Source organism: Sporosarcina sp. FSL K6-3508 (assembly GCF_038615825.1).
GTDB classification, from domain to species: Bacteria; Bacillota; Bacilli; order Bacillales_A; family Planococcaceae; genus Sporosarcina; species Sporosarcina newyorkensis.
Genome location: NZ_CP152016.1, coordinates 1,153,431 through 1,268,773, shown reverse-complemented (window position 1 = coordinate 1,268,773; position 115,343 = coordinate 1,153,431). Strand labels below are relative to the sequence as shown.

Annotated in this window: 115 protein-coding genes, 1 pseudogene and 1 other annotated feature (1 of these 117 only partly in view); of the genes and pseudogenes, 3 read left to right on the top strand and 113 right to left on the bottom strand. The window is 43.1% G+C overall.

Annotated elements, in window-relative coordinates; genetic code table 11:
- Positions 1-213 precede the first annotated feature (213 nt).
- From MKX97_RS05890 to MKX97_RS05515, 76 genes are all read right to left on the bottom strand, one after another.
- On the bottom strand, positions 214-4,536 hold the full coding sequence (locus tag MKX97_RS05890; RefSeq protein WP_342537170.1) for a PolC-type DNA polymerase III: 4,323 nt from the start codon (positions 4,534-4,536) through the stop codon (positions 214-216).
- 48 nt (positions 4,537-4,584) lie between these two features.
- A complete protein-coding gene (locus MKX97_RS05885) occupies positions 4,585-6,279 on the bottom strand; it encodes a proline--tRNA ligase (RefSeq protein WP_342537169.1) in 1,695 nt (564 codons plus the stop codon).
- A gap of 18 nt (positions 6,280-6,297) precedes the next feature.
- Positions 6,298-7,557 (bottom strand): RIP metalloprotease RseP, encoded by a 1,260-nt coding sequence (rseP, locus tag MKX97_RS05880; RefSeq protein WP_009497363.1) that lies wholly within the window; start codon positions 7,555-7,557, stop codon positions 6,298-6,300.
- A 45-nt stretch (positions 7,558-7,602) separates the two neighbouring features.
- Positions 7,603-8,748 (bottom strand): 1-deoxy-D-xylulose-5-phosphate reductoisomerase, encoded by a 1,146-nt coding sequence (dxr, locus tag MKX97_RS05875; RefSeq protein ID WP_342537168.1) that lies wholly within the window; start codon positions 8,746-8,748, stop codon positions 7,603-7,605.
- A 21-nt stretch (positions 8,749-8,769) separates the two neighbouring features.
- Positions 8,770-9,564 (bottom strand): phosphatidate cytidylyltransferase, encoded by a 795-nt coding sequence (locus tag MKX97_RS05870; protein WP_221836047.1) that lies wholly within the window; start codon positions 9,562-9,564, stop codon positions 8,770-8,772.
- Positions 9,561-10,352, bottom strand: coding sequence for an isoprenyl transferase (locus tag MKX97_RS05865; RefSeq protein ID WP_009497366.1), 792 nt, complete (start codon positions 10,350-10,352; stop codon positions 9,561-9,563). Before MKX97_RS05865 ends, MKX97_RS05870 begins: the two co-directional genes overlap by 4 nt.
- A 132-nt stretch (positions 10,353-10,484) precedes the next feature.
- Positions 10,485-11,042 (bottom strand): ribosome recycling factor, encoded by a 558-nt coding sequence (gene frr / locus MKX97_RS05860; RefSeq protein WP_009497367.1) that lies wholly within the window; start codon positions 11,040-11,042, stop codon positions 10,485-10,487.
- A complete protein-coding gene (gene pyrH / locus MKX97_RS05855) occupies positions 11,042-11,767 on the bottom strand; it encodes a UMP kinase (protein ID WP_221836048.1) in 726 nt (241 codons plus the stop codon). The genes frr and pyrH overlap by 1 nt, the downstream gene beginning before the upstream one ends.
- Before the next feature lie 80 nt (positions 11,768-11,847).
- A complete protein-coding gene (gene tsf, locus MKX97_RS05850) occupies positions 11,848-12,735 on the bottom strand; it encodes a translation elongation factor Ts (RefSeq protein WP_342537167.1) in 888 nt (295 codons plus the stop codon).
- 90 nt (positions 12,736-12,825) lie between these two features.
- Positions 12,826-13,566: a 30S ribosomal protein S2 gene (gene rpsB / locus MKX97_RS05845; RefSeq protein ID WP_040758243.1), complete on the bottom strand. Its 741-nt coding sequence runs from the start codon at positions 13,564-13,566 to the stop codon at positions 12,826-12,828.
- 151 nt (positions 13,567-13,717) lie between these two features.
- Complete coding sequence (locus MKX97_RS05840; protein WP_009497371.1) at positions 13,718-14,212, bottom strand: YlxL like protein; 495 nt, start codon at positions 14,210-14,212, stop codon at positions 13,718-13,720.
- A gap of 6 nt (positions 14,213-14,218) precedes the next feature.
- Entirely contained in the window at positions 14,219-14,518 is a 300-nt protein-coding gene (locus MKX97_RS05835; protein WP_009497372.1) for a hypothetical protein, read from the bottom strand.
- Entirely contained in the window at positions 14,515-15,294 is a 780-nt protein-coding gene (locus MKX97_RS05830) for a FliA/WhiG family RNA polymerase sigma factor (RefSeq protein WP_340758557.1), read from the bottom strand. Before MKX97_RS05830 ends, MKX97_RS05835 begins: the two co-directional genes overlap by 4 nt.
- Positions 15,295-15,416: 122 nt before the next feature.
- A complete protein-coding gene (locus MKX97_RS05825) occupies positions 15,417-15,911 on the bottom strand; it encodes a chemotaxis protein CheD (protein ID WP_340758556.1) in 495 nt (164 codons plus the stop codon).
- A complete protein-coding gene (locus MKX97_RS05820; protein ID WP_340758555.1) occupies positions 15,912-16,544 on the bottom strand; it encodes a chemotaxis protein CheC in 633 nt (210 codons plus the stop codon).
- Complete coding sequence (locus tag MKX97_RS05815; protein ID WP_009497376.1) at positions 16,534-17,001, bottom strand: chemotaxis protein CheW; 468 nt, start codon at positions 16,999-17,001, stop codon at positions 16,534-16,536. Before MKX97_RS05815 ends, MKX97_RS05820 begins: the two co-directional genes overlap by 11 nt.
- 18 nt (positions 17,002-17,019) lie before the next feature.
- A complete protein-coding gene (locus MKX97_RS05810; protein WP_342537165.1) occupies positions 17,020-19,095 on the bottom strand; it encodes a chemotaxis protein CheA in 2,076 nt (691 codons plus the stop codon).
- A gap of 15 nt (positions 19,096-19,110) precedes the next feature.
- Entirely contained in the window at positions 19,111-20,250 is a 1,140-nt protein-coding gene (locus tag MKX97_RS05805) for a chemotaxis response regulator protein-glutamate methylesterase (protein WP_342537164.1), read from the bottom strand.
- Positions 20,243-21,109, bottom strand: a complete 867-nt coding sequence (locus tag MKX97_RS05800; RefSeq protein ID WP_078817740.1) for a MinD/ParA family protein — start codon at positions 21,107-21,109, stop codon at positions 20,243-20,245. The genes MKX97_RS05805 and MKX97_RS05800 overlap by 8 nt, the downstream gene beginning before the upstream one ends.
- Positions 21,102-22,217 carry a flagellar biosynthesis protein FlhF gene (gene flhF, locus MKX97_RS05795; protein WP_342537163.1) on the bottom strand — a complete coding sequence of 372 codons (1,116 nt, stop codon included), beginning with the start codon at positions 22,215-22,217 and terminating at the stop codon, positions 21,102-21,104. Before flhF ends, MKX97_RS05800 begins: the two co-directional genes overlap by 8 nt.
- Positions 22,217-24,247 (bottom strand): flagellar biosynthesis protein FlhA, encoded by a 2,031-nt coding sequence (gene flhA, locus MKX97_RS05790; RefSeq protein ID WP_342537162.1) that lies wholly within the window; start codon positions 24,245-24,247, stop codon positions 22,217-22,219. Before flhA ends, flhF begins: the two co-directional genes overlap by 1 nt.
- Before the next feature lie 24 nt (positions 24,248-24,271).
- Positions 24,272-25,363 (bottom strand): flagellar biosynthesis protein FlhB, encoded by a 1,092-nt coding sequence (gene flhB / locus MKX97_RS05785; RefSeq protein ID WP_009497382.1) that lies wholly within the window; start codon positions 25,361-25,363, stop codon positions 24,272-24,274.
- Entirely contained in the window at positions 25,356-26,132 is a 777-nt protein-coding gene (fliR, locus tag MKX97_RS05780) for a flagellar biosynthetic protein FliR (protein ID WP_342537161.1), read from the bottom strand. Before fliR ends, flhB begins: the two co-directional genes overlap by 8 nt.
- A gap of 4 nt (positions 26,133-26,136) precedes the next feature.
- The gene (gene fliQ, locus MKX97_RS05775; RefSeq protein ID WP_009497384.1) at positions 26,137-26,406 is read right to left on the bottom strand and encodes a flagellar biosynthesis protein FliQ; all 270 of its coding nucleotides are present in this window, start codon (positions 26,404-26,406) and stop codon (positions 26,137-26,139) included.
- Between the two features lie 12 nt (positions 26,407-26,418).
- The gene (gene fliP / locus MKX97_RS05770) at positions 26,419-27,084 is read right to left on the bottom strand and encodes a flagellar type III secretion system pore protein FliP (protein ID WP_221836078.1); all 666 of its coding nucleotides are present in this window, start codon (positions 27,082-27,084) and stop codon (positions 26,419-26,421) included.
- On the bottom strand, positions 27,077-27,760 hold the full coding sequence (locus MKX97_RS05765; protein WP_342537160.1) for a flagellar biosynthetic protein FliO: 684 nt from the start codon (positions 27,758-27,760) through the stop codon (positions 27,077-27,079). Before MKX97_RS05765 ends, fliP begins: the two co-directional genes overlap by 8 nt.
- Positions 27,761-27,768: 8 nt before the next feature.
- Positions 27,769-28,131: a response regulator gene (locus MKX97_RS05760; protein WP_078817745.1), complete on the bottom strand. Its 363-nt coding sequence runs from the start codon at positions 28,129-28,131 to the stop codon at positions 27,769-27,771.
- Positions 28,132-28,153: 22 nt separating this feature from the next.
- Entirely contained in the window at positions 28,154-29,332 is a 1,179-nt protein-coding gene (gene fliY / locus MKX97_RS05755) for a flagellar motor switch phosphatase FliY (protein ID WP_342537485.1), read from the bottom strand.
- The gene (fliM, locus tag MKX97_RS05750; protein ID WP_078817746.1) at positions 29,325-30,326 is read right to left on the bottom strand and encodes a flagellar motor switch protein FliM; all 1,002 of its coding nucleotides are present in this window, start codon (positions 30,324-30,326) and stop codon (positions 29,325-29,327) included. Before fliM ends, fliY begins: the two co-directional genes overlap by 8 nt.
- Before the next feature lie 48 nt (positions 30,327-30,374).
- Positions 30,375-30,806, bottom strand: a complete 432-nt coding sequence (gene fliL, locus MKX97_RS05745; RefSeq protein WP_009497390.1) for a flagellar basal body-associated protein FliL — start codon at positions 30,804-30,806, stop codon at positions 30,375-30,377.
- Positions 30,796-31,017, bottom strand: coding sequence for a flagellar FlbD family protein (locus MKX97_RS05740; RefSeq protein ID WP_009497399.1), 222 nt, complete (start codon positions 31,015-31,017; stop codon positions 30,796-30,798). Before MKX97_RS05740 ends, fliL begins: the two co-directional genes overlap by 11 nt.
- 56 nt (positions 31,018-31,073) lie before the next feature.
- A complete protein-coding gene (gene flgG, locus MKX97_RS05735; RefSeq protein ID WP_040758248.1) occupies positions 31,074-31,871 on the bottom strand; it encodes a flagellar basal body rod protein FlgG in 798 nt (265 codons plus the stop codon).
- Between the two features lie 84 nt (positions 31,872-31,955).
- Positions 31,956-32,333, bottom strand: a complete 378-nt coding sequence (locus tag MKX97_RS05730; RefSeq protein ID WP_009765505.1) for a TIGR02530 family flagellar biosynthesis protein — start codon at positions 32,331-32,333, stop codon at positions 31,956-31,958.
- A gap of 20 nt (positions 32,334-32,353) precedes the next feature.
- Complete coding sequence (gene flgD / locus MKX97_RS05725; RefSeq protein ID WP_009765506.1) at positions 32,354-33,037, bottom strand: flagellar hook assembly protein FlgD; 684 nt, start codon at positions 33,035-33,037, stop codon at positions 32,354-32,356.
- A 3-nt stretch (positions 33,038-33,040) separates the two neighbouring features.
- Positions 33,041-34,342, bottom strand: coding sequence for a flagellar hook-length control protein FliK (locus MKX97_RS05720; RefSeq protein WP_050804632.1), 1,302 nt, complete (start codon positions 34,340-34,342; stop codon positions 33,041-33,043).
- Between the two features lie 28 nt (positions 34,343-34,370).
- Complete coding sequence (locus tag MKX97_RS05715) at positions 34,371-34,979, bottom strand: hypothetical protein (RefSeq protein ID WP_342537159.1); 609 nt, start codon at positions 34,977-34,979, stop codon at positions 34,371-34,373.
- Position 34,980: 1 nt separating this feature from the next.
- On the bottom strand, positions 34,981-35,433 hold the full coding sequence (gene fliJ / locus MKX97_RS05710) for a flagellar export protein FliJ (RefSeq protein ID WP_009765509.1): 453 nt from the start codon (positions 35,431-35,433) through the stop codon (positions 34,981-34,983).
- Positions 35,430-36,764, bottom strand: a complete 1,335-nt coding sequence (gene fliI, locus MKX97_RS05705) for a flagellar protein export ATPase FliI (protein WP_009765510.1) — start codon at positions 36,762-36,764, stop codon at positions 35,430-35,432. Before fliI ends, fliJ begins: the two co-directional genes overlap by 4 nt.
- A gap of 2 nt (positions 36,765-36,766) precedes the next feature.
- A complete protein-coding gene (gene fliH / locus MKX97_RS05700) occupies positions 36,767-37,543 on the bottom strand; it encodes a flagellar assembly protein FliH (RefSeq protein WP_050804633.1) in 777 nt (258 codons plus the stop codon).
- Positions 37,536-38,549 (bottom strand): flagellar motor switch protein FliG, encoded by a 1,014-nt coding sequence (fliG, locus tag MKX97_RS05695; protein ID WP_078817751.1) that lies wholly within the window; start codon positions 38,547-38,549, stop codon positions 37,536-37,538. Before fliG ends, fliH begins: the two co-directional genes overlap by 8 nt.
- Positions 38,550-38,563: 14 nt before the next feature.
- Positions 38,564-40,156 (bottom strand): flagellar basal-body MS-ring/collar protein FliF, encoded by a 1,593-nt coding sequence (fliF, locus tag MKX97_RS05690; RefSeq protein WP_342537158.1) that lies wholly within the window; start codon positions 40,154-40,156, stop codon positions 38,564-38,566.
- Between the two features lie 62 nt (positions 40,157-40,218).
- Positions 40,219-40,527 (bottom strand): flagellar hook-basal body complex protein FliE, encoded by a 309-nt coding sequence (gene fliE, locus MKX97_RS05685; protein ID WP_078817753.1) that lies wholly within the window; start codon positions 40,525-40,527, stop codon positions 40,219-40,221.
- Positions 40,528-40,561: 34 nt separating this feature from the next.
- Positions 40,562-41,023: a flagellar basal body rod protein FlgC gene (gene flgC / locus MKX97_RS05680; protein WP_009765515.1), complete on the bottom strand. Its 462-nt coding sequence runs from the start codon at positions 41,021-41,023 to the stop codon at positions 40,562-40,564.
- 2 nt (positions 41,024-41,025) lie between these two features.
- Positions 41,026-41,415, bottom strand: coding sequence for a flagellar basal body rod protein FlgB (gene flgB, locus MKX97_RS05675; protein ID WP_078817754.1), 390 nt, complete (start codon positions 41,413-41,415; stop codon positions 41,026-41,028).
- A gap of 491 nt (positions 41,416-41,906) precedes the next feature.
- Complete coding sequence (codY, locus tag MKX97_RS05670; protein WP_078817755.1) at positions 41,907-42,683, bottom strand: GTP-sensing pleiotropic transcriptional regulator CodY; 777 nt, start codon at positions 42,681-42,683, stop codon at positions 41,907-41,909.
- Between the two features lie 86 nt (positions 42,684-42,769).
- Positions 42,770-44,161 carry an ATP-dependent protease ATPase subunit HslU gene (gene hslU / locus MKX97_RS05665; protein WP_078817864.1) on the bottom strand — a complete coding sequence of 464 codons (1,392 nt, stop codon included), beginning with the start codon at positions 44,159-44,161 and terminating at the stop codon, positions 42,770-42,772.
- Positions 44,162-44,167: 6 nt separating this feature from the next.
- Entirely contained in the window at positions 44,168-44,704 is a 537-nt protein-coding gene (gene hslV, locus MKX97_RS05660) for an ATP-dependent protease subunit HslV (protein ID WP_078817756.1), read from the bottom strand.
- An 11-nt stretch (positions 44,705-44,715) separates the two neighbouring features.
- Positions 44,716-45,615, bottom strand: coding sequence for a tyrosine recombinase XerC (gene xerC / locus MKX97_RS05655; protein WP_078817757.1), 900 nt, complete (start codon positions 45,613-45,615; stop codon positions 44,716-44,718).
- A gap of 335 nt (positions 45,616-45,950) precedes the next feature.
- On the bottom strand, positions 45,951-47,261 hold the full coding sequence (trmFO, locus tag MKX97_RS05650) for an FADH(2)-oxidizing methylenetetrahydrofolate--tRNA-(uracil(54)-C(5))-methyltransferase TrmFO (RefSeq protein WP_342537157.1): 1,311 nt from the start codon (positions 47,259-47,261) through the stop codon (positions 45,951-45,953).
- 37 nt (positions 47,262-47,298) lie between these two features.
- Positions 47,299-49,374: a type I DNA topoisomerase gene (topA, locus tag MKX97_RS05645; RefSeq protein WP_078817758.1), complete on the bottom strand. Its 2,076-nt coding sequence runs from the start codon at positions 49,372-49,374 to the stop codon at positions 47,299-47,301.
- Between the two features lie 125 nt (positions 49,375-49,499).
- Entirely contained in the window at positions 49,500-50,378 is an 879-nt protein-coding gene (gene dprA, locus MKX97_RS05640; RefSeq protein ID WP_221836117.1) for a DNA-processing protein DprA, read from the bottom strand.
- 73 nt (positions 50,379-50,451) lie between these two features.
- A complete protein-coding gene (gene sucD, locus MKX97_RS05635) occupies positions 50,452-51,354 on the bottom strand; it encodes a succinate--CoA ligase subunit alpha (protein WP_078817760.1) in 903 nt (300 codons plus the stop codon).
- Between the two features lie 18 nt (positions 51,355-51,372).
- Positions 51,373-52,533 (bottom strand): ADP-forming succinate--CoA ligase subunit beta, encoded by a 1,161-nt coding sequence (gene sucC / locus MKX97_RS05630; protein ID WP_078817761.1) that lies wholly within the window; start codon positions 52,531-52,533, stop codon positions 51,373-51,375.
- Positions 52,534-52,647: 114 nt separating this feature from the next.
- Positions 52,648-52,935 (bottom strand): EscU/YscU/HrcU family type III secretion system export apparatus switch protein, encoded by a 288-nt coding sequence (locus tag MKX97_RS05625; RefSeq protein ID WP_078817762.1) that lies wholly within the window; start codon positions 52,933-52,935, stop codon positions 52,648-52,650.
- Positions 52,932-54,989, bottom strand: coding sequence for a hypothetical protein (locus MKX97_RS05620; RefSeq protein ID WP_342537156.1), 2,058 nt, complete (start codon positions 54,987-54,989; stop codon positions 52,932-52,934). Before MKX97_RS05620 ends, MKX97_RS05625 begins: the two co-directional genes overlap by 4 nt.
- Entirely contained in the window at positions 54,986-55,759 is a 774-nt protein-coding gene (locus MKX97_RS05615) for a ribonuclease HII (RefSeq protein ID WP_078817865.1), read from the bottom strand. The genes MKX97_RS05620 and MKX97_RS05615 overlap by 4 nt, the downstream gene beginning before the upstream one ends.
- Positions 55,760-56,169: 410 nt before the next feature.
- Entirely contained in the window at positions 56,170-57,021 is an 852-nt protein-coding gene (gene ylqF, locus MKX97_RS05610) for a ribosome biogenesis GTPase YlqF (RefSeq protein WP_078817764.1), read from the bottom strand.
- 18 nt (positions 57,022-57,039) lie between these two features.
- Positions 57,040-57,603, bottom strand: a complete 564-nt coding sequence (gene lepB, locus MKX97_RS05605) for a signal peptidase I (RefSeq protein WP_078817765.1) — start codon at positions 57,601-57,603, stop codon at positions 57,040-57,042.
- Between the two features lie 108 nt (positions 57,604-57,711).
- The gene (rplS, locus tag MKX97_RS05600) at positions 57,712-58,056 is read right to left on the bottom strand and encodes a 50S ribosomal protein L19 (protein ID WP_040758253.1); all 345 of its coding nucleotides are present in this window, start codon (positions 58,054-58,056) and stop codon (positions 57,712-57,714) included.
- 128 nt (positions 58,057-58,184) lie between these two features.
- Positions 58,185-58,922 carry a tRNA (guanosine(37)-N1)-methyltransferase TrmD gene (gene trmD / locus MKX97_RS05595; RefSeq protein ID WP_078817866.1) on the bottom strand — a complete coding sequence of 246 codons (738 nt, stop codon included), beginning with the start codon at positions 58,920-58,922 and terminating at the stop codon, positions 58,185-58,187.
- Positions 58,922-59,437, bottom strand: a complete 516-nt coding sequence (gene rimM / locus MKX97_RS05590) for a ribosome maturation factor RimM (protein WP_342537155.1) — start codon at positions 59,435-59,437, stop codon at positions 58,922-58,924. Before rimM ends, trmD begins: the two co-directional genes overlap by 1 nt.
- 588 nt (positions 59,438-60,025) lie before the next feature.
- Positions 60,026-60,259, bottom strand: coding sequence for a KH domain-containing protein (locus MKX97_RS05585; protein ID WP_009765535.1), 234 nt, complete (start codon positions 60,257-60,259; stop codon positions 60,026-60,028).
- A gap of 15 nt (positions 60,260-60,274) precedes the next feature.
- On the bottom strand, positions 60,275-60,547 hold the full coding sequence (gene rpsP, locus MKX97_RS05580) for a 30S ribosomal protein S16 (RefSeq protein ID WP_040758254.1): 273 nt from the start codon (positions 60,545-60,547) through the stop codon (positions 60,275-60,277).
- A 91-nt stretch (positions 60,548-60,638) separates the two neighbouring features.
- Positions 60,639-61,994, bottom strand: a complete 1,356-nt coding sequence (gene ffh, locus MKX97_RS05575) for a signal recognition particle protein (RefSeq protein WP_342537153.1) — start codon at positions 61,992-61,994, stop codon at positions 60,639-60,641.
- A 12-nt stretch (positions 61,995-62,006) separates the two neighbouring features.
- Positions 62,007-62,339 carry a putative DNA-binding protein gene (locus MKX97_RS05570; protein WP_078817768.1) on the bottom strand — a complete coding sequence of 111 codons (333 nt, stop codon included), beginning with the start codon at positions 62,337-62,339 and terminating at the stop codon, positions 62,007-62,009.
- Between the two features lie 63 nt (positions 62,340-62,402).
- Positions 62,403-63,425 (bottom strand): signal recognition particle-docking protein FtsY, encoded by a 1,023-nt coding sequence (ftsY, locus tag MKX97_RS05565; RefSeq protein ID WP_078817769.1) that lies wholly within the window; start codon positions 63,423-63,425, stop codon positions 62,403-62,405.
- A gap of 13 nt (positions 63,426-63,438) precedes the next feature.
- Entirely contained in the window at positions 63,439-66,999 is a 3,561-nt protein-coding gene (gene smc / locus MKX97_RS05560; RefSeq protein WP_342537152.1) for a chromosome segregation protein SMC, read from the bottom strand.
- Positions 67,000-67,001: 2 nt separating this feature from the next.
- The gene (gene rnc / locus MKX97_RS05555) at positions 67,002-67,769 is read right to left on the bottom strand and encodes a ribonuclease III (protein WP_009765541.1); all 768 of its coding nucleotides are present in this window, start codon (positions 67,767-67,769) and stop codon (positions 67,002-67,004) included.
- A gap of 329 nt (positions 67,770-68,098) precedes the next feature.
- A complete protein-coding gene (locus MKX97_RS05550; RefSeq protein WP_040758847.1) occupies positions 68,099-68,338 on the bottom strand; it encodes an acyl carrier protein in 240 nt (79 codons plus the stop codon).
- A gap of 114 nt (positions 68,339-68,452) precedes the next feature.
- Positions 68,453-69,199, bottom strand: coding sequence for a 3-oxoacyl-[acyl-carrier-protein] reductase (gene fabG, locus MKX97_RS05545; RefSeq protein WP_078817771.1), 747 nt, complete (start codon positions 69,197-69,199; stop codon positions 68,453-68,455).
- Positions 69,199-70,143 carry an ACP S-malonyltransferase gene (fabD, locus tag MKX97_RS05540; RefSeq protein WP_342537151.1) on the bottom strand — a complete coding sequence of 315 codons (945 nt, stop codon included), beginning with the start codon at positions 70,141-70,143 and terminating at the stop codon, positions 69,199-69,201. Before fabD ends, fabG begins: the two co-directional genes overlap by 1 nt.
- Positions 70,140-71,132, bottom strand: a complete 993-nt coding sequence (gene plsX / locus MKX97_RS05535) for a phosphate acyltransferase PlsX (RefSeq protein WP_078817773.1) — start codon at positions 71,130-71,132, stop codon at positions 70,140-70,142. Before plsX ends, fabD begins: the two co-directional genes overlap by 4 nt.
- Position 71,133: 1 nt before the next feature.
- Positions 71,134-71,709: a transcription factor FapR gene (fapR, locus tag MKX97_RS05530; RefSeq protein WP_009765546.1), complete on the bottom strand. Its 576-nt coding sequence runs from the start codon at positions 71,707-71,709 to the stop codon at positions 71,134-71,136.
- A gap of 530 nt (positions 71,710-72,239) precedes the next feature.
- A complete protein-coding gene (gene recG / locus MKX97_RS05525; RefSeq protein ID WP_342537484.1) occupies positions 72,240-74,303 on the bottom strand; it encodes an ATP-dependent DNA helicase RecG in 2,064 nt (687 codons plus the stop codon).
- A 91-nt stretch (positions 74,304-74,394) separates the two neighbouring features.
- Complete coding sequence (locus tag MKX97_RS05520) at positions 74,395-76,053, bottom strand: DAK2 domain-containing protein (RefSeq protein ID WP_342537150.1); 1,659 nt, start codon at positions 76,051-76,053, stop codon at positions 74,395-74,397.
- An 18-nt stretch (positions 76,054-76,071) separates the two neighbouring features.
- Positions 76,072-76,434, bottom strand: a complete 363-nt coding sequence (locus MKX97_RS05515; protein WP_340758533.1) for an Asp23/Gls24 family envelope stress response protein — start codon at positions 76,432-76,434, stop codon at positions 76,072-76,074.
- A 213-nt stretch (positions 76,435-76,647) separates the two neighbouring features.
- On the opposite strand from MKX97_RS05515, the gene rpmB reads away from it, so the two are divergent.
- A complete protein-coding gene (gene rpmB, locus MKX97_RS05510) occupies positions 76,648-76,836 on the top strand; it encodes a 50S ribosomal protein L28 (protein ID WP_078817777.1) in 189 nt (62 codons plus the stop codon).
- A 170-nt stretch (positions 76,837-77,006) separates the two neighbouring features.
- On the opposite strand, the gene MKX97_RS05505 is transcribed toward rpmB, so the two are convergent.
- The 14 genes and pseudogenes from MKX97_RS05505 to gmk all read right to left on the bottom strand — a co-directional run bounded on the left by MKX97_RS05505 (position 77,007) and on the right by gmk (position 90,051).
- Positions 77,007-77,264 (bottom strand): hypothetical protein, encoded by a 258-nt coding sequence (locus tag MKX97_RS05505; protein WP_342537537.1) that lies wholly within the window; start codon positions 77,262-77,264, stop codon positions 77,007-77,009.
- Between the two features lie 14 nt (positions 77,265-77,278).
- Positions 77,279-77,346 (bottom strand): annotated as a pseudogene (gene spoVM, locus MKX97_RS05500) (stage V sporulation protein SpoVM); the annotation flags it as partial.
- A gap of 13 nt (positions 77,347-77,359) precedes the next feature.
- Positions 77,360-78,013: a thiamine diphosphokinase gene (locus MKX97_RS05495; RefSeq protein ID WP_078817778.1), complete on the bottom strand. Its 654-nt coding sequence runs from the start codon at positions 78,011-78,013 to the stop codon at positions 77,360-77,362.
- A complete protein-coding gene (gene rpe / locus MKX97_RS05490; protein WP_342537149.1) occupies positions 78,010-78,678 on the bottom strand; it encodes a ribulose-phosphate 3-epimerase in 669 nt (222 codons plus the stop codon). The genes MKX97_RS05495 and rpe overlap by 4 nt, the downstream gene beginning before the upstream one ends.
- Positions 78,679-78,680: 2 nt before the next feature.
- Entirely contained in the window at positions 78,681-79,562 is an 882-nt protein-coding gene (rsgA, locus tag MKX97_RS05485; RefSeq protein ID WP_342537148.1) for a ribosome small subunit-dependent GTPase A, read from the bottom strand.
- A 12-nt stretch (positions 79,563-79,574) separates the two neighbouring features.
- Positions 79,575-81,545, bottom strand: a complete 1,971-nt coding sequence (gene pknB, locus MKX97_RS05480; RefSeq protein WP_342537147.1) for a Stk1 family PASTA domain-containing Ser/Thr kinase — start codon at positions 81,543-81,545, stop codon at positions 79,575-79,577.
- Complete coding sequence (locus MKX97_RS05475; RefSeq protein ID WP_078817782.1) at positions 81,542-82,300, bottom strand: Stp1/IreP family PP2C-type Ser/Thr phosphatase; 759 nt, start codon at positions 82,298-82,300, stop codon at positions 81,542-81,544. The genes pknB and MKX97_RS05475 overlap by 4 nt, the downstream gene beginning before the upstream one ends.
- A gap of 29 nt (positions 82,301-82,329) precedes the next feature.
- Positions 82,330-83,670 (bottom strand): 16S rRNA (cytosine(967)-C(5))-methyltransferase RsmB, encoded by a 1,341-nt coding sequence (rsmB, locus tag MKX97_RS05470; protein ID WP_342537146.1) that lies wholly within the window; start codon positions 83,668-83,670, stop codon positions 82,330-82,332.
- Entirely contained in the window at positions 83,667-84,605 is a 939-nt protein-coding gene (gene fmt, locus MKX97_RS05465) for a methionyl-tRNA formyltransferase (RefSeq protein WP_342537145.1), read from the bottom strand. The genes rsmB and fmt overlap by 4 nt, the downstream gene beginning before the upstream one ends.
- Positions 84,602-85,093: a peptide deformylase gene (gene def / locus MKX97_RS05460; RefSeq protein WP_078817785.1), complete on the bottom strand. Its 492-nt coding sequence runs from the start codon at positions 85,091-85,093 to the stop codon at positions 84,602-84,604. Before def ends, fmt begins: the two co-directional genes overlap by 4 nt.
- Before the next feature lie 192 nt (positions 85,094-85,285).
- Positions 85,286-87,694, bottom strand: coding sequence for a primosomal protein N' (gene priA / locus MKX97_RS05455; protein ID WP_221836157.1), 2,409 nt, complete (start codon positions 87,692-87,694; stop codon positions 85,286-85,288).
- Entirely contained in the window at positions 87,684-88,901 is a 1,218-nt protein-coding gene (gene coaBC / locus MKX97_RS05450; RefSeq protein WP_340758527.1) for a bifunctional phosphopantothenoylcysteine decarboxylase/phosphopantothenate--cysteine ligase CoaBC, read from the bottom strand. The genes priA and coaBC overlap by 11 nt, the downstream gene beginning before the upstream one ends.
- A 304-nt stretch (positions 88,902-89,205) precedes the next feature.
- Positions 89,206-89,430 (bottom strand): DNA-directed RNA polymerase subunit omega, encoded by a 225-nt coding sequence (gene rpoZ / locus MKX97_RS05445; RefSeq protein WP_078817788.1) that lies wholly within the window; start codon positions 89,428-89,430, stop codon positions 89,206-89,208.
- A gap of 3 nt (positions 89,431-89,433) precedes the next feature.
- Entirely contained in the window at positions 89,434-90,051 is a 618-nt protein-coding gene (gmk, locus tag MKX97_RS05440) for a guanylate kinase (protein WP_009765562.1), read from the bottom strand.
- 357 nt (positions 90,052-90,408) lie between these two features.
- Between gmk and MKX97_RS05435 the strand changes: the two genes are divergently transcribed.
- Both MKX97_RS05435 and MKX97_RS05430 read left to right on the top strand, forming a co-directional pair.
- The gene (locus MKX97_RS05435) at positions 90,409-92,097 is read left to right on the top strand and encodes an NFACT RNA binding domain-containing protein (RefSeq protein ID WP_340758526.1); all 1,689 of its coding nucleotides are present in this window, start codon (positions 90,409-90,411) and stop codon (positions 92,095-92,097) included.
- A gap of 116 nt (positions 92,098-92,213) precedes the next feature.
- A complete protein-coding gene (locus tag MKX97_RS05430; RefSeq protein ID WP_281250661.1) occupies positions 92,214-92,345 on the top strand; it encodes a hypothetical protein in 132 nt (43 codons plus the stop codon).
- A gap of 90 nt (positions 92,346-92,435) precedes the next feature.
- Here the strand turns inward: MKX97_RS05430 and MKX97_RS05425 are convergent, their stop codons facing one another.
- The 23 genes from MKX97_RS05425 to sigG form a co-directional block, all read right to left on the bottom strand.
- On the bottom strand, positions 92,436-93,095 hold the full coding sequence (locus tag MKX97_RS05425; RefSeq protein WP_340758525.1) for a DNA-3-methyladenine glycosylase 2 family protein: 660 nt from the start codon (positions 93,093-93,095) through the stop codon (positions 92,436-92,438).
- Positions 93,096-93,454: 359 nt separating this feature from the next.
- Positions 93,455-93,964, bottom strand: coding sequence for a MepB family protein (locus MKX97_RS05420; protein WP_342537144.1), 510 nt, complete (start codon positions 93,962-93,964; stop codon positions 93,455-93,457).
- Between the two features lie 528 nt (positions 93,965-94,492).
- Positions 94,493-94,693: a hypothetical protein gene (locus MKX97_RS05415; RefSeq protein WP_340758523.1), complete on the bottom strand. Its 201-nt coding sequence runs from the start codon at positions 94,691-94,693 to the stop codon at positions 94,493-94,495.
- A 303-nt stretch (positions 94,694-94,996) separates the two neighbouring features.
- Complete coding sequence (gene pyrE / locus MKX97_RS05410; RefSeq protein WP_078817794.1) at positions 94,997-95,626, bottom strand: orotate phosphoribosyltransferase; 630 nt, start codon at positions 95,624-95,626, stop codon at positions 94,997-94,999.
- Positions 95,623-96,336, bottom strand: coding sequence for an orotidine-5'-phosphate decarboxylase (gene pyrF, locus MKX97_RS05405; protein WP_078817795.1), 714 nt, complete (start codon positions 96,334-96,336; stop codon positions 95,623-95,625). Before pyrF ends, pyrE begins: the two co-directional genes overlap by 4 nt.
- Positions 96,333-97,247, bottom strand: a complete 915-nt coding sequence (locus tag MKX97_RS05400; protein WP_009765567.1) for a dihydroorotate dehydrogenase — start codon at positions 97,245-97,247, stop codon at positions 96,333-96,335. Before MKX97_RS05400 ends, pyrF begins: the two co-directional genes overlap by 4 nt.
- Positions 97,244-98,023 carry a dihydroorotate dehydrogenase electron transfer subunit gene (locus tag MKX97_RS05395; RefSeq protein WP_342537142.1) on the bottom strand — a complete coding sequence of 260 codons (780 nt, stop codon included), beginning with the start codon at positions 98,021-98,023 and terminating at the stop codon, positions 97,244-97,246. The genes MKX97_RS05400 and MKX97_RS05395 overlap by 4 nt, the downstream gene beginning before the upstream one ends.
- Entirely contained in the window at positions 98,020-101,214 is a 3,195-nt protein-coding gene (carB, locus tag MKX97_RS05390; protein WP_342537141.1) for a carbamoyl-phosphate synthase large subunit, read from the bottom strand. The genes MKX97_RS05395 and carB overlap by 4 nt, the downstream gene beginning before the upstream one ends.
- Positions 101,207-102,307, bottom strand: coding sequence for a carbamoyl phosphate synthase small subunit (locus MKX97_RS05385; protein ID WP_040758848.1), 1,101 nt, complete (start codon positions 102,305-102,307; stop codon positions 101,207-101,209). Before MKX97_RS05385 ends, carB begins: the two co-directional genes overlap by 8 nt.
- On the bottom strand, positions 102,307-103,584 hold the full coding sequence (locus MKX97_RS05380; protein ID WP_342537140.1) for a dihydroorotase: 1,278 nt from the start codon (positions 103,582-103,584) through the stop codon (positions 102,307-102,309). Before MKX97_RS05380 ends, MKX97_RS05385 begins: the two co-directional genes overlap by 1 nt.
- A 1-nt stretch (position 103,585) precedes the next feature.
- Positions 103,586-104,464 carry an aspartate carbamoyltransferase catalytic subunit gene (locus MKX97_RS05375; RefSeq protein WP_342537139.1) on the bottom strand — a complete coding sequence of 293 codons (879 nt, stop codon included), beginning with the start codon at positions 104,462-104,464 and terminating at the stop codon, positions 103,586-103,588.
- A 60-nt stretch (positions 104,465-104,524) separates the two neighbouring features.
- The gene (locus MKX97_RS05370) at positions 104,525-105,805 is read right to left on the bottom strand and encodes a solute carrier family 23 protein (RefSeq protein ID WP_342537138.1); all 1,281 of its coding nucleotides are present in this window, start codon (positions 105,803-105,805) and stop codon (positions 104,525-104,527) included.
- A 20-nt stretch (positions 105,806-105,825) separates the two neighbouring features.
- Positions 105,826-106,374 (bottom strand): bifunctional pyr operon transcriptional regulator/uracil phosphoribosyltransferase PyrR, encoded by a 549-nt coding sequence (gene pyrR / locus MKX97_RS05365; RefSeq protein ID WP_009765574.1) that lies wholly within the window; start codon positions 106,372-106,374, stop codon positions 105,826-105,828.
- Between the two features lie 224 nt (positions 106,375-106,598).
- Positions 106,599-107,507 (bottom strand): RluA family pseudouridine synthase, encoded by a 909-nt coding sequence (locus MKX97_RS05360; RefSeq protein WP_342537137.1) that lies wholly within the window; start codon positions 107,505-107,507, stop codon positions 106,599-106,601.
- Positions 107,507-107,986, bottom strand: coding sequence for a signal peptidase II (gene lspA / locus MKX97_RS05355; protein WP_009765576.1), 480 nt, complete (start codon positions 107,984-107,986; stop codon positions 107,507-107,509). The genes MKX97_RS05360 and lspA overlap by 1 nt, the downstream gene beginning before the upstream one ends.
- A gap of 141 nt (positions 107,987-108,127) precedes the next feature.
- Positions 108,128-110,887: an isoleucine--tRNA ligase gene (gene ileS, locus MKX97_RS05350; protein WP_078817802.1), complete on the bottom strand. Its 2,760-nt coding sequence runs from the start codon at positions 110,885-110,887 to the stop codon at positions 108,128-108,130.
- Between the two features lie 75 nt (positions 110,888-110,962).
- Positions 110,963-111,179 (bottom strand) — a binding site (T-box leader).
- A gap of 54 nt (positions 111,180-111,233) precedes the next feature.
- Positions 111,234-111,740, bottom strand: a complete 507-nt coding sequence (locus MKX97_RS05345) for a DivIVA domain-containing protein (RefSeq protein WP_040758260.1) — start codon at positions 111,738-111,740, stop codon at positions 111,234-111,236.
- A 103-nt stretch (positions 111,741-111,843) separates the two neighbouring features.
- Positions 111,844-112,620 carry a YlmH/Sll1252 family protein gene (locus tag MKX97_RS05340; protein WP_221836172.1) on the bottom strand — a complete coding sequence of 259 codons (777 nt, stop codon included), beginning with the start codon at positions 112,618-112,620 and terminating at the stop codon, positions 111,844-111,846.
- A gap of 73 nt (positions 112,621-112,693) precedes the next feature.
- The gene (locus MKX97_RS05335; protein WP_009765580.1) at positions 112,694-112,981 is read right to left on the bottom strand and encodes a YggT family protein; all 288 of its coding nucleotides are present in this window, start codon (positions 112,979-112,981) and stop codon (positions 112,694-112,696) included.
- Positions 112,982-113,062: 81 nt separating this feature from the next.
- Positions 113,063-113,512 (bottom strand): cell division protein SepF, encoded by a 450-nt coding sequence (locus MKX97_RS05330; protein ID WP_221836174.1) that lies wholly within the window; start codon positions 113,510-113,512, stop codon positions 113,063-113,065.
- On the bottom strand, positions 113,509-114,201 hold the full coding sequence (locus MKX97_RS05325) for a YggS family pyridoxal phosphate-dependent enzyme (protein ID WP_078817806.1): 693 nt from the start codon (positions 114,199-114,201) through the stop codon (positions 113,509-113,511). The genes MKX97_RS05330 and MKX97_RS05325 overlap by 4 nt, the downstream gene beginning before the upstream one ends.
- Before the next feature lie 69 nt (positions 114,202-114,270).
- Entirely contained in the window at positions 114,271-114,513 is a 243-nt protein-coding gene (locus MKX97_RS05320; protein ID WP_078817807.1) for a YlmC/YmxH family sporulation protein, read from the bottom strand.
- Between the two features lie 157 nt (positions 114,514-114,670).
- On the bottom strand, positions 114,671-115,343 hold the 3' portion of the coding sequence (sigG, locus tag MKX97_RS05315; RefSeq protein ID WP_009765585.1) for an RNA polymerase sporulation sigma factor SigG. It continues 116 nt past the right edge of the window; only the last 673 of its 789 coding nucleotides appear in the window; its start codon lies beyond the right edge, outside the window; its stop codon occupies positions 114,671-114,673.

The window sequence follows — 115,343 nt, the reverse complement described above, 5'->3', positions numbered from 1 at the left end:
CTTTGATGACATCCGCCGGAGGCTTTATCTGGATTCAGCCGGAGTTTGAAAACCCATTGAACAAAAAAACACTTGCATTTCCACTGCTGAATTCAGATAAACAACAGAAAAGAGCGGGAAGCCCCACTCTTTTCCGTAAGACGTATAGCAAAAGTTGTCTCAATCGTATCACAACGCTATTTACAATGCAAATGATGTAGCCATTTACAAGCGTTAGAACAACGATAATTGATTCGCTTCTGGCATTCCTTCCAAGCAGCCAAAATTATCTAAGTACTCGACAATTGTTTTGGAAACTCGGCCTCTCTTCTGAAAATCTTCCTTGGATAAAAACTCTCCATCTTTGCGTGCTTCCACGATCGTCTTCGCTACGTTCGTTCCCAAGGAAGGAATCGCGTTAAAAGGCGGAATCAATTGGTTGTCTTCAATGATGAATTGCGTCGCATCCGATTTATATAAATCTGGTTTTGCAAATGTAAATCCACGTTCCACCATCTCCAGCGCAATTTCCAGGACGGTCACCAAGTTCTTTTCTTTTGGTGGGGCATCCAGACCTTTATCGTTTATTTCTTTAATCTTTGCACGGATTGAAGCAGAGCCTTTTGACATCGTCATCAAATCAAAGTCCGTTGCTCGCACAGTGAAATAGGTAGCATAATACATAATTGGATGGTGCACTTTAAAATACGCAATACGGAGTGCCATCAATACATATGCAGCTGCGTGCGCCTTCGGGAACATATATTTAATCTTCTTGCACGAACTGATATACCAGCCAGGTACTTTATTCGCTTTCATCTCCGCTTCGAATTCAGGCGTCAGCCCTTTTCCTTTACGCACCGACTCCATAATCTTAAAGGCAAGCGAAGGTTCCAGTCCTTGATAAATCAAGTAGACCATAATATCATCCCGACAACCGATTACTTCGGAAAGCTGACAAGTTTTATTCTGAATCAATTCCTGAGCGTTTCCTAGCCATACATCCGTACCGTGGGATAAACCTGATATCTGAATCAACTCAGAGAAAGTTGACGGTTTGGTCTCTTCAAGCATTTGTCGAACAAAGCGTGTTCCGAACTCGGGCACGCCAAGTGTTCCCGTCTTACAATCGATTTGCTCTTCCGTTACGCCGAGTGAAGACGTTCCGCTGAACAATGCCATGACACCAGGATCATCTGGCGCAATCGTTTTAGCATCAATACCGGATAAATCCTCCAGCATTTTAATCATCGTCGGATCATCATGTCCGAGAATATCCAGTTTCAATAAGTTATTATCGATCGAATGAAAGTCAAAGTGCGTCGTGCGCCAACTGGATTGTATATCATCTGCCGGAAACTGAATGGGCGTAAAATCAAAAATGTCCATCGTATCCGGAACAACAATAATTCCGCCGGGGTGCTGTCCTGTGTTTCGTTTTACGCCAGAACAGCCTTGCACCAACCGGTCAATTTCCGCGCCGCGCATTTGCAAATCATTATCGTTCATATAACCGCGAACATATCCATAGGCCGTCTTTTCAGCAACCGTCCCGATTGTTCCTGCTCGGTAAACATAATCTTCGCCGAATAATTCTTTTGTATAGTTGTGTGCGTGCGCTTGGTATTCGCCGCTGAAGTTCAAGTCAATATCCGGAACTTTATCCCCAGCAAACCCGAGGAACGTTTCGAATGGAATATCTTGTCCGTCTTTTTTAAACATCGTTCCACATTTTTCGCATTCTTTATCCGGTAAGTCATAACCCGATCCTACAGAACCATCATCGAAAAACTCGTTCGTTTTGCACGAAGGACAGACGTAATGAGGCGGCATCGGATTTACTTCTGTAATTTCCATCATGGTCGCGACGAATGAAGATCCTACCGATCCACGTGAACCGACCAAATAGCCATCGTCCAAAGACTTTTTCACAAGTTTATGCGAAATTAAATAAATAACCGCAAATCCATTATCAATAATGGAGGTCAATTCTTTTTCAATACGCGCCTCGATAATTTCCGGCAACGTGTCTCCATAAATACGTCGAGCCATTGAGTACGTCAACTCACGGACTTCATCATCAGCGCCTTCTATCGTAGGTGTATATAAATCATCTTTTATCGGTTTAACTTCACCAACACGCTCTACAATCTTCAGCGGGTTCTCTACGACAATCTCTTTCGCCGCTTCTTCACCTAAAAATTCGAATTCCTTCAGCATTTCATCTGTTGTCCTGAAATGAACAGCCGGGAGTGAATGACGGTTCATCGGATTGGCGCCTCCTTGCGAGCGAACCAAGACTTTACGATACGTAGCATCCGTCTCATCCAAGTAATGAACATTGCCAGTGGCACAAACCGGTAAGCCGGTCTTTTTACCGAGCTTAAGCATTTTACGCATAATATCTTCTAAGTTCCATTCGTCACGAATCAAATCTAGTTCCAGTAAATGCGAGTAGACAGGTTTCGGATGGATTTCTAAGTAATCATAAAAACTTGCAATTTCTTCGACTTCTTCCATCGGTTTTTGCATTAACCCTTCAAATACTTCGCCTTTGTCGCATCCTGATCCTACTAATAGCCCGTTGCGGTGCTTCACTAATAAAGAACGCGGGATACGCGGGACACGATAGAAGAAATCCATATGTGAAATGGAAACCAACTTGAATAAGTTTTTCAACCCTTCATTATCAGTTGCGATCAACGTACAGTGAGATGGGCGTGAACGTTTATAGGCATCGCCTTCACCAATGTTTTTATTCAGGTCATCCAACCATTCAATTCCTTTTTCCTGCGCGTCTGCTAATAACCTTAAGAAAAGATACGCAGTAGCTTCTGTATCGTAAATCGCCCGGTGATGCTGCGTCAATTCGATATCGAACTTTTTAGCGAGTGTGTTCAAACGGTGATTACGCAATTCCGGGTAAAGAAAACGTGAAAGCTCCAATGTATCGATCACTGGATATGCGGGCGTTTCAATTTTCGCCCGTTTACAAGAAGCGTAGAAAAAACCCATATCAAATGAAGCGTTGTGGGCAATTAGCACAGCATCGCCGATGAACTCAATAAAATCCGCCATAACTTCGGATACTTCAGGCGCATCTTTGACCATATCATCCGTGATACCTGTCAAGTTTGTTGTAACCGACGACAAGGGATGATGGGGATTAGCAAAACGTTCAAAACGATCAATAATCTCTCCGCCCCGTACACGGACTGCGGCAAGCTCGATAATCGTATCATACACTGCAGATAAGCCAGTGGTTTCCACGTCAAATACTACATACGTATCCGTCTCTAACAGTCTATGTTGTTCTTCGTAAACAATCGGTACACCATCGTCTACAAGATTGGCTTCTAACCCGAATAACACTTTAATTCCATGCTTTTTCCCTGCATTGTAAGCTTCGGGAAAGGACTGAACATTCGCATGATCCGTAATTGCAACCGCGGTGTGCCCCCATTTGGCGGCTTGCGCGACTAGGGCTTGAGCTGACACGACAGCATCCATTTGACTCATCGATGTATGGGCATGCAATTCCACGCGTTTTTGTCCCTCAGGGGCTTTGTCTTTTCGCTCAATCGAAGATATAACAGCTAAATCTTGCGCCATCATGATCAAATCTCTAACGAATGTATCATTTTGAATACTTCCTCTTGCGCGTACCCACATTCCCTTTTTAAAGGATTTCATTAATTCCGCATCTTCATTGTCACGCGAAAACATCTTCACTAAAATTGAGTCGGTATAATCTGTTACTTTTAGCGTCAATAGCGAGCGGCCACTCCGAAGTTCTCTAATCTCAGCGTCAAATACAAACCCTTCAATGATCAGCCTGCGTTCTTCATCTTGAATTTCATGAATGGGTACAATCGCCTCGCCCTGCTTAATTGGAGTACCCAGTATTAACGGACGGTCGGAATCTCCTTGTTCGCTCTTCATCGTTTCACGTTGCTGTAACTGTTCAAATGCTTTCTTTGACAGTTCTTCTTCCTCTTGTTGTTTTTGAGAAAGAAATTGCTGAAGCTCTTCTTTAGCATTTTGATTTTCTTCAATAGTCACATCAACTGTCAATTGAGGAAACCCGAATTGTTGATAAAGATTCGCTAAAGGTGCTACATATTTATTTTTCAATGTCTGGCATTCCAAATCACTCTGACAATTAATCAATAATTTTTCACCGTGTAACGTCGGCAGTTGCTCCACTAAGCATTGACGAAGGGGCGGTGAAATATCAGCCAATTCTTCCACTACAAGCGGCCAGTAGGCTTTGATCAACTGCTCATCCGCGGATGTTTTACGGCTTTCTATTTGTAGATGGACATTTGCTATTGATGCAAATGCTTCGTGAACACGCTGTTGCATTAAACGGAAAACATCAAGAGGTAACACTTCATCCAGTGTGATATTGAACTTCCACACTCTCGACTTCTTATGTACCGTCACACGGTTCAGTTCTCCATTTTGAAAATAAGGCATTAATTGATCATCCGTTAAGCCTGACTGCTGCAACAAAGTTAAAAACTTCTTTCCAGCATCCAATATAAATTCCTCCAATCTATCGCGAAAAGAAGGGAAGTTCCGTTAACGGACTCCCCTTCCTTTTTAATCTGCACTGAAGAAGGATTGCAACTTTTCTAAGACTTCTTCTTTTTGCCAATCTATAGACTCTCCGCTCTGACGGAATGTCACTTCTACAATTCCTTCAGCGGCTCTTTTACCAATTGTAATTCGTACCGGCAAACCAATCAAGTCAGAGTCTGCGAATTTTACGCCTGCTCTTTCGGCACGGTCATCGTACAGCACATCATATCGATAGGATTCCAATACCGCATACAATTCATCCGCCAGTTGTTTTTGAACTTCATCTTTAACATTGACTGTTACCAGATGGATATCAAATGGAGCTAGATGTTTTGGCCATTTCAAACCGTATTCATCATTGAACTGTTCAGCAATGGCTGCGATTAAACGAGATATCCCTAGCTCGTAACTTCCCATGATGAAAGGTTTAGCTCTTCCATGCTCATTTAAGAAGTTCCCTTTCATTTGCTCACTATAAGAAGTTCCCAGTTTACATATGTGGCCAATCCCTATACCTTCTGCAAATTTAATGGAGCCCATACCATCTGGAGATGCTTCTCCTTCTTGGATATAACGGATATCTAAATAATCATCGATAGCAAAGTCGCGCTCCGGATTAACATTAATGAGATGATAATCATCTTCATTGGCACCTGCTATTCCATTAACAACAGATGCTACAGCATGGTCCGCAAACACCTTGACACCCACCGGAAGTTTTACCGGCCCGATTGAACCCGCGTGACAGCCAAGCAATTCCTCAATTTCTTGTTCAGATGCCAACTCTACCTTTTCTACATTCAGTGCTTTTTTTAATTTATGTTCATTAATACTATGATCGCCACGACACACAACGACCGAAAGTTCTTCGTCAATTTTATAAACTAACGATTTCAGAATTAACTCAGGGTCGATAGCAAGAAACTCAATTAATTCTTCAATTGTCCGTTGGTTCGGCGTTGCAATCTTAGTTGTTTCTTTCAGTTTTTCCTCTGATGTCTCATATTCTACATTGACCTCTGCCATTGCAATATTGGCAGCGTATGTCGAACTATCACTATAGGCAATCTTGTCCTCACCGATTTCAGCCAAGGCAATAAATTCATGCGCTCCTTCACCGCCATCCGAGATAACCATTCTGAAATGCATACCTAGGCGCGTCAATATATTCGTGTACGCCTGCATTACCTCTAAATACTTTTCATCCAAGCTTTCTTGTGTAGCATGGAATGAATAAGCATCTTTCATAATAAACTCCCGGTTACGAAGCAAGCTATAACGCGGCTTATCCTCATCGCGGAATTTCGTTTGAATTTGAAATAGTGTCAAAGGCAATTTTTTGTAGGATCTTACTTCATCACGCAACAAAGAAATGATTACTTCTTCATCTGTGGGGCTGAGAACAAATTCTTTATCATGTCGATCTCGAAGTCGAAATAATTCATCTCCAAATGAATCTAAGCGTTCGGTTTCTTTCCATAATTCCGCTCGTTGCAACGCGGGCATGGAAATTTCAACTCCTTCGATCGCTTCCATTTCTTGACGTATGATCTTTTCGATTTTGCGAAAGACTCTTTGAGCAAGCGTTAAATATGTGTAGATACCGCTCCCATTCTGTCGGATGTATCCTGCCCGCAGGAGCAATTGATGGGAACGAATATCTGCATCTGCCGGGGTCTCTCGCATCGTTGGTATAAATGTTTTCGATTGTTTCATGATATGCTTCCACCTTTTTTAGAAGAAAAATCGTTGAATGTCATTCCATGTCACAACAAGCATCAAGACCATCAGCAACATAATACCGACAAAATGCACCATGCCTTCTTTTTGTTTGTCGATCGGTTTTCCACGTAAGCCTTCGAATAAGAAGAACAATAATCTTCCACCATCAAGAGCTGGCAGCGGGAGTAAATTCATAATCCCTAAATTGATACTTAATACGGCTCCCCAATTCATTAAATTGAAAATACCATACTGTGCTACTTCTTCAGTCGCTTTATAAATGCCGACTGGTCCTGACAATGCATCAATTGTAAATTGACCTGTTACGAGCATGCCTAACAACTCAAATATTTTCACAGTCCATGTATAAGTCTGTTCTGCTCCGAACACCACAGATTTAATGATACCTTTTTCTAAAGGACTAGAGTAAATCACACCTATTTGACCGAATTCACGTCCTGCATCTTCAATTGTCTCCGGAATTACTTCTAACGAAACTGTTTCTCCGGCCCTTTCCACTTCCAAAGCCATAGGAACACCAGGGCTTTCCTGAATTGCTTCAGAAAACTCTGTCCATGAGTCTATTGATTTCCCATCGACACCTGTTATTAGATCATCCTTTTTTAAACCTGCCATTTGTGCTGGCGTATCAGGTTTCACTTCAGAAATAATCGGTTCATTGGTCGGCACACCATTCAGTAAACCAAGTGCCAGAAAGATAAAGAACGCTAAAATAAAGTTGAAAAGCGGTCCTGCGAAAATAGCCATCGCTCTGCTGCCAAGTGACTTGGATTCAAATTGCCGATCATAAGGAGCAATTAATGTTTCTTGTCCTTTTTCTATAATCATAGCAGTTCTAGCAATTTTTAGACGTACTAATTTTCCATCTTCATCGTATCCCTCAATATATAACTCTTTATCCAAATCTGATTTTTCTACTTCCAGATTCAAAATATTCGGATTGGACACATTGCGATTTAAATAAATCTTTTCTATTTCGTCTTGCGCATTTAGCAACAAGCCAACTCGAAAGCCTGGCTGCAATTCGACTGTATCAAAGTCTTCTCCTGCCATCCGCACATATCCACCAAGCGGAAGCAAGCGAATGGTATATTGTGTTTCCCCTTTTCGAATCGCTAATATTTTAGGCCCCATCCCTATAGCGAATTCACGTACCATGATCCCTGCTCTTTTAGCGAAGAGAAAATGTCCAAACTCATGAAATGCTACAAGTGTCCCGAATATTACAATGAACGCAATAACGGTTTCCATTCAGTAACCACCTTCATCGGCCATCACAGCCTAAAATTAATCTCGTTACTTTACTATACCATACACTTTTTTTCGAGTAATGCGATCTGTCTCCAAAATCTCTTCTAAATTCGGCTCTTTTATCGTCTCATGTTGTTCCATCATTTGTTCAATGATGTCTTCGATTTGCATGAAGGAGATATGTCCCTCCATGAACAACTGAACAGCCACTTCGTTTGCCGCATTCATCGCTGTCGGCATAGTGCCCCCCTCCCTACCTGCATCATATGCAAAAGCAAGGGCCTTAAATCTCTCATAATCCATTTTTTCAAAATGAAGTTTACCGATTTCATCTAATCGAAGACGCTTTGCATTCGCCATCGGAATACGGTCCGGATAGGTCAATGCATATTGAATCGGCACACGCATATCTGGTGAGCCGAGTTGGCCCATGACACTCGTATCTTCAAACTCCACCATCGAGTGGATAATGCTTTCCTTATGCAGTAAACACTCTATCTGATCATACGGCATTGCAAATAGGTGATGCGCTTCGATCACTTCTAATCCTTTATTCATCATTGTTGCGGAATCAATCGTCAATTTATTCCCCATCGACCAGTTAGGATGTGCCAAAGCTTGCTCAACCGTCACATTTTGAAGTTGATCTCTAGTAGAGTCTCGGAAACTGCCGCCAGAAGCGGTTATTATCAATTTAGTAATACGTTTTGGATTTTCTCCATTCAATGCTTGAAATAATGCAGAGTGTTCACTATCTACAGGCACCAAAGGTACATTATGGCGTTTAGCTGCCTGTACGACCAGATCCCCTGCAGCAACCAATGTTTCTTTATTGGCAATCGCGATTGTCATACCTGCTTCAATTGCAGCGAGTGTAGGTTTAAGCCCAACACTGCCAATTACAGAGTTCAGCAATACATCCGCTTCAAAACCTACTGCTGCCTCGATTAAACCGTCTTCACCGAAAACGATCTTTACATCGGGAAATTCAGCTTGTAAACGCTCTGCATCTGTTTGCTCTAACACCGATACCAACTTTGGTTTGAACTGTGCAATAATTTCTCTCACTTTGTCCATGTTCTTTCCTGCAGACATTGAAACCAATGTGAACAACTCTGGATTGGCTCCAATAATATCGAGTGTTTGGGTACCGATCGAACCAGTCGCCCCGAGCAAATTGATTTTCTTCATATTTCTCTAACTTCCTTTCCATTAACCTACGAACTGAACAAAATGAAGTAATGGCAAGACGAACAGCAAACTGTCAAATCGATCCATAATTCCGCCATGTCCAGGTAATAGAGTACCTGAATCCTTCACATCATAATATCGTTTCAATGCTGATTCTACCAAGTCCCCAATCTGACCTACAATAGATGCCACAACGGTAACTAGAATGAACGTCACGTAGGAATTTGCGATAGGATAAAATAGATTGTAGATAAGTGTTAAGAGAACCGCACATATAATTCCGCCGATAAATCCTTCAATCGTTTTGTTCGGAGAGATTTCCGGCCACAGTTTACGTTTACCAAGTTTGCGCCCGACAAAATATGCGCCGGAATCGGTCGACCAGATGATCAACAACGCATAACCGATGTACTCCAAACCAAATAAACGCGTTTCGATTAAATAATAAAAACCAATCCCTACATATAAAGCACTCATTGCAGAAAATGCGACGTCTTCAAAAGTTGAACGGTTTTTCACTAGCACCGTGTAGACCAACAGCAATAAGACCAATACGTATACCATTTCCAACTTCTCTAAATGAAGATTGCCTTCCACTTGTTCAGTCCATTTGGAAGGCAATAAGATGACGAGTAATAGCAACCATGCTAGAAAGCCACGAACCGAGAAAATGGACATATTCCGCATGCGAAGTAACTCATATAAACCAATCGTAGAAATTGCATAGATCGCAATAATAAAAGGCAATCCTCCCATTACGACGACTGGGACAAAAAATGCAAGTGCTACGATTGCAGTTATGATTCTTTGTTTCATCCCTTCTGATCTCCTTCCAAGCTTCCAAATCGACGATCTCGATGTTGGAACTCTTCAATCGCTTGTAACAAACTTTCTTCATTAAAATCTGGCCACAGCACATCAGTAAAGATAAATTCTGCATATGCAAGTTGCCATAACATGAAATTGGACAGACGAACTTCTCCGCTCGTGCGGATTAATAAATCCGGTTCAGGTAAGTGAGCTGTCATTAATCTGGAGTTGATCAGATTTTCATCTATATCATCCGTTTGTAATGCGCCGTCTGTTACTTCTTGTGCAAGCTGCTTCATAACATGAACCAATTCTAATCTACTACCGTAATTCATGGCAAAATTCAATATAAGTCCTTTATTATCCTTCGTTATTTCGATCGCTTTTGTGATGGCTTTTCTAGTATGTCCAGGAAGTGCATCCATATTTCCGATCATTTCTACCTTTATTCCTTTTTCCATTAACTCAGGTAAATATGTATTAAGGAATTCGCCGGGAAGATTCATCAAGAAGTCGATTTCAATTTTAGGTCGTTTCCAATTTTCGGTAGAAAATGCATAGAGAGTCAGAGTTTTAACACCCAGTTCATTTGCGAAATTGGTAATTTGACGGACAGTTTTCATCCCTTCATGATGACCAGCAATTCGTGGCATTTTCCTTTGCTTCGCCCATCTTCCATTTCCATCCATGATGATTGCGACATGGAGAGGAATCTGTCTTTTTTTTACGGCGTCGATTCGTTCATCCAATAACTGAATGTTTGCCGTTTTTTTTCGCATTAGTTTTCTAAGCATAGCGTTCCTCCACTTGGCTCTTTTCGGATACTCCTACAGCCTATCCTACCAAATTGCATAGTAAATAGCATGCAAAAGACGGAAAAGAGCGTCCTAAAAGTAGGACGCTCCTCCTTATAGAAAGTTCTATACTTAAATTTCTAAAATCTCGTTTTCTTTATCTTTTGCAGTCTGATCGATTTTCTCGATGAAGTCATCCGTCATTTTCTGTACTTGATCATTGTAACGACGTAACTCATCTTCTGTGATTTCTCCGTCTTTTTCAATCTTCTTCAGTTCTTCATTACTATCACGACGGACATTACGAATAGCTACTTTTGCGTCTTCTGCTTCACGCTTAACTTCTTTCACAAGTTCTTTACGGCGCTCTTCTGTTAACGCGGGAACAGCTAAACGAATCACTGATCCATCGTTTGATGGTGTGATACCGATATCAGATTTCATAATTGCTTTTTCAATTTCACCAATCGTCGTTTTATCGTATGGCTGAACAACAATAAGGCGTGGTTCAGGTACTGAAATCCCAGCCATTTGGTTTAGAGGCGTCGGTGCACCATAATAGATGACAGAAATTCTGTCCAATAAACTAGCATTGGCTCTTCCAGCTCGGATCGATGCCAATTGTCTTGTATACGCACTATGTGCTTTTTCCATACGTTCACTCGTTTGATTCATAATTTCTTTTGTCATTATTTATTCCTCCTGACCACCGTACCAATGTCTTCTCCAAGCACGGCTTTTTTAATGTTACCATTTTCCATAATTGAGAATACTACGAGCGGTATATCATTGTCCATACATAAGGTTGAAGCTGTTGAGTCCATAACTTCCAGACCTTGACTGATCACTTCTAAGTAGGATAGCTCTAAATATTTTGTCGCATTAGCATCTTTCATTGGATCTGCTGAGTACACACCATCTACATTATTTTTCGCCATTAAAATAACATCTGCTTCAATTTCTGCAGCACGTAAAGCGGCTGTCGTATCAGTAGAAAAATACGGATTTCCTGTTCCGGCAGCAAAAATAACAACACGGTTTTTCTCCAAATGACGGATAGCTTTTCGGCGTATGTAAGGTTCTGCCACTTGTCTCATGTCAATGGAGGACATTACGCGCGTTTCAGGTCCAAGCTTTTCAAGAGCATCTTGCAATGCTAGAGAGTTCATTACCGTAGCTAGCATCCCCATATAGTCGGCAGTCGTACGGTCCATACCCATCTCACTTCCGACTTTACCTCTCCATATGTTACCTCCGCCCACAACTACAGCAACTTCTACGCCTAGTTCTACGACTTCTTTTACCTGACTGGCAACTGATTTTACAACTTCCGGAGACAAACCATACCCTTGTTCTCCTGCTAATGCTTCTCCACTTAACTTTAACACGATCCGTTTATATCTTGGATTACTCATTTAGACCCTCCTGCAATTCCCTATTCTCAAAAAAGAGGAACACATAATGGATGTGCCCCTCTGTACGATTGGTTTTAGACTTAGTTTCCTTTAACTTGGCTCATTACTTCGTCAGCAAAGTTATCTTCACGCTTCTCAATACCTTCGCCCACTTCATAACGAATAAACTCGATTAATGTTCCGCCTGTTGATTTAACGAAATCGCGGACTTTCTGATCAGAGTTCTTAACGAAAGCTTGGTCTAGCACACAAATTTCCTCGAAGTATTTTCCAAGGCGGCCTTCAACCATTTTCGCTACGATGTTTTCAGGCTTACCTTCATTCAACGCTTGTTCAGTCAATACTTTACGCTCATGCTCTACTTCTTCTTCAGACACTTGATCGCGTGAAATGTATTTAGGGTTCATCGCTGCAATGTGCATCGCTACATCTTTCGCTGCGTCCGAATCTGTTGATCCTTCAAGAACAGTTAGAACCGCAATGCGTCCGCCCATATGCAAGTAAGGTCCGAATGCATCTGCATCTATTTTTGTACGAATTTCAAAACGACGAAGAGTGATTTTCTCTCCGATTTTAGCTACTGCATTAGAGATATGTTGAGATACCGTCAAACCGCTGTCCATTTTAGCTTCATTCGCTTCTTCAACTGTTGCCGGCTTAGTTGCAAGCAAGAATTCAGAAAGTTCTTTAACTAATTGTTGGAATCCTTCGTTTTTCGCTACGAAATCTGTTTCAGCGTTCACTTCAAGGATTACTGCTTCGTTACCTTGAACTAAAATATTCGCTACACCTTCAGCAGCAATACGATCTGCTTTCTTCGCTGCGCTTGAAAGACCTTTTTCACGCAAGAAATCGATAGCTGCTTCCATATCGCCATTAACTTCACTTAGTGCTTTTTTGCAGTCCATCATACCTGCGCCTGTTTTTTCACGAAGTTCTTTAACCATTTGGGCTGTAATTGTTGCCATTTGAGAATTCCTCCTAATAAAATTCATTTACAAATATTACTTTAAAAAAAGACGATAAGGGGTACGCCGCTTATCGTCTCATCATTTACATTAGTCTGCAGCTACAGTTTCTGTTTCGTTCGCTGTTTCAGCAGTCGCTTCATCGTCTTCACCTTGACGGGATTCAATCAAAGCATCTGCCATTTTGCTTGTAAGTAAACGTACTGCGCGGATTGCATCGTCGTTCGCCGGGATGACATAGTCGATTTCGTCCGGATCACAGTTAGTATCTACGATTCCAACGAGTGGAATATTCAATTTGATTGCTTCAGCTACCGCGATACGCTCTTTACGTGGATCCACGATGAAAATTACATCTGGCAATCCTTTCATATCACGGATACCGCCTAGGAATTTCACCAGACGATCATGTTCTTTATTTAATTGAGAAACTTCTTTCTTAGGAAGTACGTCGAATGTGCCGTCTTCTTCCATTTTCTCAATAGCTTTCATGCGTGCTACACGCTTTTGAATTGTACCAAAGTTTGTTAATGTTCCACCCAACCAACGTTGGTTGATGTAGTACATTCCTGCACGTTCTGCTTCTTCTTTGATCGCTTCTTGTGCTTGTTTCTTCGTACCTACGAAAAGGACTTTTCCTCCATCAGCACCGACTTGGCGCATGAAGTTGTAAGCTTCCTCTAATTTTTTCACCGTCTTTTGTAGATCGATGATGTAAATGCCGTTACGCTCCACAAAAATGTATTTCTTCATTTTCGGGTTCCAGCGGCGTGTTTGGTGTCCGAAATGAACACCTGCTTCTAGTAATTGCTTCATTGAGATTACTGACATGGTAATTCCTCCTATTGGTTTTTGTCCTCCGTGTACTTCCTGCGAAAAAGCGACCATAATGGCACCAACTCTTTCTTCCGCACACGTGTGTAGTAATACCATCTACTAAAATAACACAGATATAAACCTTTTGCAACAGAAGCCAATTGTTTTAGCCAAATTTCAATAATAATTCGATCTCAGTCTGACCTTTTCCAAGCTCCTTTGCAATTTCCTGTACCGACTTACCTTCTGCAAGAAGCTGTTTCGCCTTGTCCCGATCACTTAATGGAGCCATTTCTAAAGAATCTGTCGTGGCAGCATTCTTCTGATACGAACGCAATGCGAATTGAACAGGGACTGGATGTGATTTTTGCTGAACTTTTTCTGGTTCAGCAGCAGTTTCTTCATTCTGTGAATGAGTCTGTGGAAAAGCAACCTTAGATGACGGTTTATTCACCGGTCTTTTATTCAACTGTTCAATCAACCGATCATTTTCTTCTTTGATTTCTGCCAAATAAGCCATGATAGACTGATCCATCTCGTGCATAAGTTTTTGCTGTTTTTTCTCCAAGTTATTGAATTTGGAGACTTTCATATACAGTAAGGTCATAATCATAAAACTAATGATTTGTAAAATAAATAAAATAGCTACTACGATTCCCATGATATGTCACCCATTATAATCGAAAAACGAGCCCTTAAAAGGATGTTTAACTCGCTGTTCCGCTTTCTCCTGTTTTTCTCTCTTCTGCTGTTCAGATTGCTCATCAGGTTGGGAGTCGTCAGCATCCAGCTTGGCATATGGATCGGATTCAAGGACAGTTTCTTGGTTTTTAATCACTTGTTTTTCCATCGACGTATTGGCATGTTGCTGTGCAATTTGTGATTGTTGCTGTTTTTGCTCAGCAATTTTACCTGCTTCAAACGTTTTAGGTATGGCAATTTGCAATTCGATACTTTTCAAGCTCATAAAATCCCTCCATCCGTAATCTCAGCTGCCAACAATGAACGCAATTTAAACAAAGCTTTCGAATGAATCTGAGAAATTCTAGAAGTTGATAAACTTAAAATTTCACCTATTTCCGTTAGTGTCATATCTTCTTGATAAAATAAACTTAAAACAAGCTGTTCATTTTCATTCAACTCTTTAATTTTTATCACCAGATCCCTAATTAATTCTTCTTTGACAGCTAACTGTTCTGGTGTTTTTGTGTGATCATCCCGTAAGACAAACGTTTGGTCATTCTGCTCGTCGTCATCGTTCATCTTTTCATCAATCGACAAAACGTTAGCAAAATACTGTTCATGAACAGTCTGGTAAACTTCATCCGCTGTCACGCCAAGATGATCTGCGACTTCTTCAGGCGTCACGGACCGTAAATAAGATTGTTCGAGTTTGCTGATCTCTTCATCCAACTTTTTCGACTTTTCTCTGGAAGAACGCGATAGCCAGTCTTCTTTACGCAAGCCATCTATAATTGTTCCTCGGATACGAAAGGATGCATACGTATCGAATTTCAAATCTCGGGTCGGGTCAAATTTTGTTAAAGCATCAAACAGGCCTTGATAGCCTAGAGATTTAATTTCATCTCGCGAGACATTTTTCGGCAATCCCGCACTAATTCGTTGAACGTGATAGTTCACTAATGGTGTGTATAGTTGGACTAGTGCGTCACCTGCATCAGGATCACGGTCTTCGAGCCATAACTTCCACTGATGCCGTTCAGTCGTCTCTTGCTTTGTCATCGAATTCACGCCTTTCCTGTCAGCTACCGTCTGTCTACTTTTATCTCTTATCTAGTAGTATAGCAAATCTCCATAAAGAAAGGCGACTAATGAAATAGCCGCCTCTGTTTTACATTGAACGCTTAGATTTCCTGCGTACCCGCGTTAACGGTACGTACATGGAGAATACAAGTTTCCGGATCAAATTCAATCGTTCGTCCGCTCGATCCCCCGGTATCTTCTGACACAATAGGAATGGAAAGTCTTTTCAATTCTGCTTTTACCGCTTCTACATTCCTTGGACCGATTCTGATCGTGTCATTGGAACCAAATTGGAACATTTGTGCGCCGCCAGCAATTTTCGCCTTCAGACTAAATGGCCGAACTCCTTTGGCTTTTAACATTTCCATCATGGCGTAAATCCCGGTATCCGCAAATTTAGCGGCGTTTATTTTTGTGGATTTTCCTAATTGGCTATCAGGCAACATGACGTGGACCATGCCTGCAATTTGTTTTGTTTTATCGTATAGCACTACGCCTACACACGAGCCCAGACCCGACGTACGGATTGTCTGGGGTGTTTTGGCTATATTCATATCCGCAATCCCGACACGTACTACTGTTTTTGTATTCAGCATTTACAAAACACCTAAAGAACTGAAAATCGTGCGATACGAGGGTGGGTCGGGTAATAAGAAAAAATGTCCCGCTAAACTCGAAATACCTTGTTCCCCTTCTTGCAAAATTTCAGTTTCGATGACAATGACTTCATCGCTGTACTGAGATACTTCAATCAGCCCAAAACTGACGATCGCACCAACCATATCCACACTCAAAGAAGGCACGGTTGGATAAATATTCAAAGAAGTGAAATCGGAAAGTGCAGATAAATAAGAACCTGAAAGAATATTACCTAATTCTTGCAATGCAGAAGCACCTAAACCTAAATCTTCTACTTGGGAAAACATAAATGTTGGATCGCCGATCAATTTACGAATAAACTCTGTAGCGGATTCAATCGTCAACACGAAGAACATACTGCCAGTCAAATCTCCTTCAATTCGCAAGAAAATCCCAGCAACAATCTTTTCAGTGCCTCCTGCAAGTTCGAACATTTCATCAAAGGAAACCAACTCTACATTTGGGACCCGCATATCAATCTTATGCCCTAGCAGCTGAGACAAAGATGTCGCTGCATGAGCTGCCCCTATGTTGCCGATTTCTTTTAACACATCGAGATGCATTTCAGTAATTTCATTGTCAGAGTTCATCTGCATTCGCCTTTTTGATCGGTTGAAGCACTTTTTCTAAATTCAACATGACGAGCAGACGTTTATCCACTTTAGCCACCCCAGAAATGAATTCTGATTCTACAGAACCGACTACTTCCGGCTGAGGTCCAATCACGCTTGTAGGTACGTCCATGACATCATTGGCGTCGTCCACGATTAAACCAACTTCCGAATCAGCATGTGAAACGATAATAATGCAGCTTGATTCATCAAATTCTTTTGGTTCCATATCAAAGCGTTCACGTAAATCTACTACTGGCGTCACGACACCTCGCAAATTCAACACACCTTTAACATATGAAGGCATTCTAGGTACCCGTGTAATGGATAAAGATTTCTCAATTGATTCCACCACATCCAAACCAATCGCATATTCCTTATTCATCAGTTGGAAGACAATTACTTTCATATCACTTACTTCAACAGCTTTTGCCATGCTTCTAGTCACCTCGATTTATTTAATCAGTGCATTACAGTCGACAATTAATGCCACTTGGCCGTTTCCGAGTATGGTGGCGCCTGATATTGCAAAAACACTCTGCAAGTAGTTTCCAAGCGATTTCAAAACAATTTCTTGTTGCCCGATAAATGAATCTACGACCAAGCCTGCTAGACTTTCTCCTTTGCGCACAATTACGATGGATTGGAAATCTTCCTCTTCGCGACGATCTTCCATTTCAAAAATCTCTTTTAAATCCACCAACGGCACGATAGTTCCTCTGAAATCAATGACTGGCTGATTGTGAGCGTTCAAAATATCTGATTTTTGAACGATTGCCGTTTCAATGATTGAAGAGAGAGGGATTGCATATATCTCTTGATCTAATTCCACTAGCATTACGGAAATGATTGATAGTGTTAGCGGTAATTGAACTTGGAATAACGAGCCTTTACCTTCTTTGGAATCAATCGAAATATGGCCGCCAAGTGACTCGATTGTGCTTTTCACAACATCCAAACCAACTCCGCGTCCCGAGACGTCTGTAATCGCTGCAGCAGTTGAGAAACCAGATGCCAGAATCAGTTCTGCTACTTGTCGGTCGGATAAAGTAGGCGCGATTTCTTCACTTACAATTCCTCGCTCGATCGCTTTGCCTAATACGCGCTCACGATTCACTCCGGCACCATCATCTTCCAATTCAATAAATACATGGTTCCCTGAATGATAAGCCCTCAGCGTAACAGTGCCTTCTTCCGGCTTACCTTTCGCAATACGCTCCTCAGGACTCTCAATGCCATGATCTAGCGCATTTCGAATTAAGTGGACGAGCGGATCGCCGATTTCATCGATAACTGTCCGATCGAGTTCAGTTTCTGCACCGATGATTTCTAAATTTATTTTCTTGTTTAAATCACGTGCCAACGTACGAACCATTTTAGGGAACCGATTGAAAACTGTCTCCACAGGAACCATCCGCATATTTAATATAATATTTTGTAGGTCGCCTGAAACTCTCGTCATTCTTTCCACTGATTCATTCAATTCGGGGTTATGCAACTCACTTGCAATCGATTGAAGGCGCCCCCGATCAATGACGAGTTCTTCAAATAAGTTCATTAAGATGTCTAAACGATCGATGTTTACTCGGATAGTCTTATTTGAAGAGGCGTGATTCGTCTTCTTGACTTGAGTAGCTTCCTTTGGCGCAGCTTTTGCTTTCTCTGTTGCCGCAGGAAGGGTGTCTGCGATATTTGGTTTTTCTTGCGGTTGCTCATCATGCTGTTCAAATTCGATTTGTTTATATTTCTTGATATATTCATCTGTAATATGCTTAATACGAACGTCTTCGATTTCTGAAACCTTCATAATTTTAGCTTTCAAGTCGTCCGCATCTTCATGAGTCAATAAGACAATCGTAAAGTTTTGATCGAACTCTTCGTTTTCAAGCTTCTCTACAGTCGGAACGGTTTTGATTACTTCGCCGGATTTTTCTAAGATCTCAAATGTCATGAACACCCGGGCTACTTTCAGCAGACAATCCTCACGTAACTCAACAGTTATTTCGTAGGCATTAAAACCTTGTTCCGATGATTGCGAGATCACCGTCAATTCAAAGTCATCGTAGTGAATTCCTGACGACGTAACGACTGCGGTTGCACTCTCTTCCGTAGTGGCAGCAATTGGTGCATTTTCTTCTAAGTCAAGCGGTTCTCCCGCCTCAATTCGATTTAGAGTATCCACTAAGACACTTACGTCTTTTTTCCCATTACCGCCTGCCTCGATATCGAGCACCATCAGTTCTAAATCATCGGCAGCTTCAAATACGACATCCAATATTTCAGTTGTTACGCTAATTTTGGAATTACGGATGGCATCCAAGACGTTTTCCATCTTATGTGTCAAGTCTGCTATATCTTCGTAGCCCATAGTTGCGGACATACCTTTCAATGTATGGGCTGCTCTGAAAATTTCATTGACAATTCCTAGATCGTCCGGGTTGTTTTCTAAAGCAAGCAATTGTTCGTTACATGCTTGCAAGTGTTCTTTACTTTCTTCGATGAACATATCCAAATACTGATTCGTATCCAATGTAAAGCCCCCTAGTCACTTCAAATTTCCCATTATTGCCTCTGCGATCTGTTGAACATCTTTTATCTCATCGCTCAATCCTGCATCTATTATGGCTTTTGGCATCCCATAAACTACTGAGGTATTCCTGGATTCCGCTATCGTCACCGTCTTGCACGAAGAGCGTAATAACTCCATGCCTTCTTTCCCATCAAAACCCATTCCGGTCATAATAGCCGTAACATACTCTAATTCCGGATGCTTGGCGGCTGATTCCAATAAAACATTGACTGCTGGGCGATGTCCGGAACGCGGAGCTTCATTGCCGTCCAGCAAGACTCTATAACCTGCAACTGTTTTTTCAAACTTTAAATGCAGCCCGCCTGGAGCGACATATGCTGTTCCGTTATATAGTAACTCTCCATTTTCAGCTTCTTTCACAGTGATTTCACTCAATCCATTTAAGCGTTCAGCTAGCGACTTTGTGAATCCCGGCGGCATATGCTGAACAATTAAAATAGGTGCAGGAAAATCCGCAGGTAGGCGTGTAATCACTTCTTGTAAGGCTCGAGGCCCCCCTGTCGATGTGCCTATTATAACAAACGTTTTGGTAGTTTGGGCTTTATTTTTAGAAAAACTTGCTAAATTAGCAGGCATTTCTGTGACACTATTCATTCTGACTGGGGATTCCTTCTTTTCTGCTGGTAGTGTATAGCGAGTTTTCTTCGGTGTTATTTTCCTAGTCAACGATGTGATTCGGACATTAGAGGCTGCAAAAACTTTTTCTACTATTTCTCTCTCGATTTCGTGAAGATTCAAAGAAATAGCGCCGCCCGGTTTGGCAATGACATCCACCGCACCATACTCAATAGCGAGTACAGCATTTTCGGTGTTGTGTTTCGTTGTACTCGATAAAATGACAACAGGTACTGGATGATGATCCATCATTTCCTTCAGTGCCTGTAAGCCATTCATCACAGGCATTTCAATATCCATCGTCACAACATCCGGTGTCAGTTCCTTCACTTTCTCTATGGCATGTTGTCCATTCCTGGCTATCCCAATGACTTCCATCATCGGATGTCGGTTCAACATATCTGATATCAATTTCCGCATAAAAGCTGAATCATCTACGACAAGTACTCGTTTTTTCTTGCCAGTAAGCACATCAGACACGCCCTTTCCGAAAAATGTTCTTTAATTTGCCAAGGAATCCTGAAGACTCAATAGAATTACTAGATTGATTGCCAAGTAGAAATGACTCAGTTATAGCTTTCATCCGTTTGGTAATTTGTGCATTCGGATACAACTTCACAAAGGGGGTTTGGGCTACGACTGCATTACGTACATTCATATCGTCTGGTAAAAATCCTAAAATATTTGTCTCCGCAGATAAGAACTTACGCATGGCCAGCTGCAACCGAGCCACGGAATCACGTCCATCTTCTTCTCTCAATACCCGATTACTGACAATATGAAAAGTTTTATCGGCTTCTTGCAGGCAAATGAACTTCATCATTGAATAGGCATCCGTGATCGATGTCGGTTCAGGAGTAGAAATTAAAATGATTTCGTCTACCGCCAAAATTAAATCCAGTGAACTTTTTGTAGCGCCTGCACCCATATCAAATAAAATCACATCATAGTCAGACTGCAGAATGGAAAACGCATCAATCAAACGATCGAACATGGATTCAGACCACTCCATCACCGTTTCTAAACCTGATCCACCTGCAATAAAAGCCAATCCGTCTTCAAGAGGAGTAATAACATCGTACAACCCTTTAGAGCCTGTCAAATAATCCTTCAAACTGTGATTGGGTGTGGCACCAAATAAAATATGAATATTGCCCATGCCAATATCCATGTCAATTATCAATACTTTCTTCCCTTTTTGTGCAAGTGAATAGGAAAAATTGGCGGTAAAGTTGGATTTCCCTACGCCGCCTTTCCCACTAATAATTGCTACAGATCGAGCTGCTTTGCCTTGGGCTTTTAACATTTTCAACCGCAATGCTTCTGCTTGATCATGCATCTTGATCACCTGCTAACAAAAGAGAAAATAACTTTTCCACGTTTGCCTCTATTATATCCTCAGGTACTTCTTGACCGTCTGTATAATATGCCGTACCAATTTTGTGCTTCAGCATCAAATTGATCATTGATCCAACAGAACTTGTTTCATCCGTTTTTGTAAAAATGAATTTTTCAATCGGGAATTTTTTGAATCGGTCAATGATGATATCCATATCTTGTTCTTTTGATGTAGTGGAAAGGACAAGATATGTCTCCATATCCAATGAAAAGTCTACGAGGCTCTGCAAATCTTCTACAAACTTTGCTTCCTTATAATTACGACCTGCCGTATCAATGAATATCAAATCGCGGTCTTGCAACTTTTCAATCGCAGCACGGAAATCTGTTTCATTGTAAGCAATTTCTACAGGCGCTTGCAGTAGATTAGCATACGTTCGTAATTGTTCAATCGCCGCGATACGATATGTATCTGTCGTGATAAAAGCAATCTTCTTTTTTTCCTCAAGTAATGCGCGAGCCGCAATTTTTGCGATCGTTGTTGTTTTCCCGACGCCGGTTGGTCCTAACACATTGATATATTTTTTGGTATAAGAAATTCCGCCGAACGGTACATCTTTCAGTTTGGCGGAAAACCATTCTTTCATTATTTGAAGTTGTTCGCTATTGGTGAAATCTTTTTTCTCTTTTTTCATTCGTTCATATAACAAATCACCGGCTTCCACAATGTATTCATGTGCAAGTCCTTGTGATTGCAACTTCATTAATAGTGGCACCAATTCATCTGGAAACTTTTCCAATGTCCGGTCGCTTTGTTGCATTCCCTTGATCATGTTCTTCATTTCCAGCATTTCTTTTTGTAGCTGTTCTGTCGTATTCGTCTGAACTGTTGATTGAACGACAGGACGTGTAGGTGGCTCAATTGGGTGTTTTTCTATTGTTTGATCAAAACCCGCCACTACTTCCACTGAGCGTTTTTGAAATAAACCAAGGAAGCCTTTTGTCTTTACAACATTTGAGCTGAGGATGACTGCGTCATCCCCAAAATCTCCACGTACTTTTTTCATCGCCTCTACCATCGTAGGGGCTGTATACTTTTTCATTTTCATTAAATATCCACCACTCCTACGCTTTGGACTTCCACAGACGCTTCGAGTTCATTATAAGACAGTACAGGTATTTGCGGGAAATACCGCTCCGTAATTTGACGTAAATACATCCGAATGGCTGGAGAACATAGAATTACCGGTGCTTGATCGAGCAAAGCGACTCGCTCTATTTCCTGAGCAATCCGTTCTAAAATAGCTTGAGATTGCGTAGGATCGATTGACAGGAAATTCCCTTGTTCTGTCTGCTGGATACTATCTGCAATAAGCTTTTCCACTTTACCGGAAACCGTCAATACTTTTAATGCCTCGCTGCCGACCACGTACTGATTGGTGATTTGCCTAGCGAGCGATTGTCTGACGTATTCAGTTAATACATCTACGTCAGAGGTATATTTGGAATAATCAGCAAGCGTCTCGAATATAATCGGCAAATTACGCACAGATACTTGTTCGCTTAACAACTTTGCCAGTACTTTTTGGATTTCTCCAATCGATAACGGTGTTGGTGTCAATTCATCGACTAAAATAGGATAGGTTTCATGCACATGATCGACCAGTTGTTTCGTCTCTTGACGTCCAAGCAAGTCGGCAGCATTGGCACGAATCACTTCGGTCAAATGGGTAGATACCACACTCGGCGGATCCACAACTGTATAGCCCATGATCTCAGCTTCTTCTTTCGCTTCTTCTGTGATCCATTTCGCAGGAAGACCAAATGAAGGTTCCACCGTATCGATTCCTTCAATCAGATCTTCACCACCAGGACTCATAGCTAAATAATGATCCAGCAACAACTCGCCTCTGGCCATTTCATTACCTTTAATTTTGATTCGATATTCATTTGGTTGCAACTGGATATTGTCACGAATACGCACGACTGGAATAACCAGCCCTAATTCAATAGCCAACTGTCTTCTGATCATCACAACTCGGTCCAACAAATCCCCGCCTTGTGTAGCATCGACGAGTGGAATTAAACCGTAGCCGAATTCAAACTCGATTGGATCAACATTCAGCAAATCCACTACGTTTTCCGGCCGCTTCAGACCTTCTGTTTCCACTTCTTCTTCCATCTCCAGCAGCTCGTTTGGATCTTCTTCTGATTTACGAGTCATCATAAAGGCACCTGCCGCTAGCGCAAGAGAAATTGGTATCGTTAAAATATCATTAATGGGTGTCGCCAAACCAAGTAACAGAACGGTTACTGCTGCTACATAAAGCAGTTTAGGCTGTCCTAGAAGTTGGTTGGTAATATCTGTTCCTAGATTCCCTTCAGAGGCAGCACGCGTCACAACGATACCTGTTGCCGTCGAAATGAGGAGAGCCGGAATTTGTGAGACAATCCCGTCCCCGACGGTCAACCGAGAGAATTGAGTTGCCGCTTCCGCAAAAGGTAAATCCATTTGCACGACACCGATGATCATCCCAACCAGCAAGTTGATTAAAACGATGATGATCCCAGCAATTGCATCCCCTTTAACAAATTTCGTAGCACCGTCCATCGCACCATAAAAATCGGCTTCATTACTAACTTTTTCACGTCTCGCACGCGCTTCAGTGTCTGAAATCATGCCTGCATTCAAATCCGCGTCAATACTCATTTGTTTACCCGGCATCGCGTCTAGCGTAAACCGAGCAGCAACTTCCGAAACACGTTCAGAACCTTTCGTTATGACAATAAATTGAATAATAATCAAAATCACAAAGACCACAAGACCTACGACAATATTGCCGCCTGTAACAAACGTACCGAACGTGTCGACTACGCCACCTGCGTCACCTTCAGAAAGAATCGCACGCGTTGTAGATACGTTGAGACCAAGTCGGAACAATGTTAATAACAATAACAACGACGGAAAAATGGAAAACTGTAACGCTTCCTGCATATTCATTGCAGTCAATAGGACCAATAATCCTAATGTGATATTGATGATAATCAAAAAACTTAATAACCAAGGTGGTAACGGGATGACGAGCATCGCAACAATCATAATAACCGCCGCAAGTACTCCGATATCTTTAAATTGCATGCCATCCCTACTTTCTTATTTCACTTATATTTTTCGCTGAATGCGATAAACGTACGCTAAAATTTCAGCAACCGCCTTGAAAAACTCTTCCGGAATGCGATCGCCAACTTCTACTTGATCATACATGGAACGTGCAAGCGGCCGATTTTCAACCATGACAATTTCATGCTCTTTGGCGATCATCTTAATTTTTTGTGCAATAAAATCTGCACCTTTCGCCACAACAATGGGCGAATCCATTTTCTCATCATCATATTTTAATGCAATGGCAAAGTGAGTAGGATTCGTGATGACGACATCCGCTTCTGGTATCTCTTGCATCATACGCCGCATCGCCATTTCTCGCTGACGTTGCTTAATCCGGGACTTAATGAGCGGATCCCCATCCATATTTTTATGTTCATCCTTAATATCCTGTTTGGACATTCTTAGGTTTTTTTCATAGTCAAATTTCTGATATAAAAAATCCAATATCGAAATAAAAAGCAAAACGAGTGAAGCGATAATTCCCATCATCCCCACTAATTTAGCGATTGTCAGCAGTGTCATATGAGGGGTTCGGAAAGCCAAGTCAAGCACTTGTCCGAAGTTCATCCAAATAACTAATGTAGTAACCGTACCAATAAACGAAATTTTTAATACTGATTTCAATAATTCTACAATGGCGCGGATTGAAAATATACGCTTCAATCCTTTAATTGGATCAATCTTTTTTAGATCAAATTTTAATGGTTCACCAGTAAATAACAAGCCAAATTGCAGTAGATTGGCTGCAACACTTGCAACTACAGCAATCACCATAATAGGCAATAATATAATCGCCATCTGTTTGACGATATCCATATAGACTAGCATGACTTGATCTTCGTTCAACGTATGTATAGGTATAAAATGCGTAAAAGATTCACGAAAAAAAACAAAGAAATTATCTCTCATGAATCCTGCCGCAAAAAACATGAACAGGAACACAGAGAGTAAAACAATCGAACTTGTGACGTCCTGACTTTTCAGTACTTGCCCTTTTTTTCGAGAATCTTCCCGTTTTTTCGGAGTGGCCTTTTCAGTTTTCTCGCCGGCGAAAAATTGTAAATCCAGCCTTAGTAACAATTTAGCCACCTCCCAGCAGTACCATCAAATCTCTCATTGTCAGGATCATCACTTCGAACAGTTTTTTCATTAAGGTAATCAGCACACCCGACATCGTCACGATTGCGAGAAAACTGACACCGATCTTGATAGGGAATCCGACAACAAATATATTCAGTTGCGGAACTGCCCTTGCCGTAATTCCAAGAGCCAAATCTACTAAAAACAAAGTAGCGACAACAGGAATCGCCATCTGAAACGCAATGGCAAAAGCTTTAGCAAATGTCAGAACCATGAATTCCGCCATTCCCTCGCTGCCAAACGGCGGCCACAACTCATTGACTGGGACAAACTCGTAACTGTAGAAGATACCGTCCAGCAGCATATGATGGCCGTTGATCGCAAGTAACAGCAACATCGCCAATGAATTGAAAAACTGACCGAGCAAAGGAGATTGAGCACCAGTTTGCGGATCGATGACGTTGGCGATGGCAAAACCCATTTGAAAGTCGATGAACCCGCCCGCCACTTGAATGGCAGCCATAATAATAAAGGCAGCAATACCAATCGACAGGCCAATTACCGCTTCTTTTATTACAAGCAATATGTATTGTCCGTCAATTTCCATAACCGGCATTTCCACAGTATAGGACATCATCCAAGCGAGAACCGCAGCAAAGATCAAGCGCTGAGTCGTTGGAATCGATCGATATGAAAAAAGCGGCAGCGTAACGAAAAAAGAAGTGACACGCGTTAGTATAAGTAAAAATGCAGGCAGTGATGGGATGAGTTCATTCATTTAATCACCCGATATACCTAGAGAGATTGGAAAAGATTTCACTCGCGTAATTGGTAACGTAAGAAAGCATCCAAGGGCCGAAAAATACAATAGCAACCATGACTGCTATGATCTTAGGCACGAATGCCAATGTCTGTTCTTGAATCTGTGTAGTTGCCTGAAAAATACTGACGGCTAACCCAGTCAATAACGCTACGATCAAAAGAGGTCCAGCAGCGAGAAGGATAACCCATACTGACCGTTCTGCAATGGAAATCACAAATTCACTCGTCAACTAAAACCCTCCCTAAAAGCTTTGTAGCAATGACTGGATAATGAGATACCAACCGTCCACTAAAACAAACAGCAATATTTTAAACGGCAATGAGATCATGACAGGCGGAAGCATCATCATTCCCATCGACATGAGGACACTGGCGACAATCATATCAATTACGAGAAACGGGATAAAAATCATGAAGCCCATTTGAAATGCGGTTTTGATTTCACTCAATGCGAAAGCAGGCACCATCATCGTTAATGGAATCTCTTCGATTGTTTCTGGCCGTTCCATTTGGTTGTAACGCATGAATAATTCCAAGTCTTTTTGTCTTGTATGTTGACTCATGAATTCCTTGAATGGCCCACTGGCGCGTTCGTACGCCTCGTCTAATGAAATTTCCTCATCGAATAATGGCGTCAAGGCTTCTTCATTCACTTGCGATAAGACAGGTGCCATAATGAAGAAAGTTAAAAATAACGCAAGTCCCACCAGCACTTGGTTAGGCGGCATCTGCTGAGTCGCAAGTGCTGTACGAACAAAAGACAACACAATAATGATCCGTGCAAATGAAGTCATCAAAATTAAAATAGCGGGTGCCAGTGACAGGACTGTCAGCAGCAGAAGCATTTTAATTGAAGTGGAGACATTGGCCGGATCACTGCTTGAAAATGAATTTAGAAAATCAGTCATCCCGGTCGCTCCCTTTCCCCTTCATTCGATCCAACTGCTGCTTGCGATCCGCTTTGATCTCTTCCATTTTGGATGAAAACAACTGACTGAAATCGGAGGCTTCTCCTACCGGGTCCCCAGATTTTGATTTCGCAAAAAATCTTTGATAAACCTGTGAGATTAACCCTTTTTGTACTTCACTGCCCTCTTGATCATAGCGTGCCAGCAAGTCGGCAATTTCATCTGGGTCTTCAATTTCCTTAAGAAGTTGGACATCTTCTCCTACGCCTACAACGAAATAATGATTACCCATTTTTACTAATTGGATTGATTTATGCTGCCCAAGCGGCACACCGCCCAAATTTGTCATCAAGCGAGTTTGATCGAAGTTCCGATTGCGTTTATTTAAAAAACGCAGCAACCATACTAGTAAACCTATGACGAAAATGAAGGCGAGAAACGTTCGGATATAATCCCAAGCAGTTAAACCCTTCGGCGGATCCATTGTAGTCTCCGGATCGGAAATTTTATTACTGTCTGGATTGTCCAAAAAGGGAGTATCAGAGCTACAATCTTTTCCTTTTCCGATGCAATCGGAGATTTTTGCGTCAGGATCTGTTTCCGCATATGCTTGGGGCATGAAAACAAGACAGACAAGCAACACAATAAGCCATTTGGTAACTATTTTTGCTATCATAAGGCGACTTAGCTCAACGCTTTGTCGATCGCTTCAATAACACGGTCTGCCTGGAAAGGCTTAACGATGAAATCTTTTGCTCCCGCTTGGATTGCATCAATTACCATTGCTTGCTGACCCATAGCAGAACACATAATGATTGTTGCAGAAGGATCCGTACCTTTAATCGCTTTAAGCGCCGCAATACCGTCCATTTCTGGCATCGTAATATCCATTGTCACGAGATCTGGTTTTAATTCGTTGTACTTCTCCACGGCTTGTGCACCATCTGCCGCTTCACCTACTACTTCATAATCGTTTTTCGTCAAAATATCTTTAATCATCATGCGCATAAATGCCGCATCGTCTACTACTAAAATTCGTTTTCCCATTCCTATTCCCTCCAGATATCTACTATCGTAAGTTATTCAAGCGGTCCATTTGGCTCAGTATATCCGTAATGCGGACTCCGAAGTTTTCATCGATGACCACTACTTCGCCTTTTGCAATAAAGCGATTATTGACTAAGATGTCTACTGGTTCCCCAGCCAATTTATCCAGTTCGATAATTGAACCGCTGGACATTTCCAATATTTCTTGTACAGAACGCTTTGTTCTGCCCAATTCCACAGTTACTTGAAGTGGTATATCAAGCAGCATATTTAAATTATTTGCTTCATCTTTACTTAAGCCAGGTGCTTGGAAGCTTGCAAATTCTGCCTGCTGCACTTGTACTTGCGGCTGTGTCGGTCTTGGTGCTTGTTGAACCTGTTGCTGCGGTGGTGCTTGATACATTGGTTCAGGCTGCGGTGCAGGTTGCTGAACCTCTTGTTGCGCTGGCGCTTCTTGAGCTACAGGCTGTGTTGGGGCCGGCGGTTCTTCCGTAACCGTCGCAGCCTCCTCTTCTCCCATTAGAGATGAGACAAGTTTCTTCCCAAATTCCAGCGGGAATAATTGCATAATATCCGAGTCGATCAATTCGCCCACCTTCAAATTAAATGACACACGGATCAGCAAATTATGCGGTGGAATATGTTCTGTTCCTTGATCTAGCTGAATGTTCATCAAATCAATGGTAGGCGGTGAGATATCCACCTTTTTATTAAATATGGTCGACATGGATGTAGCAGAAGAACCCATCATTTGATTCATGGCTTCCTGTACAGCACTTAAATGGATATCGCTCAACTCTTCATTCGGGGAAGTACCGTCCCCGCCGAGCATCAAATCAGCTATAATTGCTGCATCGCTTTGCTTAATAACAAGTAAATTGACACCACTCAAACCTTCGGTGTATTCGACTTTTATGGCGACATACGGGTGGACAAACTCTTTGTCCAACTCATCGCGATTAATCAATGAAATCTTCGGTGTTGTAATGTCTACTTTCTGTCCGAGTAACGCGGACAAAGCAGTCGCTGAACTACCGAATGAAATGTTCCCGACTTCTCCAAGGGCGTCTTGCTCCATATCTGTTAAGTAATCGCCGATTTGGATGTCTGCTGATTCCGATGCTGGTTCTTCAGCTGGCTCCAGCGTTTCACCGCGCAATAACGCTTCAATTTCTTCCTGTGAAAGAATGTTATCACTCATCATCCTCATCCCCTCCCGTCTTCAAAGTATCCAGTATTTGAACAGCCATCCGGTTTCTCAATTTCCCTGGCTGTGCGGTAAATTTCGGTGTTTCTCCTACCCGAATGACGAGCGGATCTTCAATTTTCGTATCCAATGAAATGACATCTCCCATTTGCAGGTAAAGGAAATCTTCTATAGAAATTTCTCCTTTTCCTAAATCAGCAACTACCGGTAATGTCGCTTTTTTAATGCGCCTCTCCAGAAGTATACTCTGTTCTGGAGTTGGCTCTTTTTTATTCGTCTGCATCCAATAACTGACAGATAAGTTTGGAATGATAGGTTCAAGTGCAATATGCGGAATACACATATTAATCATACCGCTCGATTCGCCTATAACGATATTAAATGAAATAACAACGACCGTTTCATTTGGAGAAATCATTTGCAAAAACTGCGGATTGACTTCCATCTCCGCAAGATATGGATCGATTTCAATCAGTCCCGACCAAGCCTCTCGTAAACTATCAAATGAACGTTCAAATAAGTTCGTTAAAATCTTTGTTTCAATCTCCGTCATATTATCTACTTTTCCAGAACTAGAGCCAAATCCACCCATTAAGCGTTCAAGCATGGAGTACGCAACATTCGGATTCACTTCCATCAAAATATTGCCTTCTAGAGGCGAGACATCGAATATATTGATCAATGTCATATTCGGAATCGAACTGATAAATTCTTCAAATGGAATCTGATCGACCGACACAACATTGATCTGGACATATGTGCGCAGCTGAGCAGAAAAATAGGTCGTCAGCAATCTAGCAAAGTTTTCATGGATTCGTGTCAAACTGCGAATCTGATCCTTCGAGAAACGCAGTGCCCGTTTAAAGTCATACACGCGTACTTTTCGGGTTTCTTCTTCTTTTTTCATTTCTTCCGCTGACATTTCACCCGTCGATAAAGCAGACAACAGCGCATCTATTTCATTTTGGGACAGTACATCTCCCGACATAAGCCCACCTCCTCTTGCGTAAGCACCTCTTACAGATCATAACTTTCGTCATTGAATAATGTAAGAGACAATATACACTTTCTCTATTTTACCATCTTGCATCAATTCATTCAGTTGGGCTTTAATAGAATCCTCGAACTGCTGCTTTCCTGCTTTTCCTTCAAAATCTTTCGCTGTCATCTCGGAAAGCTCTTGAATTACTAGGTTTTTCACTTGGAAGTCTCGTTTTGTCAGCTCTTCTGCCGCTTTCTTGCTGTCTGTCTGAATCTTGAGTGACACGCGAATGAAATTGCGACCTGATAAATTCGTCGTGATTTCCTCGATATCGACAGAGGACTCAAGAATTTCATCGATGTTCGGACCCTTCTCTGCAGTTTCATCGCCTTTATTAAAATTCAAAATTAGAACAACTGCCACCACGCCAATAAGTGTGATACTTACTAAAATAATCAATGAGATCGTCAATAATTTATTCTTCATCTTCTTCACCCCGGATATGCGGATTCGACAGCAACTGGACCGCTTGATAAAATTCAATGATCCGGCTGTTCACTTCCTCAACCGTATCAAGGACAATATACTTTGACCCTGTCGTCAATGTGATCGTCGTGTCTGGAAACGACTCGACCTTCTCTATGTACAAAGCATTTAATGTGAATGTCGTTCGATTCAACCGCGTTACTTTAATCATATGTAAGGGGCCAGGCCAAGGCCGGCCCGACCCTCCTTTTTTATTCTATGCTAGGTTTATCGTTTCAAGTTTACGAGTTCTTGCAGGATTTCGTCTGATGTTGTGATGATCCGGGTGTTGGCTTGGAATCCACGTTGTGCTACGATCATTTCTGTGAATTCTTCTGATAGGTCGACGTTAGACATTTCTAGGGAGCCGGATACTATGGAGCCGCGACCGCCTTGAAGAGGGTCAGTACCTGTCTGTTTACCGGCATTCGGGCTATCTTGGTAGAGGTTTCCTCCAACTTTTTGAAGTCCTCCTGGGTTACTGAATTTAGCAAGCTGTATTTTCTGAGTGCCTTGTAGAGCGCCCGCAGAGTCCACATATTTCACTTCACCATTTTGCCCGATTGAAATTGATTTAGATCCTTCAGGTATATTTATCTTGGCATTCGCACTATCCAACAAATATCTACCATCTCCATCTACCAAGTCTCCTGCTTTATCCATGTAAAAAATGCCGGCCCTTGTGTATAGGCTATTGGCACCTCCAGCCTCACCAACCACAAAAAAACCATCTCCTTCTATCGCAAGGTCTAGTGTATTACCAGTAAACTGTGTAGATCCAGGAGTGTGGATTGTATCAATGGTAGCCAATTGAGAACCCAAACCTACTTGCTTAGGATTCACACCACCACGTGGTCCCCCTGGAGCGGTAGCACCAGACACAGTCTGTGAATACAAGTCTTTAAATACAGTACGCCCCTTCTTAAATCCATACGTATTCACATTCGCAATATTATTACCAATCACGTCTAATTTCGTCTGAAAGTTTTTCAATCCTGATATTCCTGAGTACATTGACCGTAACATAATGTAGTTTCCCCTCTCGATTTTAAAGTGCACCGCGTCATTCAGTCGGCGGTGCGTTGGCATCCTCGTAAGGTCCTGCCAAGTTTAGCTGAGTAGTATCGTGCCATCGATATTCGTAAATAATTGGTCTTTTGCTTCCATGCGGTCCATCGCTGTGATGACGGTTGAATTTTTTGCACTGACGATGAGTGCAGCCTGGTCGGTCAACACAAGTGATTCACGTATTCCCTTCCTCTTCGCCTCGTCCACTTTCTCTGAGATGCGTGTCCATTCTGCATCAGTCATTTGAATGCCTCGTTCTTGTAGGCGGTCGTTTGCGTGTTTGCTGATCTTCAACTTCTCCGGTTGCGTCGCTTTCTGCAAATGTTCAATAAATGAATGATTAGGCTTGGCTGTCTGTTGGCTTTTCCCTTGGTGTATGAGTGGCTGTGATGGAATGCGATGGAAATCAATCTTATTCATGACATCGCTCCATTCTTGTCTTATTCACTGATCGAAGTGAATTGGTTTCCTTCAATCTTAATGTCGCCTTCCAAAATATAATGCAACTTGCCATCTTTATTCGTAACAGAAACTACCTTCCCTGTACGTTCTTCGTCGCCATCCATATAACCGACTGTCTTGCCAATAAGCATACTTGCCTGCACAAGATTGTTCGGTTGACTACCGGAACCTCCGCCTGCACCAGATGATAATACTTCAGAAATATTACCTGGAGTTAATTCTTTTCCATCTTCCAATGTAAACACAATCGAACCATTAACATATTTGATGGATTGAATATTTCCGGTTCCTTCATTGATGATCGGCTTGCCGTCTTCATCCTTCTTATCTGTCACTTCATGCCATTTAACGTCTTTGCCGATAAAGCTGTTGTATTGAATTAATTGACTTTGGTTCTGCGCTTCTGCAAACTTTTCAAATGCTTTTGCCATGTTCATCGTTTGTTCGAGTGACGAAAACTGGGCCATTTGTGCAATGAATTCATTATCTTTCATCGGATTCGTTGGATCTTGATTCGTCAACTGTGCAATAAGGATTTTCATGAAGGCATCCTTCCCCATCGTGTCGGGGCCAGTCTTTCGTTCATCTCGCTGCTTATTGATCAGGTACATTGAATCTGTAATCGGTTTATATCCTTCTGGTGAATTAATTTCGTTGGGCAATGTCTATACCTCCAGTTCAATCATGAACTCTTCAAAAGTCCGTTCTTGTTCATCCTGATTTTGATCTTGTTCTGTAAGCTGTTCTTTCTGTTGCTCGTTTTGTTTATTGAACGCCTGTTCCCGATCATTCTTAGAAGGTTCTTGTATTGTTTGTGACAAATCGATACGCTCTACCTGTAAGTTTTGCTGATTGAACGCTTGACGTAGCTGATGCATTTGACTGTCGAGCATTTCACGTGCCATCGCAGTGGATGCTAAGATTCTTGCCGTCATCACGCCATTAATTTCAAGCAACTCAATACGCACTTGTCCCAGATGTTCTGGATAAAGCTTGACCATCAGACGATTCGTTCCGCCTGTCTGTCCGAAATTTGCCCGATTCAATATCGCTTGGAACTCGCGCATCAACGCTTCACTGCGGCTTTCCGGCACTTTTTCTGTCTGCGTCATCTGGAATACAGGTCTTCCTTCTGTTTGGGTCAATGCAGGTTGCACAGCGGGTGTTTCATTCTTTGTTTGCTGTTCCTGTTGTTTTGTGTCCGTAGCAGGTTGTTCTGCCGCAAATCGGATCATATGTTGGACTGCAGTAGGTAATTGGATAGCTTGTTTCACTTCAGGCTGTATCGCCTTATCTTCTAAATGACTCGCAAATTGCGCCAGTAAAGGTTGGATTGTATGAATTAACTCTTCCTGTCTAACGAACAGGTCCTTTGAAGGGGCTGAAAGTTCAATCGCTTTGAATAATGCTGCGATATCTACTGTTATTTTTTCAGGCAACAGCTGCATCGCTTCATTCAATTGATCAGACGACAAATTTTGCAATGACTCGATCACAAACCAAATATCACCTGTTGCCTGCATTTGATCGATTGCTTTTTCATCTAACCCGGCTTCTTCCAACGCCTTCGTCATCTCTTCTATTAGTTTATCAGGATTTCCGCTAATAATAGATGCCAATTGTTGCAAACTAGGAAACTTCTGAATATTTTTCAAGTCTGCTAAAGACGCTTCTATGCCATTACTCCATTGTAAAGCTGTACCTAGGGATGTCTGTTCATCTTGCTCCAATTGTTCAAGAATCCCCGCAAGCTCCTCTAACGTTTCTGCTTGCAAAATACCTTCCAACAATTGAGCCGTTTCTACATCTTTCCCGGTTGACTGTTGTACATCCGACGATTGAGATGCTCCCATTAAACTTTGGAATACACTGCCAAAACCCGCTCCCTTTGCATTTGCAGATGAAGAGACTTGAGAACTAGCTGGAACACTAGAAGAACTGACTCCCATTAATAGTCCTAAATTCACTCTCTCACCTCCTTCCACTATGATTATACTACTTTGTGAGCATGGAAGTATATTTCGCAGCTTCTTCCGGTGCCATTTTTTCAAGTATCGCTGCTAAAGTCGCAGGTTTTAAGTTGGATAAAATCTGCACAGCTTCCGCATCGCCCATTTTCGTAATAACAGGAGCAGCAGATTTTGCCGACATTTGCTCATATGTGGTGACAATTTCTTTGAAATCTCTTTTGGATTCGCTTTGTGCGCGCTTCAATTTTTCGATTTCTTCATTCAATTTCTCTTTTTCTATTTCCAGCGTTTCGTTTGAATCCTTTACTTTCGTTAGTTCATCTTGGACTTCAAATAACTGTGCTTCTTTTTCTTGAATTTCTGCCTGCAATGAAATGACGCGTTCTTCTAAAATTAAATCACCTTCGACTTTTTCATCGGGCGCTTTTTCTTCTAAAAAAGGGATCTTAGATGTCCATTCTTTTGCCTGATCGAACACATTGATATCAGCAACTTTGGCGATGATTAATACGACAGCTGTTGTGAACATAAGGGGTATAATAATCCATGCCAATAAAATCTGAAAAAAACCGGCAGACTTTTTCTCTTTTAATTCTACTGATTTCGTTTCTTTTGTCTTCTTAGCTTTAGCCACTTTACCACCTGTCTTCTTTCGAGCGAAATTTCATCGTAGACAGTTCGTCGATCCGATTTGCCTCCACATGGTCCATTTCTGCATCATATTGTTGTTTGCCTTTTTCTTTCATTTTTTCGAATTTCTTTACTTCTATATTCTTTTCTAATAACTGCGACTCGTACCAGTTCATTTTTGAACGTGATTTCACCACTTCCTGTTGGATATAATCAATTTTCATATCCAACGTGTTAATAAAACGTGAATAGTGGTGCAAATCATCGATAGAAAAACCTGTGCTCATCCGCTGTTGCTGTTCTTCAAGCGTGTCTTCTTTCTTCTTCAGCTGATCATACAGCTCCCTCGCCACTTCCTCAAATTGCTGAATGGCCTCTTTATAAGCCATTTCTGTTTCATCCCGTTCTTGCTCGCGCAATGTCAGCACTTTTTCAAAACGATAGTGGTAAGAAGTCATATGTTGCCGCCTCCTCCAGAAGCTAAAGCTACTATCTCATTCACTGTATCTTCCAGCTGGACATTATCTTTATAGCTTTGCTTCAAAAAGTTCGTGATAATCGGCTCATATTCAATTGCTTCATCTATTTCTTTGGATGTCCCTTTTTTATAAGCTCCGATATTGATCAAGTCTTCTGATTTATCGTAAGTGTAATAGAGTTCACGCAATCGTTCTGCTGCCTTGACGTGTTCAGGGTCTGCAATATGATTCATTAGACGGCTGACACTTTTCAAGACGTTGATTGCAGGGTACTGTCCCTTATTTGCAAGCGTTCGGTCAAGCACGATATGGCCGTCAAGAATCCCCCGGACTGCATCTGCAATCGGTTCGTTCATGTCGTCACCGTCCACAAGCACTGTATAGAAAGCAGTAATTGCGCCTAGTTCATTGGTGCCTGTACGTTCTAGAAGTTTCGGTAAAATAGCAAAAACAGAAGGTGTATAGCCGCGCGTTGCAGGTGGTTCACCAACAGCCAGTCCAATTTCTCGCTGCGCCATTGCTACCCGCGTAACCGAATCCATCATCAGCATCACATTCATACCTTTATCCCTGAAATACTCCGCGATCGCAGTAGCTGTAAAAGCACCTTTGATCCGCATGAGCGCAGGTTGGTCCGATGTGGCCGCCACAACGATCGTACGCTTCAACCCTTCAGGTCCCAAGTCACGGTCAATAAACTCTCGCACTTCCCGGCCACGTTCTCCGATTAGTGCAATAACGTTTATATCCGCTTCAGTATTGCGAGCAATCATTCCGAGCAATGTACTTTTCCCGACACCTGACCCTGCGAAGATTCCGACCCGCTGGCCGTTTCCTACTGTCAGCATGCCATCAATAGCTTTAACTCCGACTGCAAGTTTATCATTAATTGTCGGACGCGTAAGGACATTCGGGGGGCTGTTTTCTGTCCGCACAGTTGCTAAACCTTTTGGCAATGCACTGTGATCAATCGGATTACCCATGGAATCGAGAACTTGTCCTATCAAGTTCATTCCAACCTTTACTTCAAGAGGTTTACCGAGCGTTTCAACTAGGCAGCCGCTTGAAATATTACTGATGTCCGTATATGGCATGAGCATGACGACTTCTTCACGGAATCCCACTACTTCCGCTTTAATAATCGAACGCCCTGTATCTGGTACATTTAAATGGATGTGACATACATCACCAATAGAAGATTCAGGCCCTTGCGATTCAATCATCAACCCGACTACTCGAATAACTCGGCCATACTTTTTCATCGTGTTGATATTTGGAATAATTCGGATAAGATCTTCGGCTTTTCTCAAAATTACGCACCACTTTCCATAATTTCAACAAGCTGTTCTTTCAGTTCGTTCAATTGTTCATCGACGCTTACTACTATGCGGCCGTGATTGGTTTCTATAAAGCAATCCGTGGCGTCAAAGTCTTCATTGACAAAAATCAAGAATGGCGTTTCAGGCGGAAAGATGGAGGATAATTCTGCTCGATTATCGGTCACCATTTTAAAGTGTTCTGTGGGAACAAATAGTTTAATTTCTTTCATTTCTTGTGCTTCTTTTATACCCTTCCGGACAATTGAAAGATATGTTTCTTCATCCTCTTCAATCGTTTGGTTGATAATTTGTTCAGCTGAACGAAGCGCAATATCCAAAATGACTCGTTCTTGGTTAATCAAATATTGCGTAGCGTTCTGATAGGACAATGTCGTTGTTTCATTTGCGGCTTGGATCATTTCCTGCATATCTGATATCACTTTATTGCGCCCATCTTCGAAGCCAGCCTGAAACCCTTCGTCATATGCCTGCTGCTGCAATTGCTCTTTTTCATTTGACCAGGCAGAGCGCATCGACTCGATATCTACTGCTGCACTTTCCATTCGCTTTTGAATATCAGCATTCGCAATATCGCTGCGTTGCTGAATTTCTTGAAGCATCTGATTACGCTCAGCGAACATCGCTGCATTGTTTACCGGTGCCTCAGAAGAAACTTGAGGCACCGGTTCATTTTGCAAACTGCGAATCGAGATTTCTTTCACTTGATTTTGTTTTACTACCGTACGTTCTGAACGAAATAGATTAGACAATGATGTCATCTCCTCCGCCGCGTGCAATAATGATTTCGCCTGCATCCTCTAGTCTGCGAACAATACCTACTATTCTTGATTGTGCCTCTTCCACGTCCCGCAGTCTGACCGGACCCATAACTTCCATTTCTTCCTGGAAGGATTCCGCCATCCGTTGTGACATGTTTTTGAATAGAATATCTTTTACTTCTTCGCTTGATACTTTCATAGATAAAATGAGGTCTTCATTCTCACACTCACGAACAACCCGCTGAATGGAGCGGTTATCCAATGTAATGATATCTTCGAAGACAAACATTCTTTTGCGTATCTCTTCTGCCAACTCCGGATCTTGAATCTCCAGTGCATCGAGGATTGTTTTCTCGGTTGCCCGGTCGACACCGTTCAATACTTCTACTACTGCATCGACACCGCCTGTTTCCGTGAAATCTTGTGTGACAGTAGATGACAGTTTACGTTCAAGCACCGCTTCGATTTCACTGATCACTTCTGGGGAAGTTGACTCCATAGTTGCAATACGTTTAGCTATATCCGCCTGCATTTCTTGTGGCAATGAAGATAAGATCAATCCTGCTTGCTCCGCTTCTAGATAAGACAGGATGAGCGCAATCGTCTGCGGGTGTTCGTTTTGAATGAAGTTCAAGATTTGCGAAGGCTCTGCCCGTCTAGCAAAATCAAACGGTCGTACTTGAAGCGACGAGGTCAGACGGTTAATGATTGCCTGTGCATGATCTTTACCGAGCGCTTTTTCAAGTACCGTCTTCGCATATCCAATCCCGCCCTGCGAAATATAATCTTGCGCAAGGGCAATATTATGAAATTCTTCTATGATTTCCTCTTTTACAGCGGAATCTACTTTTTTGACACCTGATATTTCCAATGTCAATCTCTCAATCTCTTCTTCATTTAAGTGCTTATAAACCGCCGCTGAGACTTCAGGTCCGAGAGAGATAAGCAATAGGGCAGCTTTTTGTTTGCCTGACATACCTTTGTCTTTCTTTACCAATTTTTACCCCTCCGTTACTCCTCAGCAATCCACGTTCTTAATAACTTCGCAAATTCTTCTGGTTTATCTTTCGCCATTTTTTCGAGCTGTTTTCTACGTGCAGTAGCTTCCGTCTCTTGTTCCAAGTTAATATCATCCACTTGGATTGCTTCCATTTCTTCCGCCAATGCCAGTTCTTCTTCCTCTTCCGCATCTCTGCGTCGCTTACGCAAGAACAGAACAACAAGGACGATAATTGCTAGCAACAAGACACCGCCAATTACGTAAACCCACCAAGGAATAGCTGTCTTCGTTTCTTCAAACGCCATATTTTTACCTTTAAGAGGTTGAACAGACAATGCAATTTTTTCAGCCAGCATTTCATCCGTCAATTCTCCAGCTGCTTCTTTATCTAAAGAAGTACGTACAATTGTTTCTAGAATCCGTTCAATATCTTGCTCCACTTCAGTGGAAAGTGAAGTAGGATCGTCCGCTGTCGGCGGCTCAATCATTACTTGTATGCCGATGTCCCGGATTTTATAAGGACTCTCCACGATATCCTTTTTGATTCGGTTCACTTCATTATTGATCGTCTCTTCTAAACGCTCATAATCGCCGTTCCCCATGTCGCCTTCAACATAGGTAGTTCGATTGTCGGTCGGATCTTCCGCTTCAGGTGTACCGCCTACAGCTGGATTCGTTCCAGAAAACGATTCTGTAATCCGTTGAACACTTAACGCAATACCTTCCATGTTTTCTTCATCGACAGGTGTTACAAGGTTTTCTTCACGCTTTTCTACTTTAAAATCGATATCTGTTGTAACAGAAACAACCACTTTGTCTTGCCCCATCATTGTGCCAAGCATCGTTTGCACTTGTCTCTGTAGATCTCGTTCAATTGTCTTTTTCACGCCCATTTGATCAGTTACACTCTGTCCGTAAGAATTTCCTGAGTCATTTAGATCAAAGTACTCAAAATACTGGTTCTGTATAAGAATATTGTCAGTAGATAAGTTCGGTAAGCTTTTAGAAACCAAGTTATAGAGTGAGGTGATCTGTTGCTCTGAGAAAGTTTGACCAGGGTTCGTTTTCAGCATGATTGCAGCACTGGCCTCTTGCGTGCTGTCATTTACGAAAATACCCTCTGTCGGTAAAGTAAGCATGACTTTTGCATCCTTGATACCTTCTATACCCTTTATTAAATTCGCTAGTTCCGTCTGCATCGCTGCAAGTTTGATCATGTTGAATTCATTGTCTGTCGTACCGAATCCCGCATTTTCTGAGAAAAAAGAGTAATCGATCAGCCCGGAATCCGGAAATCCTTCCGCTGCTAACGAAACTCGCAGATTGTCCAACTGCTTTTCCGGTACTGATATAGCTGTACCGCCGGGCTCCACTTGATACGAGACACCCTGACCATCTAACACTTCCTTGATACGGCCTATCTCAGACGGCGATACTTCCGAATAGAGGGTTACATAGGTGGTCCTAGACAAATACACCGTTAAAAAAATGGCCAATGCAATAACACTGGCTGCTGTAGCAATATATGTGATTTTTTTACTTTTCGAGCGGCTTTCCCAGAACGCCTTGAGGTCTGCTCTGAGCTTTGTAAATCTTTCTTTCATTTTAATCCCCCGGTCAGCCTAGCTAGGCAAATTTTTAAGTCTGCCTAGTGTTTCACTATCTGTTAGACAGGCATTCTAATAATTTCTTGGTAGGCTTCTACCACTTTATTGCGTATTTCGACAGTCGCATTCAGTGCGACGCTTGCTTTTTGAGCAGTGATCATGACGTTGTGCAAATCGACATCTTCTCCTTTAATCAACTTGACCGTCATTGTATCAGAAGCTTGCTGCGCTTGATCTACTTGTTGAATTGCGTCATTCAACATAGTGGAGAAACTTTGCTGAGCCTCGAAAGGGGTTTTCTGTGTCTTTAGTTCAGGCTGTTGTACAGACATGGCGGATGTAGCCCCAGTGATTGATTGAATCGGCATCCATATTCACTCCTTTTCTAAAAGCTTGTGCTGTTTATTTTCCGATCTCTAACGCTTTCATTAGCATCGATTTATTTGCATTCAGTACGGTTACGTTGGCTTCATAGGATCTCGTCGCAGACATCAAATCGATCATTTCACGCAACGGATCAACATTCGGCATTTGTACATAGCCTTCTTCATTTGCATCAGGATGTGATGGATCAAAAACCAACTTAAAAGGCGTTTCACGGTCTTCTTTCACTCGTGTTACTGCTACGCCATTGCCTGCGCCGCCGTGGGAGTGAACCCCTTTTGCCGCTTGCAGGAAAGAAGCAAATTGTCCTTCTTTCGGTTGCAAAGTCACTGTTTTTCGACGGTACGGCTCCCACTCACCATTCACTTGTTTTGCACGTGTGGAGTCGACATTTGCCATATTGGACGAAATGACATCCATCCTAAGGCGTTGCGCAGTGAGGGCTGAGGAAGATGTATTCAAACTGTGGAATATACTCACAGTCAGCGACCTCCTTTAATAACGCTTTGTAATGTGTTGAACTTCCCACTTAAACGTTCAATTAACGCTGAGTTATAGATTTGATTCGCCGCTAAATCCGCCTGTTCTTTGTCCATATCCACCCCGTTGTGATCTTGTCGGTAACGGAGATTCGATACATCAAATGTTTTGCTTCCCGCAGAACGAGTGAAGTCCATATGTCTTACATCCGTTTTGTAGGCTTCTATGCCCTTGCTAATTTCATTAGAAAACACTTCTTTAAAATTGACAGATTTTGCCTTGTAATTAGGCGTGTCGACATTTGCAATATTCTGCGAGATAGCTTTGCTTTTGGCAGATGAATAATCCAGGCCTTTTTCAAGCATTGCAATGGTGCCTCCGTAAATATTCATAGGCTCTATTTCCTTTCTTCATGTAGTACCATTTCACCTTAATCCGACAGCATTTTTCGCAAAAAGTGTACTACTTACCATTTTCTATATATATAAAGGATATTTTCTAATAATCTACTAGTCTATTGTAACGGATTCTGCTGAATATTGTCCAATATATTTCAAAAAAATTCATGGCTCTTAATTGAATTTTTTCCAATTACACACAACTTTGTCACTGAATATTCATTACTTCTATTCCTCTTACCCATATACATAATTTTATAAACACTAGTTCGCTTATAGCGTAGTTTGCTTTACTAAGAAGCTCGGTCTTACTTACCATAGTCTTTTTCCTTATGACAAATATCTCTTAAATACGACAAATTGTAAATAGATATAAAATCCTAGGAAATATTATTCATATGTTTTTGCAATAGTAAGAAAAAAACATTCCGCATGCCAAAGAACATATAAAAGCACTACTCCTAACGAGAAGTAGTGCTTTATTTTTACGAATTATGTTTTTCTAATTCCGTCAAGAACTTATCGTTCAATACTTTAATATACGTACCTTTCATCCCTAAAGAGCGGGATTCAATAACACCGGCACTCTCTAATTTACGAAGTGCATTGACTATAACGGAACGAGTAATTCCTACACGGTCTGCAATTTTAGATGCAACTAGTAAACCTTCGTTGCCGTCCAGTTCTCTAAAAATATGCTCAATCGCTTCGTGTTCACTGTATGAAAGTGAATTGATCGCCATTTGAACAACAGCTTTACTGCGGGCTTCATGCTCGATCTCTTCAGACTTTTCACGCAAGATTTCCATTCCTACCACCGTCGCGCCGTACTCTGCAAGGATAAGATCGTCTTCAGTGAAACCTTCCTTCAATCTAGCCAGGATCAATGTCCCTAAACGCTCACCGCCACCGATAATCGGCACAATCGTTGTCAAACCATCTTTGAACAAGTCTTTGTTCTCTACAGGGAAGACTGTGTGCTCATTGTTAATATCAAGGTTTGGAGATGTCTCCTGGATAGCAAATAAATTATTTGTATACTCTTCAGGGAATTTACGATCTTCAAACATTTTTTTCATCCGATCGTTTTCGATTTGATGGTGTACCTCTAAGCCAAGTAGTTTCCCTCTACGGCTTACGATAAACGCGTTACAATCGATGACGTCACTTAATTCCTCTGCCATCTCTTTAAAGTTGACAGGACCGCCGGCGCCTTCTTGTAACATTGCATTAATTTTTCTTGTCTTTACTAATAAACTCATTTCTAAAGTTCCTCCTCAAAATTCACAGTTGACTTTAATGAATATTCTAAAGGTTTTTAATCATTAAATAAACAGTTAAGCCTTCATTAAAGTATAAAATGTGACAAATCTTTGTTTTTAACAATTCCTTCTAACTTTTCATCTACATAAGCAGGTGTGATCTTAATGGAAGCCGGACCGATGTCAGCTGCTTCGAACGACAGATCTTCCAACAATTTTTCTAAAATCGTGTGTAATCTTCTGGCACCGATGTTTTCTGTTTCATTGTTTACTTCAAATGCAATCTCGGCAAGTTTGCTGATTGCATTATCCGTAAATTCAATTTCAACTTCTTCGGTTGCAAGTAATCGCTCGTATTGTCGTAACAACGAAAAATCAGGCTCTCGCAGTATGCGCTCAAAATCCTCTTTTGTCAATTTATCCAGTTCTACGCGAATCGGGAATCTCCCCTGCAATTCCGGGATAATATCCGATGGTTTGGACATATGAAAAGCACCCGCTGCAATAAATAGAATGTAGTCTGTCTTGACCGCGCCATACTTAGTTGTAACTGTCGAGCCTTCTACGATAGGTAAAATATCGCGCTGGACACCTTCTCGAGACACTTCGCCTGAAGATTTCTGGTTGCTGCTCGCGATTTTATCCATTTCATCCAAGAAGATGATGCCTGCCTGCTCTGTTAATTCGATCCCTTTACGCGCCACTTCGTCTTGATCGATCAACTTATCCGCTTCTTCCGCCTCTAATACGACCCGCGCATCTTTTACTTTCATACGGCGTTTTACTGATTTTTTCGGCATGAGAGAAGAAAGAGCGTCTTGCATACCTGTACCCATTTGTTCCATCCCTGAACCTTGTAGCGCATCAAATAGCGACGGTTGCTGTGCAGTGACCTCAACAGTTACCATCTGTTCCTCTACTTGACGATTTTTCAGCAGCTCAGCTATTTCGGAACGTTTACGTCTTATTTCTGTTTGTTCTTCCGGATTTTCTTCTTCCGGCTGTCCTTTTTGACCGAAGAACATTTCGAAAGGATTTTGTCCGCTATTTTTCTTTTTCGCTTCTGGTACAAGGAGTTTCACTAAGCGCTCTTCCGCAAGCTTCTGCGCTTGTTCTTTGACGGATTCACGCAAATCCTCCTTGACCATGCGAACACCGACCTCTGTCAAGTCACGAATCATGGACTCCACGTCGCGCCCTACATAACCTACTTCAGTAAACTTCGTCGCTTCCACTTTGACAAATGGAGCATGAATTAATTTAGCGATTCGGCGTGCAATCTCAGTTTTCCCTACACCTGTAGGACCGATCATCAGGATGTTTTTAGGGATGACTTCTTCTTGTTCTTCCTCTGTTAACTGCATTCTTCGATAGCGATTACGCATTGCGACAGCTACGGCTTTCTTCGCTTTTTCCTGACCGACGATAAAACGGTTCAAATAAGCAGTGAGCTCTTTTGGCGTTAATTCTTGTTTCATCACCAATCAAAGCACCTCCACAATGATTTCATGATTCGTGTAGACACATATATCAGCAGCGGTCTCTAATGAAGCTTTTGCAATTTCCTCGGCAGTTAAACCTGTACTATATTTCTTTAAAGCTCTTCCCGCCGCCAGCGCATAATTTCCGCCGGAGCCGATTGCCAGAATACCGTCATCCGGTTCTATCACTTCACCTGTACCAGAGACGAGTAAAAGAGTTTTTTTATCCATAACGAGTAACATCGCTTCCAGCTTACGTAAAATCCGGTCTCCCCGCCATTCTTTCGCAAGTTCAACAGATGCCCTTTGCAAATTACCGTCGTACTCCATGAGTTTCGCTTCAAACAGATCAAACAGCGTAAAAGCATCTGCCACCGATCCAGCAAAGCCTGCAAGAACTTGACCATTGAATAATCTGCGCACTTTCTTTGCTGTATGTTTCATGACGACCGCGTTGCCCATTGTTACTTGCCCGTCGCCTGACATGGCACACTTGCCATCATGATGAATTGCAAAAATCGTTGTTGCATGAAATTCCATTGTCTCTCCTCCTATGCACGAGGGTGCGTTTGTAAATACGTTTGGCGTAAATGTTCATTCGTAATATGGGTATACACTTGTGTGGACGATAAATGACGATGACCGAGCAGTTCCTGTACAGACCTTAGATCCGCGCCCGCTCCAAGTAAATGAGTGGCAAATGTATGACGGATCATATGCGGTGTAATTTTCGTATGTAAAGAAGCTCGTTCCATCAAATCATTTAATATATAACGGACCCCCCGATCAGTTAATGGATCACCTCGCAGATTGACAAAAAGCATAGAGTGTTTCTTTTGCTTCATCAATTGCGGACGGCTATTATCCATATATTGCTGCAAAGCATCGTCAGCAAAACTGCCATAGGGGACGAATCGTTCTTTTCGTCCCTTCCCCATTACTTTGACGATTCCCAAATAATGATCTACATCCTGCATTTCCATGGTCACGAGTTCACCGACCCGAATACCCGTCGCATACAGCAGTTCTAACAATGCACGATCACGCAAGGAGCGATAATCTTCTCCCACCGTCACATCAAAAAGCTTTTCGAGCTCCTGTTCATAAAAAAAAGCAGGAAGACGCTCCTCTTTTTTCGGATGAAACAGCAATCGGAAAGCCTGGTCTTGAATACCATATCGAGCATTGGTAAACTTGAAGAAAGAGCGAATCGAAGAAATTTTCCTGGAGATTGTCGTTCTCGCAAAAGAGCGATCATATAAACGGGTGACATAAAGCCGCGCAACTGGATATTCCACATCATCTAAAACATTGATATGTTCTTCATGCAAGAATGCTAAAAACTCTCGCAGATCTTTTTCGTATTCTGCTACGGTGTACGAAGAATAGTTTTTCTCCAAACGAATATAAGATACATATTCATCCGCCAAGTCCTTTATTTCCGGAATCATTGGATCACCTCGCCACTTTTAGTAAGTTATCCAGAGTGCTGCGAAAGATTCTAAAAATTCTTGAATGTATATAGTTTGGAATTTAAAATCTAATCCAAATGTTCTCCATCAAACACTATACAATAGCAAGGATTTTTCGGCAACTTTGAAAACTACTTCATCCTCAATTATTCCCCTAAACATCCGTTTTGACACATATTGTTCAAAATACTTATCAAAATTAGTCGATTGTCAAACTATGTTAGCTCTCTTAACAGACGTTTCTGCCAAGGTTTAGTTTCCCACCCAATTTAAAGCATATAAAAACCTTACCCACTGAATGGGTAAGGTTTGGGTTAAATTGTCGTAGTTTCTTTGAATTGCTGTAATGCATCCAATGCACGATTGGCATGTTTTTCCGCACGTTCCGCTTTTGATTTGATACGTTCGCCCAAATCAGGAAACAATCCGAAGTTGATATTCATCGGTTGGAAGCCTTTTGGATCAGCTTCTGTAATATACCGCGCCATACTGCCTAGCGCTGTTTCCCTTGGGAAACGAATTGGCTTGTCACCTTTCGCTAAATGAGCGGCATTGATACCTGCAATGAGTCCGGAACCAGCTGATTCGACATAACCTTCTACACCTGTCATTTGACCCGCGAAGAAAATTGTCGGCCGCGACTTTAATTGATACGTACAGCTCAACACTTTTGGAGAGTTGATGAAGGTGTTTCGATGCATTACACCATACCGCACGATTTCAACATTTTCCAAACCAGGTATTAACTGCAACACTTCTTTTTGTGCTCCCCATTTCAGATGCGTTTGGAAGCCCACGATATTATATAATGTGCCAGCCGCATTATCTTGCCGGAGTTGAATGACAGCTTTAGGTCGTTTGCCAGTCTTCGGATCTTCCAGTCCAACCGGTTTCAATGGACCGAAAAGCATCGTTTTCTCTCCACGCTTCGCCATAACTTCAATCGGCATACACCCTTCAAAATACATCTCTTTTTCGAAATCTTTCAACGGCGCCACTTCTGCCGTGATAAGCGCTTGATAGAACCGATCAAACTCTTCAGCATTCATTGGACAATTCAAGTAAGCCGCTTCCCCTTTATCGTAGCGGGATTTCAAATAAACTTTTTCCATATCAATGGAATCACTTTCAACAATAGGAGCTGCAGCATCATAGAAGTACAAATAATCTTCCCCCGTCAACTGACGAACTTCCTCAGCTAACGCAGGCGATGTCAATGGACCAGAAGCGATGATTGTAATTCCTTCAGGTAATTTCGTCACTTCTTCGTTAATGACTTCTATATTCGGATGATTGCGAATCTGCTCCGTTACATTCCCGGCAAACTCATGACGGTCTACCGCAAGTGCACCGCCAGCAGGCACTGCACAGCGATCTGCCGCTTGAATGATCAATGAATTCATCTGTCGCATCTCTTCTTTGATGACACCTACTGCATTGGTCAAATTATTCGCCCGTAAGGAGTTACTGCACACTAGCTCCGCAAATTTATCTGTATGGTGTGCCGGCGTCTGCTTGACCGGACGCATCTCGAATAATTTTACTTGGATTCCCCGATTGGCCAGTTGCCAGGCAGCCTCACTTCCAGCCAGGCCTGCACCGATTACATTTACAGTTTGCGTCATTTCAAATCCCTCTTCCTCGTTTTGCTCACTTGCGTATTTAACTTTGTGGCTGTTCTTTATAATCACATTCTGTACATTGTATTTGAACACCCTTTTTCAGGCGTTTTTCTACCAATGTATGTTGACACTTCGGACAAGGCCGTGAAATCGGCTTATCCCACGATACATAATCACATTCTGGATATTGATCACAACCGAAGAATATTCTCTTCGTTTTGCTCTTACGTTCGACCACTTCGCCTTCCTTACACTTAGGGCAAGTCACACCGATTGGCTTGATAATTGCTTTTGTATTTCGGCAATCCGGGAAATTGGAGCAAGCCATGAATTTACCGTATCGTCCCATTTTGAATACCATCGGAGATCCGCATTTCTCGCAATCTTCTCCTGCAGGCTCATCTTTGATCTCGATTTTCTCCATCTCTGCATCTGCAACTTCTACGTGTTTCTCAAAATCACGATAGAACTCATCAATGACTTTTCGCCACTCGACACTGCCTTCTTCGACATTGTCAAGACTGCGCTCCATCTGGGCTGTAAATTCGATATCAATAATGTCAGGGAAGTATTGATTGACAGCTTGATGAACTATCCCGCCTAGTTCTGTCGGGATGAAACGTTTAGCATCCAATGTGACATACCCACGTTTTTGGATCGTATCCAATGTCGGCGCGAACGTGGAAGGACGGCCTATCCCCAATTCTTCCAAGGTCTTCACTAGGCGTGCTTCGGAATATCTTGGCGGAGGCTGCGTGAAGTGCTGTTTAGGATCCACTTCTTCGTATTTGACACGCTCCCCTTCTTCAAGCGGCGGAAGAATATTCTCCTTTTCCTCTTGTTGATCGTCATCGCCTTCAATATACACTTTCATGAAACCAGGAAATTTCACCTGAGAACCTGAGGCACGGAAACGAATATCACCATTCAGAAAATCAGCAGTTACTGTATCCAAAATAGCAGGCGCCATCTGACTTGCTACGAATCGTTCCCAAATCAGTTTGTACAGACGCAATTGATCTCTCGATAAAAACGCTTTCATGGCTTCAGGTGGCCGCATTGCGGAAGTAGGACGGACTGCTTCGTGCGCATCCTGTGTGTTCGCTTTGGCTTTTGTTTTCCGGCTGTTGGTAGAAATGAACTCTTCTCCATACATGGTGTGGATATACGATTTCACTTCATCTTTCGCCGTATCGGAAATTCTTGTAGAGTCGGTACGCATGTAGGTGATTAACCCAACCGTTCCTTCTTTTCCAATCGCAATTCCTTCATATAGTTGCTGAGCGAGCATCATCGTTTTCTTCGCACGGAAGTTTAGTTTACGCGCAGCTTCTTGCTGAAGGGATGACGTAGTGAACGGCAATGCTGGATTACGTTTCCGCTCTTTTTTCACTACTTTGGATACTTCAAATTCGTCCGTTTGAAGTGAATTGACGATTTTTTCGACTTGCTCTTGATTCGTCAGCTTCACTTTCTCATTCGCATCCCCGTAGAATGCAGCTTCAAATGTCTTTTTGCCTTTAGTAAATTGAGCTGTAATGCTCCAGTACTCTTCCGGCTCAAACGCATTGATTTCATTTTCACGGTCGATGATCAAGCGCAATGCGACAGATTGAACGCGTCCAGCCGATAATCCTTTTTTTACTTTTTTCCAGAGGATCGGACTGATGTTGTAACCGACTAGTCTGTCCAGAATACGTCGCGCTTGCTGTGCGTCGACTAGATTCATATTGATCGGACGCGGATGCTTAAATGAATCTTTAATCGCATCTTTCGTTATTTCGTTGAATACAACGCGGCAATCGGATTCGATATCCACGCCAAGTTGATGGGATAAATGCCAAGCAATTGCTTCCCCTTCGCGATCCGGGTCAGCCGCGAGAAAGATTTTTTTCGCTTTTTTTGCTTCTTTTTTTAATTCTTGAAGTATCGGTCCTTTTCCTCGGATTGTAATATACTTCGGTTCATAATTATTTTCGGTATCTACACCCATTTGACTGCGGGGTAGATCACGTAAATGTCCAAGTGATGCACTGACTTTATATTTCTTCCCCAAGTAGCGCTCAATGGTTTTCGCTTTAGCAGGTGATTCTACAATTACTAAGTAATCTGCCATACATTTCCCTCCTCAGAGAGATTTTTTTATATTTATTCATCAAAAGAATATCTGTTGCAAAATGTATAACAGTTTCTCGGATAATGCAACCTTTTAAACATTTTACGAACAGGTACACTGGCAAATTACTGTAATAAATCGATAATCTGAAAGCCGCTCCATAATGGCTTGGCGCCTTCATCTAACAACTTATTCGGACCGGCGGATAAAGGCGAATCGATAGCACCCGGCACTGCGAAAATTTCTTTTCCGTGATCCAGCGCATGCTCCACTGTACTCATCGTTCCACTTCTCTCTACAGATTCTGTAATGACGATGGCACTCGACAGCCCGCTAATAATTCGATTGCGCATTGGAAATGTCCATTTAGCGGGTGGGATATACGGTGGATATTCCGTTACTAATAGATGATTCTCAGCCATCTCCTGCGCAATTCGTTCATTTTTCTTGGGGTACATATACGAAAATCCATGACCTAATACGCCAATTGTATCTCCGCCAAAATGCATAGCTGCTTGATGGGCCATAGTGTCCGCGCCCGCTGCCAAACCTGAGACGATCGGTATCTTTTGATCAACTAAAGGCGGTACAATGAAATCGAGCGCTTTCTTAGAATACACCGTCGCTTTTCGGGAACCAATAATTCCCACACGCAGCCGTTTTTTTAGCAAAGATTGATTTCCCTTAACATACAATACCGCCGGTGGATCGCATAACTGCTTTAATTCTTCGGGATAATCCGGATGGAAATAAGGGATGGGGGTGCAATTGATTTGCTGTAATAAATCGATAAGAGGAAGCTTGGAAACTTCCATATATTGTTCTTTAAATCGTACAGCTTTCTCTTCTGAAAGGCCTAGAAGTTGTTTCAAATAATCACTTGAATACGCTTCCATTCTGTCTAAGAACGAATTTTCCTGCACTAATAACTGAAATTTATTATACGGTACGGGATGAATATAATGAAGGTTTATTAATTGTTTTTGTTGTTCAGTAAATTGCATCGATAGCTCCTTTAATCGACACTACAAGCAAAGCACGAAAAAAGGGTGCAGCATTATCGCTACACCCTCTAGTTTACTTCGTTTTACATTTTTCGTACAGACCTTTTTCTTTTAGAACTTTAATAAGCGTTTCGCCGATGACAGATGGCGTTTCTGCCACTTGTATATCCGCTGCTTCTAAAGCTTTGATCTTTTCTGCAGCTGTTCCTTTACCGCCCGAAATAATGGCGCCTGCGTGGCCCATACGCTTTCCTGGAGGTGCAGTCTGACCGCCGATGAATCCTACAACCGGCTTTGTCATATGCTCTTTAACCCAAGCAGCAGCTTCTTCTTCAGCTGTTCCGCCGATTTCACCGATCATAACGACTGCATACGTTTCAGGGTCTTCATTAAATTCCTTCAGTACATCGATGAAATTCGTACCGTTAACAGGGTCTCCGCCGATCCCAACAGCAGTTGTTTGGCCGATTCCTTCTTGTGTCAATTGGTGTACCGCTTCATAAGTCAGTGTACCAGAACGTGATACTACACCTACATGGCCTTTTGTATGAATATAGCCTGGCATAATACCGATCTTCGTTTCATCTGCCGTGATAACACCCGGGCAGTTTGGACCGATAAGACGAGTCTCTTTGCCTTCCATATAACGCTTCACTTTGATCATGTCGAGTACTGGGATATGCTCTGTAATACAGATCGTCATAGCCATTTCTGCATCGACCGCTTCCATGATCGCGTCTGCTGCATACGGCGCAGGTACGTAAATGATGGAAACAGTTGCGCCCGTAGCTTTCACAGCCTCTTCAACTGTATCGAAGACCGGTACTCCTTCAACTGTTTGGCCGCCTTTTCCAGGTGTTACGCCGCCGACGATTTTTGTACCATATTCCAACATTTGCTGCGTATGGAACAGGGCAGTGGAACCTGTAATTCCTTGTACAATTACTTTGGTGTCTTTATCTACATAAATACTCATGCTTTGTACCTGCCTTTCTTATCCTATCAACTCAACGATTTTTTTCGCGCCTTCAGCCATTGAATCCGCAGCTACAATATTAATACCGGACTCTTCAAGCAAAGCTTTCCCGCGTTCAACATTCGTTCCTTCTAGACGTACAACAAGTGGTACTTGAAGTTCTACTTCTTTCGCTGCTTCAATAACACCTTCAGCGATGACGTCACATTTCATGATTCCACCGAAAATATTGACGAAAATGCCTTTTACGTTCGGATCGGATAAAATGATTTTGAACGCACCAGCGACTTTTTCTTTCTTCGCGCCGCCCCCAACGTCAAGGAAGTTAGCGGGTTCGCCGCCATAATAGTGAATCGTATCCATTGTTGCCATTGCAAGACCCGCACCATTAACCATACAGCCGATATTCCCATCTAAAGAAATATAGCTTAAGTCCAGTTTAGATGCTTCGATTTCTTTTGGATCTTCTTCGTCAAAGTCACGCAATTCGACAATATCTTTATGGCGGAATGTTGCGTTATCGTCAAAATTGAATTTAGCATCCAAAGCCAGTACTCGCTGATCTTTCGTTACGACAAGTGGATTAATTTCGACAATTGATGCGTCTTTTTCACTGAATACTTTATATAGACCTAAAAATAGGCTGACTGCTTTATTGATCAGTCCGCTTGGAATTTCCATATTGAACGCCATTCGACGTGCTTGGAAAGGAGCCAATCCTACTACCGGATCAATGACTTCATAGAAGATTTTTTCAGGATTCTTCTCAGCCACATCTTCAATTTCCACGCCGCCTTCAGCAGATCCCATTAACGTAACGCGATCTGTTGCGCGGTCCACGACTAGACCGATATAAAATTCTTTTTCGATGTCGATTCCTTCTTCGACAAGAAGTCGTTTTACTTCTTGTCCTTCAGGACCTGTTTGGTGTGTAACAAGCTGTTTTCCGATTAATTCGGCTGCTACTGCACGGACTTCATCAGGAGTTTTGACGATTTTAACTCCGCCAGCTTTCCCACGTCCACCCGCATGGATTTGTGCTTTTACCACAATAGGCTCAGTTCCGATTTCTTTCGCTACAGTCATTGCTTCTTTTGGCGAAAATGCAACACGGCCCTTCGAAACAGCAACACCGTACTCTCTCAATAGCTGCTTCCCTTGGTATTCATGGATGTTCATAAGTACTGCCTCCATTCGATTTGCAATTACTTGAAGTTCAATTACTTTATTATTGTAAACAAACCGTCACATTTTGTCCAAGAATGACTATTGTGAAGTGAAAGTCTCTATTTTTCAACTATTCCTACTACCTTTTTCGCGGTCTAAACGATAAATATAGGCAAACACTTCCGATACCGCCTGATAAAGTTCTTCCGGAATCGTTTCATTGACATTTAATTGTCCGAGTAATTCTAGCAAACTGGGATCTTCCTGAACCGGAACATCGTGCTCTTTAGCTTTTTCAAGAATATTTTCCGCAATCATCCCTTTTCCTTTTGCAATGACCTTTGGCGCGTCTGATACTTCGGGGTCATAAGAAAGTGCAACCGCTTCTTTCCTTACATAGCGCTCTTCTTTCATATCCGATAATCCACTCCTCCTTCATCAGTATACAAGGAGCCAACTGGTTTTTTCACTGATTGTGGTGTTTCAGTAAATGGTTTAAATGATACACCTGAAAGTTTATAGCCCACTTGTTCCAAACCGTCTTTCAACATGGTTTGGAATGTCAATCCGGTCGTACGCAATGACTCTTGCTCATTAAAAATAGTGAGATTCACCACTTTATTCTGTACATGCATATCTACTAACGTCGTTGATAAAGCTTCTAATTCCAAATAAAATAAAATTCTCGCAAAAGCTGGATCAATCTGACCATTCTCTTTCATGCGGCCATTCCACTGCAGTGTGGCATCGATCTTTTTTCCGAATAATTCTAGCGGCACTTGCATGATCAACTGTTGCTGGACGCTCGTCTCCGCTGTCTGGATGATCGTTCCATTCATCCGCAAAACCATCGTTTCTGCAGCCTCACGCAACGGCGGAGACAGAGAGGGATCTTGCAGCAGAGTCAGTAGCTGGGGTTTTAATGTATTGGCCAGATTCGCTAAATTCGGTTCTTTTCCGTTCAGTAAAGCTTCATAATTGAAACCTAACGTACTTAATACACTTTGTATCGCTTCTTTCATAACTGGGCCGTTCATTGCTTGGGACACTTGCATTTCTGCTGTTTGGACCAGTTGTTTCAGTTGTGTGTTGCCGGATCTTTCCGCATTTTGGATAAGCATTCGTAATGTCTCATCCGCTTGATCAGGTGGGATCGATACGAGTGCCATCAAAGCTTGCTGTACATCTCGTGGTGCAACCGAATTAACAGACGACAACCCGCTGACTTGTTGCAAGAACGTTTGGCTGAATTGTTCAATGAAAGCCGCTTTGACACTGTCATTCATTACCGGCTGTTGCGAGATTTGATTGATGACGGTCTGTAAAGCAACTTTTGCTGATTCAGGAAGGATAGGATTTGTGTTGATTTGCTGAGCTAGATTTTGAATAATTGTTTTTGCTGTTTGTTGCTCAGCCGCTGGTGTTTGGCTCAACTTACTGAGTAATGCCTGCACAGCTTTTAATGTAGCCGCTTGGCTGTCCATATTGACTCTTTGGTCGATTTGTGTGGCTGCGCTAGAGCTTGTTGACGGCGCTGTACCATCTACCTGGACCCGAACACTTCCGTTTACTTTGCCGGACGCTACAAGGCTTCCAGCAGCCTGATTTGTTGCAATCTGCGGTTGCTGCGGAGCTGGAGCCTTTGCGTCACTTGATTGTGTCATCAATTGGGCTACTGCTTGCGGCAGATTGGCGAGTGACGTCTGAGCAGGAAGGATGCCCGCCGTTTTCAATAGTTGCAGAGCAGCAAAACGGTCTCCTTTACTCGTTTGAGGATTCAATAATTGTGTTATCGTCTGACCGAGTAACTCTTTGCCGACGGATTGGCTTGCAGGATTGGCTAACGCCTGCAATGCATTAAGTATTTGTTCACGTATAGCGGGTGCAAGATTCTGTTCAGTCTGTAACGCGCTTTGTAGTGAAGTAAGACTTTGAGTGATCGTGCCTGTCTGCGCTTGCATCAGCGATTGAAATACAGCAGGCGTGAAAGGAAGACGCATGTTGGCCATTTTTCCAAGGGTTGCGAGTGCCTGCTCTTTCATCCCGTCTGGCACATTTTTGAGTAAATTGGCAGCGTCCAATAAATTTTCTTTCGTCATCGGGAACTTTTGTTTGATAACTGCAGCAAGTAATTCTTTCATTTCTGCCGTCTTCGGTAAATTCAGCGACTCCGTCAGTTGTGCCAATTGCCCTGTTAGACCTTCCGATCCGCGCATAGGTCCCGCGATCACTTGCAACTGTATTTCCGGCTCTGTCCCATTAACTTTGAAATAATACGTATCGCCCGCTTGCATTGGCACTTCCAATTTTGCGTACAACTGCTGATTCCCTACCTGGACTTGCGCCATCTGCCCTGGAAATAATTGTTGCACTTTTCCATGGATCATCTGGCCTTCTCTTAAAGTCAGCGGTTGGGAATCTGCGGAAGCAACTTTGACGGACGAAATGGATAATGGATTCATATTCATTGGCGATTCCTCCACATCGTTTTGATTGGTTCGAATGATTTTCGATGTTGCGCAGTAAATCCATGCGTTTCCAGTCCTTGCAAGTGTTTTGCCGTTCCATAGCCAGCATTCTCATCAAAGCCGTACCAAGGAAACTGTTCATGTAACTCCGTCATTAGATCATCCCGCGTCGTTTTAGCCAAGATGGAAGCCGCTGCGATAGACAGACTCTTTTCGTCACCTTTAACGATGGAATACGCAGGACAGTCAAGCATCAAGTTCATAGCATCCGCAATAACCGTGTGCGGTTTTACAGATAGCTGATTGACTGCTGCTTCCATTGACTGCTTCGTTGCTTGGTAAATATTCAGTTCATCAATAACCGTTGCCGACTGTACGTGAATTGAGTATGCTACCGCCTGTTCTTTGATCAGCTGTGCAAATCGCTGCCTCTCGACTTTCGAAATTTTCTTCGAGTCATCTACACCTAGTAGAACAGAACTCTCTTCAGGCAGGATTACAGCTGCCGTGACGACCGGTCCGGCTAATGGACCCCTTCCAGCTTCATCAATTCCTGCAATAAGTGAAATTCTTGTCGTTTTATATGCATCATCAAATGCTTTCTTCTGTAAGAAGTCGTTGATCAATTGCTGTCTTTTCTCATATCGTTTTTTCCATTGTTTAATCGCGAGCTGCACACCTTTTCGTTCATCCGTTCGAAGTTCATCCAGCCACTCATTCGGTTCTTCTAAGTCTTGCAATTGGTTTTTTATTTGCTGAATCGTTGTCAATTTCTTCACCTGTCCATCCATATAAACTGAAATAAATAACTTACACTCAAAGTAAAGCGTAGAACCTGTTAATTTCCATTCCAGGCGGACGCTTTCCGCGGGGCGCGGGCAAGCCTCCTCGTCACTTCGCTCCTGCGGGGTCTCGCCATTCGCGCTATCTCCCGCAGGAAAAGCCGTAACGTAGAACGGTTTTTGCGAGCATAAGCGAAGCGTTGGGAGCACATCTTTGCCCTTCGCCGCCTTCCACTCCAATCAACTAAGTGTCCATTTTTGAACAAACTCATGTAAAAACTTAAATTCAACATAAATAACAAAATTCTTATCTATGTATTATATCGGTTTAATAATCAATTTTTCGAATAAAAAAGCAACTGCCGGGAAATGACGTCCCAAACAGTTGCTCTAATTTGTTATGATTCTTCCGGAAAATCAAACGTTAGCTTACCCACTTGCTGATCACGTATATCTTGAACAATTAAATCTGCCACTTTATCGTAATCAATTTCTGCACCTGCGCTGTAAACTTTCCGCCGCTCTCCAATTTGATCGAAGATCGCTAAAATATCTTCGCCAATCGTAGTCAGTTGATAACGTGCTTCCAGTCGTTCCGGATAATGTTCCGATAAAAATCGAAGACCATAGACAGCCAGTTCTTCCATGTTCAGAACAGAATCTTTGATCGCGCCTGTCAATGCCAGCTTGAAACCAACTTCAGGGTCTTCAAATTTTGGCCAAAGCACACCTGGAGTATCTAATAACTCCAGCTCTTTGCCATATTTAATCCATTGCTGCGCTTTCGTCACACCTGGTTTATTTCCTGTTTTCGCAATGTTTTTCTTAGCTAATCGATTGATCAGTGTCGACTTCCCTACGTTTGGTATACCGACAATCATCGCACGTATGGCACCTGGACGGATTCCTCTTTGCTTCATTCGGTCAAATTTCGGCTGAAGGATTTCTTTTGCTGCCTTCGTGACAGTTTGCAGACCTTTGCCTTCAAATGAATTGATCGCCACTGTTCGAAAGCCACGCTCTTCAAAATAAGCAATCCAGCGCTTCGTCTGCACTTCATCTGCTAAATCCATTTTATTTAAAATCAGCAGCCGCGGCTTTTGCTGAATCACTTCGTCGATCATCGGATTACGTGAAGACAGCGGCAGTCTTGCATCTATTAATTCAAATACGATATCGACGAGTTTAAGCTTCTCAGATACTTCCCGTCTTGCTTTTGCCATATGGCCTGGAAACCATTGAATAGTCATTCGAATCGTCTCCTTTCTTTATTTCACAAAACCGAAATCTTTGATCGGCCAAAATATTACGCTAGTGCTGCCAATGATTTCATCTATCGCAACCGGACCGATATGTCTGGAATCTTTACTTTTTCGACGATTGTCTCCCATAACAAACACATGGTCTTCCGGCACAACACTCGCCTGGATTTGCGGTATGTCTTGCAGCGTGAAATCTTCAGTCAACGTGCCATCTTGAATTTCCGCTTTGTATTTATCAAGATACGGTTCTTCATAAGGTTTATCATTAATATAAAGAACGTCATCTTTGTATTCCACTGTATCTCCTGGTAACCCAATTACACGCTTAATATAGTCTTTTTGTTCAGGTGCATGAAATACGACGATATCAAAGCGGTGTGGTTCTCCAATGGTATAACCGATTTTATTGACGATCATTCGATCCCCATGCTCTAGTGTCGGCATCATGGAAATACCGTCGACGACGATCGGTGTGAATAAAAAGACTCGTATAATTGCAGCCAATCCAAATGCGATTAAGAGTGCTTTGATCCATTCCAGCCCTTCACTTTTCGTTTTTTTCTCTTCCATCAATCTAGCCTCCTGCCCTTGTCTGCTATTATTGTAACGCCTAATTACTTTATGCGCAAAAAGAAAGGAGGCCAAATGCAAGGCCTCCTTCGTTTTGCGCTTATCTGATTAGCGGAGTTCTTTAATACGTGCTGCTTTACCACGTAGACTACGTAGGTAGTACAACTTAGCACGACGAACTTTACCGCGACGAGTTACTTCGATCTTAGCAAGTTTTGGTGTGTGTACAGGGAATGTACGCTCCACTCCAACACCGTTTGAAATTTTACGGACAGTAAATGTTTCACTGATTCCACCACCGCGGCGTTTGATTACAACACCTTCGAATAACTGGATACGCTCACGAGTACCCTCAATGATCTTTACGTGTAAACGTAGTGTATCTCCAGGACGGAAATCAGGGTGTTCAGTACGTAACTGATCTTTTGTAATGTCTGCAATTAGTTTTTGCATGATTTTCTCTCCTTCTTTTCTGAAGTTCTTGCACGCCTTACATTTGCAGCGGAACGTCAGTAAATAGGCACTTTTTTAAAAAGCGCTTCACAAATCATATCATAAGCTTTCTGTTCAATCAAGCAATTTCAGTCTATTTTTCGTTTCCATTGCTGATAAAGTTTTTGCTGATGTTCGGTCAGCGGGGCTTCTTCCAACAACTCCGGACGCCGCTCTGCCGTACGCTGAAATGCTTGCTCTTCTCGCCACTTATCGATTTCGGCATGATTCCCTGATAACAGTACAGCCGGCACGTCGAGGCCGTTGAAAGAGGCAGGGCGTGTATACTGTGGATGTTCCAGCATGCCAGTGGAGAAGGAGTCGTGGACAGCCGATTGATCATTGCCGAGCACATCAGGTAATAAGCGAACCACGCTGTCGATCATCGCCATTGAAGCCACTTCTCCTCCGGTCAAGACGAAGTCGCCAAGGGAAAGTTCATCGGTCACCAAATGCTCACGGATCCGTTCATCATATCCTTCATAGTGGCCGCAGATGAAAATCAAATGCTGCTCCTGTGCGAGTTCTTCCGCTTTCTTCTGTGTGAAGCGCTCTCCTTGAGGACACATCAAAATTACACGCGGCTTACTTTCACTGGTGCTTGTCAATGATTCGACGGCGGCAAACAGCGGTTCCGGCTTCAATACCATCCCTGCACCACCGCCATACGGATAGTCATCCACTTTTCTATGTTTATTCGTTGAGTAGTCACGAAAGTCTGTGACGCGAAAAGATGCGGCTTGTTGATCCTGCGCCTTTTTCATGATCGATGAATGAAGGACGCCTTCGAACATTTCAGGGAACAGCGACAGTACATCGATTTGCATCATGAGAGCAGACCTTCCATCAATTCAATGGTGATAACCTGTTCTTCAATGTCGATGTCTTTTACAACGTCTTCTATATAGGGGATGTAATGTGGTTTTCCTTCTGTCGGTGTAACTGTCCAGACGTCATTGGCACCCGTCTCGATAATTTCAGTGACTTTTCCGATGTCTTCCCCTGTTTCAGTGATGACACGGCAGCCGATGATTTCATGGTAGTAAAATTCATTCTCTTCCAGCTCGGTCAGTTCTTTCTCCGATACTTTGACGATGCCGTCACGCAGTTTTTCCACGTCATTGATCGTCGGATAGCCTTCAAATGTTAAAAGGTTGAAGTTTTTGTGCTTACGATGACTTGCCACAGTGACGTAAATCGGAGTCTTGCTCTTAGGCAAAAAGATCGCAAGCTCACTGCCAATTGCATAGCGCTCATCCGGAAAATCCGTTGTAGACATAACACGAACTTCCCCTTTAATACCATGCGTATTCACAATCTTACCTACATTAAACCATTCCATTACTTCGCCTCCGTTATTTATAATTTACACGCTAATCAGCACGCTCAAAAAGATTAGGGTGAGTGGGTAATATACCGTTGATCTGCGTTCCAGGCGGACGCTTTCCGCGGGGCGTGCGGTGAGCCTCCTCGTCGCTTCGCTCCTGCGGGGTCTCACCTGTCACGCTAATCCCGCTGGAGTCGCCGCCTTCCACTCCGATCAACTAGCGTATTTTCCTAGCATTAGTAAATTGAAACTCCATTCAGAGAGAAATATAAGTGCAAGAAGTAACATCTCAGAAAGAATGGCCTTCTTTTTCTCAGGATTCGAGTACACTTACCGTATATAGATAAGTCTATTTGTTCTACAGTTCACTATCTAGGGATTTGCGCGGAAGACGGGGCGACTCCGGGAGGATCAGCGCGAGTCTTGAGACCCTGGACTGAGCGGAGCGAGGGAAGCGGCTCAAGCCACACCCTCCGGAAAGCGTCCCCGTCTGGAGCGTAAATCCCCGGACCATAAGCCAACGTCCTCTTGACTCATTTTCCTCATACAAAAAAACATTTATACGTGCAAAAAAGGAAGGAACCGGGGCTCCTTCCTTTTGGATCAATCCAAAATATCCAAATACACTTTTTTGCCGTGGTGGCTGCCTGCTGCTGAATAAACAATCGTACGGATCGCTTTTGCCACACGACCTTGCTTTCCGATCACTTTTCCCATATCCTCCGCATTCACTGATAACTGATAAACAACACGTTGTGACTGTTCATCTGCTACCACCTTCACGTCATCCGGGTAATCGACTAACGGCTTTACAATTGTTTCAATCAGCTGCTTCATGTCCACCCCTCCAAATTACTTGCTGTATTTAGCGTTATGGAATTTTTCCATGATGCCTTGTTCTGAGAACAAGTTACGCACAGTATCAGATGGCTTTGCGCCATCTTGAAGCCATTTCAAAGCCAATTCTTCATTGATATTGACTGTTGCTGGCTTAGTAAGTGGATTGTATGTACCCACTGTTTCGATTTGACGGCCGTCACGTGGTGCACGTGCATCAGCTACTACAATACGATAAAAAGGAGATTTCTTAGCTCCCATACGTTTTAGACGAATTTTAACTGCCATTTTATCTACACCTCCGAATAGTTTCACACAAGATAGTATATTATCAAGGTTTCGTTTGTTTGTAAAGTGTTTTTTCTTAACACCTGTTATATTATTTGAAAAACGAATCAAAACCAGGCATTTTGCCCTTCTTTTTACCCTTTTGTTGCATATTGGTCATCTGCTTGACCATTTTCTTCATTTCTTCAAATTGCTTCAGTAAGCGATTGACTTCTTGAATCGACGTACCGGATCCGACTGCGATTCGTTTCTTTCGGCTCGCATTGATGATATCCGGACTTTCGCGTTCAGCAAGCGTCATCGAATAAATGACGGCTTCCACACGCCCCATTTGGCCCTCATCTACTTTTGCGTTGTCGAGCCCTTTGATTTTATTGGCACCAGGCATCATTTTCAAAATTTCATCGAGCGGCCCCATTTTTTTCACTTGCTGTAGCTGATCAAGGAAATCATCCAGCGTAAAGCTTTGTGTGCGAAGTTTTTGTTCCAGCTCTTTTGCCTTCTCTTCGTCCACATTTTCTTGTGCTTTCTCGATTAACGACATGACGTCGCCCATGCCGAGTATCCTTGAAGCCATACGCTCTGGGTGGAATGATTCGAGCGCATCCATTTTCTCGCCCATACCGACAAATTTGATCGGCTTTTCGGTAACGGTACGAATGGATAAAGCCGCCCCGCCTCGTGTATCGCCATCTAGTTTTGTTAGGACGACACCCGTGATGCCGATCATTTCGTCGAAGCTTTTCGCTACGTTGACCGCATCTTGACCTGTCATTGCATCGACAACTAAGAATACTTCATCCGGTTTCGTCAATTCACGAATGTCTTTTAGTTCTTGCATCAACGCTTCATCCACATGTAAGCGGCCGGCTGTATCGATGATGACGACATCATTATGCTCTTTTTCCGCTTCTTCCATCGCCCGGCGAGCAATTTCAACAGGGGACTGATCCGTCCCCATAGAAAACACAGGAACCGAAATTTGCTTTCCTAACGTTTCAAGTTGTTGGATCGCCGCTGGACGATAGATATCCGCTGCAACCAGCAATGGATTTTTATTGTGTTTCTTGCGTAGTACGGTTGCCAATTTCCCTGTCGTCGTTGTTTTACCCGCACCCTGTAATCCGACCATCATAATGACCGTTGGTAATTTCCGGGCAAACTGAATTGGATTTTGTTCTCCACCCATCAAGTTCGTCAATTCATCTTTAACGATCTTTACAACTTGCTGTCCAGGCGTCAAGCTCTTCATGACATCCTGACCGACTGCGCGTTCGCTGACCGTTTTGACAAAACTTTTTACGACTTTCAAGTTAACGTCCGCTTCAATCAATGCAAAACGTACTTCACGCATCATTTCTTTGACATCAGCTTCATTGATTTTCCCTTTGCCTGTAATCTTATTCAGCGTTCCTTGCAGGCGTTCGGCTAAACCTTCAAATGCCATAGACAATCCCCCCTAATCAAAATCTTTCAAGGTATGTAATAGCTCAAGAACTTTGGTGGAAGAGGAATCGTCTGCCGGGATAATTTGCTGTAATTGCTCAACGACTTCAAGACGCCTCTCATGCTTCTCGAATAGATTGAGCTTTTCCTCATAATCTTCCAGCATAGCTTCCGTTCTTCTCACATTATCATACACCGCTTGTCTCGACACGCCATATTGTTCAGCGATTTCACCGAGAGAAAGATCATCCAAATAATATAATTGCATATATGATCGCTGTTTATCCGTTAATAATGATTGATAAAAATCAAAGAGGAAGTTCACTCTTGTCGTTTTTTCAAGCATGACGCCAACCCCTTTTCCTCACCTTTTCATACTAGCGTTCACACGCATGTCTGTCAAGTATATTTACTTGTCTTCTTCGTTTTCCGCCTCTTCTTCATCGCGATCTTCCATTTCCAGACCATCTGCAAATAAACCATACACATATTTTTCCGGATCGAACGGTTGTAAGTCTTCAATACCTTCCCCAAGACCAACAAATTTCACAGGAATATCCAGCTTGCTGCGGATTGCCAGGACGATACCGCCTTTCGCTGTCCCATCAAGTTTCGTCAATACGATGCCAGTCACTTTTGTTGCTTCATTGAATGTTTGAGCTTGAATTAAAGCATTTTGTCCAGTCGTTGCATCGAGTGCCAACAACACTTCATGAGGCGCGCCTTCGATTTCGCGGCCAATGACACGATGCACTTTTTCAAGCTCATTCATCAAGTTCACTTTGTTTTGCAAACGACCTGCAGTATCACAAATTAAGACATCAACATTTCGTTTTTTGGCAGATTTAACTGCATCATATATAACAGCAGCCGGGTCGGAGCCTTCTGCCTGACGTACGACTTCAACTCCTGTCCGTTCTCCCCAAACAACGAGCTGATCGATTGCGCCTGCACGGAATGTATCGCCTGCAGCGAGCATGACGGTTTTCCCTTCCTTTTGCAAACGGGCTGCCATTTTACCAATTGTGGTCGTTTTCCCTACACCATTAACACCGACCATTAAAATGACATTTAAACGGCCTTCTTCGATATTCAATTCATTAGACATTTCTTCACCCGCATTATAAATCTCCACGAGCTTTTCAGAAATCAATGATTGCATGCCGGTTGTATCTTTTATATTTTTGCGTTTCACTTCATCCTTCAATAAATCAATCAATTCCATAACTGTTTCAAAGCCCACGTCTGCTTGCAAGAGCACTTCTTCCAATTCTTCAAAGAACTCCTCATCCACCACACGGAAACGTGAGACTAGGTCATTGACTTTCGACGTGAATGAATCGCGTGTTTTGGTCAAACCATCTTTAAACTTCTCTGTAACGGCTTCATTGGTACCTGTAATTTTTTCTTTCAGCTTCTTGAAAAAAGACAATTAACCCCACTCCTTAGCTACTGATTTCTTCTGCCACTTCTGAAAGTTTGACAGATAACAGTTTGGATACACCAGATTCTTGCATAGTGACGCCATACAGCACATCCGCACCTTCCATCGTTCCTTTCCGATGTGTAATGACGATAAACTGTGTCTGTTCTGAAACCTTCTTCAAGTAATTACTATATCTCACCACGTTCGCTTCATCCAGCGCGGCTTCCACTTCATCCAAAATACAAAATGGTACCGGGCGGACTTCCAAAATGGAGAATAACAGTGAAATGACGGTTAATGCACGCTCTCCGCCCGAAAGAAGACTTAGATTTTGCAGTTTCTTACCTGGCGGACGTGCGACAATATCGATTCCTGTTGTCAGCAAATTAGATGGATCCGTCAGAATTAAATCCGCTTCACCGCCGCCGAACATATCTTGAAACACTCGATGGAAATGACTTCGAATGGCTTCGAACGTTGTCTGGAAGCGACTCTTCATCTCTTGATCCATTTCAGACATCGCTTCTTGCAACGTATTTCTTGCCTCGACTAAATCATTACGCTGTGCACTTAAAAACTGATGACGTTCTGAAACTTCTTCAAACTCTTGAATCGCGTTCGGATTGACTGGACCGAGATCCGCAAGTTGCTGCTTATAAGAATCCACCGCTGTCCTAAGCTGCGGGATATCCGTTTCATCTGTTAAATAAGCGGTATCTGGCAGTAAACCATATTCTTCATCTAAACGATTCGTCACTGTCTCATGCTGTGTCTCGAGCCTCGACAACTGGATTTTCACCGTATTCAATCGGTCATTGATCGTATGAACCTGCTGTCGAAGCAACTTAAGCTGAGATTCATGTTGATTGACGAGCTCAGTTTGCTGAAGCCGCTTCGCTCTCTCCACTTCAATCGTTTCTTCCAACTGCAATTTTGCGGTGTTCGACTGTTTCATATTTGCTTCAATTTCTTCAGGTGAAAGTTCCGTACCGACTAGATGCTCTTGGTTATATCGTTGTTCTTCCCGCAGGCGTAAGATCGTCTGATCCAACTCAACCATCATATCACGCGCTTCTTGAATCGTACTGGATTGATAGGTACTTTGTTCTTTCAAGACTGCGCTCTTTTGCTGCAGCTCATGTAATTTCTGTCGTAATGCCTCTTGCTCTTCTCTGCGATTTTCTACCAGACGCTCTAAACTTTCCAATTTGGCTGTAATTTCATTCAGCTCATGTTGGATTGCAGAATGCTGTGCAGAGAGCCTTTCCTTTTTGCCCGTTAATTCTTTTTCGGCAGATACGGTATCATTCCTGCCCATTTCAATGGTCGATATCTCCATTTTGACAGAACGGATCTCCATCTCCGTTTCCTGCAATGAAGTATGCGCAATGGCTTTCTGCCGTTGCAGTTCTTCCATTGTTTTCTGCAATTGATCACGACGCTGTAGGCCCACGCCAACTTGCTCTCGTGTCCGCGACATTTTATGATTTGCTTGCCGAATCGATTCATCCATTTGTTGCAACTGTTCGGAGATTGTTTCCAATTCCGCTTTCCGTGAGAACAAGGTAGACTGCCCTTTCGCACCGCCGCCTGTCAGAGAACCTCCTGCGTTGACGACATCCCCATCCAGCGTGACAATACGAAATCGATAGCCAATGGCCTTGGCGATTGCCGTTGCTTCTTTTAAGTCATTCGCCACAATCGTTTGCCCTAATAAGTTTTTGGCAATTGATTCATATTTCGCAGCTGTCTGAGTCAATTCAAATGCTGTACCGATAAAACCTGGCTGACGGCTTAAGAGCTGTCTGCTGTTCATCGGCAACTCACGCGGTTTTATAATGTCCAACGGAAGGAATGTCGCTCGACCTAAGTTTTTCGATTTCAAATAGCCGATCGCTTTCCTTGCATCGCGCTCCGTTGCCGCAATGATATGCTGCATCGCACCGCCAAGGGCTGTTTCAATCGCCTTTGCGTAAGCGGGTTCAGTCGAGATCAACTCCACTACCGCCCCTTCAATTCCTTGAATACGTTGCTGACTTTTCGCGTGCAGCACTTCTTTCACACCTGAATAAAATCCCGAAAGATCTTTTTCCAAACTTTCAAGAGCCCGCATTCTTCCTTGCATTTCCGACTGTTTACGCACGGCTTGCTGCAAAAACTGCTGTTGCGTAGTTAGAAGTTCTTCTGATTCTTTCAACTGCAATAGACATTTTTCAACCGACTGTTCCATCTCATTAATCTGCTGTTGAATACTCTCTTTTTGCCGGTTCTTTTCGTGTTGTTCTTTGATTAATACTTGCATGCGTTCTGAGAGTAGGGCAGTTTGGACAGTGATTTTTTCAGTTGAGGATTTTTCTCCTTGCAATCGCTCTTCCACATGCTTCACTTCATTGCGTAAAGTCGCTTCTTCATTCAGTTTTTCAATATAAACGGACTTCAAATCGTCGATCTGTTGTTCCGTTTCCTTGAGCGAACTATTCAGCATGCCAGTCACTTGATTGATATCCTTAGACGCGTGGGATAACTCTTTTTTTAATAATTGTTGTTTTGATTGCATTGCCTGTAATTTTTCTTCAGTAAGCTGTTTGTTTTTTTCTGCTGATTGCAACTCTGACTGAATTCGATCGAGTTGCTGTTTTGTATTCCGATTCTTTTCAAGGGAAAGCAACCGTCTGCCTTCCCATTTTTCCGCCTCAGACGTTTTATTTATTAACTCGTTTTGCAAACTTTCAAGCGTGGACTCTAGTTTCTGCAAGCTTTTCTTATCGTGTTCCAGCTCTTTCTCTCGTTCAGTCAATTGGCCATTCAATTTCATTTGTTCATCTGCATCGGCTTTCATCGCTGTTGACTTTTCAAGAATTTGTTGCCGAAGTGTCCAGGCATCATAGTTTAATAAACGAACATCCGCCTCTCGAAGTTCAGCCAGAAAATGCTCTGCTTGACGTGCAGCCGTCGCTTCTTTTTCCAAAGGACCAAGACGATCATCGATTTCTTTCAGAATATCTAAGATTCGATCTAAGTTATCTGTGGTCTCAAAAAGTTTATGTTCTGCTTGCAGCTTACGTGTCTTATATTTCAATACGCCTGCCGCTTCATCAAAGACATTTCTGCGTTCATCTGCACGGCTATTCAGGATTTCATCGACTCTGCCTTGAGAGATGATAGAAAATGCTTCTTTTCCCAAACCTGAATCCATGAACATGGACGTAATATCTTTTAGTCGGCAGGCTTGTCCGTTGATCAAATAAGCACTTTCTCCTGAACGAAAAACACGGCGGGTGACACTGATTTCTGTATAGTCGAGCGGAAACAGATTTTGGCTATTATCTAAAATTAACGTGACTTCCGCAAAATTGACGCCTCTTCTAGAATCGCTTCCTGCAAAAATGACGTCCTCCATTTTACTGCCACGCAAAGATTTCACTGACTGTTCGCCAAGCACCCATCGAATGGCATCAATAATATTACTTTTCCCACTGCCGTTTGGGCCGACAATGGCTGTGACTCCAGGAACAAAGTCAATATGGATCTTCTCTGCAAAAGACTTGAATCCTGTAATCTCTAATTTCTTCAAAAACACGATCAGTTCTCTCCTTCGTCTATCTGCGACTGTAATTGTTCGATCGCTCGACGGGCAGCTTCCTGTTCGGCTTCTTTTTTAGACTTTCCAATTCCTTTACCGAGTTGTTGGTCATCAAGATTGACTACGGTAACAAACTTTTTCGCATGTGCAGGACCTTTTTCCTCAACCACTTCATATTGAAGAGGTCCATGATTCTTTTGCTGCACCAATTCTTGCAAACGACTCTTATAATCTGTCACATGCGAAAAAGCTCCGACACTGATTTTCGGAAAAACGATTCGTTTTAGAAATTCTTCAACCACTTCCATGCCCTGATCCAAGTACAATGCGCCAATATATGCTTCAAATACGTCTGCCAGCAACGCGGGACGCATTCTTCCCCCTGTCAGCTCTTCACCTTTGCCAAGCAAAATATAGTCACCAAAATGGAGCTCATTGGAAAACTTAACGAGTGATGGCTCACATACAATAGCGGCTCGCAGCTTCGTCAGCTCACCTTCACTTTTTGTCGGTTCTGTACGAAACAGAAATTTAGAGACGCCCAGTTCCAATACGGCATCCCCTAAAAACTCCAATCTCTCGTTGTCGGAAAACTTTTTGCGGCGGTGTTCATTAACGTAAGAAGAGTGCGTAAACGCGTTAAACAGTAAATTTTCATCCTTGAATTGTACACCTAATTGCTGTTGAAGCGCTTTGAATTTCTCTCGAACAGCTTGCGGCAATGAAGGATGGGATGATGCTTCTTTATAATGTCTTTTATTTTTCATAAGCTACTCTGCCTCTCATCTGTAATCTGTGTTGACTTTTTGTGTTCCTTTTGTAATAAAAATCAGCAACTGCTAGCCGTCTCCGCTTTTGTATCATCTAGCTGCAACGGCTAGCCCCTCGGGTCGTTTCAGACTGGCAGTAAAGGCAAAAGGCGCCTTTATTGCCAGTCTTCCAACGCCTGTCGGGGCTAAACAGCCGTCTCCGCTTTTGCATCATCTAGTTTCAGACGCCAGCCTCTCGGGGCTAAACGGCGTCTTACGCTTTTGCATGAGAAAAGAGACGCTTTCGACCTCCCAGATGAAAGGTCGAAAGTGTCTCACCGAAAAGGTCATTCGCCAACTTTTTCTTTAATGTACGATACTGCATCTCCGACAGTTGCAATTTTCTCTGCATCGTCATCAGAAATTTCTGTTTCAAACTCATCTTCAAATTCCATAACAAGCTCTACTACATCTAGTGAATCAGCCCCTAAGTCCTCCCGGAAAGAAGCTTCAGGTTTTACTTCGCTTTCATCGACGCCTAGACGGTCGACAACTACTTTTGTTACTCGTTCAAGTACTGTTGACAACATAGTCACCTCCTCTCAAAGGCCAAGTGTCCGCCTCATAACTTCTATTGAATTATAGAGGTTTCTCTCCTCAAAGTGCAACCATAGATTGAAGCATCCGAAGAACTAATTCGTTTACATCACCATGCCGCCATCGACATTGATCGTTTGGCCCGTAATATACTTCGCTTCATCGGAAAGCAAAAACGCCACTGTGCCTGCAACATCCTCAGCACTGCCCAGCTTACCTAAAGGAATAGTCGACAGTAACTGTTCTTTCATCTCTTCGCCCAGTTCGTCTGTCATATCCGTTGTAATAAATCCAGGCGCTACCGCATTTACTAGAATATTGCGGGCTGCCAATTCTTTCGCCGTTGTTTTCGTCAGGCCAATAACACCAGCTTTTGCAGCAACATAGTTTGCTTGTCCAGCGTTTCCAACGACACCAACGACTGAAGCTAAATTGACGATTCTTCCTGCACGCTGACGCATCATTTGCCGAGTGACAGCTTTCGTACAAAGGAAGACACCTTTCAAATTAATAGCCAGTACATCATCCCACTCATCCTCTTTCATGCGCATCAATAAATTATCACGCGTAATGCCTGCATTATTGACGAGGAAATCGATGGAACCAAATTGCTTGATAGCTTCATCCATCATTTCTTTCACTTGATCGGCATCGGAGACATTCGCCTGGAATGCAAATGCTTCTCCTCCAGCTGAACGTATCTCTTCCACAACAGCTTCTGCTTTTTCTTGACTGCCGCTATAATTCACGACAACTTTAGCGCCTTCTGATGCCAAACGTAACGCAACAGTGCGTCCGATCCCTCTGGAAGCACCTGTGACGACCGCTGTTTTCTCATCGAATCTTCCCATTACGCCCACCCTTTCGCTTCTTCTAGTACTTTTTGCAATGACGCTTCATCATACACCGGATACACTGTTGCTGTCCGGTCGATCTTTCGGATCAATCCACTGAGTACTTTTCCTGGTCCGCATTCAATGAAACGAGTTACGCCAAGTTCAAGAAGTCTTTCTACTGATTCTTCCCAGCGAACTGGTGAATACAATTGCTCAACCAATAAGCGCTTAATTTCTGCCTGCTCGGTCACAACATCTGCTGTAACATTGGCAACTACAGGAATTTCTGCATCTTTCATCAAGATATCAGCTAATGTTTTTTGCAACTCATCCGCAGCCGGCTGCATCAATACCGAATGGAATGGCCCGCTGACATTTAAAGGTAATGCACGTTTTGCACCGGCTTCTTTTAGTGCGACACATGCTTTGTCTACACCTTTTTTCGCACCGGATATAACAATTTGACCTGGGCAATTAAGATTAGCGGGCTGAACGGGATCCCCTGATTCTGTAATATTACGAGTGATCGACTCCAACACATCCCGGTCCATGCCTAGAATCGCCGCCATTGTTCCTTCTCCAGCCGGAACTGCTTCATTCATGAATTTTCCTCGTTTATGCACTGCTACTACCGCATCTTCAAATGAAAGTACTTTTGATTCGACAAGTGCCGTGTATTCTCCAAGGCTATGGCCTGCTGAATAATCAGGTATGATGCCAGCTCTCTCTAATTTCGCTGCAATCATCGCACCGACTGTCAAAAGTGCAGGTTGTGCATTATAGGTCAGCGTCAGATCATCTGCTGGTCCTTCGAGGATCAGTTTACTCAACTCAAAGCCAAGTGCAGCATCAGCCTGTTGCAAGAACTGTTTACACGCCTCATCCTTCTCCGCAAATTCCTTACCCATCCCCACGGCTTGAGAGCCTTGTCCCGGGAAAACAAATGCCAGTTTACTCAAGATTCCTCTTCCTCCCCAAGTGTTTCTCTAATTGTTTCACATACACGATATTGTACCATCGTGCGTGCTTGGCGTACTGCATTGAATAATGCATTGGCGTTTGAAGATCCATGTGCTTTGATCACAGGATGATTCAAGCCGAATAGACCCGCCCCGCCATACTCGGAATAATCCATTTTTTGTTTAAGACTTTTCATGTCATCTTTTACTAATCCTGCAGCAAGCTTTGTCTTGAAAGAGGACATGAATACTTCCTTCAACATAGAGAACACGTTAGATGCCGTGCCTTCAATCGTCTTCAGAACCATATTCCCCGTAAACCCATCCGTCACGACAACATCTGCTGCCCCATTCAGCAAATCCCGAGATTCTACGTTGCCGATAAAATGAATCGGTGCATTTTGCAGTTCTTCAAATGCATGTTTCGTCAAGTCATTTCCTTTACCTGGTTCTGTTCCGATATTTAATAACCCAACACGCGGCTTTTCAATGCCACGTACTCTTTCGGCATACACACTGCCCATAACTGCAAATTGAACCAAATGTGCAGGTTTACTATCAGAATTCGCTCCTACATCCAACAGTACGAAACCTTTGCCGTCAAGGGTCGGCAATGTTGGCGCAAGTGCCGGCCTTTGGATTCCTTCCAATCGACCGACAATGAATAACCCTGCCGACATGAGCGCCCCTGTGTTTCCGGCAGAGACACATGCCTGCGCTTCTCCATCTTTCACCGCTTGAGCCATGCGAACCATCGAAGCGTCCTTCTTCTTCCGTATCGCACGCACCGGTTCATCGTCAGGTTCAATCACTTCTGAACAATGAACTACTTGTAAGCGGGGATGCTCCTCTAAGAAGGGTGCCATTTTCTCTTCATCACCGAATATATGTATTGAAATATCATCAAATGCATGCAGGCTTTGTAATACTCCTTTAATAATCTCTCCAGGAGCATGATCTCCGCCCATTGCGTCCACTGCTATAATCATGTCACTTACCTGCCTTTTTTGTAGTACGGTACATCAAAAACTCTCCAGAAAAAACAGGTTCACTTTCCACTGTAGAAATGACATCAACAACCGTACTCTTATTTTTTAATGTCTCTTGGCGCACAACTGCCCGAGCTACGACTCGGTCTCCTGCCTTTACGGGTTTCGCAAAATGTAAAGAAGAACGAACAGTCAAAGCCAAATCGTCATCCAAAACAGCTACGGCGAGCGAATTGGCCTGGGCGAATAAATGATGTCCTCTAGCAATCCCGTTGCGTTTAAAGACATGGTCGTCCGTGACATCAAAGATTGAGAGCGCTTTATCATCCAATTCCACGTCTATGATTTCTCCGAATATTTCTTCGGTCTGCAAAGACTTCACTGTTTCCTTCATATGCTGCGAAGCAACGGACTTCAGACGTTCTCTTAGTTCAGGAATGCCGCACTCAAGACGATCCAGCCGAACTGTTTGAACACTCACTGAAAAATGCCCGGCGATATCTTCATCCGTTAAAAAAGGATCTTCGTCAAGCAAGCTCCTTAATAAGTGTTGCCTCTCCTTCTTAGGAACTTTCAATTGCTACACCCCTTCAGATTAGCACTTGGTATTAATACTAAGTATATAAAGAGGTTTAACAGATTGCAAGAGGTTAACGAATTTGTTTGCTGTTTTGGAAAAAGAACGAAATAGTGTGGGAAAAGGTGTATTCCTCGGGATTTGTCCTCCGAGCAAACCCCCGACTTCTTGTTGGATAGCGCAAGGGCTTTTGTCTTGTAAGTAGCGAGTTAAAGTGTGTTCACTCTTAAGGAGAAGACCAAAATAAAAGCGATATTATTTAGTTTTTCCTAATTTCAAATGAAAGTCGAATTGCCTAGTCTACACAAAATAGGGAGTGAAGTGTAAGACGGTCGACTCCTGAAGGCTCAAAGCCACCCCCCCCCCCGGAAAGCGTACCGTCTGGAACGGAAATCCCCATGGATACACCCGTGCCACAACAACTTGGCCAAAAGAACTCGCCGACTGCATTCTTTTAATTTTTGTTGCATTTATAATGCAATTTGCAGGAAAATGTTAAAAATCAGTCAATCAACACGCCTGACATTCCCTTAATCAATTCTTTTTTCCGTTAACGCTCCAGACTGTTCAAGCTGGTTTCGCAATGTTGCAAACTCATCGCCGTGCCAAAACTGCGGCGAATTCAATAAACGCTCTGCATCTTGCCGCGCAGTCGACAGCGCTTTAAAATCATGGACCAAATCGGCTACTTTGAACTCCGGCATACCGCTTTGCTTTTTCCCAAAAATGTCCCCAGCTCCACGCAGTTCTAAATCTTTTTCAGCCAAAACGAATCCATCATTCGTCTCTGTCATGGACTGCATACGCATTTTTCCTTCTTCAGATGTGGGATTGGCGAGCAGGACACAATACGACTGATCTGAACCGCGCCCAACGCGTCCTCTTAATTGATGCAGTTGCGCTAGTCCAAACCTGGTCGCATCATAGATCAGCATAAATGTTGCGTTCGGCACATTGACTCCCACTTCGACAACAGTGGTAGAAACTAAAATATTGAGTTCTCCCTCACTAAAACAGCGCATTACTTGATCTTTTTCAACAGAAGGTAAGCGGCCATGCATTAAGCCGACATTGTAACGGCCAGCAAAATAATTGCTTAGTTCAGCATGGACTTCCACCGCGTTTTGGACATCCAGTTTATCGGATTCCTCAATAAGCGGGCAAATAACATATGCCTGGCGACCCGCCCGCAGTTCCTTCTCCATCTTCTGCAAGACCGGAAGCAAAGACTCCTCTTTCAGCCAATGTGTCTCAATTTCTTTTCGTCCTGCCGGCAATTCATCGAGTATGGAGACGTCCATTTCACCAAAGACTGTAATCGCAAGTGTCCGGGGTATCGGAGTCGCTGTCATGAACAAGACATCAGGATTCAATCCTTTATCCCGCAATACACGCCGTTGCTCTACACCAAAACGGTGCTGTTCATCCGTCACGACAAATCCCAGCCGACAAAATTGAACCTCAGGCTGTATAAGAGCATGTGTGCCGATCAGCAAATCAATATCTCCTGCTTCTAACTTTTCAAGCAATTCCCGTCGAGCTTTCGCTTTTGTAGAACCGGCCAAAAACGCCACGGTGACGCCAAACGGTTCAAACCAATCCGCCAGCAACTCCGCATGCTGCTCAGCCAAAATCTCTGTCGGGGCCATGAGCGCCCCTTGAAAACCTGCTGTAATCGTTGCATATAAAGCGATAGCCGCTACTGCTGTCTTCCCTGAACCAACATCCCCTTGCAACAAACGATTCATACGGAGCGGTGCCTTTAATTCGGCACACAACTCATTGACGACTCTTTTTTGTGCGTTGGTTAACTCAAAAGGTAGTGATTTGATGAATTTCTTCAGTAAATCTAAGTCATATTGGATAATAAGCCCTTGTTCCTGCTCTTTTCGCAGTTTCTTCATTCCTTGAATTTTCAACTGAAAAAGCAATAATTCCTCATAAACAAATCTTCTGCGTGCTTGCTTGACGTCTTCCAGCTTTGTCGGGAAATGAATCATTTCGAGCGCCTCCGCCAATGTAGGAAGACGGTATTCTTCTATGATAGAAGCAGGCAACGTCTCGATAAGGTCCCCTGCAGCAACATCCAGAGTATTTCGCATATATCGCCTGAATGTTTTTTGATGCATGACGCCTTTCAAGCTATAAACCGGCTCAAAGTCGATTTGCTCTCCTGTATGCAAACGGTTAACTGTGATAGATTGGCGACCTCTGTCCCAAGTACCTGTCACATTGATTTTCATCCCAGTCGAAAGACGTTCCTTTAAATAATGTTGATTAAAAAAAATGGCCTTCACTAAATGATGACCAACCAATAGACGGATTTGAAGGCGTGAACGATTCTTTCCAGAATAAAAAACGGTGGGTTCTGACTCCACTCGTCCTTCAACGGTTACCCGCTCGTTATGCGGAGTTTCCGTCAAGTCGGTCATTCTGAAATCTTCATGCCTGTAAGGAAATGTGTACAGTAATTCTTCAATCGTCACAATACCCAGCTTTTGAAATTGTTCAGTAGTGGTCTTTCCGATACCTTTCACTGTGCCGACACTATTTTGCAGTATATTTTCCACCCGAAACTCCTCCTTTCTACGCAGGTTAGAAAACGGATGTTCTTCTTTTTTAGTTTACCACGAAAAAGCTGGAAAATAAAAACGTTGCCCTTGTAAAAAAGGACAACGCATCATTTTATTCAACTGATAAAATATACGGATAGAGCGGTTGTTTTCCTGCATACAATTCCACATCTACGAAATCAAATTGCTCTTCGATATATGCAGCAATCTTTTCCGCTTCGTCTGATGCAACGTCTTCTCCATAAATAATCGTGACGATTTCATCGTCCTCATCAATCAATGAGGCTGCCAGGCTTTTTGTCACGTCATCCAATGAAGGAGCTGAACTTGTGATTTTACCTTGAGCAATTCCTATGAAATCATCTTTTTGAATCGTCACTCCGTCAATAGAAGTATCCCGTACCGCATATGTGACCTGTCCTGTCTTAACAGAAGAAGCAGCTTCCTTCATAGTCTGCGCATTCTTTTCAACTGTCGCTTCCGGATTGAATGCTAATATTGCCGCCAATCCTTCAGGTACAGATTTGGTAGGCACGACCGCTGCTTCAATAGACAAAACATCCGCTGCCTGCTCAGCTGCCATAATAACATTTTTATTATTCGGCAGGATCAATACCTTTTCTGCACCAATCTCTTCTATCGCTTTGATAATATCTTCAGTAGAAGGATTCATCGTCTGTCCGCCTTCAATGACAGCGGATGCACCGATACTCTTTAGAAGCTCAGCGATTCCTGAACCCATCGAAACTGTGACGATAGCATACTTGTGTTGCTGTTTAGGAGTAGCTGTCGGAATGCTGTCACGCTCCATAATATCACTGTGCTGTTCGCGCATATTCTCTATTTTCATCTTTGTCAATGAACCGTATTTCTGCCCATAAGACAAAGCTTCTCCCGGCTCTTCTGTATGAATATGTACTTTCACCACTTCATCGTCGGATATAACAAGCAATGAATCACCCAACTCACTCAGATCTTGGCGGAAAGTATCTTCATCAAATGGTTTCTCATGCAGCTTGTCCGCATCCAATTTCACCATAAACTCCGTACAATAACCAAACTCAATATCTTCGGTGTTCATGAAACTTTGCACACTGCGATGATGTTCTGTCTTGACTAAGTCTTCCATGGAATGGACAACGGTCTTTGCAGGCAAGTCTTCACCTTTTAAACAAGCCAAAAAGCCTTCATACACATACACAAGGCCTTGTCCACCACTGTCCACTACCCCTACTTCCTTCAATACTGGCAATAGATCAGGCGTTCTTTTTAAAGAAGCCTTCGCTTCTTCAACAATGATTTCCATTAATTCTGTTAGATCTGCCGCTTGTTCTTTATGAGAAACTGCTGCATTCGCGGCATCTTTTGCTACTGTCAAAATTGTTCCTTCTACCGGCTTCATGACTGCTTTATAGGCAGTTTCAACACCGTATTGAAGGGCTTCTGCAAATTGCTCTACATTAACTTCCGATTCGCTTTCAATCTGTTTGCTGAATCCGCGGAATAGCTGAGATAAAATCACACCTGAGTTTCCGCGAGCACCCATCAACAGACCTTTAGAGAAAGCTTGGGCAGTCATGCCGATATGTTCCTGTGCGTTCAAGCCTGTTTCTTTCGCACCTGAAGTCATGGATAAATTCATATTCGTCCCTGTATCACCGTCTGGTACAGGGAATACGTTTAAAGAATCCACATAATCCGCATTCTGGTGAAGGTGATGTGCACCCATTTCCACCATCTTCGCAAATTGCAATCCATTTATTGAACTCATTAACTCAAAGGCCTCCTTCTACACGTTCGTTACCCGAACTCCTTGAACAAAAATATTTACTGAACTTACTGTGAGACCTAATACTTTCTTAACTGTATATTGTACTTTCGATTGTACTTGATAGGCCACTTCAGTAATTTTCGTACCATAGCTCATGATGACATACATATCGATATGAAAAGCATTCCCTTCGTTACGTACAATCACCCCGCGAGCAAAGTTTTCTTTTCGGAGAATTTCTGTAAGTCCGTCACGAATTTGGTGTTGTGAAGCCATTCCCACAATTCCGTAACACTCGATCGCAGCCTCACCGACGACTTGGGCAATTACGTCATTCGTAATATCGATAGTTCCATGTTCATTTTTCAGTTCGATTGACATCCTCTTCTCCTCCCAACTCTTTTCACTCATATACGTACATTATACGGTAATTTATCAAGAAAGAAAGCATTGTTGTCGCTGAATTATAGTGTAAAGGAAAAAAGCTTGAAGGTCTCCTAAAAAAATGTTGCATCGATCTCCCGCTTATGATAAAGTACTATGGTATGCGAATTGTAACGTGAATCGCTAAATAATTCACGAGGAGGTACTAAAATGGCTAAACAATGTGTTATCACTGGACGTAAAGCACGTTCTGGAAACTCTCGTTCACACGCTCTGAACTCAAGCAAACGCACTTGGGGAGCAAACCTTCAAAAAGTTAGAATCTTAGTAGACGGCAAACCTAAACGTGTTTGGGTATCTGCAAGAGCTCTAAAATCAGGCAAAGTACAACGAGTATAATAATCAAATGCTGAAAGCGCCGGGTAGCCTCGACAGACGTTGGAGGAATTGCCATAAAGGCGCTTTTTGCCTTTCTGGCAATTTCGAAACGCTCCGAGAGGCTGGCGCTTGAAGCTGGATGTGAACTTAAAGCTGAAGGTGGCGTCTAGCCGCGACAGGCACTGGAGGACTTAAAAATAAAGGCGTTCTTTGCCTTTATCTTTAAGTCCGAAGTGTCCCGAGCGGCTGCCACCTGAAGCTGGACGAATCAAATGCTGAAAGCGCCGGGTAGCCTCGACAGATGTTGGAGGGATTATCATAAAGGCGCTTTTTGCTTTCGGCAAAAAGAAAAAACACAAGGCACCTAAATTAGGCGCCTTGTGTTTTTTCTTTTTTACGTCTCTTTGACTTGCTGACTTTACTATTCGTTGCAACTGTTGATTTCGCACGGCCGTCCTTCTGGAACGCGACTGCGCACTTTCTGACAATATTGCTAACGAATTTCGGTAGCGTAAATGTATATACTCGCAAATCCCCACTCCTTTCAGGAATCTGAACTCCTTACCATTAAGCATATGCCGTCTCGGAAAGAGATAGTACAAACATCCGCCACCGTTTCATTACTTGTGAATCGAGTCGTGCCGATTTCCAACCGTTCATTCACTGTTTCGTATTTAAACCCAGTCAACGTCAATCCTGTCACCACAGGCCCAAACGAGAAAAAAGAAGTGTATGGGTAACGCTCATCTTTTTTTACACGTCGTACACCCGGCAACATGACACGGATATCATTGGTTGTGTTGTGAATTTTAAATTTCACTCTGCGATGCTCTGATTGCACCCTATATAATAAATGTAAAGCAGATTGCAGGTGATCCAATCTGCCGCCCGTCACGCCAGTCAATATGATATAATCCGGATCATACGTCAGGGCTCGCTGTACAGCCAATTCCGTATCAGTCTCATCTTTTTCTTCGTTGACACGATGCACGATTTCCACCGCTGAAGTGATTTTTTCGAATTGCTCTTTTGACACGGAGTCAAAGTCTCCCACTGCTTCATGCGGTTGAATTCCTTTTTCCAATAAATAAAGAGCACCACGGTCCACACCGATATAGACCGTGTCCTGCTGATCATATTCTGCCAAATCTACGACTTCCTCAATGGGACCTGCCGCACAAATAATGGCATATTTCATTTTTGCATCACACTCTCACCAGCAGATTTTATTGCTTGCAATGCCTTTGCACGATCTTTTTGATTGTAGATTGCAGAGCCTGCAACGAAAATGGTTGCTCCAGCTTCAACACATGGCTTGATGGTCTCTTCATTGATACCGCCATCGATCTCAATTTCAATAGAAAGACCGCGTGCTGAAATAATTTCTGACAGTTGCTTTACTTTTGGCACGACAGATTCAATAAATGACTGTCCGCCAAATCCTGGATTGACCGTCATAAACAATACCATATCAACGTCTTCCAAAACATGCATGATCTGCTCAACAGGCGTATGCGGATTCAATACAACGCCAGGTTTAGCGCCTGTTGATTTGATCAATTGCAAGGTTCTGTGCAAGTGACGGCATGCCTCTACGTGTACCGTAATATAATCTGCACCTGCTTTAGCAAAACTTTCGATATACGCATCTGGATTCTCGATCATCAAATGAACATCCAATGGTAATTTCGTTAAAGGGCGCAGCGCTTCGACAACTATAGGACCCATCGTAATATTCGGTACAAAATGACCGTCCATCACGTCGATATGGATGAGCTCCGCACCCGCTTTTTCTACTTCCTTTACTTCTTCTCCCAGCTTTGAAAAATCAGCTGCTAAAATAGATGGCGCAATTTTTACCATGATCAATACCTCGGCTTTCGATCCATAATTTCTTGTAAGAACAGTAAGTAATTCTTGTAACGCGCTTCAGAGATCGTTCCTTCTTCCACCTGCGCTTTCACCGTGCAGCCAGGCTCCTTGACATGAAGGCAGCCCCGGAATTTACATCCTTCACCGGCTTCCGATATCTCTACAAAACAATCTCGTAATTCTTCTTTTTCAATGTGTTCGAAATCCAGTGAACTAAAGCCTGGTGTATCGGCAACCAATCCATCCGCAATTTCAAGCAGTTCTACATGGCGCGTCGTATGTTTACCACGCCCAAGTGCGTCTGAGATGACTCCTGTCTTCAACTCCAACTCGGGGAGAATCGTATTGAGCAACGTCGATTTTCCAACCCCTGACTGACCTGCAAGCACGGTTGTTTTGCCATTTAAATAGGGGCGCAGTACTTCAATCAACGGCTCTTCGTTGCCCACATTACGCAATACGGTATAACCAATACGCCGATAATAGGCTAAATTCCCTTCATTTTCAGCTATTGTCTGCTGGTTCGCTAAATCTTCCTTTGAAACATAAATAATTGGTTCTAGACGGTGCGATTCAATAACAGAGAGAAAACGATCCAACAAACGAAGGCTCATATCTGGCTCTACAACGGAAAATACTAGTAGTACCTGGTCCACATTCGCTATGGGTGGTCTAACAAGTTCACTTTTCCTTGGATGAACATCTGTGATGGTCGCGTCATTCTCACCATCTGGTGTATAGGTGACCATATCGCCAACAAGTGGGTTAATTCCTTTTAACCGAAAAACTCCCCGACTCTTACACTGAATTAATTCACCATTATGTTCAACATAATAGAAGCCGCTGATCGCTTTTCGAATTTGGCCTTCCGCCATCGAACTCCTCCTTTAATTCAACTCTTTATAGTCAAATTTATCTTCTTCTATCACGGTCTGGTTGCGCAACACTTTATAACCGCCCCGTTCACCTTCCTCAAGCTCGATGGTGATCTTACGGGAAGTATCTTCAGTTATTTCAAATTCTTCTACAGGATCGTTCATTGTATGTTTGCGATCTTGTATATAAATTTGAATTTTCTGAGGCTCTCGTTCGTCTCCCTCTTCCCATTCATCCTCATCTTCAGGATTTTCATATGGAATCGTAATAGTTTTCACTAACAGTTTGACGGGTTTCGATGGAGCCCCTTTTGACATGACGACATCGACACGTTCATGTTTATCCATCTTCGTTCCTTTGGGAGGTTTTTGAGAGATCACACGACCTTTTTCAACCGTCTCCGAATATTCTCCGCTGACAATATGAATAGTAAGCACTGCACTTTTTGCGTAGCTTTCTAATTGTTTTTCTGTCATACCGCTTAAATCATTCAACGAATGCAGCTCTTTTCCTTTACTGACCGTAAAAATGATTTCCGTATCTTCAGGAACGACTTCTTGATCGGCTTCTGGCTGCTGTCCAATAATGGTCCCTATGGGCTCGTCAGAATACTCTTCAACTGGAGTAATCTTCTCGAACCCATAATTTTTCAGAAATTGCACGGTCGCTTCGTAACTGCGGCCGACATAGTTGAGCAGTTTCATTTTATCTTTACCTATACTGACAAACAGTTTAACGCCGTCTCCCTCTTTTCGCTTCTTGCCGGCTTCCGGTATCGTTTTGATGACCTGACCTGCGTTGAATTCATCAGACGTTTCTTCCAATCGTTCATCTATGACAAAACCTTCTTTTTCTAGCAGCTCCGTTGCGGCTAGTTCTTCCTCACCTATTACTTCAGGAACGATAATTTCTTTAGGTTTCAGCCACATCGTCAGCACCACTGCAAGTAAGGCAATGACCAGAAGGCTTGCTCCCACAATAAGTGGCCATTTCTTCTTTTTCTTTTTCTTTTTCTTCTCATCCGGCGGAACCGGTTCCACTGCTGGCGGTGTGTGTTTTACGGTATTTTCCACATTATCGAATTTCGAAGTGTCTTTCACGATTGGAATCGCTACCGTTCGATCATCATCAAAAGGCAATGTAAATTTCTTGTCATTCGCACGTTCCGGTGAAAAGACCGTTAATAGGTCATCGTACATTTCATCGGCTGTGGCGTATCGATAGTTGGCATCCTTCGCGGTCGCTTTCAAAATGACATTCTCCACAGTTTGCGGAATTTCAGGAAGCTGCTCCCGTACAGAAGGCGTCTCTTCCTGCAAATGCTTCAGCGCAATAGCAACAGCCGTCTCCGCAGAAAAAGGAAGCTTTCCTGTCAACAATTCATAAAAAACGATCCCTAACGAATAAATATCCGAGCGCTTTGTAGCCATGCCTCCCCGCGCCTGCTCAGGAGATAAATAATGAACGGTACCAATAACTGAATTCGTTTTCGTATGTGCTGTGGAGTTCAGCGCCATCGCGATACCAAAGTCCGTAATCTTGACGTCGTCTTCACCATTCATCAGAACATTTTGCGGTTTAATGTCACGATGGACGATGCCATTATGATGGGCATGAGAGATCGCTGACACCAGTTGCTGCATAATGGATACAGCATGTTCAGCAGATAATGCTCCGTGTGTGTGTATATATTCTTTTAACGTCCGGCCTGGTATGTATTCCATTACCAAGTAATGAAGCTCATCTTCTTGGCCGACATCAAAAATATTGACGATATGAGGATGGGTCAAACTTGTCGCTGAAAGTGCTTCTCTTTGAAATCGCTTTTTCAATTCTTCTTCATTTGCAAAATCATAGTGCAATACTTTGATTGCCACGTCCCGATCAAGAATCATATCATGTGCCAGATAAACCCTTGACATTCCTCCATCACCGATCACACGGATAATTTCATATCGTTTACCAATCCGTTTACCGATCATGTGGAAATCACCTCGGTTTCAGGTATTTCCAGTAAGATCGCCGTAATATTATCTTCGCCGCCACGTTCATTTGCCAACTCCACGAACGTATCCACTTTGTCAGCCAATGAAACGTCACGCAATATAATATCAAGCATCAGTTCCTTTTCGACTTTATTGCTTAACCCATCTGTGCACAGCAACAAGTACGATTGAGATGGCACTGGAATGGTATACAAATCTGGTACAATCGACTTTTCAGAGCCCACCGCTTTCATAATCCAGTTTCTCTGCGGATGCACTTCTGCTTCCTGTTCCGTAATCTCTCCGCTTTCGATCAGTATATTGACGAACGAATGATCCTTAGTAATTTGCCGTATAGCCTTGCCTGTCACTTGGTAAATCCTGCTGTCTCCTACATGGAAAACAAGGCATTGATCCCCTAAAATCAACGCAAGGTCAAGCGTCGTTCCCATACCTTTAAAACTTTCATCCTGCTGGGCTTTTGTATATAAAAACAGATTGATATCCACGACCGTATCGTACAATAAATCATACCAGTCCTGTTCCGTCTCCACATCGTCACTTGCCGACATGAATTGCTCGCCAATCATTCGTACGGCAGTAGAGCTGGCAAAGTCGCCGCCTTTATGCCCCCCCATTCCATCTGCAATGACGGCTAGCACTGTATTGTTTTTAGGATGAACGAACACAGCCGCCTCATCTTCATTTACTGTCCGCTTGCGTCCAGTATCTGAGCGAATCTCATATTCCATAAGCTAACCCCCATTCCCTTTCCATCAGATCAGTTCTTTTTTTGCAGAGCTGCCACAAAGAAGCCGTCACTTTCGTATTGATGCGGCAAGATCTGTAAATAGCTGCTATCAGTCGGTTGATCGATGATGTGTAAAGGAACAAGTTCAAAATCCGGCTGCTCCCGTAAAAACCATTCGACGATTGCCTGGTTTTCTGTTTTATCAATCGTACAGGTGCTGTAAACCAAGCGACCGCCTTTTTTCACTAATTGGCTGGCAACTTGGAGCAGATCTTTTTGAATAACCGATAGATTTTCAATATCTTGCACTGTTTTTTTGTATTTAATTTCTGGTTTCCTTCGAATGACTCCTAAACCGCTGCAAGGCGCATCAACCAGTACACGATCAAATGATTGCGGTTCATAGGTTGAGAGTAATTCTCTGCTGTCCCCGCTATTTGTGTGAATGGAAGTCAAGCCAAGCCGCTCAGCATTTTGCTCGATTAAACGTAATTTATGCGGATGAAGATCATGAGCTTGCACTTCCCCCTCATCTTTCATACGCTCGGCAATATGCGTTGTTTTACCGCCAGGCGCCGCACACATATCGAGAACTTTCATACCCGGTTCTACTTGTAAAGCTAACGCTGGCAGCATGGAGCTTTCATCTTGAACCGTCAGCAGTCCTTGTTGAAATGCTTCCGTAGAGGCTAAATTTCCTGACTCTACTTGAATACTGCTGTCAGTCAAGTTACCCGGCGATGCAAGTACGCCTTCCTTCTTGAGTAACCCTATGACTTCTCCTCTGTTCGTTTTCGTTGAATTGATTCGCGCTGTCGTAACAGGCGGCAAATTATTGACAACTGCAATAGCCGTTGCTTCTTCCATGCCGTACTGTTCAATCCAACGTCGGATCAACCATTCTGGGTGACTCGTCTCAATCGACAGCCGGGCTACCGGATCTTCAATTTCATCCAAAGAAGGAACACCTTCTCGTAAAATCGAACGTAAAATCCCGTTTACCATAGAGGAGACGCCCTTATGCCCTCGCTTGTTTGCAATTTTCACTGCTTCATTGACAACGGCGTGCGGAGGGATTTTGGATAAATAGATAATTTGATAAACGGACATCCGCAATAATTGGCGAACCCACGGTTGCAATTTCCCGCGAATATAAGGTGCCAAATAATAATCCAATGTCATTTGCTGTTGCAATGTCCCATATGTCAATTCCGTCAACAAAGCCCGATCCTTTTGGGGAAGATCGTATAACTCAATTGTCTTGTGAAGCAATAAGTTACTGAAAGCTTGCTCGTTTTCGATATCCATCAAGATCGACAGGGCGGCGTCACGTACATTTCCACGCCAAATTTTCTTCTTATAATTTGTCATTCAAACTGGTCTCCCACTTGCCACTTGGATCCGATTCCATTTAAGAAAACGGCGGCAGTCATTCGTTTTTTCCCCGCAGGCTGCAAGTCGGTAATGGCAAACGCACCATCACCTGTCTGGACGATAATCCGGTCTTTTTCCAACGCTATAATTTCACCCGGCACCGCATCAGACGTCCGTTCTTCAACACGCCCCCACCAAATCTTCACTTGGTCATCCGCAAATTTCGAATAAGCTACAGGCCATGGATGTAAACCTCTCACTTGGTTAAAAACGGAACGAGCAGAACGTTTCCAGTCAATTCGTTCCTGTTCCCTCGAAATATTTTTCGCAAACGTCACCTGCGTTTCATCTTGAACTGTACGTTCATTCGTACCATTTACGATCGAAGGCAAAGTGTTCTTCAATAAAGTTGTTCCCACAGCAGAAAGCTTCGTGAATAGACTGCCTGTATCGTCATCTTCTTTGATCGGCAGAGCAGTCTGTGAAATGATATCTCCTGCATCCAATTTTTCCGCCATATACATGATCGTTACGCCTGTTTCAGTTTCACCGTCCAGCACCGCTTGATGAATCGGTGCACCCCCGCGGTATTTCGGCAATAATGACGCATGGACATTGATACAGCCAAGCTTTGGTGCGTCCAATAACTCTTTAGGAAGCAATTGACCAAATGCTGCCGTAATAATTAACTTCGGCTGCAAACTGATGATTTCCTGAAGCTCAGCGGATCCTTTTAGCTTTTCCGGCTGAATGACAGGTAACCCAAGGCGTAACGCTTCTTCTTTTACAGGCGGCGGAGTCAATACTCTCTTCCGGCCAACCGGGCGATCGGGTTGGGTTACTACTGCTAATATATCGTAGCCTTCATCGTGAAGCATCGTCAGGACGGGCACAGAAAATTGAGGTGTTCCCATGAAAATAATTTTCGTCATTCGTCGCCCTCCTCATCCTCTTCAAACTCGGAAGGATCCACAATCCGCTGTATTTTCTTATCGAATAAAATGCCGTTCAAATGATCGATCTCATGCAAAATCGCACGCGCTTCATAACCTTCCGCCTCTAGTTCATACAGTCTGCCGTCGCGTTCCTGCGCTTCTATACGGACATGGAAAGGTCTCTCTACTTCACCAAATAATCCAGGAAAACTTAAGCAGCCTTCCACATCCACTTCAGCTCCTCCTGTTGCAGTCACTACTGGATTGATCATTTCGATGATATCTTGTTCTTCATCAAAGTCCACAATTGCCACGCGAATCGATTTTCCGATTTGCGGTGCCGCCAAACCTACACCATCATTTTCTATCATCGTTTCATGCATATCATCCAGTAACGTACCCAGCTCTTCATCAAAGACTGTGACTTCCTCACATGGTGCCGTCAAAATCGGAGACGGGTGTTTTACGATTTCTAATATAGCCAAAATTATTCCTCATTTCTGTAGTTACGTTCAGTGCCTGTCGAAGCTAAACGGCGCTTTGCACTTTTGATTCGTCTAGTTCCAAGCCCCAGCCTCTCGGGTCGTTTCGGTCTTTTCGAAAAGTTGCAAAGAACTCAACTTTGTCGATAAGCCCTCCAACGCCTGTCGAGGCTAAACGGCGCTTTGAACTTTTGTTTAAAAAATAGCTGTCGGCTCACGGTTTATGGACATAACCAATCCGTCTTTTGCCCAGCTGGTTTTGTAATGTTTTAATAACTTTTGTAAAACCGGTACGAGCGCAGGTTCCTGTTTGTATTTTACCAAACATTGATAACGATATCTATTGTTGAGGCGACTGATTGCTGCAGCGGTCGGTCCAATAATCACGGACTCGGAAGACAGCTGTTCCATTAGGAAACTCGTGCCTTTATGTGCATAATCAGCCGCCTTCAGTACATCCTCATGGCTGAACTGCACAACCGTCACAAAATAATAGGGCGGATAGCCCAGCTGTCTTCTTCTATCCATTTCCAATTCATAAAACGGCACGTACTCTTGAGTTTTCGATAATTCAATCGCATAGTGCTCTGGATCGTATGTCTGAATCACTACTTCTCCCGGCAGCTGATCCCGTCCGGCCCTGCCGCTCACTTGTGTCAGCAACTGAAACGTCTTTTCCGCAGCCCTAAAATCAGCTAAATGAAGTGATGTATCGGCAGCCAATACGCCAACAAGTGTAATACGCGGGAAATCCAGTCCCTTGGCAATCATCTGTGTACCCAGCAGAATATCTGCTTTTCCTTCACCGAAATCATGCAACAACCTCTCATGGGCGCCTTTCGTACTGGTCGTGTCTACATCCATTCGAATTACGCGCGCTTCAGGTACTAGCTTATACAACTCTTCCTGTGCTTTTTGCGTACCTGTGCCGAAAAACCGGATATGCTCACTTGCACACTCCGGGCATTCGATCGGCACAGGCTGCTCATGACCGCAATAGTGGCACTTCAAACTTTCACTTGAACGATGATAGGTCAATGAAATATCACAATTCGGGCATTCCACTACCGTACCGCAGTCACGGCATAGTACGAAACTCGAGAAGCCGCGTTTATTCAGCAACAACACGATTTGTTCTTTACGTTCCAACCGTTGCCGAATACCATCCGCCAGTGCGACAGAAAACATCGAACGATTTCCTGTCTTCAGTTCTTCTCTCATATCGACGACCTGAACTTCTGGTAATGCCTGTAGTTTTGCACGTTTTGTTAGGGTCAATAATGTATAAACATCTTTAGTTGCGCGTGCATACGATTCCAACGACGGCGTAGCGCTTCCGAGTATGACTGGACAGCGATGATAATCAGCTCGCCAAATCGCTACATCTCTCGCATGATATCTCGGGGACTCTTCTTGTTTATAGGTTGATTCATGTTCTTCATCCAAAATGAGCAGACCTAAATTCGTAAAAGGTGCAAAAACAGCTGAACGGGCTCCGATTGCCACTTTTACTTCGCCTCGATGGATCCGGCGCCATTCATCATATTTCTCGCCAGACGATAATCCACTATGCAGCACTGCGACCAACTCACCGAATCGCCCTTTAAATCGAGCGGTCATTTGTGGTGTCAGAGAAATCTCAGGAACTAGCACAATTGCTTCCTTGCCTTTTTTCAACACATGGTCAATCGCTTGCAAATAGACTTCTGTTTTCCCGCTGCCTGTGATTCCATGCAATAGGAACGTTTCTTGCTTCTTCTTATCACTAGCTTGTTCAATCGCTGACAATGCGGACTGTTGCTCATCTGTCAGCTGCTCAGGCTTCCCGCTGTCCCGCATTTTGGGTGCATCCAATTCACGGTAAACTTCCACTTGGGATTGTTCGATGACTTGTTTATCGAGCAGTGCTTTCAAGACGTTTGCTTTAACGCCTGATTTATTCATGATTTCGCTGGCTTCCATCGATTTCGACGGATGTAGAAGCAACCACTGCAATAATTCCACTTGTTTTTTAGCGTTTGAATGTGTCTCTTCCAAAGCGGATTCCAAGTGTGCTGTGTCCGGAATATGAATCATCCGAACTTTTTTCATCTTGGTTTTCTGCTGGATCGCCGTATCGATCTGAACAATTCCTTGTTCACTATACTTCTTCACTTCATTCAATAAATGAGCATCCTGAAAAGCCTTCAACGATACTTGCTCTCGATTTCCTAAAAACTCTCGGAATGAATCGTCGAGCAATTCTGGCTTGACTACACGCATGATTTTCTCATATTTCGCACGCATCGCTGCCGGCAGCATCACTTGGAGCGCATCGATTTCATAGGCAATCGTTTCAGCTGCCATCCATTTTGACAATGCCAGCAGTTCCGTGGATAGGACCGGCTCTAAATCTATTATCTCCAACACTGGTTTAATCTTGCCAGAATCCAGTTCACTATGCATTTTGATTGCTGTGACATATCCGACGACTTTTCGAGGGCCGAATGGCACTTTCACTCTCAGGCCCGGCTCCATGACGCTCTCCCACTCTGCCGGGACAGCATAATCAAACGGACGATCGATCGGATAAGCCGCTACATCGACAATGACTTCAGCGATCATCTAACTTGCCGCCTTCTTGCTGAAGTATCGTTTCAAATAAACGTACCGCCAATTGATCTTTTGGCATGGCAGTAAACGGAGTGGCTTCTCCTTCTCTGGAAAGCAGTGTGACAACATTCGTATCACTGCCAAAGCCGCCACCCGGATCGGTCACATCATTGACGATGATATAATCCAGATTTTTAGACTCCAATTTTTTTTGACCATATGCGATGACATCCGTCGTTTCAGCTGCAAAGCCTATCAATAGCTGATGTTCTTTCCGATCTCCGAGCGATTTCAATATATCTGTCGTACGCTCCAATTCGAGCACGTCGTCGCCTGCTTTTTTCTTCATTTTCTGAGTATGTACCGATTTTGGACGGTAATCTGCAACTGCCGCGGATTTCACGACAATAGAAGCATCGTCAAATTGACTGAGCACTGCATCGTACATATCGGCAGCACTCTCGACATGGATTATTTGGACGCCTGAAGGAACAGTCAATTCAACTGGACCTGAAATGAGAACGGTTTCCGCGCCAAGCTTTTGCGCTGCTACCGCCATCGCATAACCCATTTTACCGCTGGAGAAATTCGAAACATAGCGAACCGGATCAATTCGTTCACGTGTCGGCCCCGCAGTAATCACGACTTTTTTCCCTTTTAGCGGTTGATAATGGCCTTGCGTAAAATGCTGGCTTACCAGTTCCGTAATACGTTCTGGTTCTTCCAAACGCCCCTTCCCCACATAACCGCAGGCCAAAAAACCTTCCGAAGGCTCAATAAAGCGGTAGCCGTCCGAATGGAGTTGCCCAATATTCCTTACAACAGCGGGATGGGCGTACATATGTACATTCATTGCGGGTGCAATCCAAACATCCGCTTCAGTAGCAAGTAAAATTGTAGTGACCATATCATCCGCGATCCCGTTTGCCAGTTTGCCGATGACATTCGCCGTAGCAGGCGCCACTAATACCAAATCCGCCCAATCCGCAAGATCTATATGTGCAATCACACGAGAGTCTTTTTCATCAAATGTATCGAAATACACATCGTTTTTTGACATCACTTGGAATGATAATGGCTGCACAAATTCTTTCGCTGAATCCGTCATTACGACTTTAACGTTTGCGCCTGCCTGAGATAGCTTGCTGACAAGTGCGACTGCTTTATAGACTGCAATTCCACCCGTCACACAAAGCAAGACATTTTTATTATTTATCATAATTAGGTGCCCCCTGTTCCTTTCAAAAAATAACAAACTCCCTGAGAACGGTTGAATTCCAAGGGAGTAGTTTTATCTTTATTCAGCAAAAACTCTCACCTCAATAGGTGGTGAGATGAATGTGGAAATATCCTGTTCAGTGGGATTTCAAACGCCCGCTGACCAATAGGAGAACGCAGGCTAGAAACGCTACATCCTGTAGGCCTATGCCTCCGGCGGATGTCACAGATTTTGAAAGGATTTAATCGAGCACGCTCGATTCAAAATCTGGACGCAATTACGCCAAAGCGTAATTGATTTCAAATCAAACTTCGTCTTCGTAAATAATTGATTCATCCGCTTGTTGGTTGATCAAGACCCCAGCAGCCACTTCTTCTAACGCTCTGCCGACACTTTTCTCTGAACGATACTTATGTAAGAGTTCGTTCCGTTTTTCCTGTAGTTCACGCGCACGTTTCGCAGCCAGCGTGACCAATGTGTATTTAGAATCTACTTTCCCTTTTAGTGAATCAACTGATGGATATAACATAGTTTATTCTCCCTCCAACATTTGTAAGTATCTCTTTTCCACACGTTCTCTGCGGCAATGCTCTGCTGTAACAATTGCATTGACCCGATCACATGCTTTGGAGACCTCGTCGTTTTCGACTACATAATCGTACAAGTGCATCATTTCAAGTTCTTCTCTTGCCTTTAATACTCGATCGGCAATGATATCGGATGCTTCTGTACCTCTTCCGATCAAACGAGTTTCCAGATCACTCAAGCTTGGAGGTGCCAAGAAGATAAATAAACCATTTGGTACTTTTTCACGAACTTGTGCAGCACCGACGACTTCTATCTCGAGAAATACATCGCGGCCTGCGTCGAGTGTTTCGTTGACGTAGTCGAGTGGCGTGCCGTAGTAGTTTCCTACATATTCGGCATACTCCAGAAGTTTCCCTTCTTGGATCATTTGTTCAAATACTTCCCGTGATCTGAAGAAGTAGTCGACGCCGTCCACTTCGCCTTCGCGCGGGTTTCTAGTGGTCATCGATATGGAGTATTCGTAGTTGGTGTCCGGGCTTGAGAAGAGTTCTTTACGAACGGTTCCTTTACCTACGCCGGATGGACCTGAAAGGACGATTAGGAGTCCTCGATGTTTGTACATATAATCCCTCTTTGTTATGTATTCATTTACACGGCATGCTGTCCCCGCACCGTTGATTTCCACTCCAGACGGGACGCTTTCCGGGGGGCGTGGCTTGAGCCTCCTCGTCGCTTTGCTCCTGCGGGTTCTCAAGGCGCACGCTGATCCCCCAGGAGTCGCCCGTCTTCCGCTCCAATCAACTAGATACGCTTCTGTTCCTAAAAAGCTTCAATAACAACAGCGTACAATAAAGTGATTTATTCCATTCAGATTATTTAATCTGACCGAACAGGCCCATGTGTGCAATCTGTTCATATTATACCATATTCATACGATGAGTGCTAAAATGGAACAAAACGAAATGAAAGAGGAATCCGTATGGCATTTGATGGTTTATTTACGAAAGCGATTGTAAGCGAGTTGCAGCAGTTGAAGTCTGGCCGGATTTCGAAGATTCATCAGCCGAATTCGCAGGAAATTATTTTTCAGATCCGGGCAAATAATAAAAATCATAAATTATTAGTTTCACTGCATCCTTCTTTTTCGAGGATGCAATTGACGAATGAGGTGTTGACGAATCCGTCCGAGCCTCCGTTGTTTTGCATGGTGTTACGGAAGCAGCTTGAGGGCGGAATGATTACGTCCATTGAGCAGCAAGAGACAGACCGGATTGTCAGTATCCAAGTTCAGGCTCGAAATGAACTGGGCGATCAGATTGAACGAAAACTGGTTATTGAGATCATGGGCAGACACAGTAATTTAATTTTACTGGATGCTTCGCGCGATTTGATTATCGACAGTATGAAGCATCTGCCGCCTTCCGTGAACAGTTACCGGACGATTCTGCCTGGACAGCCGTATATCCCGGCACCTCCACAAGATAAACTGGATCCTTTTCAAGTCTTAGAAAATGAATTTATGGATGTCTTGCCTAACCTGCAGGAGCCGAGAGATGTTGTCCAGCAATTCGCTGGCTTTTCTCCCCTGACTGCTGCCGAACTACTGTATCGGCTCCAACAAAATCAGGAGCAGCCATTTTGCGTTTGGAGATCTTTTTTAGACAGTTTCAACGCAGATTCAATGAAGCCTACTGTAGTGGAGAATGATCGAAAGACATTATTCTCCGCTGTGGAATTGACACACGCGCCCGGCACAACTCAAACGTTTTCTACATTGAGTGATTTACTCGACAAAGTCTATTTTGCCAGAGCAGAGCGAGAGAGGGTCAAGTCCCAAGCGATTGATTTGGAACGCTGGTTGTCCAATGAAATTACGAAGCTTGAAAATAAGACAAAAAAACTGCAAAAAGAACAGCAGACGGCTCAAAACTTGGATACCTTAAAACTGTACGGTGAGTTATTGACAGCGAATAATTACTTAATGCAAAAAGGCGATAAGGAAGTGACGGTAGAAAATTATTATGAGCAAGGCACCACCGTCACGATTCCGCTTGATCCGCGGAAATCACCTATTGATAATGCCCAGAATTATTTCTCCCGTTATTCGAAAGCCAAAACCGCACTCGTCCGAATTGCGGAGCAGCTAGAAAAGACGAAAGAAGATATCGAATACTTTGAGATGGTACGGCAGCAAGTATATCAAGCTTCCCCAATTGATATAGAAGAAATACGTGAAGAATTGGTCGAACTTGGATTTATGCGTGCTAGAAGAAGCAAAAAGAAGGTAAAGCCAAAGAAACCGGCACCGGAAGCATTTGTTTCCTCGACTGGAGTTCCAATTTCCGTCGGGAAGAATAATAAGCAAAATGATTATTTGACGTTCAAAATGGCTGCGCGGGATCATGTATGGCTGCATACAAAAGACATACCTGGCTCGCACGTCGTCATCCATGATGCAGAGCCAGACGCACAAACGATTGAAGAAGCAGCTGGGCTGTCCGCTTATTTCAGTAAGGCTCGTGAGTCGTCTTCTGTACCGGTCGATTATACCGAGATTAAGCATGTGAAGAAACCTTCCGGTGCAAAACCTGGATTTGTTATTTACTTTGAACAGAAAACCGTGTTTGTTACGCCTGATGAAGATTTAGTCCGTAAACTGCGGAAGTGAGTAATATTATATAAAAAGGCTGCCCGAAAAGTCATTGCCACCTGACTTTTCGGGCTTTTTGTATGAGGGGGAGGATTTAATTAATTCGGTCGGATGATGAACAGGAAAAAGGTGCGGTGCTTGGCTATATTGGTTCGGTTGGATCGTGGATTGGTTCGGTTAAGTTACAGATTGGAGCGGTTCGAAAGGAGTTTGGTTCTGTTCAATGCTATATTGGTGCGGTTGCCGCATACTTTGGCGCGTTGTAATATTTTATTTACTGGCCGCGCAAAATTGGAATTTCACCGAAAGCAGTTTTGGACTTTCGGGACAGACCCTTTTACATTTTCACACCATATTCATTGCACCTCTAGCTCATCGACTGATTTATACTCTTTAATAAGCCCCAGATGAATTGCTTCCCATAGATAAAACGACACGACAGAACGATACGGTTTCCAAAGCGGGGATTTTTCGACCAGAATGCTCCGCCGTTCCGATTTATCCACCCCGTACAACCATTCGGCAGCACGCTGAATTCCCACATCGTCTACGGCAAGCACATCACCACGGCCAAGAGACAGAAGCAGAAACATCTCTGCTGTCCACTTTCCTATCCCCTTGACATTAATTAACTGCTCCATAATGGATTCATCGCTATATTCCGCTATATGGTTAAGATCCAGCTCATTTGCTGCTATTTTCTCTGCCAAGTCGTTTACATACTCTGCTTTTCTCGTTGTTAAACCAACCTGCTTCAACCCCTCTTCTGACTTCGCAAGCACCCCCTCCACTGTGACACTTCCGCCAAGCAATTTCAGAAGACGCTCATAAATTGCACTGGCTGCACTGACGGAGATTTGCTGGCCAATGATGGAACGGACAATGGAGGAAAGGTAGTCGGTCCGTAAAGGGATTTCAATATCACCAATAAATGTAATCATCTTTTTCATCAATGGATCGCTGTTGGTGATGAACCGAACTGATTCATCTTGTGTACGAATATACAGTGTGCACACTTATTTCATCTCCTGTCTCCATTCAAGGCTTTACATAGAAAACGAAGACTGCCTGTAAGCAATCCACGTTTCGTTACTAGTTCACTAGAGATCATGGAACAGATTAAGGAAAATACCAAACCAACTTTTAATACAGTGAACTCCTTTAACAGAACCATGATTTTAATCTTACAACCAATATACAGCCTGAGAATCTTTGATTTCTGTTGATCCTGCAAGAAAAGCCGTAACGAAGAACGGCTTTTGCAAACAAAAGCATAGCGCTAAGAGCATATTTTTGCTTTTCACCGCCTCCCTTTCCAATCAAGTCAGACTCTGCTTAGAAGTTTTGTTAAACAATCGCGCTCGTTTACAGAGGATTAAAGGGAATACAGTTCTATTATTTTTTCTAAGGATAATTTATTTGGATTACACATATCAACAAAATAAGGTAACTGCCATTTTTGAGTTTTCATCGCTTGTTTACTACTTGGACTATCCCAGCTAGGATAAACTCTTATTGCCATTTTGCCCTTTGTTGAAGTAGACCTAAGAATGTTTTGTTTTAAAAGAATTTCTTTCGGAAAGATAAATTGTCCAAACTCATTTTCATTTTTAAAGGTAGTTATAACTAATAAATCAGGGGCTTCCTCATATGAGTAGGGTTGATTTTTATTATTTTCGTCTTTTTCCCAAAATGCAACAAACTGCCCGGCTTTGGCAGGTGTAATATTCGCAACTCTGAATCGAATTGTTTTAGAAGATAATTGAAATGTACCAGCACCATACTTCGAATTTTGCTTCTCTTCTTGAACTGACTTTACAGTTAAGTGATTCGACTCATAAATCATTTTATTTACATGAGTTAATGATGTAAAAAAATCATTCATTTCTTCACTCCTAAATATCAAACAACATGGCTTCGATTGCTGCAATACTGACGCTTTAAAAGCCTTCGTTAATTGAGCTATTCACACTTTGTTAGACGAACCTTTTCGGATCTTCTATTCTGATAGAGACAACTTCTCCGCAATTCAAGCAGAAAGTATAGATTTTATTTGATCCACTGAATGAAGATTTTTTCGATTTAATTGGCATAAAATCTGTTCCTTCTCTAAATTCGTTCCCATTGCAACTTGGACAACGCTTTTCAGTGTTCATAGGAATTTCTCCTCCTTCATGCTACTCCATTATCTCGTCTGGTCACGCTACTTTGCCGGTTAAACCAAAAAGAGAATCCTCATGCCGAGAGAAGACATCCCAAAGTATTCTGCGATGCCTCTACAAACTCCAAATATAAGTTTATCTCTTGAGCTTTCCTAAATTTATTTTGCAATCTAATTCATCCTTTTAAATAGTCTGTTACTAAATTAGTAGAGATCTTTTCATAAATGTACTCTTTAATGAAAAAGGAAAAGCTAAACAGATATTCCGTCTGTCAGCAATAAAAAATTTACTAAAATTAACATTACACCATTATCAAAAATTATTGCAAAAAGAGAAAGTGAACCTAAAATTATAATTACTAACGGCAAGTCTGTATTCGGACCTCTTAGAATAAAAAACGATATAATGCTTGCAACAACCGGCAGAAAAGAAAAACCTCCCCACTTATTCATACAAGTGATTCCTCCTTATCAAGGATACGCTCCGTTAATCGAATATTAAAGGATCTTATTCTCACTCAAGCACGTCCCTTTAAGTGGAATTTCACACGCAAAAATTAGTCACTTTACTAAACATCAATTTTTTTTACCAATCTAATACCATTCTACCAAACTTCTTTAAATTCATCGGACTTCAACTAAAATAATCTCTAACTTTTCATTAATTTGCTTTTGCCGTAAAGTAAACATAAAACAAAAGGACCGCCACGAGAAACCGCGAATCAATCCACGATTTCCCTGACAGTCCTTTATTTATTACAATGTACCCTGCTTCAATTTCGTATGCCATTCCGTTAATTCATTCATGGATTCCTCTTCGATTGCGCCTTCTTCTTTTGCCACTTCCGCCAAAGCCGCGAAGTTCGTCAGGCTGTGGTATGAAAGTTTAGCTTCTGCAAACTTTTCATCCGCTTTTTGAAGTTCGTATGTAAAAATAGAGACGATGCCGCATACTTCTACGCCTTCAGCCAGCAAAGCGTTCGCTGCGTTCAAGCTGCTACCGCCTGTTGAGATCAAGTCTTCGATGATGACTGCCTTTGCGTTCGGCTCGATCTTGCCTTCAATTTGACGGCTCTTGCCATGTGCTTTGGCGGAAGAACGGATATAGACCATCGGCAACTTGAGTATATCTGCCACCCACGCCGCATGCGGAATCCCTGCTGTCGCTGTCCCTGCGATCACCGTTGTTTCCGGATAGTGAACTCGGATCAAAGCCGCAAGACCTTCAGCGATTTCTTTTCGTCCAACTGGATCCGCCATTGTTAAGCGGTTATCACAATAGATTGGCGATTTGATACCTGATGCCCACGTAAATGGTTCTTTCGGATTCAAGGCAACAGCCCCGACATTCAATAAAATTTGAGCTACTTCTTTTTCTCTAGTCATTGAGGGGTTCCCTCCCATAAAGTATTTACTAACTCATACGCTTCACTTGGATTTTTTGCCCCTGTGATAGCACGTCCAACGACGATATGTGTAGAGCCTTCCTGTCTCGCTTTAGCAGGGGTCGCGACACGTTTCTGATCGTGGACATCACCTTGTGCTAATCGAATCCCTGGTGTCACTTTGAAAAATTCCTTACCACAAACTTCTTCAATTATCTTCGCTTCTTGTACCGAACAAACGACGCCGTCCAAATGAGCTGATGAAGCAAGCTTCGCATAATGTTCTACGGATTGCTGAAGCGGGACGCCGATCAATTGCTCTTCTCGTACTTGGCGGTCATCTGTTGAAGTGAGCTGCGTCACGGCAATTAATGCGGGACGCTGTTTGCCTGCTGGCGTACCGATATCCAAACCTTCCAGTGCCGCTTCCATCATAGCTTTCCCGCCAGCCGCGTGAACATTGACCATATCGACTTCAAGCGAAGCCAAGACATTCATCGCGGATTTGACGGTATTCGGGATATCGTGCAGTTTCAAGTCCAAGAAGATGGAATAGCCTTCTTCTTTCAAGCGGGCGATCATCGCAGGACCTTCTTTATAATACAATTCCATTCCAACTTTGACATTGACCGAATGATCGAATGCTTTAAGGAAATCAAATGTTTTTTCTGCTGAATTAAAATCTAGCGCGATGATGGGAGATCTATTCATAGACGATGGCTCCTTCCGATCAATTCTGAAATATGATCTATTTGCAATTCATCCAATTTCCCTGGAAGCTGTTCAATAAGAGTTGGACAAATAAATGGATCTACGAAATTCGCTGTGCCGACCGCCACTGCACTCGCTCCTGCAGATAAAAAGTCGACAACGTCTTGCACACAAGTAATCCCCCCCATTCCGATGATCGGAATATTGACGACTTGGCTTACTTCATAAACCATACGAATCGCTACAGGCTTCACGGCAGGACCTGATAAACCACCTGTTTTATTGGCAATAACCGGCTTACCTGTTTTTTCATCCAGACGCATGCCGACCAATGTATTGATCATCGTGATGCCGTCTGCTCCGCCTGCTTCCACTGCGATTGCCATAGACTTAATATCCGCTACGTTTGGTGACAATTTCACATAGACAGGCACGGAAGACACAGCTTTCACGGCTGCAGTCAGCTCTTTCGCAATTTCAGGATCCGTACCGAACGTGATGCCGCCACATTTGACATTCGGACACGAAATATTCAGTTCCAACGCGTGAACATTCGGCGCTTTGGAAATTTCTTTTGCCACTTCCACGTAGTCCGCTGTTTCGGAACCCGCGACATTGGCAATGATCGGAACATCGAACTGTTCAAGCCATGGCAATTCATTTTCAAGAACACCATGCAAGCCTGGATTTTGCAAACCGATTGCATTCAACATACCAGAAGCTGTTTCCGCTACTCGAGGTGTCGCATTTCCGTAACGCGTTTCAAGTGTTGTTGCCTTAATCATGATCGCACCAAGTTGAGAAAGATCATAGAGATTGCCGTACTCTTTCCCAAAACCGAAACATCCGGAAGCCGGCATGATCGGGTTTTTTAATTCGAGTCCTGGTAATGTAATTGCTAATCTACTCATATTTGCACCACCCCTGCTGGAAATACTGGACCGTCGGAGCATACTTTGACATAGGCTTTGTCTGTCGCGTTTTCATTTGTATGGCACACACAAGCGAAACAAGCGCCGATACCGCAGCCCATGCGCTGTTCAAATGATAAGAATCCTTTTTTATGCACATATGCTTTTTGGACTGCATCGAGCATCGGCATTGGTCCGCAGCTATAGAATGTTTCAAATTCGTCAGTTAGCTCGCCCATAATATTCGTAACAAATCCTTTTGTGCCGTTACTTCCATCGACTGTCGCAATATACGTTTCGCCTAGTGTAGCAAACTGCTCTTCATAAAACACGACGTCATCTGATTGGAAGCCTAGGATATGAATGCATTTGACACCTTTTGCCGTCAGCTGCTTAGACAGTTCGTACAATGGCGGTACCCCGATGCCACCACCGATCAGCACAGCCGTTTGACCTGAAGCCGTCTCATTGACAGGAAAGCCATTTCCAAGCGGACCCAACACATTGACGATATCCCCTGCTCGCTTTTGTGAAAGCAATCCAGTGCCATGTCCTTCTGCACGATAGATAATCGTCATTTCATTTTTTTCCACATTGACTTCCGCTATCGAAATGGGACGTCGCAACAATGGTTCAAATGAATCGGATACGCGGATATGGACAAACTGGCCCGGAGAAGTAATTTCTCCGACCAGCTTTCCAGTGAGTTTCATTTCAAAGATATTTTTCGCGATTTTCTGTTGCGATCCAACTGTCATCAAATCTTGAATGATCATTGAATCACCTGCTTGGGCATCGCGGCTGTTTGAAACGTCATCGATTCGATGACAGAAAGCATTGCAGCTGCTGTATCGATGGAAGTGAAGCAAGGAACTCCATTCTCTACTGATTCACGGCGAATTCTAAAGCCGTCACGAGCAGGTTGTTTACCTTTTGTCAGTGTATTGATCACTAACTGTGCCTGTCCTTTTTGGATGACATCAATCAATGTCGGGCCTTCCGTTCCGATTTTGCCGACAGTTTTCACTTCGATGTTTGCTTGTTCAAGTGCTTTAGCTGTTCCTTCTGTAGCTAAGATGCGGTAGCCGATTTGAACAAAGCGTTCTGCGATTTCAATAATTTCTTCTTTATCTTTATCGGAAACCGTCATCAAGACCGAACCGTATTCCTTCACTTCCATGCCTGCAGCGACTAAGCCTTTATAAAGTGCTTTTTCGAGAGTGCTGTCTTTCCCCATTACTTCACCTGTCGATTTCATCTCAGGTCCGAGCGTGATATCTACACGACGCAGTTTCGCAAAGGAGAAGACTGGTACTTTTACATAGACACCCTCTGGAGCGTCTGCAAGTCCGTCTGTAAAGCCTTGTTGTGCAATTGATTTACCTAAAATTGACTGGGTAGCGACATTGGCCATTGGAATATTCGTGATTTTACTTAGGAATGGTACTGTCCGGCTGGAACGCGGGTTCACTTCAATGACATATACCTGACCTTCCGAAATGACGAACTGGATATTGAGCAACCCTCGGATATTCAACCCTAGAGCCAAACGCTTCGTGTAATCCGCAATCGTTTCGATCATTGATTGGGAAAGATTTTGCGGCGGATAGACAGCGATCGAGTCACCTGAGTGTACGCCTGCGCGTTCGATATGTTCCATAATTCCTGGAATCAATACCGTCTCGCCGTCACAGATCGCATCTACTTCAATCTCTGTACCTGTTAAATAACGGTCGATTAATACTGGATGCTCAGGACTTGCTTTCACCGCATTTTCCATGTATTGCAGCAATTCTTGTTCATGATAGACGATTTCCATCGCACGACCACCTAATACGTAAGAAGGACGAACGAGTACTGGATAGCCGATTTCATTGGCTATCACAACTGCTTCCGGAACAGATAACGCCGTTTTTCCAAGTGGCTGGGGAACGCCGATTTCGTGAAGCGCACGTTCGAACTTGTCACGGTTTTCCGCACGGTCGATATCTTCAAGAGACGTCCCGAGAATCTTCACACCACGTGCTTCCAGTTCAGCCGCCAAGTTAATCGCCGTTTGTCCTCCAAACTGTACAATGACTCCTTCCGGCTGCTCTAAATCGATAATGTGCATGACATCTTCAATTGTCAGCGGCTCAAAATATAGCTTGTCAGAGATGGAGAAGTCAGTTGAAACAGTCTCTGGGTTGTTATTGACGATGATCGCTTCGTAGCCTGCTTCTTGGATCGCCCAGACACAGTGCACCGTTGCATAGTCAAACTCCACGCCTTGACCGATACGGATTGGGCCGGAACCAAGAACGACAACACTTTTCTTATCAGATTTTACAGATTCATTTTCATCTTCATACGTACCATAGAAGTATGGAGTGTCGGATTCGTACTCACCCGCACATGTATCTACTTTTTTATAGATAGGGATCAATTCTTGCTCTTTTCTCCAGTTATAGACTTCACGTTCTGTCGTATTCCAAAGTTGCGCCACAATCGCATCTGCAAATCCTAGACGCTTTGCTTTGTGAGCAACTTCTTGGTCAAATGGATGATCTTTCAATGTCTGTTCGTAGCGCACAATATTTTCAAATTTTCGTAAGAAGAATAAGTCGATTGCACTCCATTCGTGCAGCGTTTCAATCGTCACACCGCGGCGCAATGCTTCACCTATGAAGAATAGGCGCTCATCACCAGCTTTACGGATTCGTTTTTCGATCCATTCATCCGACATCTCGCTGCCGCCTGGCAATGAAAGATCAAATTGACCAGTTTCGAGTGAACGAACTGCTTTTAAGATGGACTCTTCAAAAGTACGGCCCATCGCCATAACTTCACCGGTTGCTTTCATCTGAGTACCAAGATTCCGTTTAGCGGATTCGAACTTATCGAAAGGCCAGCGTGGAATTTTCGTCACAACATAATCAAGCGTTGGCTCAAAGCAAGCATATGTGTTACCGGTAACAGGGTTCATCATTTCATCCAGCGTCAAACCAACAGCAATTTTCGCAGCCAGTTTCGCAATTGGATAACCTGTTGCTTTGGAAGCCAGTGCAGATGAACGGCTCACTCGTGGATTCACTTCAATGATGTAATAATCAAAGCTATGTGGATCAAGTGCCAGCTGAACATTACAGCCGCCTTCAATTTTCAAGGCACGGATAATCCGTAATGACACGTTACGCAGCATTTGATTTTCACGATCCGTCAATGTCTGGCATGGAGCAGCAACGATGGAATCGCCTGTATGGATCCCTACAGCATCGACGTTCTCCATATTACATACGACGATGGCATTATCCGCCGAGTCGCGCATTACTTCATATTCGATCTCTTTAAAGCCTGCAATGGATTTTTCAAGTAGACATTGAGTCACTGGACTATATTTCAGGCCGCTCGCCACAATTTCTTCTAAGTCCTCATCGTTGTGACAAATACCTCCACCTGTTCCGCCAAGCGTAAATGCTGGGCGAACGATCACAGGATAGCCTATTTTTCCGACGAATGCATAAGCTTCCTCAAGGTTATGAATAATGTCACTTTCCGGAACAGGTTCGCCCATTTCATTCATTAAATTACGGAATAAGTCGCGATCTTCTGCTTTATGGATCGCATCCAGTTTTGTACCAAGAATCTCAATTTCAAGTTCATCCAAAATTCCTGATTCTTGAAGTTCGATCGCCATGTTCAAGCCTGTCTGTCCGCCTAATGTGGGCAGCAGTGCATCAGGACGCTCCTTGCGGATGATTCGGCTGACGAAATCTAGAGTAATCGGTTCAATGTATACTTTATCTGCAACTTCTGTATCCGTCATGATTGTAGCTGGATTCGAGTTGATTAAAATGACGCGGTAGCCCTCTTCCTTTAAGGAAAGACATGCTTGTGTACCTGCATAGTCGAATTCTGCGGCTTGGCCGATGACAATCGGACCTGAGCCGATGACGAGGATGGATTTTATATCTTGACGTTTAGGCATTGGTATTCTCCTTTCGGTTGCTTGCAGTCATTTGCTGAATGAAACGATCGAATAAATAACTTGCATCTTGTGGTCCGGGTGAAGCTTCAGGATGGAACTGTACAGAAAAAGCTTCATATTGCTCACTGCTTACACCTTCAACACAGCCATCATTCAACGCTTTATGTGTAACTATTAGGCCAGTTCCTGCTAAAGAATCTTCCAGCACTTCATAGCCATGACTTTGTGATGTCAGATCGGTACGGTTTGTCTCCAAATCTTTTACCGGATAGTTGCCGCCAATATGGCTGTTTTTCATTTTAGCTGTTTTTGCTCCGCACGCGAGTGCAAATAATTGATGGCCCAGCCCGATACCGAAGATTGGTTTCTTGCCAAGCAATTCTTTGATTGTCTCAACAGCACCTTCGACATCTTGCGGATTCCCAGGACCGTTTGATAATAAAATGCCGTCTGGGAACAGCGCTAGGATTTCTTTAGCGGATGTATCGTAAGGCACGACAATGACATCGCAATCCTTCTTATTCAGTTCACGTAAAATGCCGTGCTTGATTCCGTAATCGATGACGACTACACGTTTCCCTAAGCCCGGGCTTGGATATGGACGTTTAGTTGAAACTTTTGCCACAAGGTTCGTCGGCACTTCATAGCCTTGAACTTCTGCCAGGACCTCATCCAAATTGATGTCTTCGCCAGCAGCAGTTAGTTTTCCTTTTAATGCACCTTTATCGCGCAGTAGACGGGTCAGTTTTCTTGTATCGATTTCTTGGATTCCCGGGATACCTTTTAATGAAAGCAAATCACCTAACGTCATTCCACTGCGGAAGTTGGACGGCTCTTCCGTTAATTCTCTGACGACTAAACCATTAATCGCCAGATCAATGGATTCGTAATCATCCCGGTTGATGCCATAGTTTCCGATTAAGGGATACGTCATGACGACGATTTGTCCACAGCCTGAAGGGTTAGAGATCGTTTCCTGATAACCGGTCATTCCTGTTGCAAATACAGCTTCTCCTAATGAAGCACTATCCGCTCCAAATGCTTTCCCTTCAAAAATAGAGCCATCTTCTAAAACTAAATATCTTTTTTTCATCATTGACCATCCTTCCAAACGATGTTTCCACCGAAAATTGTCATTACAGGCCATCCAGTGCAATCTAAGCCGTCAAATGGCGTGTTTTTCCCTTTTGACACAAACGTTGTACGATCGATTTTTTGCTCTTTCTCCAAATCAATTAAAACTAAATCAGCTGTTGCTCCTACTTCAATTTTTCCATAAGGCAAACCGAATACTTCTGCCGGTTTAATCGTCATCCAGTCAAGCAATTGCTTCAGAGTCCAGTGACCCGGTTTTACGAAATGTGTGTACAATAAAGGAAATGCTGTTTCGAATCCAGTGATGCCAAATGGTGCTTTCGCGAATCCGACAGATTTTTCCTCTGCCGTATGTGGTGCATGGTCCGTAGCGATGCAATCCAATGTACCGTCTAGCAACCCTTGACGCAATGCTTCGCGGTCCTCTTCAGAGCGCAGTGGAGGATTCATCTTCCAGTCAGCATCATCCACCGGCACATCGTTTTCCGTTAGCAACAAGTGGTGCGGACTTACTTCCCCTGTCACATGGATTCCAGCTTTTTTCGCATCACGAATCGTCCGTACGGATTCTTTCGTGCTGACGTGGCAAACATGGTAGTGCGCGCCTGCTGCTTCTGCTAATAAAATATCTCTCGCAATATGTACTGACTCTGCGATGGATGGGATACCCGGCAACCCAAGCTCTTTATTGCGCGTCCCTTCGTGCATCGCGCCGCCATAGATCAATGTATTGTCTTCACAGTGCGCTACAATCGGCATATTGATAGCCGCAGCATCTTGCATTGCTTCGTACATCATTCCTGCTTCTTGAACGCCCACTCCGTCATCTGTGAAAGCAAATGCGCCATGTTCTTTTAATTCCGCAAGATTGGTCCGCTCTTTTCCAGCTTCTCGAATGGTGATAGATGCGTATGGCAACACGCGAATTTTCGCATTATCTTCAATCAATTTATTAATTTTTTCGATATTTTCAATCGTGTCCGGCACTGGCCGTGTATTAGGCATCGAACAAATCGTTGTATACCCGCCTTTTGCTGCAGCTGCCGTTCCAGTTGCGATCGTTTCCTTATGCTCCCCACCCGGCTCTCTCAAGTGGACATGTACGTCAATCAGACCTGGAGATAGCAACAACCCTTGTCCTTCAATGATTTCACAATCAGCTGTCGGTAACTGGCTGCCGATTTCTGTAATCTTTCCTTCTGAGATTTTCACATCTGTTACTACGATCTGGCCTTCTTCGCTTACCATTTGGACATTTTGAATTAAAGTGTTCATGTTATTTCCGCCCCTTCAAAATTAATTCTAGAACAGCTGCTCGAATATAGACGCCGTTTTCGACTTGTTTAAAAATACGTGATTGAGGACTTTCAATTAAGCAATCCGCGATCTCCACATCTCGATTGACAGGTGCCGGATGCATGATGATTGCTTCGCTTTTCATTCTGCCTGCGCGTTCTACTGTCAAACCGTACTGTTCATGATAAGCCGCTTTCGTATAGGCCATTTCTGTATTATGGCGTTCATGCTGTACACGGAGAAGCATGACAACATCGCTCGTTTCAATGACTTCATCCCAGTTATTCACACTTTCAAATTCTCCTGCCCATTCTGGCGGACAGAGGAATGTGACCTCGGCACCTAGTTTCTGCAGAGCTTCTGCGTTGGACCGCGCCACACGGCTATGTGAGATATCTCCTGCAATCAGCACCTTCAGACCCTCGAAACTTCCGAACTCCTCCTGGATTGTGAAAAGGTCCAATAAAGATTGTGTCGGATGTTGACCTGAACCGTCACCCGCATTGATGATCGCTACATTCGTTCGATCAATCAATTCTTCATAAAAGCCATCGGACGGATGCCGGATAACAAGTGCGTCCAAGCCGATTGCCTCCAACGTTCGGATCGTGTCATATAACGTTTCCCCCTTTAATGTACTGGAGAAACTAGTCTCAAATGGGATGATTTGCGCTCCAACTTTTCGTTCCGCCATTTCAAAGCTCGTTTTTGTTCTTGTGCTCGGCTCGAAAAACAGATTGCACACAGTGTAGGTTCCTGGCAGTTCACGGAAGCCCAGGCGTTTAAAAATCGCCGCTCGATCAAGTATCAACATGATTTCTTCCACTGTCAGGTCTTTCATTGAAACTAAATGTTCCATCGGATGTTCCTCCCTCATGAAGTGCAGGCATTTATTGCAATTCATTCTATCTAATTTCTTTTATTCATCCATTAACGTATCGTCTTTTCTCCCTGGCAACACCAAGTTGAGTACTACTCCAACAATCGCCGCTAACGCCATCCCGCCTACTTCAAAAGTCGGGCTGAATTTGATTGTAGCTCCGCCGATTCCAATTACTAAAATAATCGATGCGATAACCAAATTCCGTTGATTGTCAAAATCGATTTTGTGATCAATCAGCATACGCATTCCAGAAGAAGCGATGATACCAAACAGCAGAATGGAAATTCCGCCTAACACTGCTTGAGGTATCGTGGCGATCAAGGCCATTACTTTTCCTAAGAAAGAGAAGAATATCGCAAATACTGCAGCTCCGACAATTACGTAAACACTATATACACGAGTGATCGCCAGCACACCAATATTTTCTCCATAAGTAGTTTTTGGCGGACCTCCGACCATTCCACTGATCAATGTGCCAATCCCATCGCCGAGCAATGATCTATGCAAACCTGGATTATCGATGTAATTCCGTTCCACCACTTTACCCAGCACAAGCTGGTGTCCGATATGTTCTGCAATCGTCACGATCGCAATCGGTACCATAATAATCAGTAAGGTCGGCGTCACTACAAACGAATAGTCCACACCGGGAATCAGCATGTCCGGCACTGCAAACCACTTCGCCTCGACAACTTGGCTGAAGTCCAAGATCCCAATCGCTGCTGAATAAATATACCCGACTACAATTCCGATCAACACGGGCATTAAACTGATGATACCTTTAAAGAACATTAAGCAGAAAACCGCTGAAGCAAGTGTTACCAAGGCTGCTGAAAAATGCAAGCCGCTGTATACATCCTGACCATCCACTTGAATCATACTGGCCATGTTGATGGCGGTTGGTGCAATTGCCAATCCGATGACCATGATGACAGGTCCGACAACAATCGGCGGTAAAATTTTCATGATCCAGCGATAGCCCGTCTTCCATATCAAAAGAGAGACAATCGCGTAGACCAATGCGACGAACATACTCCCGATCATCGCACTGCCGATTCCGCCAGTTGTGGTCGCAATCTGAATTGGGATGATAAAGGCGAAGGAAGAACCTAAGTATGCAGGCACTTGAAACTTCGTCACTGCGATAAATACGAGTGTGGCTATACCGCTTGTCAGTAAAGCGATTGCCGGGCTTAATCCCACAAGTTGAGGCACTAAAATTGTTGCGCCGAACATCGCAAACATGTGCTGCAAACTCAATGCCAGCCATCTCACCGGTTGCGGTTTTTCATTTACATCTAATACTTTTTCACTCATTTATCCTGTCCTCCAGCCGCTTATAATGTGCGTGTATGAATCGTTACTCCGTCTGTTCCGTCCGTTTCTGTCATGCTTACAACAACTCGTTCTTCACTCGAAGTCGGAATGTTCTTCCCTACAAAATCCGGCCGAATCGGCAATTCCCTGTGTCCTCTGTCCACGAGTACAGCCAATTGGATTGATGAAGGTCTTCCAAGATCCATAATTGCATCGAGTGCTGCTCGAACCGTTCGTCCTGTATACAGCACATCATCAACTAAAATTACTTTTTGATCTGAAACATCGTGCGCTATATTTACTTGCTGCACTAATGCTTCCGCCTGTTCATGTTTCAACTGAAGATCATCACGATATAGGGTGATATCGAGTTCTCCCGTCTTGATCGGCTTGCCTTCGATTTGCTCAATCTTTTCGGCTAAACGTTTAGCTAAAATTGCACCTCTCGTTTTGATGCCGACCACTATACAATCATCAATCCCTCTATTTTTCTCAATGACCTCATGTGCAATCCTTGTTACCGCTCGTGTGATCGCTTGATCATCTAGTATCGTTGCTTTCTCTGCCATTTTTTAGTTCCCCTTTCCGTTATGTGTATTTATCCATAAGAAAAACCCTCCAGTCAGAGTAGACAGGAGGGCAGACGTGCAGAAAAAAGCATACAGTGATTCTTACCGCAGTAAGTCTCATGTATTTCCGTGCAACCTTCCCAGCCTCACAGGACTGACTTTAAAGGTATCGCTATTCAATTGCTTTATCGAGTATACAGCTAGCCGTTTGTATTTGTCAACGCTTAATGTGCACGTAATTCATTTAGCAACTGTTGATAATTTTCAGGCAACGGAGCCGTAAACTCCATGTACTCACCTGTAGAAGGATGTTGGAAACCAACCGTTCCAGCATGTAAGACTTGTCCGCCATAATCAATTGTTTTCCTCGGACCGTATTTTGGATCGCCAACTAACGGATAACCGATGTATTTCATATGGACACGAATTTGATGCGTTCTCCCTGTTTCCAATCTGCATTCGACCAATGTATAGTCGCCAAAACGCTCTAATACTTTAAAATGGGTCACTGCGTTTTTACCGTTATCCACTACTGCCATTTTTTGACGATCTCGCGGATCTCTGCCGATCGGCGCGTCGATCGTTCCATTATCGTGAGGAATATGGCCGTGAACAAGAGCCGTATAAACACGGTTGACGGATTTTTCCACGAGTTGATCAACTAACGATACATGTGCTTTATCATTTTTTGCGACCATCAACAATCCAGATGTGTCTTTATCGATCCGGTGTACAATACCCGGTCTCATCACACCGTTGATCCCCGACAGATCCGTACACTGATGCATCAATCCATTGACCAGCGTTCCCGATAGATGTCCAGGGGAAGGATGTACGACCATTCCGACTGGCTTATTGACCACAAGGACGTCTTGATCCTCATAAACGATTTCGAGATTTAAGTCTTCTGCTTCAATATCATATGCCTCAGGTTCTGGCTGTTCTACAGAGACAACATCTCCAGTTTTCACTTTATAATTCGATTTCATGAAGCTGCCATTCACTTGGATGCGTTCATCTTTCACCCATTGCTGGATCTGTGTCCGAGACCAATCAGGCTGTAGTAAAGCGAGTGCTTTGTCAATTCGATTGCCAGCTGTTTCTTCTGTAATTTCATATTCAAATCTTTCCATTAAGAGACACCTTTTTTCTTTTTCTTTTTCTCATCGAGTATTACGTGTAATAAGATTAATACGACGGCAATTGTCAGGGCAGCGTCTGCCACATTGAAAATCGGAAAGTCGTAGCGGATGACAGGAATCAGTACATCTACGAAATCAACGACTTCACCTCTCCATAATCGGTCGATGAAATTTCCGATCGCTCCGCCAAGCAATAACATCAAGCTGACACCAAGAAGCCGATCTTTTTTCCCTTCTGTATGAAAAAAATAAATAATAGCTACGACAACGACAATGGTTACAATATAAAATAGCCACATTTTCCCTTCCAGCATTCCCCACGCTGCACCTCGGTTACGGTGCGAAAGGAAGCCAAAATAAGGATCCCATATAGATATTTGTTCGCCGAGCTCCATATTCTTCACTACTAGCCACTTCGTCAATTGGTCCAATCCTATGACCAGGGCAGCGATTGCATAATAAACGATCACTTCGTCTACCTCCGTCCAGCAAATGTCTTATTCATTTTACCACAAAACCTGCTTAATTTACTCTTATCAATTTTCATTGATCAAAAGCAAAAGCCATCGTCATCCTTGAGTAGATGATGATGGCTTTTGCATCAAGATTGCTTACGCATAGTTCTCTTTCACAACGGATGCGCATCGTGCACATAATGCCGGGTGAGTTGTATCTTCTCCTACAGTTGTAGAGATGGTCCAGCAACGTTCACATTTCTCGCCTTCCGCCGGTTCGACTAGTACAGTTGCACGGTCTAGTTTCAGGGCATTCGGAAGCTCAGTATTTTTGCTTTCTTCAAAAGTGGAGACAATAAAGAACTGAGCGAAGTCAATATCGCTTGCTTGAAGAAGACCTTGTTGATCTTCTGGAAGTACGACGGTGACTTTTGCTTCGAGTGATTTACCGATGACTTTTGCATTTCGCGCTTCTTCCAACGCTTTCAATACATCATCACGGATAGCCATCAAATGATCAAAGCGCTCGCGCAGTTTATCTGCTACCTCGCCTTTTTCATCTGCTTCTGGCATATCTGTCAATTGTACACTGTCTGCTTCCTTCACATTCAAGTAGTTCCACATTTCATCTGCTGTATGCGGTAAGATCGGCGTGATTAGTTTGACTAATGTGATCAACGTATCATACATAACCGTTTGCATAGCGCGGCGATGCGGGTGGTTGACTCCTTCGATATACACGACATCTTTTGCGATATCCAAGTAGAAAGAACTTAAGACGCCTGTGCAGAAATTATTAACCGCATGATAAACACCTGCAAATTCATAGTGATCATATGCAGTACGTACCTCTTTGATCAAGTCTTGAAGCTTCACATAGACATACTGATCAACTGGGCGCATTTCTTCAAATGATACACGGTCTGCTGACGGATCAAAATCGGCTACGTTACCATGCAAGAAACGAATTGTATTACGAATCTTACGGTATACTTCCGAAACTTGCTTAAAGTTGGAATCAGATACTCGAACGTCCGCCGTATAGTCAACAGATGAAACCCATAGACGCACAATGTCAGCGCCCAATTGGTTGATGACTTTCGCCGGCACAATGACATTGCCAAGAGACTTACTCATTTTACGGCCATCTTTATCCAGCGTGAAACCGTGGCTTAAAAGGCCTTTATATGGTGCGATACCATTAATCGCAACGCTTGTTGTCAATGACGAGTTGAACCATCCGCGATACTGGTCAGAACCTTCCAGATACAGATCAGCTGGATAGACAAGGTCGTCACGCTCTTCTAGCACGCCTTGATGCGTCGTCCCAGAATCAAACCAAACGTCCATGATATCCGTTTCTTTTGTAAACTCACCGTTTGGACTTCCTTCATGAGTGAAGCCTTCAGGCAATAATTCTTTTGCTGTACGTTCAAACCAAACATTGGAACCGTGCTCCCGGAATAATTTAGCCACATGGCTGATCGTTTCGTCCGTTAAAATGGCATCTCCATTTTCCGCATAAAACACAGGAATCGGAACCCCCCACACACGTTGACGAGAAATACACCAATCTCCACGGTCACGAACCATGTTAAATAGACGCGTTTCACCCCAAGATGGAGTAAACTTCGTATTTCGGATCGCTTCCAGCAAGTCACTTCTAAACAATTCGATCGAAGCAAACCATTGAGCTGTTGCACGGAAAATAACCGGCTTTTTCGTCCGCCAGTCATGCGGATACGAGTGTGTGATAAAGGAAAGCTTTTTAAGCGCGCCTACTTCTTCCAACTTCTCTGTTACAGCTTTATTCGCATCCTCATAGAACATACCTGCAAAATAAGGTGCTTCTTCTGTCATCACACCGCGGTCATTAATTGGAGATAACGCGTCGATGCCATAAGATTTGGACACATAGAAGTCGTCTTCCCCGTGACCAGGCGCTGTGTGGACACAGCCTGTTCCTGCATCTGCTGTTACGTGCTCCCCAAGCATGATAAGTGAGTCGCGATCATAGAATGGATGCTTCGCAACGATACGATCAAGATCCGCACCTGGCAATTCTTGCTCTATTGAGTAGTTTTCCCACTCTAACTCTTTCGCCAAAAACTCCACTAGCTCTTTCGCCACAACGAGTTTTTCACCATTAACATTCACTACTGCATAAGTGAATGCTGGATGAACCGAAATACCAAGGTTTGCTGGAATCGTCCAAGGCGTTGTCGTCCAGATTAGGAATTTTACATCTTCTGCAAGTACACCTTTGCCGTCACGGACTGGGAAGCTGACGTAAATAGATGGTGATTTCTTATCCTTATATTCGATTTCGGCTTCCGCTAGAGCAGATTCACTTGAAGGGGACCAATAAACAGGTTTTAACCCTTTATAGATATACCCTTTTTTCGCCATTTCACCGAATACTTGAATTTGACGAGATTCAAATTCAGGTTTTAACGTAATATATGGATTTTCCCAATCACCACGTACACCTAAACGTTTAAATTGTGTGCGTTGATTATTGATTTGCTCATACGCATAGTCTTCACACATTTTACGGAATTCCGCAACGCTCATTTTTTTACGGTCCACGCCTTTGTTGACAAGGGCCTGCTCAATCGGCAAGCCATGTGTATCCCAGCCTGGTACATATGGAGCATGGAATCCTGACATCGACTTATATCGAACGATAATATCTTTTAAAACTTTATTGAGGGCATGCCCCATGTGTAGATCTCCATTCGCATACGGCGGTCCGTCATGCAGAACAAAAAACGGTCTGCCCGCTGTACGTTCCTGGACTTTTTGATAAATATTCTCTTCATCCCACTTCTCTTGCATTTTCGGTTCGTTATTCGGTAAATTTCCACGCATCGGAAACTCCGTTTTCGGCATAAGCAATGTATCTTTGTATTCCATTCCGATTCCTCCTCCATAAAATTACGTCCAAAGTATCATTAATTGCTTTCGGAAATTAAAAAAATCCCCATCCCAAAAAGGGACGAGGATATTCTCGCGGTACCACCCTACTTGCAATCGTACAATACAATTGCCGCTTAGACACTTAGTAACGGCAGTGTGACCGGGATCATGTACATATCCATAATCCAGCTCAAGAGTGATTTTCTTCTCAGCTTCTCCACCAGGCTTCCACCACCCCCGGCTCGCTATCGGCAAAGTCTGAAAGTACTCTCTCTTTCATCGCTTCTTCTTTAACTAATTAGTGTAAGTATAGGAATGTCGATTTGAATTGTCAAGCTTCTTATTATTCCTCGTCAGAAGCACTTTCCAGGCTCGATGTATCTAGTTCATACTTAAGCAATTGATCCCAATCATCCATCTGAATCAAATCAAGCTGCGCTTCCACCATCATTTTAAAACGGCTTCTGAAGACTTTCGACTGTTTTTTCAAGTCTTCCACTTCCATTGCAATCTTTCTTGCTCGCGCCAATGCGTCATTAACAATGCGATCTGCATTTCTTTCTGATTCTTTAATAATTAATTTTGATTCCTGTATCGCATTTCTACGCACGTCCTCAGCTGCTTCTTGAGCTGTTAATATGGACTTTTGCAAAGTTTCTTCAATTGTATTGAAATGGGCAATTTTTGCTTCATTATTTATGATAACTTGTTGCAGCTCTTCATTTTTCTTCAAAACGTTCTCATAGTCTTTCATAATTTGCTCTAAAAACTCGTTGACCTCATCTTCATCAAAGCCACGAAATTTCGTACTGAATGCTTTGTTATGTATATCCGTAGGGGTTAAAGCCATGAAATGCTTTCTCCTTTCCGTCTGATCCATCTCGCTTTGATTCTTATAATTCTGTACTACTTGATTAAACACTATATTTCTGATTTTATCAAGGTTTTCTCTATCAGACTAATGCACCAATCACAACGCGGATCTTGTCTTTCCTCGTTCTTCCTTCTATACCGATTATTTTATAGCGTCCGAAGCCCCTGACAGACAGGATATCCTGTTCCTCTACTTCAAAAGCTTGCTGATCGATTATCGCCCAGTTCACTTTGACTTTCTCTCCTTTGATGAGAGAAGAGGCTTTGGCTCTTGAACATTTCGCCAATGAAGCAACCACTGTATCTAAACGGAGAGAACTGATAATGTGCATCTCTTCTGTCCACTCTTCCTGAACATCTATCACATCGTCTGCATTCAAAACAGGCTGTACGGAAACCTTCACCTTGCCGACTTGCGTGAAATTGACGTGGATGTATTCGGAAACCTCTGCTGTTACCGCAAATTGTACGGCTTCTTCCGTAATCCGTATATCGCCAAATCTGGAACGATCAATACCGAGAGATAATAATGAACCGAGAAGTTGTGAATGCTTCATGCTGACAAATTTCTGTGGATATTGAACTTGATACAAACTAATTTGAAAGTCATCCCCTGATGGCGTGTAGTAATCAGGATAAATCAAGACACGTTTGCGCTCGGCATCAGGAAAACCTCCTTCTGAAGCGATTACAAGATCTGAATTTCGGACAATGGATTCCGTAATAAATCGTTGCCGGGGATCCAAGAACTCCGTCAATTTAGGCGCATACGTATCCTCAACCTCTTTCACCCAGCTATTCACTTTTTCAATGAATGGTTGTTCTTCTTTTCGAAAATGCTGGAAAAATGATTCCATAGCAAACATTCTCCTTATGCAAAAAAATCCTCACCCCTGTGAGGATTTCCGTTGTGAAATTAAAACTCTTAGTTCAGACGAGTGCTCTGAAAAGTATTAAATAAATCTGCCCGATACCCCGGCCGATTAACTGTAATGCAAAAATTGCTGCGATTGGAGAAATATCAATCATTCCAAGTGGCGGAATGAACTTTCGGAAAAATCCTAGATAAGGTTCTGTGAGCTTACCTAAAATTTGACCAAATTTGGTTTCTCGCGTCGATGGTACCCAAGACATCAAAATATAAATCACCAATAGGATGGAATATACTTGGAGTGCTCCTGAGATTAGTAAATACGCATTGTTCAATAATACGATCATAATGACATGTACACCTCATTCAAAATTGTTCAAGCTTAATTTCCACAGAAGTTGTAGTCCTGGCAGATAGCAGAATCACAGTTACTCTGATATAAATTCTGTAATTGAGCCAGCTACTTCCACGTTCTCAGGTGCACAGAGAAATATATCCGTCCCTACCCGTTGAATATCTCCCCCAAGCGCATATACGGTACCGCTCAGAAAATCAATAATGCGGAAACCCTGATCTCGCTCAATTCGTTGCAAATTCACTACTACCGAACGCTTGTTTTTCAGATGCTCTGCGATATCCTGTGCTTCCGCATAAGCACGCGGCTCCACTAAAATCACTTTTGAAGACTTTTGGACACTTTGCAAACTGATAACCGGTGTAGTTGGAGTTGGTTCTATTGCTTGTTTTTTCACATTGTTTTTTTTCATTTCTTTACGGGCTGGCGGTTGATTGACCATTGGCTGTTTACTTTGAGGTTCATTAACAGTTTCCTCTTCTTCCAACCAAAACAATTTTTCAAATCGTTTCTTGAGGCTCATTCATCTTCCTCGCTTTCTGATCCGACTAATGCTGTGCCGATGCGTATGTGTGTTGCACCTTCTTCAATCGCGATTGTGAAGTCATTTGACATTCCTATCGATAACTTTGTACACGGAGCATAAGATAATTGTTTCGCGGCAATTTTATCACGCAATTCACGTAAAGAGCTAAACACATTGCGTATGGCGCATTCGTCATCAGTATTCGGAGCCATTGTCATCAAACCGATCACATGTATGTTTTCAAAGGCTGCCAATTGTTCAATAAATGCTTCAACTTCCTCTGGTTCAATACCTGATTTAGACTCTTCGCCAGACACATTGACTTGTACAAAACAGTCCATGGGCTGTTCAGCCCGTTTATTCACTTCTTTCGCAAGGCTCATACGATCTACAGAATGCAGACAGTGAATAGTATGAATCAGCTCTTTAACTTTGCGAGTTTGTAAGTTCCCAATAAAATGCCAGTTCACTGGGTTTTGAATATTCTTTTGCTTTTCCAGCAGCCCTTCCAATCGGTTTTCACCTAAATCCTCCACTCCGATATCCACTAAGGCCTGCGCTCTTTTGGACGATACCGATTTGGTAACCGCGATTAAGGTGATATCTTCTGGATTTCGCTTTGCTTTCTCACATGCTTCGTTAATTTGCTGCTGTATAGTTGCTAACCTTTGTTCTACTAGTTTCACAATATCACTACTTTTCTTCTTCTTTGCTTCATTGTATCAAGCGAGGCGTTGGATATCAACGATTAGTCATCAATTTGGGTGTTTCTTCTGGACAAGGATAATATCTTTGCCGATCGTCATGACGTCTTCATAGCCAACCTTCTGTACGCCTTTTGATTTGGCGTCTGAGAAAAATGAACGCTGTATTTCGCCGATGTGCAGTTTGGCGATTTTTCCACTTTCAATGTCGATGGTGGCGTCTTGTACGAATCCAAGAAAGGATCCTTTTTTTAGTTCGATGACTTCTTTCTTTTGTAAACTAGAAAAACGCATAACTCCGCCTCCTTATTTCATACTATGCTTAGTGTGTTTTATCGAGAACGTAAAAAGCTGTCACAATACCCTTTGGCATTGTGACAGCTGATATACTTCTTATGCTTCGTTGTATTCCCAACTTCATAAAATGCTTTTAAAATGTTCAATCAACCTTTTAGCTGTTCTTTTGTTCAATCCCCAGACGGATTTTATCCATTGCATGTTTTTCAATACGCGAGATTTGCGCCTGTGATATTCCAAGTTCTTTGGCTATTTCGGTTTGCGTTTGGCCTAAATAGAATCTTTTTGAAACAATAAGTTGTTGGCGTTCATTTAGCTCTTCTACACTTTCTTTTATGGAGACATAGGTCATCCAGCGTTCTTCTGAGACACGTTGATCTTGCAGTTGGTCCATCATGTAGATTGGATCTCCGCCATCGCTGTTCATCGGTTCGTGTAAAGACATCGGGTCTTGAATAGCATCAAGTGCGAAAAGAATATCTTCTTCCGGGATGCCCGTTATTTTTTCTAAATCTGAAATACGTGGTTCATGTTGGTGTTCATTAATATACTCTTCTTTTGCTTTTATGGCTTTATAAGCGATGTCACGCAAGGACCTGGATACACGAACAGCATGATGATCCCTTAGGTGCCGCTTGATTTCTCCGATGATCATCGGCACGGCATAAGTGGAAAATCGAACATTGTGCTTTAAATCAAAATTGTCGATGGCTTTCAACAAACCAATACATCCTACTTGGAATAAATCGTCAGCCTGTTCACCACGATAGTTAAAACGCTGAACAAGACTAAGTACGAGCCGCAAATTCGCAAACACCAATTCATCT

Bases quoted from the DNA above. Each gene is read 5' to 3' on its own strand.
- MKX97_RS05885 (WP_342537169.1), bottom strand. From the start codon at position 6,279: ATGAAACAATCGAAAACATTTATACCAACGATGCGAGAGACCCCGGCA.
- rseP (WP_009497363.1), bottom strand. From the start codon at position 7,557: ATGGAAACCGTTATTGCGTTCATTGTAATATTCGGGACACTTGTAGCA.
- dxr (WP_342537168.1), bottom strand. From the start codon at position 8,748: ATGAAGAAAATCAATTTGCTCGGGGCGACTGGTTCGATCGGTACCCAA.
- MKX97_RS05870 (WP_221836047.1), bottom strand. From the start codon at position 9,564: ATGAAACAAAGAATCATAACTGCAATCGTAGCACTTGCATTTTTTGTC.
- MKX97_RS05865 (WP_009497366.1), bottom strand. From the start codon at position 10,352: ATGCTTAGAAAACTAATGCGAAAAAAAACGGCAAACATTCAGTTATTG.
- frr (WP_009497367.1), bottom strand. From the start codon at position 11,042: ATGACAAAAGAAATTATGAATCAAACGAGTGAACGTATGGAAAAAGCA.
- pyrH (WP_221836048.1), bottom strand. From the start codon at position 11,767: ATGAGTAATCCAAGATATAAACGGATCGTGTTAAAGTTAAGTGGAGAA.
- tsf (WP_342537167.1), bottom strand. From the start codon at position 12,735: ATGGCAACAATTACAGCCCAAATGGTTAAAGAACTTCGTGAAAAAACA.
- rpsB (WP_040758243.1), bottom strand. From the start codon at position 13,566: ATGTCAGTAATCTCAATGAAGCAATTACTAGAAGCAGGTGTTCATTTC.
- MKX97_RS05840 (WP_009497371.1), bottom strand. From the start codon at position 14,212: ATGGGAATCGTAGTAGCTATTTTATTTATTTTACAAATCATTAGTTTT.
- MKX97_RS05835 (WP_009497372.1), bottom strand. From the start codon at position 14,518: ATGAGCTTGAAAAGTATCGAATTGCAAATTGCCATACCTAAAACGTTT.
- MKX97_RS05830 (WP_340758557.1), bottom strand. From the start codon at position 15,294: ATGACAAAGCAAGAGACGACTGAACGGCATCAGTGGAAGTTATGGCTC.
- MKX97_RS05825 (WP_340758556.1), bottom strand. From the start codon at position 15,911: ATGCTGAATACAAAAACAGTAGTACGTGTCGGGATTGCGGATATGAAT.
- MKX97_RS05820 (WP_340758555.1), bottom strand. From the start codon at position 16,544: ATGAACTCTGACAATGAAATTACTGAAATGCATCTCGATGTGTTAAAA.
- MKX97_RS05815 (WP_009497376.1), bottom strand. From the start codon at position 17,001: ATGGCAAAAGCTGTTGAAGTAAGTGATATGAAAGTAATTGTCTTCCAA.
- MKX97_RS05800 (WP_078817740.1), bottom strand. From the start codon at position 21,109: ATGCATGATCAAGCAGAAGCATTGCGGTTGAAAATGTTAAAAGCCCAA.
- flhF (WP_342537163.1), bottom strand. From the start codon at position 22,217: ATGAAAATGAAAAAGTATACAGCCCCTACGATGGTAGAGGCGATGAAA.
- flhA (WP_342537162.1), bottom strand. From the start codon at position 24,247: ATGCAATTTAAAGATATCGGAGTACTTGCGGCGGTTATTATGATTGTT.
- fliR (WP_342537161.1), bottom strand. From the start codon at position 26,132: ATGAATGAACTCATCCCATCACTGCCTGCATTTTTACTTATACTAACG.
- fliP (WP_221836078.1), bottom strand. From the start codon at position 27,084: ATGACTGATTTTCTAAATTCATTTTCAAGCAGTGATCCGGCCAATGTC.
- MKX97_RS05765 (WP_342537160.1), bottom strand. From the start codon at position 27,760: ATGATAGCAAAAATAGTTACCAAATGGCTTATTGTGTTGCTTGTCTGT.
- MKX97_RS05760 (WP_078817745.1), bottom strand. From the start codon at position 28,131: ATGGGAAAACGAATTTTAGTAGTAGACGATGCGGCATTTATGCGCATG.
- fliY (WP_342537485.1), bottom strand. From the start codon at position 29,332: ATGAGTGATAACATTCTTTCACAGGAAGAAATTGAAGCGTTATTGCGC.
- fliM (WP_078817746.1), bottom strand. From the start codon at position 30,326: ATGTCGGGAGATGTACTGTCCCAAAATGAAATAGATGCGCTGTTGTCT.
- fliL (WP_009497390.1), bottom strand. From the start codon at position 30,806: ATGAAGAATAAATTATTGACGATCTCATTGATTATTTTAGTAAGTATC.
- MKX97_RS05740 (WP_009497399.1), bottom strand. From the start codon at position 31,017: ATGATTAAAGTAACGCGGTTGAATCGAACGACATTCACATTAAATGCT.
- flgG (WP_040758248.1), bottom strand. From the start codon at position 31,871: ATGTTACGGTCAATGTACTCAGGAATATCAGGATTGAAAAACTTTCAG.
- MKX97_RS05730 (WP_009765505.1), bottom strand. From the start codon at position 32,333: ATGAATAAGATTGATTTCCATCGCATTCCATCACAGCCACTCATACAC.
- fliJ (WP_009765509.1), bottom strand. From the start codon at position 35,433: ATGACTTCTTACCACTATCGTTTTGAAAAAGTGCTGACATTGCGCGAG.
- fliF (WP_342537158.1), bottom strand. From the start codon at position 40,156: ATGAAAGAAAGATTTACAAAGCTCAGAGCAGACCTCAAGGCGTTCTGG.
- fliE (WP_078817753.1), bottom strand. From the start codon at position 40,527: ATGCCGATTCAATCAATCACTGGGGCTACATCCGCCATGTCTGTACAA.
- flgB (WP_078817754.1), bottom strand. From the start codon at position 41,415: ATGAATATTTACGGAGGCACCATTGCAATGCTTGAAAAAGGCCTGGAT.
- codY (WP_078817755.1), bottom strand. From the start codon at position 42,683: ATGAGTTTATTAGTAAAGACAAGAAAAATTAATGCAATGTTACAAGAA.
- hslU (WP_078817864.1), bottom strand. From the start codon at position 44,161: ATGAAACAAGAATTAACGCCAAAAGAGCTCACTGCTTATTTGAACCGT.
- hslV (WP_078817756.1), bottom strand. From the start codon at position 44,704: ATGGAATTTCATGCAACAACGATTTTTGCAATTCATCATGATGGCAAG.
- xerC (WP_078817757.1), bottom strand. From the start codon at position 45,615: ATGATTCCGGAAATAAAGGACTTGGCGGATGAATATGTATCTTATATT.
- trmFO (WP_342537157.1), bottom strand. From the start codon at position 47,261: ATGACGCAAACTGTAAATGTAATCGGTGCAGGCCTGGCTGGAAGTGAG.
- topA (WP_078817758.1), bottom strand. From the start codon at position 49,374: ATGGCAGATTACTTAGTAATTGTAGAATCACCTGCTAAAGCGAAAACC.
- dprA (WP_221836117.1), bottom strand. From the start codon at position 50,378: ATGCAATTTACTGAACAACAAAAACAATTAATAAACCTTCATTATATT.
- sucD (WP_078817760.1), bottom strand. From the start codon at position 51,354: ATGAGTATTTATGTAGATAAAGACACCAAAGTAATTGTACAAGGAATT.
- sucC (WP_078817761.1), bottom strand. From the start codon at position 52,533: ATGAACATCCATGAATACCAAGGGAAGCAGCTATTGAGAGAGTACGGT.
- MKX97_RS05625 (WP_078817762.1), bottom strand. From the start codon at position 52,935: ATGAAAGAAGAGCGCTATGTAAGGAAAGAAGCGGTTGCACTTTCTTAT.
- MKX97_RS05620 (WP_342537156.1), bottom strand. From the start codon at position 54,989: ATGAATATGAATCCATTATCCATTTCGTCCGTCAAAGTTGCTTCCGCA.
- ylqF (WP_078817764.1), bottom strand. From the start codon at position 57,021: ATGACTATTCAATGGTTTCCAGGCCATATGGCAAAAGCAAGACGGGAA.
- lepB (WP_078817765.1), bottom strand. From the start codon at position 57,603: ATGGAAGAGAAAAAAACGAAAAGTGAAGGGCTGGAATGGATCAAAGCA.
- rplS (WP_040758253.1), bottom strand. From the start codon at position 58,056: ATGCAAAAACTAATTGCAGACATTACAAAAGATCAGTTACGTACTGAA.
- trmD (WP_078817866.1), bottom strand. From the start codon at position 58,922: ATGCAAATCGATGTACTGTCGCTGTTCCCTGAAATGTTCGAAGGCGTC.
- rimM (WP_342537155.1), bottom strand. From the start codon at position 59,437: ATGGAATGGTTTAATGTAGGTAAGATTGTGAATACGCATGGTATTAAA.
- MKX97_RS05585 (WP_009765535.1), bottom strand. From the start codon at position 60,259: ATGAAGCAGCTGATTGAAACAATTGTAAAGCCGTTAGTCGATTACCCG.
- rpsP (WP_040758254.1), bottom strand. From the start codon at position 60,547: ATGGCAGTTAAAATTCGTCTAAAACGTATGGGAGCTAAGAAATCTCCT.
- ffh (WP_342537153.1), bottom strand. From the start codon at position 61,994: ATGGCATTTGAAGGTTTAGCCGAACGCCTGCAAGGAACGCTGAATAAG.
- MKX97_RS05570 (WP_078817768.1), bottom strand. From the start codon at position 62,339: ATGCTTGAAAAAACGACAAGAGTGAACTTCCTCTTTGATTTTTATCAA.
- rnc (WP_009765541.1), bottom strand. From the start codon at position 67,769: ATGAAAAATAAAAGACATTATAAAGAAGCATCATCCCATCCTTCATTG.
- fabG (WP_078817771.1), bottom strand. From the start codon at position 69,199: ATGGGAAGATTCGATGAGAAAACAGCGGTCGTCACAGGTGCTTCCAGA.
- plsX (WP_078817773.1), bottom strand. From the start codon at position 71,132: ATGATTATAGCAGTGGACGCAATGGGCGGAGATCATGCTCCTGGAGAG.
- MKX97_RS05520 (WP_342537150.1), bottom strand. From the start codon at position 76,053: ATGAGTTCAATAAATGGATTGCAATTTGCGAAGATGGTGGAAATGGGT.
- MKX97_RS05515 (WP_340758533.1), bottom strand. From the start codon at position 76,434: ATGTCAATCGAACTGAAAAATGAACATGGAACTATCGATATTACGAAT.
- rpmB (WP_078817777.1), top strand. From the start codon at position 76,648: ATGGCTAAACAATGTGTTATCACTGGACGTAAAGCACGTTCTGGAAAC.
- MKX97_RS05495 (WP_078817778.1), bottom strand. From the start codon at position 78,013: ATGAAATATGCCATTATTTGTGCGGCAGGTCCCATTGAGGAAGTCGTA.
- rpe (WP_342537149.1), bottom strand. From the start codon at position 78,678: ATGGTAAAAATTGCGCCATCTATTTTAGCAGCTGATTTTTCAAAGCTG.
- rsgA (WP_342537148.1), bottom strand. From the start codon at position 79,562: ATGGCGGAAGGCCAAATTCGAAAAGCGATCAGCGGCTTCTATTATGTT.
- pknB (WP_342537147.1), bottom strand. From the start codon at position 81,545: ATGATCGGTAAACGGATTGGTAAACGATATGAAATTATCCGTGTGATC.
- MKX97_RS05475 (WP_078817782.1), bottom strand. From the start codon at position 82,300: ATGGAATATGAGATTCGCTCAGATACTGGACGCAAGCGGACAGTAAAT.
- rsmB (WP_342537146.1), bottom strand. From the start codon at position 83,670: ATGACAAATTATAAGAAGAAAATTTGGCGTGGAAATGTACGTGACGCC.
- fmt (WP_342537145.1), bottom strand. From the start codon at position 84,605: ATGACGAAAATTATTTTCATGGGAACACCTCAATTTTCTGTGCCCGTC.
- priA (WP_221836157.1), bottom strand. From the start codon at position 87,694: ATGATCGCTGAAGTCATTGTCGATGTAGCGGCTTATCCGATCGATCGT.
- coaBC (WP_340758527.1), bottom strand. From the start codon at position 88,901: ATGATAAATAATAAAAATGTCTTGCTTTGTGTGACGGGTGGAATTGCA.
- rpoZ (WP_078817788.1), bottom strand. From the start codon at position 89,430: ATGTTATATCCATCAGTTGATTCACTAAAAGGGAAAGTAGATTCTAAA.
- gmk (WP_009765562.1), bottom strand. From the start codon at position 90,051: ATGTACAAACATCGAGGACTCCTAATCGTCCTTTCAGGTCCATCCGGC.
- MKX97_RS05435 (WP_340758526.1), top strand. From the start codon at position 90,409: ATGGCATTTGATGGTTTATTTACGAAAGCGATTGTAAGCGAGTTGCAG.
- MKX97_RS05420 (WP_342537144.1), bottom strand. From the start codon at position 93,964: ATGAATGATTTTTTTACATCATTAACTCATGTAAATAAAATGATTTAT.
- MKX97_RS05415 (WP_340758523.1), bottom strand. From the start codon at position 94,693: ATGAATAAGTGGGGAGGTTTTTCTTTTCTGCCGGTTGTTGCAAGCATT.
- pyrE (WP_078817794.1), bottom strand. From the start codon at position 95,626: ATGACTAGAGAAAAAGAAGTAGCTCAAATTTTATTGAATGTCGGGGCT.
- pyrF (WP_078817795.1), bottom strand. From the start codon at position 96,336: ATGAATAGATCTCCCATCATCGCGCTAGATTTTAATTCAGCAGAAAAA.
- MKX97_RS05400 (WP_009765567.1), bottom strand. From the start codon at position 97,247: ATGAGTAGATTAGCAATTACATTACCAGGACTCGAATTAAAAAACCCG.
- MKX97_RS05395 (WP_342537142.1), bottom strand. From the start codon at position 98,023: ATGATCATTCAAGATTTGATGACAGTTGGATCGCAACAGAAAATCGCG.
- carB (WP_342537141.1), bottom strand. From the start codon at position 101,214: ATGCCTAAACGTCAAGATATAAAATCCATCCTCGTCATCGGCTCAGGT.
- MKX97_RS05385 (WP_040758848.1), bottom strand. From the start codon at position 102,307: ATGAAAAAAAGATATTTAGTTTTAGAAGATGGCTCTATTTTTGAAGGG.
- MKX97_RS05380 (WP_342537140.1), bottom strand. From the start codon at position 103,584: ATGAACACTTTAATTCAAAATGTCCAAATGGTAAGCGAAGAAGGCCAG.
- MKX97_RS05375 (WP_342537139.1), bottom strand. From the start codon at position 104,464: ATGGAACATTTAGTTTCAATGAAAGACCTGACAGTGGAAGAAATCATG.
- MKX97_RS05370 (WP_342537138.1), bottom strand. From the start codon at position 105,805: ATGAGTGAAAAAGTATTAGATGTAAATGAAAAACCGCAACCGGTGAGA.
- pyrR (WP_009765574.1), bottom strand. From the start codon at position 106,374: ATGGCAGAGAAAGCAACGATACTAGATGATCAAGCGATCACACGAGCG.
- MKX97_RS05360 (WP_342537137.1), bottom strand. From the start codon at position 107,507: ATGGAAAGATTTGAATATGAAATTACAGAAGAAACAGCTGGCAATCGA.
- ileS (WP_078817802.1), bottom strand. From the start codon at position 110,887: ATGGAATACAAAGATACATTGCTTATGCCGAAAACGGAGTTTCCGATG.
- MKX97_RS05345 (WP_040758260.1), bottom strand. From the start codon at position 111,740: ATGGCTTTAACCCCTACGGATATACATAACAAAGCATTCAGTACGAAA.
- MKX97_RS05340 (WP_221836172.1), bottom strand. From the start codon at position 112,620: ATGGAATCATTTTTCCAGCATTTTCGAAAAGAAGAACAACCATTCATT.
- MKX97_RS05335 (WP_009765580.1), bottom strand. From the start codon at position 112,981: ATGATCGTATTATTGAACAATGCGTATTTACTAATCTCAGGAGCACTC.
- MKX97_RS05330 (WP_221836174.1), bottom strand. From the start codon at position 113,512: ATGAGCCTCAAGAAACGATTTGAAAAATTGTTTTGGTTGGAAGAAGAG.
- MKX97_RS05320 (WP_078817807.1), bottom strand. From the start codon at position 114,513: ATGCGTTTTTCTAGTTTACAAAAGAAAGAAGTCATCGAACTAAAAAAA.